This is a genomic window from Streptomyces sp. NPDC051172 (assembly GCF_040682555.1).
GTDB lineage: Bacteria > Actinomycetota > Actinomycetes > Streptomycetales > Streptomycetaceae > Streptomyces.
This window is the reverse complement of sequence record NZ_JBFBBE010000003.1, coordinates 1-115,343: the sequence shown is the minus strand read 5'-3', so window position 1 is coordinate 115,343 and position 115,343 is coordinate 1. Positions and strand designations below refer to the sequence as shown.

Annotated in this window: 94 protein-coding genes, 1 tRNA gene and 2 pseudogenes; 47 read left to right on the top strand and 50 right to left on the bottom strand. The window is 71.1% G+C overall.

The features are described 5' to 3' along the window. Nucleotides 1-15: 15 nt before the first annotated feature. From AB0N07_RS02770 to AB0N07_RS02725, 10 genes are all read right to left on the bottom strand, one after another. Nucleotides 16-1,788, bottom strand: coding sequence for an IucA/IucC family siderophore biosynthesis protein (locus tag AB0N07_RS02770; RefSeq protein WP_365831367.1), 1,773 nt, complete (start codon nucleotides 1,786-1,788; stop codon nucleotides 16-18). Beyond that, nucleotides 1,785-2,324, bottom strand: a complete 540-nt coding sequence (locus AB0N07_RS02765) for a GNAT family N-acetyltransferase (protein ID WP_365831365.1) — start codon at nucleotides 2,322-2,324, stop codon at nucleotides 1,785-1,787. The genes AB0N07_RS02770 and AB0N07_RS02765 overlap by 4 nt, the downstream gene beginning before the upstream one ends. Next, nucleotides 2,321-3,613 carry a lysine N(6)-hydroxylase/L-ornithine N(5)-oxygenase family protein gene (locus AB0N07_RS02760; protein ID WP_365831363.1) on the bottom strand — a complete coding sequence of 431 codons (1,293 nt, stop codon included), beginning with the start codon at nucleotides 3,611-3,613 and terminating at the stop codon, nucleotides 2,321-2,323. Before AB0N07_RS02760 ends, AB0N07_RS02765 begins: the two co-directional genes overlap by 4 nt. Next, complete coding sequence (gene desA, locus AB0N07_RS02755; protein ID WP_365831361.1) at nucleotides 3,597-5,063, bottom strand: lysine decarboxylase DesA; 1,467 nt, start codon at nucleotides 5,061-5,063, stop codon at nucleotides 3,597-3,599. The genes AB0N07_RS02760 and desA overlap by 17 nt, the downstream gene beginning before the upstream one ends. A gap of 118 nt (nucleotides 5,064-5,181) precedes the next feature. Then, on the bottom strand, nucleotides 5,182-6,015 hold the full coding sequence (locus AB0N07_RS02750) for a siderophore-interacting protein (RefSeq protein WP_365831359.1): 834 nt from the start codon (nucleotides 6,013-6,015) through the stop codon (nucleotides 5,182-5,184). A 116-nt stretch (nucleotides 6,016-6,131) separates the two neighbouring features. Next, a complete protein-coding gene (locus tag AB0N07_RS02745; protein ID WP_365831357.1) occupies nucleotides 6,132-7,193 on the bottom strand; it encodes an ABC transporter substrate-binding protein in 1,062 nt (353 codons plus the stop codon). A gap of 149 nt (nucleotides 7,194-7,342) precedes the next feature. Further along, on the bottom strand, nucleotides 7,343-8,503 hold the full coding sequence (locus AB0N07_RS02740) for an acyl-CoA dehydrogenase family protein (protein ID WP_365831355.1): 1,161 nt from the start codon (nucleotides 8,501-8,503) through the stop codon (nucleotides 7,343-7,345). Between the two features lie 8 nt (nucleotides 8,504-8,511). Next, nucleotides 8,512-9,435: a hydroxymethylglutaryl-CoA lyase gene (locus AB0N07_RS02735; RefSeq protein WP_365831353.1), complete on the bottom strand. Its 924-nt coding sequence runs from the start codon at nucleotides 9,433-9,435 to the stop codon at nucleotides 8,512-8,514. Continuing rightward, nucleotides 9,432-11,372: an acetyl/propionyl/methylcrotonyl-CoA carboxylase subunit alpha gene (locus tag AB0N07_RS02730; protein WP_365831351.1), complete on the bottom strand. Its 1,941-nt coding sequence runs from the start codon at nucleotides 11,370-11,372 to the stop codon at nucleotides 9,432-9,434. Before AB0N07_RS02730 ends, AB0N07_RS02735 begins: the two co-directional genes overlap by 4 nt. Before the next feature lie 11 nt (nucleotides 11,373-11,383). After that, nucleotides 11,384-13,000, bottom strand: a complete 1,617-nt coding sequence (locus AB0N07_RS02725; protein ID WP_365831349.1) for a carboxyl transferase domain-containing protein — start codon at nucleotides 12,998-13,000, stop codon at nucleotides 11,384-11,386. A gap of 95 nt (nucleotides 13,001-13,095) precedes the next feature. On the opposite strand from AB0N07_RS02725, the gene AB0N07_RS02720 reads away from it, so the two are divergent. From AB0N07_RS02720 to AB0N07_RS02710, 3 genes are all read left to right on the top strand, one after another. Then, complete coding sequence (locus AB0N07_RS02720) at nucleotides 13,096-13,692, top strand: TetR/AcrR family transcriptional regulator (protein WP_365831347.1); 597 nt, start codon at nucleotides 13,096-13,098, stop codon at nucleotides 13,690-13,692. Between the two features lie 107 nt (nucleotides 13,693-13,799). After that, nucleotides 13,800-14,957, top strand: coding sequence for an acyl-CoA dehydrogenase family protein (locus tag AB0N07_RS02715; RefSeq protein WP_365831345.1), 1,158 nt, complete (start codon nucleotides 13,800-13,802; stop codon nucleotides 14,955-14,957). Nucleotides 14,958-15,003: 46 nt separating this feature from the next. Next, the gene (locus AB0N07_RS02710) at nucleotides 15,004-15,879 is read left to right on the top strand and encodes an acyl-CoA thioesterase II (protein WP_365831343.1); all 876 of its coding nucleotides are present in this window, start codon (nucleotides 15,004-15,006) and stop codon (nucleotides 15,877-15,879) included. Between the two features lie 16 nt (nucleotides 15,880-15,895). Here AB0N07_RS02710 and AB0N07_RS02705 read toward each other — a convergent pair whose 3' ends face one another. Both AB0N07_RS02705 and AB0N07_RS02700 read right to left on the bottom strand, forming a co-directional pair. Further along, a complete protein-coding gene (locus AB0N07_RS02705) occupies nucleotides 15,896-16,684 on the bottom strand; it encodes a phosphatase (protein WP_365831341.1) in 789 nt (262 codons plus the stop codon). Between the two features lie 122 nt (nucleotides 16,685-16,806). Next, nucleotides 16,807-18,279, bottom strand: a complete 1,473-nt coding sequence (locus tag AB0N07_RS02700; protein ID WP_365831339.1) for a PucR family transcriptional regulator ligand-binding domain-containing protein — start codon at nucleotides 18,277-18,279, stop codon at nucleotides 16,807-16,809. Nucleotides 18,280-18,401: 122 nt separating this feature from the next. On the opposite strand from AB0N07_RS02700, the gene AB0N07_RS02695 reads away from it, so the two are divergent. From AB0N07_RS02695 to AB0N07_RS02685, 3 genes are all read left to right on the top strand, one after another. Beyond that, complete coding sequence (locus tag AB0N07_RS02695) at nucleotides 18,402-19,874, top strand: sodium:solute symporter (protein WP_365831337.1); 1,473 nt, start codon at nucleotides 18,402-18,404, stop codon at nucleotides 19,872-19,874. Nucleotides 19,875-19,940: 66 nt separating this feature from the next. Beyond that, nucleotides 19,941-20,930, top strand: a complete 990-nt coding sequence (gene speB / locus AB0N07_RS02690) for an agmatinase (protein ID WP_365831334.1) — start codon at nucleotides 19,941-19,943, stop codon at nucleotides 20,928-20,930. Next, complete coding sequence (locus tag AB0N07_RS02685; protein WP_365831332.1) at nucleotides 20,927-22,612, top strand: thiamine pyrophosphate-binding protein; 1,686 nt, start codon at nucleotides 20,927-20,929, stop codon at nucleotides 22,610-22,612. The genes speB and AB0N07_RS02685 overlap by 4 nt, the downstream gene beginning before the upstream one ends. Before the next feature lie 7 nt (nucleotides 22,613-22,619). Here the strand turns inward: AB0N07_RS02685 and AB0N07_RS02680 are convergent, their stop codons facing one another. The 3 genes from AB0N07_RS02680 to AB0N07_RS02670 form a co-directional block, all read right to left on the bottom strand. After that, nucleotides 22,620-23,369: a class I SAM-dependent methyltransferase gene (locus AB0N07_RS02680; protein WP_365831330.1), complete on the bottom strand. Its 750-nt coding sequence runs from the start codon at nucleotides 23,367-23,369 to the stop codon at nucleotides 22,620-22,622. Nucleotides 23,370-23,448: 79 nt separating this feature from the next. Further along, nucleotides 23,449-24,252, bottom strand: a complete 804-nt coding sequence (locus AB0N07_RS02675; protein WP_365831328.1) for an endonuclease — start codon at nucleotides 24,250-24,252, stop codon at nucleotides 23,449-23,451. Nucleotides 24,253-24,389: 137 nt separating this feature from the next. Beyond that, on the bottom strand, nucleotides 24,390-26,633 hold the full coding sequence (locus AB0N07_RS02670; RefSeq protein WP_365831326.1) for a glycosyltransferase family 39 protein: 2,244 nt from the start codon (nucleotides 26,631-26,633) through the stop codon (nucleotides 24,390-24,392). Between the two features lie 157 nt (nucleotides 26,634-26,790). On the opposite strand from AB0N07_RS02670, the gene AB0N07_RS02665 reads away from it, so the two are divergent. The 4 genes from AB0N07_RS02665 (at nucleotide 26,791) to AB0N07_RS02650 (ending at nucleotide 33,052) form a co-directional block, all read left to right on the top strand. Beyond that, nucleotides 26,791-27,651, top strand: coding sequence for a serine hydrolase (locus tag AB0N07_RS02665; protein ID WP_365831324.1), 861 nt, complete (start codon nucleotides 26,791-26,793; stop codon nucleotides 27,649-27,651). A 48-nt stretch (nucleotides 27,652-27,699) separates the two neighbouring features. Then, entirely contained in the window at nucleotides 27,700-28,725 is a 1,026-nt protein-coding gene (locus tag AB0N07_RS02660; protein WP_365831322.1) for an esterase-like activity of phytase family protein, read from the top strand. A 122-nt stretch (nucleotides 28,726-28,847) separates the two neighbouring features. Further along, nucleotides 28,848-32,579, top strand: coding sequence for an ABC transporter ATP-binding protein (locus tag AB0N07_RS02655; protein ID WP_365831320.1), 3,732 nt, complete (start codon nucleotides 28,848-28,850; stop codon nucleotides 32,577-32,579). Between the two features lie 77 nt (nucleotides 32,580-32,656). Next, nucleotides 32,657-33,052 carry a hypothetical protein gene (locus AB0N07_RS02650; protein ID WP_365831511.1) on the top strand — a complete coding sequence of 132 codons (396 nt, stop codon included), beginning with the start codon at nucleotides 32,657-32,659 and terminating at the stop codon, nucleotides 33,050-33,052. 59 nt (nucleotides 33,053-33,111) lie between these two features. On the opposite strand, the gene AB0N07_RS02645 is transcribed toward AB0N07_RS02650, so the two are convergent. The 3 genes from AB0N07_RS02645 to AB0N07_RS02635 form a co-directional block, all read right to left on the bottom strand. After that, a complete protein-coding gene (locus AB0N07_RS02645; RefSeq protein WP_365831318.1) occupies nucleotides 33,112-33,747 on the bottom strand; it encodes a hypothetical protein in 636 nt (211 codons plus the stop codon). A 165-nt stretch (nucleotides 33,748-33,912) separates the two neighbouring features. Next, nucleotides 33,913-35,706 (bottom strand): glycoside hydrolase family 3 protein, encoded by a 1,794-nt coding sequence (locus tag AB0N07_RS02640; protein WP_365831316.1) that lies wholly within the window; start codon nucleotides 35,704-35,706, stop codon nucleotides 33,913-33,915. Nucleotides 35,707-36,040: 334 nt separating this feature from the next. Next, on the bottom strand, nucleotides 36,041-36,958 hold the full coding sequence (locus tag AB0N07_RS02635) for a LysR family transcriptional regulator (RefSeq protein ID WP_365831314.1): 918 nt from the start codon (nucleotides 36,956-36,958) through the stop codon (nucleotides 36,041-36,043). Nucleotides 36,959-37,047: 89 nt separating this feature from the next. Here AB0N07_RS02635 and AB0N07_RS02630 point away from each other — a divergent pair, with 89 nt between their 5' ends. From AB0N07_RS02630 to AB0N07_RS02620, 3 genes are read left to right on the top strand one after another with little or no spacing between them, the layout of a single operon-like run. Further along, nucleotides 37,048-37,962, top strand: coding sequence for an EamA family transporter (locus AB0N07_RS02630; RefSeq protein ID WP_365831312.1), 915 nt, complete (start codon nucleotides 37,048-37,050; stop codon nucleotides 37,960-37,962). Between the two features lie 4 nt (nucleotides 37,963-37,966). Beyond that, nucleotides 37,967-39,205: a 3-phosphoshikimate 1-carboxyvinyltransferase gene (gene aroA / locus AB0N07_RS02625; RefSeq protein ID WP_365831310.1), complete on the top strand. Its 1,239-nt coding sequence runs from the start codon at nucleotides 37,967-37,969 to the stop codon at nucleotides 39,203-39,205. Nucleotides 39,206-39,216: 11 nt separating this feature from the next. After that, the gene (locus AB0N07_RS02620) at nucleotides 39,217-39,846 is read left to right on the top strand and encodes a GNAT family protein (RefSeq protein ID WP_365831308.1); all 630 of its coding nucleotides are present in this window, start codon (nucleotides 39,217-39,219) and stop codon (nucleotides 39,844-39,846) included. On the opposite strand, the gene AB0N07_RS02615 is transcribed toward AB0N07_RS02620, so the two are convergent. Further along, a complete protein-coding gene (locus tag AB0N07_RS02615; protein ID WP_365831306.1) occupies nucleotides 39,773-40,771 on the bottom strand; it encodes a LysR family transcriptional regulator in 999 nt (332 codons plus the stop codon). The two genes, AB0N07_RS02620 and AB0N07_RS02615, sit on opposite strands and share 74 nt — an antisense overlap. Before the next feature lie 50 nt (nucleotides 40,772-40,821). Here AB0N07_RS02615 and AB0N07_RS02610 point away from each other — a divergent pair, with 50 nt between their 5' ends. Then, nucleotides 40,822-41,406, top strand: coding sequence for an alpha/beta hydrolase (locus tag AB0N07_RS02610; RefSeq protein WP_365831304.1), 585 nt, complete (start codon nucleotides 40,822-40,824; stop codon nucleotides 41,404-41,406). 10 nt (nucleotides 41,407-41,416) lie between these two features. Here AB0N07_RS02610 and AB0N07_RS02605 read toward each other — a convergent pair whose 3' ends face one another. The 4 genes and pseudogenes from AB0N07_RS02605 to AB0N07_RS02590 form a co-directional block, all read right to left on the bottom strand. Next, the gene (locus AB0N07_RS02605) at nucleotides 41,417-42,217 is read right to left on the bottom strand and encodes a sugar phosphate isomerase/epimerase family protein (protein ID WP_365831302.1); all 801 of its coding nucleotides are present in this window, start codon (nucleotides 42,215-42,217) and stop codon (nucleotides 41,417-41,419) included. A gap of 11 nt (nucleotides 42,218-42,228) precedes the next feature. Then, nucleotides 42,229-43,161 (bottom strand): helix-turn-helix domain-containing GNAT family N-acetyltransferase, encoded by a 933-nt coding sequence (locus AB0N07_RS02600; protein ID WP_365831300.1) that lies wholly within the window; start codon nucleotides 43,159-43,161, stop codon nucleotides 42,229-42,231. A 102-nt stretch (nucleotides 43,162-43,263) separates the two neighbouring features. Continuing rightward, a pseudogene (locus tag AB0N07_RS02595) lies at nucleotides 43,264-43,881 on the bottom strand (dihydrofolate reductase family protein). A gap of 122 nt (nucleotides 43,882-44,003) precedes the next feature. Next, the gene (locus tag AB0N07_RS02590; protein WP_365831298.1) at nucleotides 44,004-45,050 is read right to left on the bottom strand and encodes a LacI family DNA-binding transcriptional regulator; all 1,047 of its coding nucleotides are present in this window, start codon (nucleotides 45,048-45,050) and stop codon (nucleotides 44,004-44,006) included. Nucleotides 45,051-45,366: 316 nt separating this feature from the next. Here AB0N07_RS02590 and AB0N07_RS02585 point away from each other — a divergent pair, with 316 nt between their 5' ends. The 4 genes from AB0N07_RS02585 to AB0N07_RS02570 all read left to right on the top strand — a co-directional run bounded on the left by AB0N07_RS02585 (nucleotide 45,367) and on the right by AB0N07_RS02570 (nucleotide 49,465). Continuing rightward, nucleotides 45,367-46,524: a Gfo/Idh/MocA family oxidoreductase gene (locus AB0N07_RS02585; RefSeq protein WP_365831296.1), complete on the top strand. Its 1,158-nt coding sequence runs from the start codon at nucleotides 45,367-45,369 to the stop codon at nucleotides 46,522-46,524. Next, nucleotides 46,521-47,672, top strand: a complete 1,152-nt coding sequence (locus tag AB0N07_RS02580; RefSeq protein WP_365831294.1) for a dihydrodipicolinate synthase family protein — start codon at nucleotides 46,521-46,523, stop codon at nucleotides 47,670-47,672. The genes AB0N07_RS02585 and AB0N07_RS02580 overlap by 4 nt, the downstream gene beginning before the upstream one ends. A 35-nt stretch (nucleotides 47,673-47,707) precedes the next feature. Beyond that, nucleotides 47,708-48,505 carry a sugar phosphate isomerase/epimerase family protein gene (locus tag AB0N07_RS02575; RefSeq protein WP_365831509.1) on the top strand — a complete coding sequence of 266 codons (798 nt, stop codon included), beginning with the start codon at nucleotides 47,708-47,710 and terminating at the stop codon, nucleotides 48,503-48,505. Between the two features lie 144 nt (nucleotides 48,506-48,649). Further along, nucleotides 48,650-49,465, top strand: a complete 816-nt coding sequence (locus AB0N07_RS02570; RefSeq protein WP_365831292.1) for an MOSC N-terminal beta barrel domain-containing protein — start codon at nucleotides 48,650-48,652, stop codon at nucleotides 49,463-49,465. 12 nt (nucleotides 49,466-49,477) lie between these two features. On the opposite strand, the gene AB0N07_RS02565 is transcribed toward AB0N07_RS02570, so the two are convergent. The 4 genes from AB0N07_RS02565 to rbsD form a co-directional block, all read right to left on the bottom strand. After that, complete coding sequence (locus AB0N07_RS02565) at nucleotides 49,478-51,052, bottom strand: hypothetical protein (RefSeq protein ID WP_365831290.1); 1,575 nt, start codon at nucleotides 51,050-51,052, stop codon at nucleotides 49,478-49,480. Nucleotides 51,053-51,065: 13 nt separating this feature from the next. Further along, entirely contained in the window at nucleotides 51,066-52,454 is a 1,389-nt protein-coding gene (eccD, locus tag AB0N07_RS02560) for a type VII secretion integral membrane protein EccD (RefSeq protein WP_365831288.1), read from the bottom strand. Nucleotides 52,455-53,223: 769 nt separating this feature from the next. Further along, nucleotides 53,224-54,732: an alpha/beta fold hydrolase gene (locus AB0N07_RS02555; RefSeq protein WP_365831286.1), complete on the bottom strand. Its 1,509-nt coding sequence runs from the start codon at nucleotides 54,730-54,732 to the stop codon at nucleotides 53,224-53,226. Between the two features lie 291 nt (nucleotides 54,733-55,023). Beyond that, the gene (gene rbsD / locus AB0N07_RS02550) at nucleotides 55,024-55,422 is read right to left on the bottom strand and encodes a D-ribose pyranase (protein ID WP_365831507.1); all 399 of its coding nucleotides are present in this window, start codon (nucleotides 55,420-55,422) and stop codon (nucleotides 55,024-55,026) included. A gap of 184 nt (nucleotides 55,423-55,606) precedes the next feature. Here rbsD and AB0N07_RS02545 point away from each other — a divergent pair. Next, nucleotides 55,607-56,103 (top strand): annotated as a pseudogene (locus AB0N07_RS02545) (transposase); the annotation flags it as partial. A 15-nt stretch (nucleotides 56,104-56,118) separates the two neighbouring features. Here AB0N07_RS02545 and AB0N07_RS02540 read toward each other — a convergent pair. Both AB0N07_RS02540 and AB0N07_RS02535 read right to left on the bottom strand, forming a co-directional pair. After that, a complete protein-coding gene (locus AB0N07_RS02540; protein ID WP_365831284.1) occupies nucleotides 56,119-57,021 on the bottom strand; it encodes a ribokinase in 903 nt (300 codons plus the stop codon). Nucleotides 57,022-57,072: 51 nt separating this feature from the next. Beyond that, the gene (locus AB0N07_RS02535; RefSeq protein WP_365831527.1) at nucleotides 57,073-57,213 is read right to left on the bottom strand and encodes a hypothetical protein; all 141 of its coding nucleotides are present in this window, start codon (nucleotides 57,211-57,213) and stop codon (nucleotides 57,073-57,075) included. A gap of 200 nt (nucleotides 57,214-57,413) precedes the next feature. Here AB0N07_RS02535 and AB0N07_RS02530 point away from each other — a divergent pair, with 200 nt between their 5' ends. Further along, nucleotides 57,414-59,672: an ATP-dependent RecD-like DNA helicase gene (locus AB0N07_RS02530; protein ID WP_365831282.1), complete on the top strand. Its 2,259-nt coding sequence runs from the start codon at nucleotides 57,414-57,416 to the stop codon at nucleotides 59,670-59,672. A 262-nt stretch (nucleotides 59,673-59,934) separates the two neighbouring features. Next, on the top strand, nucleotides 59,935-61,224 hold the full coding sequence (locus AB0N07_RS02525) for a citrate synthase (RefSeq protein ID WP_115908064.1): 1,290 nt from the start codon (nucleotides 59,935-59,937) through the stop codon (nucleotides 61,222-61,224). 691 nt (nucleotides 61,225-61,915) lie between these two features. On the opposite strand, the gene AB0N07_RS02520 is transcribed toward AB0N07_RS02525, so the two are convergent. The 3 genes from AB0N07_RS02520 to AB0N07_RS02510 all read right to left on the bottom strand — a co-directional run bounded on the left by AB0N07_RS02520 (nucleotide 61,916) and on the right by AB0N07_RS02510 (nucleotide 65,203). Next, the gene (locus AB0N07_RS02520; RefSeq protein ID WP_365831279.1) at nucleotides 61,916-64,165 is read right to left on the bottom strand and encodes a heavy metal translocating P-type ATPase; all 2,250 of its coding nucleotides are present in this window, start codon (nucleotides 64,163-64,165) and stop codon (nucleotides 61,916-61,918) included. A gap of 20 nt (nucleotides 64,166-64,185) precedes the next feature. After that, nucleotides 64,186-64,425: a heavy-metal-associated domain-containing protein gene (locus AB0N07_RS02515; RefSeq protein WP_232646111.1), complete on the bottom strand. Its 240-nt coding sequence runs from the start codon at nucleotides 64,423-64,425 to the stop codon at nucleotides 64,186-64,188. Between the two features lie 106 nt (nucleotides 64,426-64,531). Further along, nucleotides 64,532-65,203, bottom strand: a complete 672-nt coding sequence (locus tag AB0N07_RS02510; protein ID WP_365831277.1) for a TetR family transcriptional regulator — start codon at nucleotides 65,201-65,203, stop codon at nucleotides 64,532-64,534. Nucleotides 65,204-65,334: 131 nt separating this feature from the next. On the opposite strand from AB0N07_RS02510, the gene AB0N07_RS02505 reads away from it, so the two are divergent. Both AB0N07_RS02505 and AB0N07_RS02500 read left to right on the top strand, forming a co-directional pair. Beyond that, nucleotides 65,335-67,641 carry an MMPL family transporter gene (locus AB0N07_RS02505; protein WP_365831275.1) on the top strand — a complete coding sequence of 769 codons (2,307 nt, stop codon included), beginning with the start codon at nucleotides 65,335-65,337 and terminating at the stop codon, nucleotides 67,639-67,641. Then, entirely contained in the window at nucleotides 67,592-68,632 is a 1,041-nt protein-coding gene (locus AB0N07_RS02500; protein WP_365831273.1) for a zinc-dependent alcohol dehydrogenase family protein, read from the top strand. Before AB0N07_RS02505 ends, AB0N07_RS02500 begins: the two co-directional genes overlap by 50 nt. On the opposite strand, the gene AB0N07_RS02495 is transcribed toward AB0N07_RS02500, so the two are convergent. The 3 genes from AB0N07_RS02495 to AB0N07_RS02485 form a co-directional block, all read right to left on the bottom strand. Further along, nucleotides 68,613-69,185, bottom strand: a complete 573-nt coding sequence (locus AB0N07_RS02495) for a GNAT family protein (RefSeq protein ID WP_365831271.1) — start codon at nucleotides 69,183-69,185, stop codon at nucleotides 68,613-68,615. The two genes, AB0N07_RS02500 and AB0N07_RS02495, sit on opposite strands and share 20 nt — an antisense overlap. A gap of 59 nt (nucleotides 69,186-69,244) precedes the next feature. Continuing rightward, on the bottom strand, nucleotides 69,245-69,469 hold the full coding sequence (locus tag AB0N07_RS02490) for a MerR family transcriptional regulator (RefSeq protein WP_365831269.1): 225 nt from the start codon (nucleotides 69,467-69,469) through the stop codon (nucleotides 69,245-69,247). Between the two features lie 418 nt (nucleotides 69,470-69,887). Beyond that, nucleotides 69,888-70,808 carry a sugar phosphate isomerase/epimerase gene (locus tag AB0N07_RS02485; RefSeq protein WP_365831267.1) on the bottom strand — a complete coding sequence of 307 codons (921 nt, stop codon included), beginning with the start codon at nucleotides 70,806-70,808 and terminating at the stop codon, nucleotides 69,888-69,890. Between the two features lie 124 nt (nucleotides 70,809-70,932). On the opposite strand from AB0N07_RS02485, the gene iolC reads away from it, so the two are divergent. From iolC to AB0N07_RS02430, 11 genes are all read left to right on the top strand, one after another. Beyond that, entirely contained in the window at nucleotides 70,933-71,883 is a 951-nt protein-coding gene (gene iolC, locus AB0N07_RS02480) for a 5-dehydro-2-deoxygluconokinase (protein ID WP_365831265.1), read from the top strand. Between the two features lie 56 nt (nucleotides 71,884-71,939). Beyond that, nucleotides 71,940-72,869 (top strand): deoxyribose-phosphate aldolase, encoded by a 930-nt coding sequence (locus AB0N07_RS02475; RefSeq protein WP_365831505.1) that lies wholly within the window; start codon nucleotides 71,940-71,942, stop codon nucleotides 72,867-72,869. A 7-nt stretch (nucleotides 72,870-72,876) separates the two neighbouring features. Then, nucleotides 72,877-73,728, top strand: coding sequence for a 5-deoxy-glucuronate isomerase (iolB, locus tag AB0N07_RS02470; protein ID WP_365831263.1), 852 nt, complete (start codon nucleotides 72,877-72,879; stop codon nucleotides 73,726-73,728). Next, nucleotides 73,725-75,611, top strand: coding sequence for a 3D-(3,5/4)-trihydroxycyclohexane-1,2-dione acylhydrolase (decyclizing) (iolD, locus tag AB0N07_RS02465; protein ID WP_365831261.1), 1,887 nt, complete (start codon nucleotides 73,725-73,727; stop codon nucleotides 75,609-75,611). The genes iolB and iolD overlap by 4 nt, the downstream gene beginning before the upstream one ends. Nucleotides 75,612-75,625: 14 nt before the next feature. Further along, the gene (mmsA, locus tag AB0N07_RS02460) at nucleotides 75,626-77,128 is read left to right on the top strand and encodes a CoA-acylating methylmalonate-semialdehyde dehydrogenase (RefSeq protein ID WP_365831259.1); all 1,503 of its coding nucleotides are present in this window, start codon (nucleotides 75,626-75,628) and stop codon (nucleotides 77,126-77,128) included. 243 nt (nucleotides 77,129-77,371) lie between these two features. Next, nucleotides 77,372-78,772: an APC family permease gene (locus tag AB0N07_RS02455; RefSeq protein WP_365831257.1), complete on the top strand. Its 1,401-nt coding sequence runs from the start codon at nucleotides 77,372-77,374 to the stop codon at nucleotides 78,770-78,772. Nucleotides 78,773-78,957: 185 nt separating this feature from the next. Then, nucleotides 78,958-81,795 carry a CocE/NonD family hydrolase gene (locus AB0N07_RS02450; RefSeq protein WP_365831255.1) on the top strand — a complete coding sequence of 946 codons (2,838 nt, stop codon included), beginning with the start codon at nucleotides 78,958-78,960 and terminating at the stop codon, nucleotides 81,793-81,795. After that, on the top strand, nucleotides 81,792-82,664 hold the full coding sequence (locus tag AB0N07_RS02445; protein ID WP_365831253.1) for an ABC transporter permease: 873 nt from the start codon (nucleotides 81,792-81,794) through the stop codon (nucleotides 82,662-82,664). Before AB0N07_RS02450 ends, AB0N07_RS02445 begins: the two co-directional genes overlap by 4 nt. Before the next feature lie 147 nt (nucleotides 82,665-82,811). After that, complete coding sequence (locus AB0N07_RS02440) at nucleotides 82,812-84,374, top strand: von Willebrand factor type A domain-containing protein (RefSeq protein WP_365831251.1); 1,563 nt, start codon at nucleotides 82,812-82,814, stop codon at nucleotides 84,372-84,374. Between the two features lie 87 nt (nucleotides 84,375-84,461). Next, on the top strand, nucleotides 84,462-86,384 hold the full coding sequence (locus tag AB0N07_RS02435; RefSeq protein ID WP_365831249.1) for an AMP-binding protein: 1,923 nt from the start codon (nucleotides 84,462-84,464) through the stop codon (nucleotides 86,382-86,384). Nucleotides 86,385-86,503: 119 nt separating this feature from the next. Then, on the top strand, nucleotides 86,504-87,787 hold the full coding sequence (locus AB0N07_RS02430) for a glycosyl hydrolase (RefSeq protein ID WP_365831247.1): 1,284 nt from the start codon (nucleotides 86,504-86,506) through the stop codon (nucleotides 87,785-87,787). 7 nt (nucleotides 87,788-87,794) lie between these two features. Here AB0N07_RS02430 and AB0N07_RS02425 read toward each other — a convergent pair whose 3' ends face one another. The 8 genes from AB0N07_RS02425 to AB0N07_RS02390 all read right to left on the bottom strand — a co-directional run bounded on the left by AB0N07_RS02425 (nucleotide 87,795) and on the right by AB0N07_RS02390 (nucleotide 97,198). Next, nucleotides 87,795-88,907 carry a GNAT family N-acetyltransferase gene (locus tag AB0N07_RS02425; protein WP_365831245.1) on the bottom strand — a complete coding sequence of 371 codons (1,113 nt, stop codon included), beginning with the start codon at nucleotides 88,905-88,907 and terminating at the stop codon, nucleotides 87,795-87,797. Beyond that, nucleotides 88,904-89,575, bottom strand: a complete 672-nt coding sequence (locus AB0N07_RS02420) for a lipopolysaccharide biosynthesis protein (RefSeq protein WP_365831243.1) — start codon at nucleotides 89,573-89,575, stop codon at nucleotides 88,904-88,906. The genes AB0N07_RS02425 and AB0N07_RS02420 overlap by 4 nt, the downstream gene beginning before the upstream one ends. Further along, the gene (locus tag AB0N07_RS02415) at nucleotides 89,572-90,714 is read right to left on the bottom strand and encodes a glycosyltransferase (RefSeq protein WP_365831241.1); all 1,143 of its coding nucleotides are present in this window, start codon (nucleotides 90,712-90,714) and stop codon (nucleotides 89,572-89,574) included. Before AB0N07_RS02415 ends, AB0N07_RS02420 begins: the two co-directional genes overlap by 4 nt. Further along, nucleotides 90,711-91,403, bottom strand: a complete 693-nt coding sequence (locus AB0N07_RS02410; RefSeq protein ID WP_365831239.1) for a polysaccharide deacetylase family protein — start codon at nucleotides 91,401-91,403, stop codon at nucleotides 90,711-90,713. The genes AB0N07_RS02415 and AB0N07_RS02410 overlap by 4 nt, the downstream gene beginning before the upstream one ends. Before the next feature lie 88 nt (nucleotides 91,404-91,491). Beyond that, a complete protein-coding gene (locus tag AB0N07_RS02405) occupies nucleotides 91,492-93,177 on the bottom strand; it encodes a lipid II flippase MurJ (RefSeq protein ID WP_365831237.1) in 1,686 nt (561 codons plus the stop codon). Next, nucleotides 93,174-94,538: an O-antigen ligase family protein gene (locus tag AB0N07_RS02400; RefSeq protein ID WP_365831503.1), complete on the bottom strand. Its 1,365-nt coding sequence runs from the start codon at nucleotides 94,536-94,538 to the stop codon at nucleotides 93,174-93,176. The genes AB0N07_RS02405 and AB0N07_RS02400 overlap by 4 nt, the downstream gene beginning before the upstream one ends. A 39-nt stretch (nucleotides 94,539-94,577) precedes the next feature. Beyond that, on the bottom strand, nucleotides 94,578-96,041 hold the full coding sequence (locus tag AB0N07_RS02395; protein ID WP_365831235.1) for an exopolysaccharide biosynthesis polyprenyl glycosylphosphotransferase: 1,464 nt from the start codon (nucleotides 96,039-96,041) through the stop codon (nucleotides 94,578-94,580). 20 nt (nucleotides 96,042-96,061) lie between these two features. After that, complete coding sequence (locus AB0N07_RS02390) at nucleotides 96,062-97,198, bottom strand: glycosyltransferase (RefSeq protein ID WP_365831233.1); 1,137 nt, start codon at nucleotides 97,196-97,198, stop codon at nucleotides 96,062-96,064. A gap of 324 nt (nucleotides 97,199-97,522) precedes the next feature. Between AB0N07_RS02390 and AB0N07_RS02385 the strand changes: the two genes are divergently transcribed. Further along, a complete protein-coding gene (locus AB0N07_RS02385) occupies nucleotides 97,523-97,855 on the top strand; it encodes a hypothetical protein (RefSeq protein WP_365831231.1) in 333 nt (110 codons plus the stop codon). A 369-nt stretch (nucleotides 97,856-98,224) separates the two neighbouring features. On the opposite strand, the gene AB0N07_RS02380 is transcribed toward AB0N07_RS02385, so the two are convergent. From AB0N07_RS02380 to AB0N07_RS02365, 4 genes are all read right to left on the bottom strand, one after another. Further along, nucleotides 98,225-98,545: a hypothetical protein gene (locus AB0N07_RS02380; protein ID WP_365831229.1), complete on the bottom strand. Its 321-nt coding sequence runs from the start codon at nucleotides 98,543-98,545 to the stop codon at nucleotides 98,225-98,227. Nucleotides 98,546-98,604: 59 nt separating this feature from the next. Further along, the gene (locus tag AB0N07_RS02375) at nucleotides 98,605-98,922 is read right to left on the bottom strand and encodes a hypothetical protein (RefSeq protein WP_365831227.1); all 318 of its coding nucleotides are present in this window, start codon (nucleotides 98,920-98,922) and stop codon (nucleotides 98,605-98,607) included. Between the two features lie 60 nt (nucleotides 98,923-98,982). Beyond that, the gene (locus AB0N07_RS02370; protein WP_365831225.1) at nucleotides 98,983-99,303 is read right to left on the bottom strand and encodes a hypothetical protein; all 321 of its coding nucleotides are present in this window, start codon (nucleotides 99,301-99,303) and stop codon (nucleotides 98,983-98,985) included. Nucleotides 99,304-99,609: 306 nt separating this feature from the next. Then, entirely contained in the window at nucleotides 99,610-100,005 is a 396-nt protein-coding gene (locus AB0N07_RS02365) for a hypothetical protein (protein WP_365831223.1), read from the bottom strand. A gap of 278 nt (nucleotides 100,006-100,283) precedes the next feature. Between AB0N07_RS02365 and AB0N07_RS02360 the strand changes: the two genes are divergently transcribed. The 4 genes from AB0N07_RS02360 (at nucleotide 100,284) to AB0N07_RS02345 (ending at nucleotide 103,085) form a co-directional block, all read left to right on the top strand. After that, a complete protein-coding gene (locus AB0N07_RS02360) occupies nucleotides 100,284-101,018 on the top strand; it encodes a beta-glucanase (protein WP_365831221.1) in 735 nt (244 codons plus the stop codon). 21 nt (nucleotides 101,019-101,039) lie between these two features. After that, a complete protein-coding gene (locus AB0N07_RS02355; RefSeq protein ID WP_365831219.1) occupies nucleotides 101,040-101,519 on the top strand; it encodes a hypothetical protein in 480 nt (159 codons plus the stop codon). A gap of 251 nt (nucleotides 101,520-101,770) precedes the next feature. Then, on the top strand, nucleotides 101,771-102,229 hold the full coding sequence (locus AB0N07_RS02350; protein WP_365831217.1) for a tyrosinase family oxidase copper chaperone: 459 nt from the start codon (nucleotides 101,771-101,773) through the stop codon (nucleotides 102,227-102,229). Further along, nucleotides 102,213-103,085, top strand: a complete 873-nt coding sequence (locus AB0N07_RS02345; RefSeq protein ID WP_365831215.1) for a tyrosinase family protein — start codon at nucleotides 102,213-102,215, stop codon at nucleotides 103,083-103,085. The genes AB0N07_RS02350 and AB0N07_RS02345 overlap by 17 nt, the downstream gene beginning before the upstream one ends. Nucleotides 103,086-103,098: 13 nt before the next feature. On the opposite strand, the gene AB0N07_RS02340 is transcribed toward AB0N07_RS02345, so the two are convergent. Then, nucleotides 103,099-104,058: a D-2-hydroxyacid dehydrogenase family protein gene (locus AB0N07_RS02340; RefSeq protein WP_365831213.1), complete on the bottom strand. Its 960-nt coding sequence runs from the start codon at nucleotides 104,056-104,058 to the stop codon at nucleotides 103,099-103,101. A 195-nt stretch (nucleotides 104,059-104,253) separates the two neighbouring features. On the opposite strand from AB0N07_RS02340, the gene AB0N07_RS02335 reads away from it, so the two are divergent. The 5 genes from AB0N07_RS02335 to AB0N07_RS02315 all read left to right on the top strand — a co-directional run bounded on the left by AB0N07_RS02335 (nucleotide 104,254) and on the right by AB0N07_RS02315 (nucleotide 109,776). Continuing rightward, a complete protein-coding gene (locus tag AB0N07_RS02335) occupies nucleotides 104,254-104,532 on the top strand; it encodes a hypothetical protein (protein ID WP_365831211.1) in 279 nt (92 codons plus the stop codon). A 47-nt stretch (nucleotides 104,533-104,579) separates the two neighbouring features. Then, nucleotides 104,580-104,942 (top strand): metalloregulator ArsR/SmtB family transcription factor, encoded by a 363-nt coding sequence (locus AB0N07_RS02330; RefSeq protein ID WP_365831209.1) that lies wholly within the window; start codon nucleotides 104,580-104,582, stop codon nucleotides 104,940-104,942. Continuing rightward, nucleotides 104,935-107,568, top strand: a complete 2,634-nt coding sequence (mgtA, locus tag AB0N07_RS02325) for a magnesium-translocating P-type ATPase (protein WP_365831207.1) — start codon at nucleotides 104,935-104,937, stop codon at nucleotides 107,566-107,568. Before AB0N07_RS02330 ends, mgtA begins: the two co-directional genes overlap by 8 nt. Nucleotides 107,569-107,601: 33 nt before the next feature. Beyond that, nucleotides 107,602-107,889: a Sec-independent protein translocase subunit TatA gene (tatA, locus tag AB0N07_RS02320; RefSeq protein WP_365831205.1), complete on the top strand. Its 288-nt coding sequence runs from the start codon at nucleotides 107,602-107,604 to the stop codon at nucleotides 107,887-107,889. Nucleotides 107,890-108,054: 165 nt separating this feature from the next. Further along, the gene (locus tag AB0N07_RS02315) at nucleotides 108,055-109,776 is read left to right on the top strand and encodes an LCP family protein (RefSeq protein ID WP_365831203.1); all 1,722 of its coding nucleotides are present in this window, start codon (nucleotides 108,055-108,057) and stop codon (nucleotides 109,774-109,776) included. Between the two features lie 78 nt (nucleotides 109,777-109,854). Here the strand turns inward: AB0N07_RS02315 and AB0N07_RS02310 are convergent, their stop codons facing one another. Next, the gene (locus tag AB0N07_RS02310) at nucleotides 109,855-110,253 is read right to left on the bottom strand and encodes a helix-turn-helix domain-containing protein (RefSeq protein ID WP_365831201.1); all 399 of its coding nucleotides are present in this window, start codon (nucleotides 110,251-110,253) and stop codon (nucleotides 109,855-109,857) included. 77 nt (nucleotides 110,254-110,330) lie between these two features. Between AB0N07_RS02310 and AB0N07_RS02305 the strand changes: the two genes are divergently transcribed. Next, nucleotides 110,331-111,254, top strand: coding sequence for a zinc-binding dehydrogenase (locus AB0N07_RS02305; RefSeq protein WP_365831199.1), 924 nt, complete (start codon nucleotides 110,331-110,333; stop codon nucleotides 111,252-111,254). Between the two features lie 40 nt (nucleotides 111,255-111,294). Here the strand turns inward: AB0N07_RS02305 and AB0N07_RS02300 are convergent. After that, nucleotides 111,295-111,367 (bottom strand) — tRNA-Arg (locus AB0N07_RS02300). Between the two features lie 320 nt (nucleotides 111,368-111,687). Between AB0N07_RS02300 and AB0N07_RS02295 the strand changes: the two genes are divergently transcribed. Further along, nucleotides 111,688-113,295, top strand: a complete 1,608-nt coding sequence (locus AB0N07_RS02295; RefSeq protein ID WP_365831197.1) for a dynamin family protein — start codon at nucleotides 111,688-111,690, stop codon at nucleotides 113,293-113,295. Nucleotides 113,296-113,298: 3 nt separating this feature from the next. Continuing rightward, on the top strand, nucleotides 113,299-115,188 hold the full coding sequence (locus AB0N07_RS02290; protein WP_365831195.1) for a YfjP family GTPase: 1,890 nt from the start codon (nucleotides 113,299-113,301) through the stop codon (nucleotides 115,186-115,188). The last annotated feature ends 155 nt before the right edge of the window (nucleotides 115,189-115,343 follow it).

Below are 115,343 nucleotides of genomic sequence, written 5' to 3'. Positions count from 1 at the left end.
CGCCCGTCCAGCTGATCAGAACCCCGAGACGGGATTCTTCAGGGTTCCGATCAGCTGGAGGGCGCCCGCAGGGTCGGTCAGGTCGACCATCTGCCTGTTGTTGCGCAGTTGGAGCCGGTTGAGGCAGGACAGCGCGAACTCCGGGGCGAACATGTCGTACCGCTGGAACTTGTCGGCGAGTTCGGGCACCGACCCCTGGTACTCGCGGATGACCTCCGCGACCGTGCGCCAGAAGTCGTCCTCCGCCAGGATGCCCTCACCGGCGAGGTTCGCGGCGAGGAAGCGGAAGAAGCAGTCGAAGACGTCCGTGAAGATCGACAGGAGTTTCTTGTCCTCCGGGACGTCCACGCGCAGCCGCTCGACCGCCGGCGGGAGCACCGCGTCCGGGTCCATGACGGCGATCTCCTCGGCGATGTCCTTGTAGATCGCGCGCTGCACGACCCCGTCCTTCAGGACCAGGATCACGTTCTCGCCGTGCGGCATGTAGACCAGGTCGTAGGCGTAGAAGCTGTGCAGGAGCGGCGTGAAGTACGCCCGCAGGTAGTGCCGCAGCCACTCGGTCGGCGCCAGGCCCGACTGCTCGATCAGCGCGCCCGCGAAGGACGCGCCCTCGTGGTCGACGTGGAGGAGACAGGCCATGGTCGCCGGCGACTCGCCGTCCCGGAGGTCGGACACCGGGCTCTCGCGCCAGAGTGCCGCGAGCATCTTGCGGTACGGCGAGTAGCGGTCCGTGGCCTTCTCGTACTCCAGGTGCCGGTAGCCGACGGCGGCCCGCTCGCGGATGATCGACAGGCCGGTGGACTTCAGCACCGGATCGCCCTCGATCAGTTGGGCCAGCCAGTCGTTGATGGCCGGGGTGGCCTCCATGTAGGCGGCCGACAGCCCCCGCATGAAGCCCATGTTGAGGACCGACAGGGCCGTCTTCACATAGTGCTTCTCGGGGTGCGAGCTGTTGAAGAAGGTCCGGATGGACTGCTGGGCCAGGTATTCGTCGTCGCCCTCGCCCAGGCACACCAGGTGCCGGCGGGCGATCTCGGCGGCGAAGGTGACGGTGAGCTTGTTCCACCACTGCCAGGGGTGGACGGGGATGAGCAGGTAGTCGGCGGGGTCCAGGTCCTGCTCGCGCAGGATGCCGTGGAACCGCTCGACGGTCCGCTCGCCCAGCTCCTCCCGCACGAAGGTCTCGTACTCGATCCCGACCCCCGCCGTGAAGGCGGCGCGCGACCTGTGCGCGGCCAGCCACACCAGACGGACCGGGCTCGCGGTCTCGGGGGCGTACGACAGGTACTCGTGGATGCCGAAGCCGAGCCGTCCGTTGTTGGCGACGAAGCAGGGGTGGCCCTCGGTCATACCGGTCTCGACGGCCTGGAAGCCGGAGCGGGCCAGTTCGGCGGCCGGGATCTGCGGCTTGGTGAGCTTGTAGCAGGTGCCGGAGAGGGTGGAGGAGATCTCCTCCAGGTAGACGGGGAGGATCTCGTCGCTCAGGCCCAGCGCCGCCCTCAGCTCGATGAAGAAGTCCAGTGCGGCAAGGGGGAGTTCGGTGCCGTCGCGATGGCGGGTGATCGAGCCGGCGTCGATCTGCCAGTGGTCGAGGGCGCGGCGCGTGGCGGTGAAGCGGTAGCGGGTCAGGCCGTCGTCGCTGCGGACCACGTACCCGTTTCCGCCGGTGGCTTCCGGTGTGATCAGGCGCTCGTGCGCGAACTCGGCGAGGGCCTTGCGGACCAGCAGGCGGTTGGCCTGCTCCCAGCGTTCGGGTGAGAGGTGGGCCACGGTGTCGGTGAGGGTCATGCGGGCACCATCGCGTTCTCGAACTGCTCGCGTGTGCAGAAGCTCAGCAACGCCTTCTTCTCCGGCTTCCGGATCTCGCGTTCGGGCACGAAGCCGACGGCCTCGTTCAGGGCGTGGACGGCGGTGTTGGAGATGTCCGGCTCGACGACGACGCGTCGCACCGCCGGGTCCTCGAAGAGGCGTGCCATCACGGCGGTGATCACGGACCGGGTGAAGCCGTGCACGGGTGTGTCGGTGGCGGGGGTCAGGAAGTGCATGCCGATGTCGCCCGGCTGCGGCTCGTAGAGGCCGGCCAGTTCGCGGTGGGCGGGGTCGTAGTACTCCATCAGGAAGGCGGGTTCGCCGTCCCCGTCGAGCCCGAGCAGCGCGTGATGGTGCTCGTCGGCCGCGATCTCCATGTACGCGCGTTCGACGTCCTCCAGCTTCGCGTCCTGCATCATCCAGAACGCGGCCTTGGGGTGGGTGACCCAGGTGTGCAGGAGTTCGGCGTCGGTCAGCGGGTCGAGGGGGCGGAAGGTGAAGGTCGTCGGGCTCATGCGGTGAACTCCTGGAACGCGATGGTCTTCTCGACCGGGTAGTACTCGGTGCCGAGCAGCTCGCGGATGATGCAGCTGTTGCGGTAGGCGCCCATGCCCAGGTCGGGGCTGGTGATGCTGTGGGTGTGCACGCCGGCGTTCTGCAGGAAGACGCCCCGGCCGGTGGTGTCGATGGAGTAGTTGCGGGCGACGTCGAAGTTGCCGTGCGAGTCGTAGAGCAGCCGGTCGCGCACGGGCTTCAGGAACTCCGGCTCGGCGTACTGGTAGCCGGTCGCCAGGATCAGGCCCTCGGACTCGATCTCGTAGTCCTTCTCCTGCTCCTCCTGACGGAAGGAGAGCGTGTACGCGCCGTTCTCGTAACGCGCACTGGTCAGTGCGGAGTTGGTGAGCAGGCGGGTGGGCACGGGACCGCCGAGGTTCTTCTCGTAGAGCAGATCGAAGATCTCGTCGATCAGGTCGGCGTCGATTCCCTTGAACAGGCCCTTCTGCTCGGCCGTGAGCCGGTAGCGGGTGGCCTCCGGCAGCTCCCGGTAGTAGTCGATGTACTCCGGGGAGGTCATCTCCAGCGTGAGCTTGGTGTATTCGAGGGGGAAGAAGCGCGGGGACCGGGTGACCCAGTTCAGCCGGTAGCCGTGGACGTCGATCTCGCTCAGCAGGTCGTAGTAGATCTCTGCGGCGGACTGCCCGGACCCGACCAGCGTGATCGACTCCTTGCGCTGCAGCTCCGCCTTGTGCTGCAGATAGCGGGAGTTGTGGATGAGGTCGCCGCCCAGGTTCCGGCAGGACTCGGGGATGTGCGGCGGAGTGCCCGTGCCGAGGACGAGGCGGCGGGCGCGGTACACGTCTCCGCCCTCGGTGCGTACGAGGTAGTTCTCCGTCCCCTCGTCGTACGTCACCTCGGTGACGGTCGTGCTGAAGCGGACGCTGCTCAGGTTGTTCGCGGCCCAGCGGCAGTAGTCGTCGTACTCGACGCGCAGCGGGTAGAAGTTCTCGCGGATGTAGAACGAGTACAGCCGGCCCTTCTCCTTCAGATAGTTGAGGAAGGAGTACGGCGAGGTCGGGTCGGCGAGGGTGACCAGGTCCGACAGGAACGGGGTCTGGAGATGGGCGCCGTCCAGGAACATGCCCGCATGCCACTCGAAGTCCGGCTTCGACTCCAGGAAGACACCGTCGAGCTCGGCGATCGGCTCGGTCAGACAGGCCAGGCCGAGGTTGAACGGGCCGAGCCCGATCCCCACGAAGTCATGAGTCGCAGAAAGAGGGATCGGGTTTTCAGGACGCGCGGTCAAGGGACTCTCCCAGGTACTGCTCGGCGTGGCCGGCTATCAGGTCCAGGACGGCGGCGATGTCCTCGCTCGTCGTCTCGGGGTTGAGCAGGGTGAACTTGAGGTAGTGGCGGCCGCCCACCTCGGTGCCCGCGACCACCGCGTCGCCGGAGGCGAACAGGGCCCTGCGGGCGTACAGGTTGGCGCGGTCGATCTCGGCCGGATCGGTGACGGCGGCCGGGATGCACCGGAAGACGAGGGTGGAGAGGGACGGCCGGACGACCACGTCGAAGCGGGGGTCGGCGGCGAGGAGGGTCCAGCCCTCCTGCGCCAGGTCGCACACCTCGTCGAAGAGTTCGCCGATGCCGTCGGCCCCCATCACACGCAGCGTCATCCACAGCTTGAGGGCGTCGAAGCGCCGGGTGGTCTGCAGGGACTTGTCGACCTGGTTGGGGATGCGCTCGGTGACCATACGGCGCGGGTTGAGGTACTCCGCGTGGTAGGTGGCGTGGCGCAGGGTCGAGGCGTCCCGCACCAGTACGGCGGACGAACTCACCGGTTGGAAGAAGGACTTGTGGTAGTCGACGGTGACCGAGTCGGCACGCTCGATGCCCTCGATGCGGTCCCGGTACCTGAGCGAGGCGAGCAGCCCGCAGCCGTACGCCGCGTCCACGTGCAGCCAGGCGCCGAACTGGGCGCACAACTCGGCGATCTCCGGCAGCGGGTCGATGGAGCCGAAGTCGGTGGTGCCCGCGGTGGCGACGACGGCCATGGGGACCAGGCCGTCCTTCCGGCAGCGCTCCAGCTCACGGGCCAGGGCGACGGTCTGCATCCGCTTGTCGTGGTCCACAGGAACGGAGACCACGGCGTCCTCGCCGAGGCCGAGCAGTTTCGCGGACTTCTTCACGCTGAAGTGACTGACCTCGGAGGCGAAGACACGCAGTTCGGCGAGGGTGGCCCCCTCTTCCCACCCTGCCCGCCCCGGCTTGGCTTCCTCGCGGGCCAGCAGCAGCGCCTGCAAGTTGGACTGGGAGCCGCCGGAGGTGAACACACCGTCCGCGGCGGGTCCGAGACCGATACGGGCGGTCGTCCAGTCGATGAGCCTGCGTTCGATCAGGGTGCCGCCGGCCGACTGGTCCCAGGTGTCCAGGGAGGAGTTGACGGCGGACAGGACGGCCTCGCCGAGCACCGCAGGGATGACGACCGGGCAGTTGAGGTGGGCGAGGTAGCGGGGGTGGTGGAAGTAGACCGCGTCGCGGAGGTAGACGTCCTCCAGCTCGTCCAGGACCGCGCCGGTGTCGCCAAGTGGCCGGTCGAGGTCGATGGCGTCGATCCGGGGAGCGAGGGCGTCGACGGAGACACCGGTGAACGGACGGTCGGTGGTGGCGAGTGTGGCCGCCACCCGCTCGACTCCTTCGGTCACGCAGCGGCGGTAGCGCTCCGCGGTCAGGTCATTGAGCAGGTGCGAGCGCATTGGGGGTCCTCCGGTGGGGACAGTCCGTGCGGGTGGGGGTGAGGGGCGAGGCCCAATTAACTTAGGCAAGCCTAACCTAATATCTTTGGGTCCAATCCTGCCCCTCCCGTGACCGCCGTCACTCCTGTTCGCGCAACTGCTCCTCGCTCAGGCCCTGTCGCCAGTAGCCGACGAAGGTGACCCGCCGCCGGTCGATGCCACGCTCCTGGACGAGGTGCCGCCGCAGCTGCTTCACGCTTCCGCTCTCGCCCGCGATCCAGGCGTACGGGTGCTCGGCGGGCGGCAGTCGGTCGGTGCGCAGGGCGTCGAGGGCCATGGGGGACCCCTCGACGTCGCCTGCGCCCCGGACCAGCCAGGTGATCTCGGCGTCGGCCGCGGTCACCAGGTCCTGGATGTCCCCGGCGTCGTGCACCTCCAGCCAGACCCGGGCGCGGGCATCGGCCGGCAGCGACTCGAGGATCGCCGAGACGGCCGGAAGGGCGGTCTCGTCCCCCCAGATCAGCACCAGATCGGTGTCCGCGGGCGGCCGGAAACGGATCGCCCGGTTGTCCGCGACCGCGGGCCCGAGCACCACGACACGATCACCGGCGGCGGCTCGCGCGGCCCAGGCGGAGGCGGGCCCGGCCGGGGTGTGCAGCACGAAGTCGACGTCGATCTCGTCCGGGTCGTGGCGCAGGCTCCGCAGTGTGTACGACCGCATCACGGCCCGTACGCCGTCGGGCAGTTCACGCCAGGCCTGCCACCAGCCGTCGCCGAGTTCGTACGGTACGGCGGGCTCGCTCTGCCCCGGATGCGGGAGGAAGAGGGACAGGGACTGGTCCCGTCCGTGGGAGGCGAAGCACTTCAAGTCCTCCCCGGCGAAGGTCACCCGGACCAAGGACGGGCCGAGCCGCCTCGTCCGTACGACCCGGAGGGAGAAGAAGCGGAAGGGGGCGGCTACGGCGGTGGTCATATGGGCTCCTGAGTTGCCGTCAGGTTGTAAGCGAGGGGAGGCGCACTAGGCCTAGGGGCGCGGGGAACTGCGCGACCAGCCACATCGGACCCGCACATACCCACGGCCCCAAACGTTCAGCCGACCTTCTTCGCCTTCTCCAGCGCCTCGGCGAGATCAATGAGCAGCGGCGTGCACTTGTCGTAGGACAAGATCGGCTCGGGCGACCGCGAGATCACCTGCCCCGCCTTCACCGCCGGCAGCTTCTTCCAGGTCGCCTTGGTGATGTCGGCAGGCTGAATCGTCGACGACCGGTCGTCCATCATGATGACGTCGGCCTGGTACTTGTCGACGTTCTCCCAGCTCAACGACTCGAACCAGCCACCCCCCTTGGCCTTCGCCTTCTCCGGCGGCTCGACGAAGTTCACGCCGAGCGCCTTGAAGTACTCCAGGTCGATCGAGAGGTTCGTGCCGGAGACGTAGAAGAGCGCGTCGCTCGCGGAACCGGCCAGCACCTTGATGTCGGGCCTGGCCCTCGCGGCCCTGCGCAGCCGGGCGGCGGCGGCTTCGAACTTCTTCTTCGCCTCGGTGACCTTGGCCGCCGTCATGTCCGCGCCGAGTGACTCCGCGAGCGCCCACATGTGCTGCAGCGGCTCGGTCAGCCGACGGTCGTAGACGGAGATGCCGACGCTGGGTGCCAGTTTGGCGATCTTGTCCTTGGAGGCCTCGGGGACGTACCAGAGGGTGCCGGCGTCGTCGAACATCGTGGAGATGAGCAGGTCGGGCGCGAGGGCCGCGTACTTCTCGACGTTGAACTGGTCCCAGACGTTGCCGAGGATCGTGACCTTGCTGATGTCCATGTCGCCGGCCTGGACGTCGGGCTTGCCGTCCGCCGTCCTGGTGGGGCCGAAGACACCCTTGACGCTGATGCCGTAGTCGTGGAGGGCGGCGGCGACACCGGTGAACGCGACGATGTTCGTGGGCACTTGGTCGAGCTTCACGGTCGTACCGCGGTCGTCCTTGAACGACCAGGGGCCCTCCGCCGGGGGCGGGGATGCCGTGGCGGTCGTCCCGTTGCCGGAGCCGCCGCTTTTCGCGTCGTCGTCGCCGCAGGCCGCGAGCACGGCCCCGAGGCCGAGGGCGCCGCCCGCGGCGAGGATGCCGCGTCGGGTCGGATGGGTGGCTCTGGCGTTGGGCATGCTGTGGCTGCTTTCGAACGGGGCGGAACGCCCGCCGGACGACTTTGAATGTAGGTTAGCCTAACCTAACTCGATGTCCAGAGGTGTGGGCGTTCCGGTCCCGAACTGTCAGCGGCCTGCGGGCCGGAGCCGTGGTGCCTCGGCTGCGGTCAGCCGACCAGTCCCAACTCCCTTGCGATCAGCATCCGCTGGACCTCGCTGGTGCCCTCGCCGATCTCCAGGATCTTGGAGTCGCGCCACATACGGGCCACCGGGTACTCGTTCATGAAGCCGTAGCCGCCGTGGATCTGGGTGGCCTCGCGCGCGTTGTCCACGGCGACGGTGGAGGAGTGGAGCTTGGCGAGGGCGGCCTCCTTCTTGAAGGGGGCGCCGCTCACCAGCCGGGCGGCCGCGTCGCGCCAGGCAAGCCGGGCGGTGTGGGCCTTCATCTCCATGTCGGCGATCTTGAACTGGATGGCCTGGTTGGCGCCGATGGGGCGGCCGAAGGCCCGGCGCTCCTTCGCGTACTTCACCGACTCGTCCACGCAGCCCTGGGCGAGCCCGGTCGCGAGGGCGGCGATGGCGATCCGGCCCTCGTCGAGGATGCGCAGGAACTGGGCGTAACCGCGGCCCTTCTCGCCCAGCAGGTTGGCCGCCGGGACGCGGACGTCGGAGAACGACAGCTCACGGGTGTCCGAGGCGTTCCAGCCGACCTTCGAGTACGGGGCCGCCACCGTGAACCCCGGGGTGCCCGACGGGACGATGATCGAGGAGATCAGCGGTTTGCCGTCCGGCTTGCGGCCGGTCACCGCCGTCACCGTGACCAGGCCCGTGATGTCCGTACCCGAGTTGGTGATGAAGCACTTGGTGCCGTTGATCACCCATTCGTCCGTCTCCTCGTCGAGGCGGGCCGTCGTGCGGGTGGCTCCGGCGTCGCTGCCGCCGTCCGGCTCGGTGAGGCCGAACGCGCCGAGGATCTCGCCCGAGCACAGGCGGGGCAGCCAGTGCTGCTTCTGCTCCTCGGTGCCGAAGAGATGGATCGGCATGGCACCCAGGGAGACACCGGCCTCCAGGGTGATGGCCACGGACGAGTCCACGCGGGCCAGCTCCTCCAGCGCCACGCCCAGCGCCAGGTAGTCGCCGCCCATGCCTCCGTACTCCTCGGGGAACGGCAGCCCGAACAGGCCCATGCGGCCCATCTCGCGGACGATCTCGTAGGGGAACTCGTGGTGCTCGTAGAACTCGCCGATCTTGGGCGCCACGACGTCGTGTGCGAACTCCTCGACGGTGCGCCGGAGTTCCTCCAGCTCGGGTGAGAGTCGGTAGTCCATGGCTGTGATCACTGCTCCTGGTGGGAGAGGGCTCGGACGGTGCGGGACGGGCTGGGTCGGCCCAGTTGTTCGGCCATCCACACGCTGGTGGCGACGAGGCGGCCGAGGTCGACTCCGGTGTCGATGCCGAGACCCCGAAGCATCCACACGAGGTCTTCGGTGGCGAGGTTGCCGGTGGCGGACTTGGCGTACGGGCAGCCGCCGAGTCCGCCGGCGGAGGCGTCGACCGTGGTGACGCCGTACTGGAGGGCGGCCAGGGTGTTGGCGAGGGCCTGGCCGTAGGTGTCGTGGAAGTGGACGCCCACCTTCTCGACCGGGACGTCCAGGTCGGTCAGCAGGGCGCGTACGTGGCCCGGCGTCGCGACCCCGATCGTGTCGCCGAGGCTCAGTTCGTCGCAGCCCATGTCCAGCAGAGCCCTGCAGACCCGGACCACCTGGGGGATCGGGACGGCCCCTTCCCAGGGGTCGCCGAAACACATGGAGAGGTAGCCGCGGACATGGACCTGCTGGGACTTGGCGCGGGCCACCACCGGCTCGAACATGGCCAGCGCCTCGTCGACCGTGCGGTTGAGGTTGGCCTTGGCGAAGGACTCCGTGGCACTGGCGAACACCGCGACGCGACCGGCGCCGAGCGCCAGGGCGCGATCCAGGCCGCGTTCGTTCGGGACGAGAACCGGCAGGTCCACCGGCAGATCGCTGATCTGCGGGAACAGCTGCTCGGCGTCGGCGAGTTGGGGCACCCACTTGGGGTGGACGAAGCTCGTCGCCTCGATCGTCGTGAGCCCCGCGTCGGCCAGACGGCGGACGAACTCCGCCTTCACCTGAGTCGGCACCGTCGACTTCTCGTTCTGCAGGCCGTCACGCGCGCCGACCTCGTGGATGCGGACGCGGGTCGGCAGACCGGGAGCCGGTACGGCCATGGGCAGCGTCATTTCTCCTCCTCCGCCGGGTTCGCGACCGGTGTGATGACGGCGAGCACCTGGTCCATGGCGACCGTCGTGCCCGGGGTGACGTCCAGTTCGGCGACCGTGCCGGCGTGCGGGGCGGAGATGACGTGCTCCATCTTCATCGCCTCGACGACCAGCAGGCTCTGTCCTGCACTCACCTCGTCACCGACGGCGACCTTCACCACCGTGACCGTCCCGGGCATGGGCGCGGTGAGCGAGTCGGCGCCCGCATGCCGCGCACCCGTGAGGGACGCGGCGACCGGGTCGTGGTCGCGCACGTGCCAGACGTCGCCGTCGCGGCCGATCCAGTCGGCGGCGCGGTGGAAGGTGTGGCGGACGCCGTCGAGGGTGACGCAGACGGTGTCGTCGGTGAGGGCGTGGCTGCCGCGCGGCACGTACTCCACGGGGTCCTGCACCCGCAGGTGGAAGCCGACGGGCTTGGGCGCCCCGCCCAGCCGCCAGCCGCTCGGCACGGAGAACGGGTCGGTCCAGCCTTCCCCGCGCGGCTCCAGGGCCTCCAGCCGTACGGCCGCCGCCGCCTCGTACACCTCCTCCGGAACGTCCGTGGAGACGAGGCCGTCCACCTCCCGCTCCACAAGCCCGGTGTCCAACTCGCCCGCGACGACGGCAGGATGGGCCAGCAGCCGGCGCAGGAACCCGGCGTTGGTCTGCACGCCCAGCGTCACCGTCTGCGCGAGGGCGGCCCGCAGTTTCCGGATCGCCGTCTCCCGGTCCGGCCCGTACGCGATCACCTTGGACAGCATCGGGTCGTACAGCGAACCGACCTCCGTGCCCTCGCTGAGACCGGAGTCGGTGCGGACGCCGTCGCCCTGGGGCTCGCGCAGCCGCAGCACCGTGCCACCGGACGGCAGGAAGCCGCGGGCAGGGTCCTCGGCACACACACGTGCCTCGATCGCATGCCCGGTCAGCCTGACGTCGCCCTGCTTGTAAGGCAGTTGTTCGCCCGCCGCCACCCGCAGCTGCCACTCCACCAGGTCGAGGCCAGTGACCAGCTCGGTGACCGGGTGCTCCACCTGGAGCCGGGTGTTCATCTCCATGAAGTAGTACGAGGAGGGGTCGCCGCCCGGCACGATGAACTCCACCGTGCCCGCCCCGCGATACCCGCACGAGCGGGCCGCCTGGACCGCCGCCTCGCCCATCGCGGCCCGGGTCTCCTCGTCGAGGAGCACGCTGGGCGCCTCCTCGATGATCTTCTGGTGCCGGCGCTGCAGCGAGCACTCGCGCTCGCCCAGGTGCACCACGTTCCCGTGGCCGTCCGCCAGCACCTGGATCTCGATGTGCCGGGGCCGGTCCACCCACCGCTCGACGAGGAGCGTGCCGTCGCCGAAGGAGGCGCGGGCCTCGCGGCGGGCGGCGGCGATCTCGTCCGCCAGCTGCTCCGCGTCCCGCACCAGCCGCATGCCCTTGCCGCCACCGCCGGCCGACGGCTTCAGCAGCACCGGCATCCCGATCTCCCGGGCGGCGTCGGCGAGTTGGTCATCAGAGAGCCCGCTGCCGCTGGAACCGGGGACGACCGGCACGCCCGCCGCCTTCACCGTCTCCTTGGCGCGGATCTTGTCGCCCATGAGGGAGATGGCCTCCGCGGGCGGCCCGATGAAGACCAGCCCCGCGTCGGCGCACGCGCGCGCGAAGCCGGCGTTCTCCGCGAGGAAGCCGTATCCGGGGTGGACGGCCCGGGCGCCGGTGCGGGCGGCGGCCTCCAGCAGCCGCTCCACCGAGAGGTAGCTCTCGGCCGCGGGCGCAGGACCGATCCGTACCGCCGTGTCGGCCTCCCGGACGTGCCGTGCGTCGGCGTCGGCGTCGGAGAAGACGGCCACCGAGCGCACGCCCAGCGAGCGGAGCGTACGGATCACGCGGACGGCGATCTCGCCCCGGTTGGCCACGAGCACTGTGTCGAACATGGGTCCCCTCCTCACATCCGGAAGACGCCGAACTGGGGTTCGCCCAGCGGCGCGTTGGCGCAGGCGGTCAGCGCGAGGCCCAGCACCTGCCTGGTCTCCAGCGGGTCGATCACGCCGTCGTCCCAGAGCCGGGCGGTGGCGTAGTAGGCGTTGCCCTGGCGCTCGTACTGCTGCCGGATCGGCGCCTTGAAGGCCTCCTCGTCCTCGGCCGGCCACTCCTCGCCCTGCGCCTCCAGCTGGTCCCGCTTGACGGTCGCGAGGACCGAGGCGGCCTGCTCGCCGCCCATGACGGAGATCTTGGCGCCGGGCCACATCCACAGGAAGCGGGGCGAGTACGCCCGGCCGCACATCGAGTAGTTGCCCGCGCCGTACGAGCCGCCGACCACGACCGTCAGCTTCGGTACGCGGGTGCAGGCCACGGCCGTCACCATCTTGGCGCCGTGCTTGGCGATGCCGCCCGCCTCGTAGTCCTTGCCGACCATGAAGCCGGAGATGTTCTGCAGGAACACCAGCGGGATGCCGCGCTGGTCGCACAGCTCGATGAAGTGGGCGCCCTTCTGGGCGGACTCGGAGAACAGGATGCCGTTGTTGGCGACGATCCCGACCGGATGGCCGTGGATCCGGGCGAAGCCGGTGACCAGGGTCTGCCCGAACTCCGCCTTGAACTCCGCGAAACGGGAGCCGTCGACCACGCGTGCGATGATCTCGCGGACGTCGTACGGAGTGCGGGGATCGACCGGCACCGCGCCGTAGAGGCCGTACGGATCGACCTTGGGCTCCGCGGCCGCCGTGACCTGCCAGGGCAGCGGTCCGCGCGCGGGCAGTGTGGCGGCGATGTTCCGCACGATCCTCAGCGCGTGCGCATCGTCCTCTGCGAGGTGGTCCGTCACACCGGAGACCCGGGAGTGCACCTCGCCGCCGCCGAGCTCCTCGGCGGTGACCACTTCACCGGTGGCGGCCTTCACCAGGGGTGGGCCGCCCAGGAAGATGGTCCCCTGGCCCCGGACGATGACCGCCTCGTCGCTCATCGCCGGCACGTACGCCCCGCCGGCCGTGCACGAGCCGAGGACCGCGGCGATCTGCGGAATCCCCGCCCCGGACATCCGGGCCTGGTTGTAGAAGATCCGCCCGAAGTGCTCACGGTCCGGGAAGACCTCGTCCTGCATGGGCAGGAAGGCGCCCCCGGAGTCGACCAGGTAGATGCACGGCAGGTGGTTCTCCAGGGCCACCTCCTGGGCGCGCAGATGCTTCTTCACCGTCATCGGGTAGTACGTGCCGCCCTTGACGGTGGCGTCGTTGGCGACGACCACGCACTCGCGTCCGCTCACCCGCCCGATGCCGGCGATGACCCCGGCGGCGGGTGCGGCCCCGTCGTACATCCCGTCGGCGGCCAGCGGCGCCAGCTCCAGGAACGGTGAGCCCGGGTCGAGCAGCGTGTCCACCCGGTCCCTCGGCAGCAGCTTCCCGCGCGCGGTGTGCCTGGCCCGCGCCTTCTCGCCGCCGCCGAGCCGCGCCGCGGCCAGCTTGCCGCGCAGCTCCTCGACGAGCGCGCGGTGCGCCGCCTCGTTGGCCCGCCAGGCCTCCGACGCGGGATCGGCCGCGCTCGTCAGCTCCGGTGCCTCGTGCATCCTGCGGTCCCCTCACCCAGTGGTCGACTGTTAATGAGCGTTAACCATTTCCTTCAGGTTAACGACCGCTAACCTCCCTGTCTAGAATTACCTCCATGGCCACCAGAACCGACGCCCCCACCCGCCGCGAGCAGATCCTCAAGGAGGCCGCGCGACTGTTCGCCGAGCGCGGTTTCCACGGGGTCGGAGTCGACGAGATAGGTGCCGCCGTCGGCATCAGCGGCCCCGGTCTCTACCGCCACTTCGCGGGCAAGGACGCGATGCTCGCCGAGCTGCTGGTGGGGATCAGCGGCCAGCTGCTGACCGGTGCCAAGCGGCGCGTGGCGGAGGCGGACGGGGGCCCCGCGGACGCGGTCCTCGACTCGCTCATCGAAGGGCACATCGACTTCGCGCTCGACGACCGCCCCCTGATCACCCTGCACGACCGCGAGCTGGACCGCCTCCGGGACAGCGACCGCAAGCTGGTGCGGCAGCTGCAGCGGCAGTACGTCGAGCTGTGGGTGGAGGTGCTGCGGGAGGTCTATCCGGGCATCGCGGAACCCGCCGCCCGCTCCGCCGTGCACTCGGTCTTCGGCCTGCTGAACTCGACCCCGCACCTGGGCCGCCCCGGCTCGCTGCCGGGCCGCGGGGCGACGGCGGAGCTGCTGCACCGGATGGCACGGGGTGCCTTCGCGGCGGCCGCGGCGGAGTGACGAGCGTTACGGGATCACCTCTGGACGCCTCTCCTTACCCGCCGGTACCTTAGTGTTCTGAGCAAGCGCTTAGACACGGACTCAAAGACCAGGTGGAGGTGGCGGGAGTGCGCCGTACGGTGTTCAACGAGGACCACGAGGCGTTCCGGGAGACCCTGCGCGCCTTCATCGAGGCCGAGGTCGTCCCGGTCTACGACGAGTGGTTCGCCGCCGGCCAGGCGCCGCGCGACTTCTACTACAAGCTCGCCGAGCTCGGCGTCTTCGGCATCCGCGTGGACGAGGAGTACGGCGGCGCCGGCATCGACTCGTACAAGTTCGAGGCCGTGATGTACGAGGAGACCGCGCGCGCGGGCGTGCAGTTCGGCGGCTCCGGTGTGCACGTGCTGCTCGGCCTCCCGTACATCAAGATGCTCGCCACCGACGAGCAGAAGAAGCGCTTCCTGCCGAAGTTCGTCTCCGGCGAGGAGATGTGGGCCCTCGCGATGACCGAGCCGGGCACCGGCTCCGACCTCGCGGGCATGAAGACCACCGCCAAGCTGAGCGAGGACGGCACGCACTACGTCCTCAACGGCGCCAAGACCTTCATCACCGGCGGCGTCCACGCCGACCGTGTGATCGTCTGCGCCCGCACCTCCGCGCCCACCGCCGAGGACCGCCGCTTCGGCATCTCCCTGTTCGCCGTGGACACCAAGTCCGAGGGCTACTCCATAGGCCGCAAGCTGGACAAGCTCGGCCTGAAGACCTCCGACACCGCCGAGCTGGCGTTCGTCGACGTCAAGGTGCCCGTCGAGGACCTGCTCGGCGAGGAGAACAAGGGCTTCTACTACCTGGGCCACAACCTGGCGTCCGAGCGCTGGGGCATCGCCTTCGGCGCCTACGCGCAGGCCAAGGCCGCCGTGCGGTTCGCCAAGGAGTACGTCCAGGAGCGCACCGTCTTCGGCAAGTCCGTCGCCTCCTTCCAGAACACCAAGTTCGAGCTGGCCGCCTGCCAGGCCGAGGTGGACGCCGCCGAGGCGGTCGCCGACCGCGCCCTGGAGGCCCTCGACGCCGGTGAGCTGACCCCTGCAGAGGCCGCCTCCGCCAAGCTGTTCTGCACCGAGGTCGCACACCGCGTCATCGACCGCTGCCTCCAGCTGCACGGCGGCTACGGCTTCATGAACGAGTACCCGATCGCCCGCCTGTACGCGGACAACCGCGTCAACCGCATCTACGGCGGCACCAGCGAGATCATGAAGACGATCATCGCCAAGGACATGGGTCTGTAAGACCCGCGAAACCCCAGGAAACGACTGGCGGGTACAACTGTCTGCCATGAGCCAGGCACTACAGGACCTCCTCGATCTGCTCGACCTGGAGCAGATCGAGGAGGACATCTTCCGCGGCCAGTCCCGGTCCGCCGTCGTCCCCCGCGTCTTCGGCGGACAGGTCGCGGCCCAGGCGATGGTCGCCGCCGGGCGTACGGTCCCCGCGGACCGGCACGCCCACTCCCTGCACGCGTACTTCCTGCGGCCGGGCGACCCTGGCGCGCCGATCGTCTACCAGGTCGACCGCATCCGTGACGGCCGGTCCTTCACCACCCGCCGGGTGGTCGCCGTCCAGCACGGCAAGCCGATCTTCCATCTGTCGGCCTCCTTCCAGACGGACGAGGAGGGCCTCGACCACCAGACGCCGATGCCGGCGGCGCCCGACCCTGCCACGCTGCCCACCTCCCACGAGCGGCTGCGCGGCTACGACCACCTCGACCCCGCGGTGGTGGAGAAGTTCCTGGAGGCGCGCGAGGCCGTCGATCTGCGCTACGTCGAGGAGCCGCCGTACGGGAAGTTCGGCGAGCCGCGCGAGCCGCACTCCCAGGTGTGGTTCCGCACCAACGGCAAGCTCGGCGGTGCTGTTGACGAACCGCTGCTGCACGTCGTCCTCGCCACCTATGTCTCCGACATGACCCTGCTCGACTCGGTGCTGCTCGCGCACGGCCGGGGCGGCTGGGCCGTCGGTGACGTGGTCGGAGCCTCGCTCGACCACGCCATGTGGTTCCACCGGCCCTTCCGCGCCGACGAATGGCTGCTCTACGACCAGGAGTCGCCGACGAGCCACGGCGGCCGCGGGCTCGGCCAGGCCCGGATCTACACGCAGGACGGGCAGCTGGCCATCTCGGTGATCCAGGAAGGGCTGGTCCGGGTCCCGCGGTGACGGGACCCCCGGACCGTCAGGACAGGCCCGCCTCCGCCAGCAGATACGCCGTCATCGGGTCGTAGTGGCGCGGGCTCGGCACATGGTCGTCCAGCGGGACCGTCACCTGTACGGTGCCCTCGGCCTCGGCGAGGAAGAGCGCCGGGTCGTTGCAGTCGGCGTAGCCGACGGAGTCGACGCCGTGCTGGCCGGCGTAGCCCGCCCAGCCGTGGTCGGCGACGACCAGGTCCGGCAGCGGGCGGCCCTCCTCCTCGAGCGCCGTGAGGATGGCCTTCATCGGCTCACCGGAGTGCGTGTGCCACAGGGTGGCCCCGTGCTCCAGGACCGCCACGTCCGCGAGCTGCCACACATACCCCTCGTCGGTCTGCAGCCCCTCCGGGATCACCACGATCTCGCAGCCGGCTCGGCGCAGTGCGGCGGCCGTGGCGCGGTGCACGTCGAGCAGGCCGCCCGGGTGGCCGGTAGCGAACAGCACCCGCTGCTGCCCCTCGGCCGCCTTGCGCAGCCGGGCCGCCATCCGCTCCAGAGCGCCCACCGTGAGCTCGGGGTCGATGGTGTCCTGGCCGTACCGGTACTCGGGATCGTCGTTCACACCCACCCGCTCCGCCATCACCGCGAGCACGTCCTGCTCGTCGGCCCACCGGTCGCCGAGTTCCAGCCCGAGCCAGTAGTTGCGGACGCCGTTCGCGAGCTGGCGGTAGTGGGAGAGGTTGTTCTCGCGCGGGGTGGCGACGTCGCCCGCGATGCGGGTCTTCACAAGGTGCTCGAGGAGCTCGGCGCGGCTGGGTGTCCCGGGTATCGGCATGAAACCCATTGTGAGGCAGTCGACTGTGCGATTCCCCGGCGTCCGGCGCGCTGGGACGCGCGTCACGTACTCAGCGACATGGGCCTGCGTACCCATTGCTGTCGTACCTGTTGCTGCCGTACTTACTGCCGTCGCAGTGCGAACCACAGCTCCATGCGTACGTCAGGGTCGTCCACGTCCGTGTCGAGGAGTGCGGCGCAGCGGGCGATGCGCTGGCGGACCGTGTTGCGGTGGACGGACAGGGCGACGGCCGTACGGTCCCAACTGCCGTGCAGGGAGAGCCAGGTGCGCAGGGTCTCGGTCAGCGCGGGGGTGCCCGCGATCGGGGCGAGGAGCGTACGGGCGTGCGCCGCGGCCTCGTCGGAGGGCACCAGGTCGGCGAGGCCCGTCCGGTCGCCGTGCCGGACCAGGGCCGTGCGGGTGGCGCGGGCGCGGGCCAGCGCGCGGGCGGCCTGGGTGTCGGCGGACGGCCACCCGGACGGGGCCGAGGCGGCGCTGACGCCCAGCGTCCAGCCCGGCTGCGCGACCGGTTCGCGGTCGGCGGGCACCAGGACCCGTACGACCTCCTCGGCCAGGTCGACCAGGGGCGAGCCGAGGGCCGCGCCCAGCGCCGAAGCGGCCACCGGGTCGGGCGCCTGGGCGTCCGGCCGGGCGTGCACCACCAGCCAGGGGCCGGGCCCGAGGAGGGCGGCCACGTCCGCCGGCGGCGTCCCCAGCAGCAGCCGTACCAGCGCGGACGACCGTGCCGCCCCCCTGCCGCTCTGGTGCTCGCCGGTGAGGAGGGAGAGCAGGACGGCGGCGACGGAGGCGATGGTGTGATCGCCGGGTTCCCGCTGCGGCGCCGCGACCCCGAGCGCGAAGCCCTGCCCGGCGCCGAGGGCGTAGGCGGCGAGGTGGGTGCCGGCGGCCGTGTCGGTGGCGGAGGTGGGCGTCCCCGGACCGGAGGGGCGTACGACCTGCGCGAGCCGGGCCAGCGCCTCCCGGACGCCGGTCTCCACCGGACGCCCCGCGGAGGCGATCTCCGCCGCCTCCGGCCCGAACAGCACCGCCCGGCCGCCCACTCGTTGGGCCAGCTGCCGCAGCACCGACGGCACCGGGTCCGGGCGGGAGGCCGCCGCCGCGAGGCTCTGCTGGGCCTCCGTCACACGGCGCAGTTCGGCGAGGCGGGCCTGGGCCATCAGCTGCCAGACCGCGCGGGCGACGCCGGAGAACGTGGTCTGCTCAGGGACCTCGACGAGCGGCAGCTCGTGCGCGTCGCACGCCGCCACCAGCGCGCGCGGTACCGAGTCGTGCACGGGAGCCAGACCGAAGCCGAGGGCCGCGCCGCCCGCCGCGACGATCCTCGCCACGTAGTCGTCGAAGTACGTGCCGGAACCGGCGGCCTCCGGGACATGGACCCCCGCCGTCAGCAGCAGCTCCCCGCCCAGCAGGTACGGGTACGGGTCGGCCATCTCCGAGGTGTGCGCCCAGTGGATGACGATGCCGGGATCGGCCGGCCCCGCGATCTGCCGGAGGGCCAGGTCCTCGCGGGCCAGAAGTGCCGAAAGAGGCACGGGTGGCGTGGGTGGCGTGGCGGGATCCGCGGGGTCCGGCATGGTGTGCGCTTCCTCCACCTCGTACGGCTCGAATGGATGAAACGTACACTTCGCAGTCGCTTTTCAGCCACCTAGTGTCAGTGCTCATCACCCGCCGGCGAGACCGAGCGAAGGAGGGCCCCGTGGCCATCGACTACACAGTGATCGTCGTCTATCTGGCCGGAATGCTGGCCATGGGCTGGTGGGGCATGCGCCGCGCCAGGTCGAAGAGCGAGTTCCTGGTCGCGGGGCGCCGCCTCGGGCCCGCCATGTACTCCGGCACCATGGCCGCGATCGTCCTGGGCGGCGCGTCCACCATCGGCGGCGTCGGCCTCGGTTACCAGTACGGCCTCTCCGGCGCCTGGATGGTCTTCACCATCGGCCTCGGGCTGCTCGCCCTGTCCGTCTTCTTCTCCGCCCGCATCGCCCGCCTGAAGGTCTACACCGTCTCCGAGATGCTGGATCTCAGGTACGGCGGCCGCGCGGGCGTCATCTCCGGTGTGGTCATGTGGGCGTACACCCTCATGCTCGCGGTGACGTCCACCATCGCGTACGCCACGATCTTCGACGTCCTCTTCGACATGAACCGCACCGTCGCGATCGTCCTCGGCGGCTCGATCGTCGTCGCGTACTCGACGCTCGGCGGCATGTGGTCGATCACGCTCACCGACATGGTGCAGTTCGTGGTGAAGACGATCGGAGTGCTGCTCCTGCTCCTGCCGATCGCCGTCGTGAAGGCGGGCGGCTTCAGCGAGATGAAGGCCAAGCTGCCCACCGCGTACTTCGACCCGCTGGGCATCGGCGGCGAGACGATCTTCACCTATGTCCTGATCTATACGTTCGGCATGCTCATCGGGCAGGACATCTGGCAGCGCGTCTTCACCGCCCGCAGCGACACGACGGCGAAGTGGGGCGGCACGGTCGCGGGCACCTACTGTCTCGCGTACGCTCTCGCCGGCGCCGGCGCCGGCGCCGTCATCGGCACGGCCGCCAAGGTGCTGTACCCGAGGCTGGGCAGCCCGGACGACGCCTTCGCGACCATCGTCAAGGACGAACTCCCGGTCGGGGTGCGGGGGTTGGTGCTGGCGGCCGCCCTGGCCGCCGTGATGTCGACCTCGTCCGGCGCGCTGATCGCCTGCGCGACCGTGGCCAACAACGACATCTGGTCGCGGCTGCGGGGAGCCGTACGGCGCTCCGAGGGCGAGTACGACGAGGTGAGGGGCAACCGCGCCTTCATCCTGATCATGGGCCTCGCGGTGATCGGCACCGCGATCGCGCTCAACAACGTCGTCGAGGCGCTCACGGTGGCGTACAACCTGCTGGTCGGCGGACTCCTCGTCCCCATCCTCGGCGGGCTGCTGTGGAAGCGCGGCACCGTGCAGGGCGCCCTCGCCTCGGTGATCGTCGGCGGCGTCGCGGTCATCGGCCTGATGGCGGGCTACGGCATCCTCGCCAACGAGCCCGTCTACTACGGTCTTCTGTCGTCCCTCGTCGCATATGTGGCGGTCTCCCTGGGGACGAAGCCCACGGACGAGCTTGTCCTCGCCACCTGGCGCGAGCGCCTCGCGGGACGGTCCTCCGAACTCGCGTCCGAACCGGTCCCGGCTCCCCGGTAGAGTCGTACGAGAATCAGTACTTATCCCTCCATACGCGACGAAGCGTAGGAAAGAAGGCATCAGCCCATGAGCAGTAACGAGACGCCCCGCGGCCCCGTCGACTCCTCCCGCATCCCGCGGTACGCCGGACCCGCGACCTTCGCCCGGCTGCCCCGCCTCGACGAGGTCGGCCGCGCGGACGTCGCGGTCGTGGGCGTCCCGTTCGACTCCGGCGTCTCGTACCGGCCGGGCGCCCGCTTCGGCGGCAACGCGATCCGCGAGGCGTCCCGGCTGCTGCGGCCCTACAACCCGGCGCAGGACGCGTCCCCGTTCGCGCTGGCACAGGTGGCGGACGGCGGGGACATCGCGGTGAACCCGTTCAACATCAACGAGGCCGTGGAGACCGTCGAGGCGGCGGCGGACGAACTGCTGGGCACGGGCGCACGCCTGATGACCCTGGGCGGCGACCACACCATCGCGCTCCCGCTCCTGCGCTCGGTCGCGAAGAAGCACGGCCCGGTCGCCCTGCTGCACTTCGACGCCCACCTCGACACCTGGGACACGTACTTCGGCGCCGAGTACACGCACGGAACGCCGTTCCGGCGGGCCGTGGAGGAGGGCGTCCTCGACACCTCGGCGCTGTCGCACGTGGGCATCCGGGGGCCGTTGTACGGAAAGCAGGACCTGGCCGACGACGAGAAGATGGGCTTCGGCATCGTGACGTCGGCGGATGTGATGCGGCGCGGCGTGGACGAGGTGGCCGACCAGCTGCGGCAGCGCATCGGCGACCGCCCGCTCTACATCTCGATCGACATCGACTGCCTGGACCCGGCCCACGCGCCCGGCACGGGCACACCCGAGGCGGGCGGCATGACCTCCCGTGAGCTGCTGGAGATCCTGCGCGGCCTGGCCTCCTGCAACCTGGTCTCGGCGGACGTCGTCGAGGTGGCGCCCGCGTACGATCACGCGGAGATCACGTCGGTGGCCGCGTCCCACACGGCGTACGAACTGACCACGATCATGTCCCGGCAGATCGCCGCGACCCGCACGGAGAACAAGGGGACCGAGGGCAAGTGACCCACGACCACGACCTGGAGCTGCGCCCGACTCCGGCGCAGATCTCCGCCGCTCTGAACCCGCCTCCCGGCCGCAACGGCGGAGACCTGGTCGTGGAGACGCTGACCGGACTCGGCGCGACGACGGTCTTCGGGCTGCCCGGCCAGCACGCGCTGGGCATGTTCGACGCGCTGCGCCGGTCGGCGCTGCGGTATGTGGGCCTGCGGGTGGAGAACAACGCGGGGTTCGCGGCGGACGCGTACGGCCGGATCACGGGCGAGGCGGCGCCGCTGTTCCTGTCCACCGGCCCGGGAGCCCTGACCTCCCTGGCCGCGCTGCAGGAGGCGGTCGCGGCCTCGGCGCCGGTGCTGGCGATCAGCAGCCAGATCCCGACCGCGGGGCTGGGCGGCGGCAGGCACGGTTATCTGCATGAACTCCCGGACCAGGCGGCCTCGTTCCGGGGCGTGGTGAAGTCGGTCCACACGGTCCGCACCCAGTCCCAGATCCCCTCCGCGATCGCGGCGGCCTGGAAGTCCGCGCTGACCGCCCCGCACGGCCCGGTGTGGGTGGAGATCCCGCAGGACGTACTGCTGGCGCAGACCTCGCTGCCGGTGGTGACGGGGGTGGACGCGACACCGGAGGAGGTGGTGCCGCGCCCCGAACTGACGGCGGTGGCCGCCGACCTGCTGTCCCGTGCGGCCCGCCCGGCGATCATCGCGGGCGGGGGAGTGGTACGGGCGGACGCCTCGGGCAAACTGCGGCAGCTGGCGGAGGTGCTGCAGGCGCCGGTGGTGACGACGCCGGGCGGCAAGGGCGCCTTCCCCTGGGAGCACCCCCTCTCCCTCCAGTCCTGGATCGAGGACCGCCACACGACGGACTTCCTGGAGGACGCGGACGTCCTGCTGGTGGTCGGCTCGGGCCTGGGTGAACTCTCCTCGAACTACCACACGTTCAAGCCTCGGGGCAGGGTCGTCCAGATCGAGGCGGATCTCGGCAAGCTGGAGTCGAACCACCCGGCGCTGGGGATCCACGCGGATGCGCGACCGGCGTTGCAGGCGCTGCTGGAGACGGTGGAGGAGCGGGAGGACGCAGGCGCCGCCGAGCGTGTGCATGAGGTGCTGGGCAAGGTGGCCGAACGTATCGCCTCTCAGGAACTCACCCTGGAACAGGACGTGTTGACCTCCGTCCGCCGGGCGCTGCCCGCCGACTCCCCGTCCTTCTGGGACATGACCATCCTGGCCTACTGGGCCTGGTCGGCCTTCGACGCCAAGGGCCCCAACCTCCTGCACTCCGCCCAGGGCGCCGGCGGCCTCGGCTACGGCTTCCCGGCGGCCCTGGGAGCAGCGGCGGCCGACCCGACCCGCCCGGTGCTGGCGGTTTCGGGGGACGGCGGAGCCCTGTACTCGATCGCGGAGCTGGCGACGGCACGCCAGTACGACCTGAACGTCACCTGGCTGATCATCGACGACGCCGGCTACGGCATCCTGCGCGAATACATGACCGACGCCTTCGGCGAGGCGACGGCGACCGAGTTGTCCCGGCCGGACTATGTGGCGCTGGCGGAGTCCTTCGGGGTGCCGGGGGTGCGTACGACGCCGGAGACCCTGGAGGCGGACCTGGCGAAGGCGCTGGCGTCAGCCGGCCCGTCCGTGGTGGTGCTTCCGGCGGTGCTGCGGATGTTCGCGGCGACGCATCTGGGCTGACGGAGGGTCACTGCGGGGCGTGGCCGATCCACGGACGTCGTGCGAGGAAGACGAACTCCCTGCCCGGCCGGTCGGGTGCGTCGCGTACGCCCTCCACTGCGTAGCCCTGCGAGAGCAAGTCCGCCTCGACCTCGTGCCGTTCGCGGAAACGCAGCGTCGAGTCCGACGTCAGCACCTGCCCGGTCGCGGCGAACACATAGGTCCAGCGGAACGACACCAGTGGCCCGCTCACCTCGGTCAACCGGACCCAGCTCTCGACCGCGCCGACGTCCGGAATCTCCGTCACCGTGTAGGAGTCTTCGCGGTTCCATTCCTCCCAGGCGCGTCGGGCCGGATCCCGGGTCTCGAACACCAGTCGGCCGCCCGGTCGCAGCGCGCTGTACGCCCCCTTCAGCGTCTCTTCCCACTCCTGGGCGTCGACGATCTCCTGGGCGACATTCGCCGTCATGGTCGCCAGGTCGGCCTGCAGCGGCGGGAGTGCTGTCGCATCACCGCAGATCCAGCGCACCCGTTCGCTGCCCGGTTTGGTCCGGGCGACATCGAGGGATGCCCTGGCGGGATCGCAGCCGACGGCCTCGATCCCGCGATCGGCCAGGAGGAGTGCGAACACGCCCGTCCCGCAGCCGATGTCCAGAACCCGACGGGCCCCGAATTCCTCCGCCATGCGGACGTAGGCGTCGAGATCGCTGCGGTCGGGGTCCAGTTGGTCGTAGATCGCGGCAAGCTGTGGATGCGTGAAGCACTCGTCGGCAGCCATGCTGCCGAACCTAGGCGGAGCCGGCCGTTGCGGGCCACGGAATTTCCCCGGCCCCGCCCCACGTCACCGACCTGCCGACCTACCAGATCGCGTCCACCCACTCCGGGTGGTCGATGAACGGGTTGCGGTTGTGCTGGTAGGTGTCGTAGATGACCTGGTTGCGCTTCTCCTCGAAGGCGCTCGGCGGGTCTTCGTCGTTCCACTGCTTGAGGACCGAGAGCTTGCCGATGTACGGGGCGGAGCCGTTGTTGACCTTCTCGTCGGGCTCCAGGTCGGGGAAGCCGTCGCCGCCGTCGTAGCGCACGGCCATGTAGAGGATCATGCGGGCGACGTCGCCCTTGTCCGCGTCGCGCGGCTCGAAGGAGTCGGAGTCCGTGAGGCTGCCGCCGCCGTTGCTGACGCTGCTGCCGCCGTTGTCGAAGTCCTTGTCGCCGCGGATGCTGTTGACCGTGACGTCCGCCGGGCGCAGGTGGTGCAGGTCCGTGCCCGGGCCGGTCGCGGTGCCGAAGTCGCCGTGGGACTTGGCCCAGACGTGCTCGCGGTTCCAGTCGCCGGTGTCGCCGCCGTTGAGGGACTTGGCGCGGGAGACACCGCTGTAGAGCAGGATGACGTTGTTGCTGTTGTTCGGGTCCTGGTCGGTGACCTTGAGCGCGTCCCAGACCGCGTCGTACGAGATCTTCGTCTGGCTGCTGATGATCGTGTGGAGGGACGACTTCAGGCTCGCGCCCGTCTTGCCGATCGCGTTCTTGTAGTACGTCGAGTCGTAGTCGGTCGTCGTGGCGGCGGCCGAGGACGCGGTCAGGGCCGGGGCGGTGAGGCCGACCAGGACGGCTGCGGTGGCCCAGGCCACCGACTTCCAACGGCGGGTGCGTGTCGCCGGCATGTGGGGGTCCCATCTACGCGGGTTGAATGGAGGCGGCAAGAAAGGAGAGTGACATGGACATGAGGTCCACCAGGTAAACGGAACGTAAAAAGGGGGTCCCGACCATGTGGTCGGGACCCCCTCGGTGTCGGAGCCCGTCAGCCGACGTCCGACGGGTCCAGGCGGTAGAGGGAGGACGAGTTCGTGCTCGACGCCGAGGTCGACTTCGATGTCGAGGCCGACGTCGAACTCTTGCTGTACTCGCTCTCCTTGACCGCCGTGCCGTGCTGCTTCACCCAGTTCGACACCTCGGTGCTGAGGTTGTTGCCGCCGCCGGGGCCGCCGCCCATGCCGCCCCGCATGCCGCCGCTGCCGATCTGGATGTAGTGCAGCTCGCCCTTCTTCACCAGCTCCTTGAGCTCGGCCACCGTCATAGCCTTGTCGGAGCCGGTGAAGCCCCACATGGAGATGACCGGCTCCTTGGCGCTCAGCTCGATCTGTGCGGCGCTCTGCGAGTTGGACACCGCCAGCAGCCACTTGGCGCCGTCCTGGTGCTTCTTCAGGTACGAGATGAGCTCGCTGTCCGCGCCGCCCATGCCGCCGGGGCCGCCGCCCATGCCACCGCGGCCGAAGGCGCGCTGTCCAGACTCACTGCCCAACTCGCCGCTCCCGCCGGTGGGTTGGCCGCCTCCGGGCAGCTCACCGTTCCCGCCGCCCGGCATCATTCGACCGCCGCCGGGCAGCTCGCCGTTCTTGCCCTGCTGGGCGCCGCCGGGGAAGCCGCCCGCCTGGTTGCCGCCGTCCTGCCTGGTGCCGCCGGGCAGCCCGCCGCCGCCCGGGAAGCGGCCGCGGTTGCCGCCGCCTCCGCCGGGTCCGCCGAAGCCGCTTCCGGTGGAGGGGCCCGCCGTCGGGTTGGTGCCGCCCATCCTGCCTCCGGAGGAGCCGAAGGCCGGCGAGGCCGCGTATGCCGTCGGGCCCGCCAGGGCCGCGATGACCGCCGCCGCCAGGGAGGCTGTCAGCAGCCGGGTGCGGGAGCCGGATCGGAGGACCAGCATGCCCACGATGCCCGCCACCGTCAGCACGCCGACCGTCGGCCACAGCCAGCTGTTCCAGCCGGAGGCGCGACGGAGCAGCACGATCGCCCAGATGCCGGTGACGCCGAAGGCGGCCGGAAGAACCCATGCCCAGCGCCTGTCGGCGCGGAAGGCGTCCAGCAGCATCACGCCACCGCCGCCGCACAGCGCCGCGATGCCCGGGGCGAGCGCGGTCGTGTAGTAGGGGTGCATGGTGCCCTGGGCGGTCGCGAAGATGACGTAGTGGAGGACGGTCCAGCCGCCCCACAGGACCAGTGCCATCCGCTTCAGGTCCGTGCGCGGGGCGCGACCGCACAGCACCAGGCCGGAGACGAGGGCGATGCCCGCGAACGGCAGCAGCCAGGAGATCTGGCCGCCGAGGATGTCGTTGAACATCCGGCCCAGGCCCGCGGAGCCGGAGAAGCCGCCGCCTCCGCCACCGCCGCCTCCGCCGTTGCCCTCGCCGCCGAGGACACGGCCGAGGCCGTCGTAACCCATGATCAGGTTCCAGGCGGAACCGTCCGTGGAGCCGCCGATATAGGGCCGGTCGGAGGCCGGGACCAGCGAGACGGCGACGGCCCACCAGAAGCTGGAGACGGCCAGCACGACCGCGGCAAGCAGCAGGTTGACGATGCGCTTCATCCAGGGAGCCCTCGACGCGTAGAGGTAGAGCGCGAAGACGGCCGGTAGGGCGATCCAGCCCGCGAGCAGCTTGGTGTTGAAGGCGAGGCCGAAGCAGGCGGCCGAGCCGAGCAGCGGCAGCAGCTTCTCGTCACGGGTGGCGCGGAACGCCAGCGCCGCGCCCGCCACCATGAGGAAGACGAGCAGGGTGTCCGGGTTGTTGTCGCGGTTGATGGCGACGGTGATCGGGGTGAGCGCCAGCACCAGCGCGGCGACGGTTGCCGCGCCGTGGCCCCACACCCGCTTCACGGTGGTGTGCAGAATCCAGATCGTGGCGAGGGCCACCACGATCATCGGCGCCATCATCTGCCAGGTGCCGAAGCCGAAGACGCGGCACGACAGACCCATGACCATGAGCGCGAACGGCGGTTTGTCGACGGTCAGGAAGTTGCCGGGGTCCAGCGACCCGAAGAACCACGCCTTCCAGCTCTGCGTGCCCGCCCAGACGGCACCGCTGTAGAAGGTGTTCATGCTGGAGCCGGAGAGGTTCCAGGCATACAGGGCAGCCGCCAGAGCGAGAATCGCGATCAGCGCGGGCAGCGACCAGCGGGGCGCCTTGTCCGGGGGCACCGCGGGTGGGGCCGGCGGCGGCCAGTCGGCGGACACGGCTTCGGTGGTGTGGGGGAGTGGATCGGTGGCAGAGGTCACGAGCGCATCGTGCAAAGGCGGAGTGAGTGCGCGCTGTGGCGAACCTGGCTCCCGGCTGTGAATCGCCAAAGGCCGCGGTAACGCCTCGTACCGCTCTTGCCCAACGAGCCCGCTGATGCGTACAACCATTCAGTCGAACCCGTGCGTCAACAGGGGCATGACTCAACGGACTTCCACCAGACGCGCCAGAGCGCTCACCACCGGAGCCCTCGGCCTCGGCGTCCTCATACCCGGCGTGGCCGCCGCCTCGCCCGCCGCCGCAGCTACCACACCGGCCGTCAGCTGTACGTCCTCCAAGGCCGCGCTGGCCACCAAACTCCAGAAGGACATCACCGCCGCCCTCGCGAACCGCACAGGCACCGTCTCGGTGGGCCTCTACGACCGCTCCACCAACACGACTTGTTCGCTCAGAGCCACTTCTTCCTACGACTCCGCGAGCGCCGTGAAGGTCGCCGTCCTCGCCACGCTGCTGTGGGACGCGAAGAAGCACAACCGCTATCTGACCGACACCGAGGCCTCCTTGGCCAAGGCCATGATCACCAAGTCGGACAACGACGCGACCAGCAAGCTCTGGAAGCAGCTCGGCCTGACGAAGATCAACGGCTTCCTGAGCGCCGCCGGCATGACGAAGACCGTCCCCGGCGCGAACGGCTACTGGGGCCTGACCCAGATCAACGTCACCGACGAGCAGAAGCTGCTCAAGCTGATCACCGCGCCGAACACGGTCCTGAGCGACAACTCCCGGGCGTACATCCTGAAGTTGATGAGCCAGGTCATCTCCTCGCAGCGCTGGGGCACACCGTACGGAGCGCCCTCCGGAGTCTCGGTCCACGTCAAGAACGGCTGGCTGCAGCGCTCCACGCACGGCTGGCGGGTGCACAGCCTCGGCACCTTCAGCGGGGGCGGCCACGACTACATGATCACGGTGCTGACGTGGGGCAACAGCACCATGAAATACGGCATCGACACCATTCAGGGTGTGGCGAAGGTGATTCACAGGGATCTCGCCGCGAGTTGACCTCTCCCGGTCTCCCGCCCGTCACCCGCCCGCCCTACGGTGACGCCCATGCGCCTGAGAACCGTACTCGCGACCGCCACCGCGGCCCTGGCGGCGGCCACCAGCCTGACCGCCGCCGGGCCCGCCACCGCCAACGCACAGCAGAGCCACGCCTGTTCGCCCTCCGTCGCCATCGACCGTTTCTCCGACGTGCTCGACAAGACGACGTACCAGGGCACCTTCGCCGGCAACTTCTCCGCGCTCGCCGTGGACCGCGACGGGTCACTGGCGGCGCTGGAGGACCGGTCCTCCCTGTTCAGCCTGGACCGGAAGACCCTCGCGCCGAAGTCCGTCGTCCCGCTCGCCGACGAGAAGGGCGCCGCGCTCGACAGCGAGGGCCTGGTCATCGACCGGGACGGCACTCGCCTGATCACCTCGGAGACCGAGCCGTCGATCCGCCGCTACAGCGTGGGCGGCAAGATCCTCGACCGTCTCCCGGTTCCGTCCCCGCTCCTGGTCGTCCCCGCGGGCCGCGCCACGTCCAACCAGACCTTCGAAGGCCTGACCCTCCTCCCCGGCGGCCACACCCTGCTGGCGTCGATGGAGAACGCGATCTCCGGCGACGCCACGGACATCGTCCGCTTCCAGACGTGGGAGCGGACGAAGGGCGGGCACTTCCGGCTCGCCGCCCAGTACGCGTACCCCATCGACTCCGGCCTCGGCGTCCCGGAGGTCCAGGCCACGCCCGACGGCCGCCTGCTCGTCCTGGAGCGCGGCTTCACTTCCGGCGTCGGCAACACGGTCCGCCTCTACCTGGCCGACCCGCGGCACGCGACGGACACCAGCGGCATCGAGAACCTCACGGGCCAGCCAGGCGTACGCCTGATCAAGAAGACGCTGCTCACGGACCTGGTGACCTGCCCGTCACTGGGAGCGACGGCCAAGCAGCCCCAGCCCAACCCGCTCCTCGACAACATCGAGGGAATGGCGATCACGGGGTACTCGAAGGGCCGCCTGAAGGTCCTCCTGGTCAGCGACGACAACCAGAACGCGGCGCAGACGACCCGCTTCTACCACCTGCGGGTACGCGTGTGAGCCTTGCCTGGTTTGTTGCGGCGTTCTGTTGCGGCGTTCTGTTGCGGCGGGATGAAATCCGCCCCTGTGTGTGTTGGTGCCTTCCGGTAGATCAGGGCTTCTGACAGACGGAGGGCACCGGAGTGAGTGGGCAACGGGGATGGGCACGGCGACTGGCCGGATACGCCTGGCGGTATCCGAAGGACGTCCTCCTCGCCCTCGGCTCCTCGCTCGTCGGCATGGCCGTCATGGCGCTGGTCCCGCTGGTCACCAAGGTGATCATCGACGACGTGATCGGTGACCACAGCCGGCGTATGGCGCCCTGGGCCGGCGCCCTGCTCGGCGCCGCCGTCCTCGTGTACATCGCCACCTACATACGCCGCTACTACGGCGGCCGCCTCGCCCTCGACGTCCAGCACGACCTGCGGACCGAGATGTTCGAGACGATCACCCGGCTCGACGGGCGCCGCCAGGACGGGCTGTCCACCGGGCAGGTCGTCGGCCGCGCCACCAGCGACCTCCAGCTGATCCAGGGCCTGCTGTTCATGCTCCCGATGACCATCGGGAACCTCCTGCTCTTCCTGATCTCCCTCGTGATCATGGCCTGGCTGTCGCTGCCGCTGACCCTGGTCGCCCTCGCCGTGGCCCCCGCCCTGTGGTGGATCGCCAAGCGCAGCCGGTCCAAGCTGCACCCCGCAACCTGGTACGCGCAGGCGCAGGCCGCCGCCGTCGCCGGTGTGGTCGACGGCGCCGTCCGCGGCGTACGCGTGGTGAAGGGCTTCGGGCAGGAGGAGCAGGAGACCGGGAAGCTCAGGGAGGTCGGGCGGCGGCTGTTCGCGGGGCGGCTGCGCACCATCCGGCTGAACAGCACGTACACCCCGGCGCTCCAGGCCGTCCCCGCCCTCGGCCAGGTCGCCATGCTGGCGCTGGGCGGCTGGCTGGCCGTGCGCGGGCACATCACGCTCGGCACCTTCGTCGCCTTCTCCACCTACCTCGCCCAGCTGGTCGGCCCGGTCCGCATGCTCGCCATGGTCCTCACGGTCGGGCAGCAGGCGCGCGCCGGCACCGAGCGCGTCCTGGAGCTGATCGACACCGAGCCGTCCATGAGGGACGGGACGAAGGAGCTTCCCGCCGACGCGCCCGCGACCGTCGAGTTCGACGACGTGTCCTTCGGCTACGAACGCGCCCCTGGCAAAACCAGCCCGGTCCTCGACGGGCTGAGCTTCGAGATCCGCCCGGGCGAGACGCTCGCCGTCGTAGGCTCCTCCGGCTCCGGCAAGTCCACCGTCTCCCTCCTCCTCCCGCGCTTCTACGACGTCACCCACGGCGCCGTCCTCATCGGTGGCCACGACGTCCGCGAGCTCACCCTCGACTCGCTGCGGGCCGCGATCGGGCTGGTCCCCGAGGACTCCTTCCTCTTCTCGGACACCGTGCGGAGCAACATCGCCTACGGCCGCCCCGACGCCACCGACGAGCAGATCGAGGCCGCCGCACGTGCCGCCCAGGCGGACCGTTTCATCCGCGAGCTGCCGGACGGCTACGACACCAAGGTCGGCGAGCACGGCCTGACCCTCTCCGGCGGGCAGCGTCAGCGTGTCGCCCTCGCCCGCGCGATCCTCACCGATCCGCGGCTGCTCGTCCTGGACGACGCCACCTCCGCCGTGGACGCCCGCGTGGAGCACGAGATCCACGAGGCGCTGAAGCAGGTCATGCAGGGCCGCACGACCCTGCTGATCGCACACCGCCGCTCCACGCTCAATCTCGCCGACCGGATAGCCGTCCTCGACGCCGGCCGCCTCGCCGACATCGGCACCCACGAGGAGCTGCAGCAACGGTCCGCCCTCTACCGCCGCCTCCTCACCGACCCCGAGGAGCTCGGCGGCGTCTCACCCGGCCACACCCAGCCCTCCGTACCGGCCGAGGACACCTCGGTACGGGACGAGCTGGACGCCGAGTTCGACGCCGAGCGCGGTCTGACGCCCCGCCTGTGGACCGGCGACCGGGAGCCCAAGGACACCGCGCTGGCCGGGATGCCCGCCACCCCCGAACTCCTCGCCGAGGTCGACGCGCTGCCCCCGGCGAACGACACCCCCGACATCGACGAGGCACAGGCGGTGCGGCCGGAGGAGTCGTACGGCCTGAAGCGGCTGCTGCGCGGCTTCGGACTGCCGCTGCTGGTCAGCCTGGGGCTGGTCGCTGTGGACGCGGGCATGAGCCTGCTGCTGCCGATCATGATCCGGCACGGCATCGACCAGGGCGTCTCCAGGCTCGCCCTCGGCGCGGTCTGGTCGGCCTCGCTGCTGGCGCTGCTCGCCGTGGTGGTGCAGTGGGCGGCGCAGCGGGGTGAGACCCGGATGACGGGGCGCACCGGGGAGCGGGTCCTGTACTCCCTCCGTCTGAAGATCTTCGCCCAGCTCCAGCGGCTCGGACTCGACTACTACGAGCGGGAGCTGACCGGCCGGATCATGACGCGGATGACGACCGACGTCGACGCGCTCTCGACCTTCCTGCAGACCGGTCTTGTCACCGCGTTCGTCTCCGTCGTCACCTTCTTCGGGATCATGGTCGCCCTGCTGGTGATCGACGTGCAGCTCGCGCTCGTGGTCTTCGCGACGCTGCCGCCGCTGATCGTCGCCACGTTCTTCTTCCGCCGGGCGAGCGTGAAGGCGTACGAGCTCGCCCGCGAGCGGGTGTCGGTGGTGAACGCCGACCTCCAGGAGTCCGTCTCCGGGCTGCGGATCGTGCAGGCCTTCCGGCGCGAGGGCGACGGCGGCCGGCGGTTCGCGGAGCGCAGCGACAGCTACCGCAGGGCCCGTATACGGGGTCAGTGGCTGATCTCGATCTACTTCCCCTTCGTGCAGCTCCTGTCGTCCGTGGCCGCCGCTTCCGTACTGATCGCGGGCGCGGGCCGGGTCGACGACGCCACCCTCACGACGGGCGCACTGGTGGCCTACCTGCTGTACATCGACCTGTTCTTCGCCCCGGTCCAGCAGCTCTCCCAGGTCTTCGACGGCTACCAGCAGGCCACCGTCTCCCTCGGCCGCATCCAGGAACTGCTCCAGGAGCCGACCTCCACGAAGTCCGCCGACGAACCCCTCGAAGTGCTCTCCCTGCGCGGCGAGGTCGCCTTCGAGGACGTGCACTTCGCGTACGGCGATGACGAAGAGGCGCTCGGCGGCATCGAGCTGAGCATCCCGGCGGGCCAGACGGTGGCCTTCGTCGGCGAGACCGGCGCCGGCAAGTCGACCCTCGTCAAGCTGGTGGCGCGCTTCTACGACCCCACGGGCGGCCGGGTCACGGTCGACGGCCAGGACCTGCGCACCCTCGACATCACCTCCTACCGGCACCGTCTCGGCGTCGTCCCGCAGGAGGCGTATCTCTTCCAGGGCACCGTCCGCGACGCCATCGCCTACGGCCGCCCGGACGCCACCGACGCCGAGGTCGAGGCGGCGGCCCGCGCGGTCGGCGCGCACGAGATGATCGCCACCCTCGACGGCGGCTACCTCCACGAGGTCGCCGAACGCGGCCGCAACCTCTCGGCCGGCCAGCGCCAGCTGATCGCCCTGGCCCGAGCGGAACTCGTCGACCCAGACGTCCTCCTCCTCGACGAGGCGACCGCCGCCCTCGACCTGGCCACCGAGGCCCAGGTCAACCAGGCCACCGACCGCCTCGCAGGCCGCCGCACCACGCTCGTGGTGGCCCACCGCCTGACCACCGCCGCCCGCGCGGACCGCGTCGTGGTCATGGACCACGGCCGGGTGGTCGAGGACGGCACCCACGAGGAGCTGCTCGCGCTGGAGGGCCGGTACGCCGCGTTGTGGCGGGCGTTCATCGGGGAGGCCGAGCCCGGGGAGCCGGTGGGCGCGTCCTACTGACGGTCGTGCAACCATCCGACATACGTCCTGCGTCCGTACACCCGTACGTTCATCGTCGGGGTACGGGAGGGATGACCGTGGACAGTGGTGCGATACGGCGGCGGCTCGGGGCGGTCCTCGGCGTGCTGGCCGCTTCCGGGGTGCTTGCGCTCGCGGCCTCGGGGGAGGCGCAGGCCGCCGACTCCTCGTCCTGCTCGGGCAGCAAGATCAGGACGTTCACCTTCTCCACCGGCTCGGTGCAGCTGTACAAGAGCGGCAACTACCTCTGCGCCCTCACCCTCCCCAAGAACGCCGGCGGCAGGCAACCGATGATGGTCAGTCTGCAGGCCCGCGGCTTCGAACCCGTCGTCGACAAGGGACTGTTCACGCAGCACGCCGGCCCGGTCCGCCTGTACGTCGGACACCGCAAGGTGTGGATCAAGGGCTCGGTCGGCAGCGGCTCGTACGACTCCGGTGGCTGGCGGCGCTACTGACCCACCGATCGCAGCGGTGATCGGTGCGCAGCCGAGTTGCTCCTGTGCCCGGCGGTTGCTCACACCCGCCGGGCGCAGCCCACCGGCTGTGCGCCCTCCAGATGCACGTACAGCGCCGTCGCCGCGGGGCACTGGGCGCGTCTGGCGACCGCCTCGACCACCTTGTACTGCGGTTTCCTGCTGCCGCTGCCGTCGCAGGCCGTCTCGCGGACCTGTCCGTTCCCGGAGCCGTAGACGCAGTCGCCGGCGATGGTGCGGGGCCCGCCTCCGCCACCCGGGTCGCCGGGGTGCGGTGGCTCCAGGTTGCGCATACAGGCGTAACCCTGCGGGATCGAGCCGTCGCCGTCCTCGTCGGCGGACGGGCTCTGTCGGCTGATGTGCAGGACGAAGTCCGTGGTGGCCGGGCACAGCGGACCGTCGCTCACCTTGCCGTCGTAGCGGGCCACGACCCGTGCGGCCGCCCGCTCGCTGGTGCACGGCACCTCGGTGAAGCTCGTCGAGCCGAACGAACTGCACTCGTCGACGGCGAGGAACACCGCCCCGTAGCCGGAGGGCCGGGTCGTGGCCGCCTTCGGTGTCGCGTCGGCCCTGCCGTCCTTGCCCGCCCCGGACTTCAGGATCTGGCAGCCGGTCAGCAGGGCGGCGACCAGTACCAGCAGTGCGCAGACCACCCCCGCGGAACTTCTCTCACGCATCGCGATCCCCCCGGGCACCTCCCCAGATGACCCGCATCCAGCGTGACCCGCCGCAGCGGGCGCACGCCAGACGCGCGGGAGGCTTTGGGCCAGTTTGGGGTTGCACGCCGGGTGCGTTACGTATGCGCCCTACGCCCCCTGCACCGGATGCCCGGCACAGGGGTTCTAGTACGTCAGCCCGTACCCGATGGGATACAGCACCTTCGCCGGATCGTCCGCCTGCTGCACCGGCACCGGCAGCTTCCCGCGCGGCGCCGCCCCGCCCGCGATGACGCGCGCGGCAGCCCGCAGCTCCACGTCGGTCCACGAGTACGAAGCCAGGTGGGCGGAGGCGGACGGGAGTTGGGCCACGTCGTAGGGGTTGCGGATCGCCACCGCCACGACCGGCCTTCCGGTCGCCGCCAGCTGTTCGACCAGCGTGCGCTGGGAGCTGCCCGCGGTGACGTTGTAGGTGCCCACGACCACCGCGTCCGCGTCCTGCGCCGCCGCGAGAGCCGTGGCGACGGTGGCCGCGGAGGGGGCCGTGCCCGTGGACAGGGCGGTGGCGGTGAAGCCCAGTTCGGTGAGGGCGCTCGCGAGGACGCCGGTGGGTGGTCCCGTCGTACCGGACGGGGAGGCCGGATCGGCGCCGACGACCAGGAGCTTCCGGTGTGTGCGCGGGGACAGCGGCAGCAGGCCACCCTTGTTGGCCAGCAGGGTCGTGGTGCGCTTGGCGATGCGGTCGGCGGCGGCCAGGTGCGCGGCCGTGCCCACGGTGCGGTCGACGCCCTGCCGGCTGACGTAGGGCTCGTCGAAGAGCCGCAGTCCGGCCTTGAGCTTCAGGATGCGCAGGATCGACTCGTCCAGCCGGGACTCGGTGAGTTCGCCGTTCTGTACGGCCTTCAGGACGGCGTTCCAGGCGGTGGCGAGGTCCGGCGGGTTGAGGAGCTGGTCGACGCCGGCCTTCAGTGCGAGCACGGGGACGCGGTCGTCGCCGTACTTGGTCCGCACGCCCTGCATGCCCAGGGAGTCCGTCACCACCACCCCGTCGTAGCCGAGCTCCTCGCGCAGGATGCCGGTGAGGATCGGACGGGAGAGGGTCGCCGGGTCGCCGGAGTCGTCGAGCGCCGGGAACTGGATGTGCGCGGTCATGATCGAGTCGATGCCCGCCTCGACGGCCGCCCGGAACGGCACGGCGTCCAGCTTCTCCCACAGCTCCCGGCTGTGGGTGATCACCGGGAAGCCGTAGTGGCTGTCGACGGCCGTGTCCCCGTGCCCCGGGAAGTGCTTGGCGGTCGCGGCGACCGACGACCTCTGGTACCCGGCGACCTCGGCGGCGACCAGCCCGGCCACCGCGCCCGGGTCGGCACCGAAGGAACGGACGCCGATGACCGGGTTGGCCGGGTTGATGTTCACGTCGGCGTCGGGGGAGTAGTCCTGGTTGATGCCCATCGCGCGCAGCTCGGCGCCGGAGATACGGCCGAGGGCGCGGGCGTCCTCGCGGGAGCCGCCGGCACCCATCGCCATGGCGCCCGGGAAGAGGGTGGCGGGCTTGCCGACGCGGCAGACGATGCCGTGTTCCTGGTCGGTGGTGATGAGCACGGGCAGACCGCGGGGCCGGCTGAGGGAGGCGCGCTGGATGCCGTTCGACAGGTCTGCGATCTGGTGCGGGTCCCTGGTGTTGTGCGCCCAGGTGAAGTAGATGATGCCGCCGACGCGGTACCTGGCGATCAGCTCGGCGGCCGTGCGGACGCCGATCTCCTTGAGGTTGGCGTCGATGTCGGCCTGGTCGGGGTCGGTGGCCGAGTGGCCGTAGACCCGCATGACGAAGAGCTGGCCGACCTTCTCCTCCAGCGTCATACGGGAGATGAGGGAGCGGAGTTTCTTGTCGCCGGGGGTGCCGGCGCTTGCCGTGGTGCCGACGGCCAGAGCCGCGGTGACGCCTGCGGTGGCGGCGAGGACGGTACGTCTGGAGGGCACGTGCGCTCCTTCCGGAGTGATCCACTGGAGATCGACTGAAGGAAACTTCCGTGAGGGAGTGAATATCCGGGAAGTTTCTGCCGGTCAAGGGAGCGCGCACGGAGCAGGGGCCTTCGCAGAGGGGCCGCCATCGGCGCTGTTGGAGGGGGGCGCGCCGATGGCGGCGTGCTGCCGGCCGCTGTACGGCGGAGAGGGTGGAGTCAGCGATCGCAGCCAGCAGCGAGGGCCGACACCGCACGGCGGAGACTCATCCGGCAGCTTGCGGGTTGGACGATCCGAATTCGGGGCGGGTTCCCGCCTTCCGCGCGATTCCCGGAAGTTGGTACCCGAGGGTTCAACGGGACGGGTGGGACATGATGCCCGGCCACTGCTCCTGCAGAGTGCGTACGGTCTCTGCGATCGCCGGACGACGTGCGGCTCCTTTGCGCCACAGGGCGTACAGGCGCCGTACCGGGGTGGGTTCGAGGCGCACCTCGACGACGCCGGCAGGCAGCGGCCCGCGGCCCAGGCGCGGGACGAGACAGATGCCGAGACCGCCGGCGACCAGCGCGACCAGGGTCGGGTTCTCGTCCGCCTGGTGCACGATCTCCGGCTCGTGTCCGGCGGCCCGCATCGTGCGAACCAGCCAGTCGTGACAGACCCGCCCCGGCGGCTGGCACACCCACCGCTCCCCGCCCAGCTCCTCGCGCCGCACGGACTCCCGACCGGCGAGAAGGTGGCCGGCGGGCACCAGCAGCGTGCTGCGGTCGTCGCCGATCACCGCGTGCTCGACGCCCGGCGGTACGGGCAGCGGAGCGATGTCCCAGTCGTGCACCACGGCCAGGTCGACCGCGCCCTTGGCGACCAGGTCGACGGAGAGATGCGGGTCGATCTCGCTCAGCCGGGCGTCGAGCGCGGGGTGCCGGGCGGCCAGGTCGGCGAGCACGGCGGGCATCAGCCCGCGCGCCGCCGAGGCGAACGCGGCGATCGTCAGCCGCCCCGCCGGCACCCCGCGCCGCTCCTCGAGCGCGGTCTCGGCCCGCTCGACTATGGCGAGCAACTCCTGTGCCGTATCCACGAGTTGATGGGCCTCGGGGGTCAGCCGCACCCCTCGTCCTTCTCTCTCCAGGAGTACGGTCCTGGTCTCCCGCTCCAGCTTGGCGATCTGCTGCGACACGGCGGACGGCGTGTACCCGAGCGCGGCGGCCGCCGCTCCCACGGTCCCGTGGACGGAGACGGCGTGCAGGGCGCGCAGGCGTTGGAGATCGAGCACGGAAGCTCCCATTCATCAGCGTTGCTTCATCCGACCATGCAGCAATCATCGCTGGTGCTACACGGTCCTGGAGCGTGATGCTCGAACGCATGCGACCTGCACACCTTGCTCTCGCCGTGGTCGTCGCCGCCGTCTGGGGCATGAACTTCACGGTCGTCGAGATCGGCCTCGACCACTTCCCTCCGCTGCTGTTCTCGGCCCTGCGCTTCCTCGCGGCAGCCCTGCCGGCCGTCTTCTTCGTGGGCCGCCCGAAGGTGGCATGGAGCTGGGTGGCGGCGGTGGGGCTGGTGCTCGGCGTGGCCAAGTTCGGTCTGCTGTTCATCGGCATGGACGCCGGAATGCCGGCGGGACTGTCCTCGCTGGTCGTGCAGATACAGGCGGTGTTCACGGCCGGGGTGGCGTTCGTCGTCCTGGGCGAACGGCCTTCCACGGTACGGGTGTTGGGCATGGCCGTGGCGCTGGCGGGCATCGGTGTCGCGGCGGTGGACGAGGGCACGTCGGGCCCGCTCGGCGCCTTCGCGCTGGTGATCGGGGCGGCGGCCTGCTGGGGCGTCTCGAACGTCCTGACCCGCAAGGCGGCCCCGCCGGACGCGCTGAACTTCATGGTCTGGGTGAGCACGGTCCCGGTCCTGCCGCTGCTCGGCCTGTCGCTGCTGCTGGAGGGCCCGGGCAGGGACTACGACGCCCTGCGCGCCCTGGACTGGCAGGGCGCCGGCACGGTCGTCTACGTGGCCTGGGTGACGACGGTCTTCGGCTTCGGGGCGTGGGGCCGGCTGCTGCGCAGGTACCCGGCGTCGACGGTCGCGCCGTTCTCACTCCTCGTCCCGGTCTTCGGGATGTCGTCGGCGGCCGTCTTCCTGGGGGAGGGGGTGAGCCCGCTGCGGTGGTGCGCGGCGGCGCTGCTGGTGGGCGGGGTGGGGCTGGCGTCGGTGACGCGCGGGCGACGGGAAGTCGTCCATCCCGTGGACGAGGCGGCGACCGAGGCCGTACTCGGCCGATCATGAGGGCATGCCCGTAGTCACCATCCCCGGTTCCAAGTCCATCACCGCCCGCGCGCTCTTCCTGGCGGCGGCGGCCGACGGAGTCACCACCCTCGTACGCCCCCTGCGCTCGGACGACACCGAGGGGTTCGCGGAGGGGCTGGTGCGGCTCGGGTATCGAGTCGGGCGGACCCGGGACGCCTGGCAGGTGGACGGCCGTCCGCAGGGCCCTGCGGTGAGCGAGGCGGACGTGTACTGCCGGGACGGCGCCACGACCGCCCGCTTCCTGCCGACCCTGGCGGCGGCGGGACACGGGACGTACCGCTTCGACGCGTCCGCCCAGATGCGCCGCCGGCCCCTGCTGCCCCTGACTCGGGCCCTGCGCGACCTGGGCGTCGATCTGCGGCACGAGGAGGCGGAGGGGCACCACCCGCTGACGGTGCGGGCGACCGGTGTCGAGGGCGGCGAGGTCGTCCTGGACGCGGGGCAGTCCTCGCAGTACCTGACGGCGTTGCTGCTGCTGGGCCCGCTGACCGGGAAGGGCCTGCGGATCCGGGTCACCGACCTGGTGTCCGTCCCCTACGTGGAGATCACGATCGCGATGATGCGGGCGTTCGGGGCGGAGGTGGAGCGCGAGGACGACGTGTTCGTGGTCCCGTCGGGCGGCTACCGGGCGACCACCTACGCGATCGAGCCCGACGCGTCGACCGCCAGTTACTTCTTCGCCGCGGCCGCGGTGACGCCGGGCGCCGAGGTGACGGTGGCGGGGCTGGGCACGGGGGCGCTGCAGGGCGACCTCGGCTTCGTCGACGTACTGCGGAGGATGGGCGCCGAGGTGTCGGTCCGCCCGGACGGCACGACGGTCAGGGGCACAGGGGTGCTGCGCGGTCTGACGGTCAACATGCGGGACATCTCGGACACCATGCCGACGCTGGCGGCGATCGCACCGTTCGCGGACGGGCCGGTCCGGATCGAGGACGTGGCGAACACGCGGGTGAAGGAGTGCGACCGGCTGGAGGCCTGCGCGGAGAACCTCCGGCGGCTGGGGGCGGACGTGTCGACGGGCCCCGACTGGATCGAGATCCTGCCGGGTGTGCCGTCCGGGAGCGGTACGGAGATCACGTCCTACGGCGACCACCGCATCGTGATGTCCTTCGCGGTCACCGGGCTGCGGGTGCCGGGTATTTCGTTCGACGACCCCGACTGCGTGCGGAAGACTTTCCCCGGTTTCCACGAGGAGTTCGGGGCGCTGCGCGCGCGGTTGTGAGGCGGGGACGAGTGGGGTTCGAGCTGAAGGGGCCGGTTCTGGAGGGCGCGCTGGTGCGCCTGGAGCCGCTGGAGCACCGGCACGCGGCGGATCTGGCGACGGCGGCGGAGGAGGACCGCGGGACGTACGAGTTCACGTGGGTGCCGCGGGCCCACGAGGTCGGCGGCTACATCGACGCGCAGCTCGCCCGCGCCGCCGCCGGCCGGCTGGCGCCGTACGCGCAGATCTCGCAGGCCACGGGGCGGGCGGTCGGCGCCACCTCGTTCTGGGACCCGCGCTGCTGGCTCTCCGAGGACCGGCTCGACGCCATCGAGATCGGCTTCACCTGGCTCGCGAGGCCGGCCCAGGGAACCGGCATCAACGCCGAGGCCAAACTCCTCCTCTTCCGGCACGCCTTCGAGGAGTGGCACGTCTCCCGGGTCGACCTGAAGACCGACGCCCGCAACGCCCGTTCCCGCGCGGCGATCCAGAGCGTCGGCGCCCGCTTCGAGGGCGTCCTGCGCAACTGGTCCCGCTCCTGGGCGCCCGGCGAGGAGGGCCGCCTGCGCGACTCGGCGATCTTCTCGGTCACGGCGGAGGAGTGGCCGGGATGCCGGCAGCGGCTGGAGGCGCGGGTGGCGGGGTTCGCGGTGCGGGTGTAACGGCCGTTCCCGCGGTGCGCAGTTGATTCAGCACCGCCCTGAGCACCGCGTCCTCCTCCGCGCCGGCCCGGACCGCCGCGAACACGTTCCGGGACGCCGGCTGCTCCTGCGTCGGTACCACTGTCACGCGGCGATGCGTGTACGACTCCCGCACCAGGCGTGGGATCAGCGCCACCCCCTGTCCCGCCTCGACCAGGGCGGCGAGTGCGGCCCAGTCGTTCACCGCGTGGCGTACGTCCGGTGTGAAACCGGCCGTCGCGCACACCGAGCGCGCCACCGCCCCGCAGCAACTGGCCGCCGCCCCCACGACCCACGCCTCCCGCGCCAACTCCCGCAACGTCACCGGGCCTTGACCGGCGAGTCGATGGTCCGCCGCCACCACGAGGTCCAGGACGTCCGTGAACAGGTCCGCCCTGCTGTAGCGGTCGTCCGTGTGCGGCGGAGCCTTCGCGAAGTCCACCGCCACCGCCACGTCCACCTGCCCCGCGTCGAGCGCGGTGAACAGGTCCGGCGGTTCCGCCTCCACGACCTCGACCCTGAGCTGCGGGAGACGTCCGGCCAGCGCCCGCAGCACGCCCGGCAGCAGCCCCAGGATCCCGCTGGAGAAGCACCCGATCGTCACCGACCCGCGCCCGCCCTCGCCGTACGCCGCCAAGTCGGCCCGCGCCCGCTCCAGTTGGGCCGCGATCAGGTCGGCATGCGCCAGCAGCACCCGCGCCTGCCCGGTCAGCCGTACGCCCCGGCCGTCCTTCTCCGTCAGCGGTACGCCCGTCTCCCGGGCCAGCGCCGCGAGCTGCTGGGAGACCGCCGACGGCGTCAGATGCAGGGCCTCGGCCGTTCGCGCCAGACTGCCCCGGCGCTGCAGCTCGCGCAGGACGGTCAGACGGCGCAGATCAACCCTGAAGCTCTCGCTTGCCCGTTCCACCCCGAAAGATTAACTGGACCGATGGAACAGCGATCGGAAACCATCGCCCCATGACCGCGAAGCACTTCCTCATCCTCCACGGCTGGCAGAACCACCGCCCCGAGGCCCACTGGCAGCACTGGCTCGCCGACCGCCTCAGCGGCCTCGGCCACCACGTCACCTACCCCCAGCTGCCCGACCCCGACGACCCGAGCCTGGAGGTGTGGCTGTCGGAGCTGACCCGGCACCTCGACGACCTCCGGGGCTCCGAACGCGTCGTCCTCGCCCACAGCGCCTCCGTCCTGCTCTGGCTGCACGCCGTCTCCCGCGGACTGGTGAAGGACGGCGCCGTCGACCGCGTACTGCTCGTCGCCCCGCCGTCCGCCTCCGTCCTCGCCCGGCTCCCCGAGGTGGCCGAATTCGCCCCGCCCGCCCTCGGCTTCACCCTCCCCGCCCCCACCCGCCTGGTCGCGGGCGACAACGACCCGTACTGCCCGGAGGGCGCCCGGGACGTCTTCGGCGACCCCCTGCGCATCCCCACCGACCTCCTCCCCGGCGCCGCCCACCTCGACCTCGACGCGGGCTACGGCTCCTGGCCCGCCGTACTGGAGTGGTGCCTGGACGAGGAGGTGACGATAACGGCCCGCCCGGCGTAGGAGGTATGGCTCACGCACACTCGTTGAGCAGCCGCCCCAGATGCTCCCGCCCCGTCGCCAGCAGCTCCGGCAGCGGCGCGGCCTCCTCGTACCACCGCTTCTCGTACTCCCAGCACAGCCAGCCGTCCCAGCCGTGCCGGGAGAGGACCTCCACGGTCTCGGTGAGCGGCAGCACGCCGGTGCCGAGCGCGAGCGGGGTCGTGTCCTCGGCGGAGGCGATGTCCTTGACCTGTACGTAGCCGAGGTACGGGGAGAGGGCCGCGAACGACTCCGAGGGTTGCTCGCCGCCCAGCCAGGTGTGCATGACGTCCCAGAGGGCGCCGACATGGCGGTGCCCGACCAGGCCGAGGATGCGGATCGCGTCGGCGGCCCTGCGGTGCGAGTCGTGGGTCTCCAGGAGGATGCGTACGCCGACGTCGGCGGCGTACTCCGCAGCCGTGCCGAGCCGTCGCGCGGCCGTCGCGTCGGCGCGCTCCGTACTCTGCTCGTGGCCGCCGCCCGGGAAGACCCGGATGTACGGGGCGCCGAGGTCGCGGGCGAGGTCGAGGAGGCCGCGGATCTCGTCGATCACCGGACCGTCGTCGCCGGGAGCGGCCACGCGCGCGTACCCGGCGAGGCCCAGCACCTCGATGCCGGCCGCCTTGAACTCGGCGGCCACGTCCGCCCGCCCGGCGAGGTCGATGCCGGGATGGACCGGCTCCTCCGGATGCGCGCGCAGCTCCACGCCGTGGTAGCCGTGGGTGGCCGCGAGCCGGATCACGTCCGGGACGGGCAGGCCGGGGACGCCGAGGGTGGAGAACGCCAGTCTCATGGTCCCTACTGTCACTCGGGTGTGCCGTGCAGGTCCAGGCGCCAGTCCTGGCCGTTCAGGTCTTTTCCGAACGAACGGTGCGGTTTCTCGGCGACGAGCACGAAGCCGTGGCGCTGGTAGATGCGGCGGGCGGCGGCCAGGACGTCGTTGGTCCACAGGACGAGCTCGCGGTGGCCGACACCGCGCGCGAAGTCGACCACGGCCCGCACCAGCTGGTCGCCGATGCCGAGCCCGCGGGCGTCCGGCTCGACCAGCAGCAGCCGCAGCCGGGCCGTGCCGGGCGCCTCGTCCCGTACGCACATCACACACCCCACCGGGCGGCCGTCGAGTTCGGCGATCCACACCCGCTCCAGATGCGGGTCGTGGTCCTCGGCGAAGTCGGCGACGATCCGCGCCACCAGCCCCTCGTAGTCGGCGTTGAAGCCGTACTCGGCGGCGTACAGCGCTGCGTTGCGCTGCACGATCCAGCCCAGGTCGCCGGGGCCGGGCTCGCGCAGGACGACGTCCTCACGGCGCGGAGCGCGGCCCTCGGAGAGGATCTCGCGGACGGCTCGCATCGCCTCCGCCAGCCGCGGCCGTTCGGCGGAGGGCACGGTGGACAGCAGCGCGCCCACGGATTCGTTCGCACGCTCGGCGAGCAGGGCGGCGGTCTCGCGGCCGCGGGGCGTGAGCGAGACACGGCGGCGCCGGGAGTCGCCCGCGGACGGCGTGCGCTCGATCAGCCCGTCCTCCTCGAATTTGTTGAGGATCCGGCTCAAGTACCCGGCGTCCAGCGAGAGTTCGGCCCGCAGGTCGGCCGCGTCCGTACGCGGGGAGTGCGCCAGTTCGTACAGCACGCGGGACTCGGTCAGGGTGTACGGGGCGTACAGCTGGCGGCTGTAGTCGAGGGCGCCGATGACGTTCGTGTAGAAGCGGTTGAAGGTGCGGATGTCCTGGACGGTCATGGGCGTCGACCCCCGGATGGTTGTCCCGGATACAAGAACCGGATAGTTGACTCAGTCAGAGATATCGCCGGTTCCGAGGCTAGGACACCCGCACCCCCGTGACTACCCTTCGTCGGCCACCGGCCGGTACACGCTCACCTGCACTCCGGTCTTGCCCCTGACCGTCGAGACCAGCTAACGGCCGCTTGGCCCCGTCCTCGGGGAAGATGGACTTTCCGTCGCCGAGGATCACCGGCATATGGATGAGCTGCAGTTCGTCCACCAGCCCCGCGCCGATCAGCGTCCGCACGAGGGTGGGGCTGCCCATCATCGCCAGGTCGCCGCCGGGAGCGGCCCGCAGCTCCCGGATCCGCGCGACCGCCTGGCCGCCCGGGATCCGTTCGGTGTTCTTCCAGGTCGGCTCGGAGTCGCCGAGAGTGTCGGTGACGACGTACTTCTTCACACCGTTGAGCCGGTCGGCTGGGGGTCCCCCCGCTTGCGGGGGAGGATCTCCGGGCCGCTCGGGCCAGGCCCGCCGCCATCGTCAGACACGTACGGCGCCCGTACGGCAGCGCCTCCGCCTGCTCCAGCCCCGCCGCGAAGACCCCGCCGACCACCTCTGTATCGAACTACGGATGCGACCACGCCGTGCGCGAACCCGCCGTCGGTGTCCTCCTGGGGACCGCCGGGCGCCTGTACGACTCCGTCGAGACTGATGAACTCGCTGACAACGATGCGCAGGGGATCCGCTCCTACAGCCCCGCCAGAACCGGGGGGCAACTTTCAGCCCGTCCGGCGTTTGAGGACAAGGCCCCAGCCGACGGCACCACCGATGCCGGGTGCCGATCAACGCAACGGCGCCCTCAGCCCCGCGGCACCCCGGAAGACCCCCGAACCATCAGCTCCCCCCGGACCGTAGCCATCCCGCCCGGCGGCGGCTCCTCCCGCCCCATGGCGATCCGCCCGGCCCGGGCCCCCGCCTCCGCCAGCGGCAGCCGCACCGTCGTCAGCGCGGGCACCGCATCGACGCTGAACGGCAGATCGTCGAACCCGGCGACCGACACGTCCTCCGGGATCCGCAGCCCGGACTCCCGCAGCGCCGCACACGCCCCGAGCGCGACGGAGTCGTTCGCCGCGACCACCGCGGTGAGGGACGGATCCCGGCGGAGCAGCTCCAGCGTCGCCTCGTACCCGGACGTCCGGTCGTACCGCCCCCACACCGTCGCCCGCGGATCCTCCTCGATCCCCGCCGCGGCCAGCGCCGCCCGGTGCCCCTCGAGACGGTGCCGCGTCGTCGTCCGCTCCTCGGGCCCCGCGATATAGCCGAGCCGCCGGTGTCCAAGGCCGATCAGATGCTCGGTCAGCCGCTGCCCGCCGCCGCGGTTGTCGAAGGCCAGCGCGATCGCCCCGGTGTCCGGAGCCGGCGGCCGCCCGCACAGCACCACCCGCGTCCCCGCGTCCGTCAGCTTCCGCAGCTTCGACGCGACCGCCGCCGCGTGCGGCTCGTTCTCCATGGCGCCGCCGGTCAGCACGACCGCCGCCGCCCGCTGCCGCTGCAGAAGGGTCAGATACGTCAGCTCACGCTCCGGCGAACCCCCCGTGTTGCAGACGACCGCAAGGCGTTCCCCGCCGGCCCGGCCGCCCGGCCCCCCGATCTCCGACTGGATCGCGCTCGCCATGATCCCGAAGAAGGGGTCGGCGATGTCGTTGACGAGAATTCCGACCAGATCGGAAGTTGCCGCCGCCAGCGCGCTGGCCGGCCCGTTCAGCACGTAGTCCAGCTCGTCGACCGCCTTCAGCACCCGCTCACGGGTGGAGGCGGCCACGGGATAGTTCCCGTTCAGCACGCGCGACACCGTCGCGGGCGAGACCTGCGCGCGGGCCGCCACGTCCGCCAGGGTCACCGTCATCTCGTCGTCCTCCGGTCGCGCATTTCGTCGCGCATCTCTCGTACCTCGTCGTACGTCCGTACCTCGTCGTACGTCCTCGTAGACAGGCCGCCGCAGGCCCCCGGTTCCGAGCACGTCGAGCAGACCTTACGGCCAGAACCCCCCGCTGTTCGTCTCCTCGAACAACTCGAAGCGGTCACGGTCTTGTCCGGACCACTGCCCAGAGGCTAACTTCTCCTTGTATAGAAAGCGCTTGCTGTGTCGCTCATGAGTGGGGCCGACGCGGCGCACACCACCCGCGTACGACGCTGTGTACGACGCCTGCGAAGGGAATGACGTGACACGCAAGACGGTGCGTATCGCCATGAACGGCGTGACCGGGCGCATGGGCTACCGCCAGCACCTGGTCCGCTCCATCCTGGCCATCCGCGAACAGGGCGGCCTCGACCTCGGCGACGGCACGGTGCTGTGGCCGGAGCCGGTCCTGGTCGGCCGCCGCGAGCACGCGCTCAGGGCGCTCGCCGAGCAGCACGGCCTGGACCCGCAGAACATCTCGACCGACATCGACGCGGTCCTCGCGGACCCGACCGTCGAGATCTACTTCGACGCCCAGGTCACCTCGGCCCGCGAGGAGGCGATCAAGAAGGCGATCGCGGCGGGCAAGCACATCTACACCGAGAAGCCGACCGCGACCGGTCTGGAGGGCGCCCTGGAGCTGGCGCGCCTCGCGAACGCCGAGGGCATCAAGCACGGCGTCGTACAGGACAAGCTGTTCCTCCCGGGCCTGCTCAAGCTCAAGCGCCTCATCGACGGCGGCTTCTTCGGCCGGATCCTGTCCATCCGCGGCGAGTTCGGCTACTGGGTCTTCGAGGGCGACTGGCAGACCGCCCAGCGCCCGTCGTGGAACTACCGCGCCGAGGACGGCGGCGGCATCGTCGTCGACATGTTCCCGCACTGGGAGTACGTGCTCCACGAGCTGTTCGGCCGGGTGAGGTCCGTCCAGGCCCTCACCGCCACCCACATCCCGCAGCGCTGGGACGAGAACGACAAGCCCTACGACGCCACCGCCGACGACGCCGCCTACGGCATCTTCGAGCTCGAAGGCGGCGCGATCGCCCAGATCAACTCCAGCTGGGCCGTGCGCGTCAACCGCGACGAACTGGTGGAGTTCCAGGTCGACGGCACCGAGGGCTCGGCCGTCGCCGGCCTGCGCAACTGCCGTGTCCAGCACCGCAGCATGACCCCCAAGCCGGTCTGGAACCCCGACATCCCGGCCACCTACTCCTTCCGCGACCAGTGGCAGGAGATCCCGGACAACGACGACTTCGACAACGGCTTCAAGGCCCAGTGGGAGCTGTTCCTCAAGCACGTCTACGCCGGTGCCGACTACCACTGGGACCTCCTCGCCGGCGCCCGCGGCGTCCAGCTCGCCGAGCTGGGCCTGAAGTCCTCGGCCGAGGGCGTCCGCATCGACGTACCGGAGATCGCGCTGTGACCATCCAACTCCCGGACTCCAAGGGCGGACTGAGGTCGTACGAGCCCCGCCCCGAGCCCCTCGCCGTCACTCCCGGCTCGCCCTTCACCTCTCGTACGGTCTTCTCGGCCGCGCACGTCGTCGCCGACCCGTACGCCGACGTGTCGCCCGACTCGCCCGCCGCCGTCGACTGGGACGCCACCCTCGCCTTCCGCCGCCACCTGTGGTCCCACGGGCTCGGCGTCGCCGAGGCGATGGACACCGCCCAGCGCGGCATGGGCCTGGACTGGGCGGGCGCGGCCGAGCTGATCCGACGCAGTGCCGCCGAGGCCAAGGCGGTCGGCGGCCGTATCGCCTGCGGTGTCGGCACCGACCAGATCACCGCCGGGTCTCTCGTGGAGGTCCGGACGGCCTACGAGGAGCAGCTCGCCCTCGTGGAGGAGTCCGGCGCGCAGGCCATCCTGATGGCGTCCCGCGCGCTTGCGGCGGCCGCGAACGGCCCCGAGGACTACCTGGAGGTCTACGGCCACCTCCTGCGCCAGGCGTCCGAGCCGGTGATCCTGCACTGGCTCGGCCCGATGTTCGACCCGGCGCTGGACGGCTACTGGGGCTCGTCCGACCTGGATGCGGCCACCGACACCTTCCTGGACGTCATCGCCGCGCACCCGGACAAGGTGGAGGGCATCAAGGTCTCCCTGCTGGACGCCCAGCGCGAGATCGACATCCGCCGCCGGCTCCCGCAGGGCGTCCGCTGCTACACGGGCGACGACTTCAACTACCCCGAGCTGATCGCGGGCGACGAGCAGGGCTTCAGCCACGCCCTGCTCGGCATCTTCGACCCGCTGGGCCCGCTGGCCGCGGAGGCGGTACGGGTGCTGGACACGGGCGATGTGGCCGGTTTCCGCGCCCTGCTCGACCCGACCGTCGAGCTCTCCCGCCACCTCTTCCAGACCCCGACCCGCTTCTACAAGACGGGCGTGGTCCTCCTCGCCTGGCTCGCCGGCCGCCAGTCGCACTTCACGATGGTCGGCGGCCTCCAGTCGGCCCGCTCCCTCCCGCATCTCGCCCGCGCCTACGAACTCGCCGACGGCCTGGGCCTCTTCCCCGACCCGAAGCTGGCTCAGGAGCGGATGAAGAACCTTCTCGCCCTGTACGGAGTGACCCAGTGACCACCGGCGATCTGTCCCGCTTCTCCATCAACCAGATGACGGTGAAGCAGCTGTCGATGCCCGAGCTGGTCGACGCGTGCCTGGAGTCGGGCGTACCGGGCGTGGGTCTGTGGCGCGAACCGGTCCGGTCCCACGGCCTGGAGGCGACGGCGAAACTGGTCCGCGACGCGGGCCTGTCCGTCACCACCCTGTGCCGAGGCGGCTTCTTCACGGCGATCGACCCGGCGGAGCGCGCGGCCGCCCTCGACGACAACCGGCGCGCGATCGACGAGGCGGCGACCCTGGGAACGGACACGCTGGTGCTGGTCTCCGGGGGCCTCCCGGCGGGGTCCAAGGACCTGCACGGCGCCCGGGAGCGGATCGCGGACGCCCTCGGCGAGCTGGGCCCGTACGCGGAGCAGCACGGCGTACGGCTGGCCATCGAGCCGCTCCACCCGATGTACGCCGCCGACCGCTGCGTGGTCTCCACGCTCACCCAGGCCCTCGACCTCGCGGAACGCTTCCCGGCCCACCAGGTCGGCGTCACCGTCGACACGTACCACATCTGGTGGGACGACAACGCGCCCGCGCAGATCGCCCGCGCGGGCGCCGGTGGCCGTATCCACACCTTCCAGCTCGCCGACTGGACCACGCCGTTGCCTCAGGGCGTGCTCAACGGCCGCGGGCAGATCGGGGACGGCTCGATCGACATGCGGGAGTGGAAGGGGTACGTGGAGGCGGCCGGGTACACGGGCCCCATCGAGGTCGAGCTGTTCAACGACGCGCTGTGGGCGCGGGACGGCCGGGAGGTGCTGGCGGAGACGGCCGCACGGTTCGTGGAGCACGCCGCCTGACCGCACGGGAACAACTCGCCGGCACCGCACAGAGGTTCGTGCAGAATTGGATCTCGTGAGCGAGAGCCTCGGACCACTGGAACGGGTCGACGACCGCTGGGCGTCGGGGGACGCCCGGCGACCGGGCACCGGGGAAGGCCCGAGGTGAGGCAGGCCACTGTCGCCGCGCTGTACCGCTACCCGGTGAAGTCGATGCTCGGCGAGCCGCTCGAGGCCGTCGGGATCAGCGACCGCGGCCTGAGCGGCGACCGCCGGTTCGCGCTGCTGGACGACGCGACGGGCAAGGTCGCGAGCGCGAAGAACCCGCGCCTGTGGCGGGAGTTGCTCAGGTGCGCTGCGACCCTCACCGAGGCCGGGCCGCGCATCACCGGACCGGACGGCACCGAAGTGCCCACAGCCGCCGCCCTCTCGGCCCTCGTCGGCCGCAACGTCACGCTGACCGACACACCCCCGCCCGCCGGCACGCTCGACCGCTCCCGTCCGGAGCAGGTCCTGGCCGCGGGACCGGAGGCCGAAGTGGAAGCCGACACCGTCCAGTTCGGCTCGGCCTCCCCGCCCGGCACCTTCTTCGACTTCGCGCCGGTGCACGTCATCACGACGTCGACCCTGAGGAGAATCGCCGAACTGAGCCCCCGGGGCGCGGCGGAGCCGCAGCGCTACCGCCCCAACCTGGTCATCGACACGGACGAGGACGAAGGCTTCGTGGAACACACCTGGGTCGGCAGAGAACTGCACATCGCCGACGGCCCGACCCTCCGCGTCATCGCCTCGACCCCCCGCTGCGCGATCCCCACCCTCGCCCACGGCGACCTTCCCCGCGACCCGGACGCCCTGCGCGTCCTCGCCCGCCACCACCGCATACCCGCCCTGCCCGGCCGCCCGCCCGAGCCGTGTGCCGGGGTGTATGCGCAGGTGGTACGCGGCGGGTGGGTGCGGGAACGGGATGTCATACGGCTCTGATGCCGCCGGTGGTCATTGCGCGCGCACCGCCCGGTGCAGCGCCTCGGCCGCCAGCTGCACGGCCGAGTCCTGGGCGGCCCGGCCGAGCAGCTCCGTGCGGATGGGGCCGCCGCCGGCCAGATGCCGGTCGTAGGGCAGGACGACGACGGGAACGCCCGTCTCCTTCAAGTGAGCGGTGGCAGCCTTCACGTCGAGGATCATGTCGGGGGAGCTCGCGGTGAGGGCCACCACGGTCGTCGAGAGCGCGGAGTGCGGCAACTGCCCGAGCCAGTCGAGGACCTGCCGGGTCCCGCCGACACCCTCCGCGGTCATCGGCGCGACGACCACCCGGGCGTGGGCGGTGTCCATCGCCGTCCGGGCGACGTCGCCGGGCAGCGTCTCGCAGTCGACGACCGTCACGGAGAAGTAGCGCCGCAGGGCGAGCGTCACCGTGCGGTACGTCCGCACGTCCAGCGGGGCGCCGACCTTCCCCTGGCTCCCGGGCAGCAGCCAGCCGCCGTCGGCCACGGGCACCAAGTACCCGGTCACATGGGTCAGTTGCATGGCCGGGGTCAGAATCCGGGCGAGGTCGGCGCACGACCACCGCACCGACTCCGCGCCCATTCGCACCGGCAGCGTGCCCAGCGCGGCGTCCGCCTCCAGCGTGAGCACCGGGTCGTGCCGGTAGTGGTTGAAGGTACGGCCGAGCAGCGCGGCCACGGTCGACTTGCCGACGCCCCCACGGATCGAGGTCACGGCGATCACCCGCCCGGTGGCCACCGGCTGCTGCAAGTCCCGCGCGATCCGCGTCTGCTCGGCCACGTCCTGCGAGACGGAGGTGGCCAGCCGACGCAGGGTACGGCCGGTCCGGTGGACAAGCGAGTCCCCGTGCTGGGGGCGACCGAGGGCAAGGGCCAGACGGGGGTCGAGGGTGGGGAGGCTTTCGGGGGTGGAGGTGGGCGTGGCAGGGGCTGAAGGGGGCGCGGGGACGGGGACGTGGGAGCGGGGCCCGGATGCGGGCGTGCGGGAGGTGACGGGGGGCGCGGGGGCCCCGGGGGCGGGTGCGGTGACGGGTGGGCCAGGGGGCGGGGTGAGGCCGACCGGGGGGTGCGCGGATAGGGCGGTGGCGGGTTGCTGGGGTGGGGCGTCCATGGACTGCGCGGAGGCGTAAGAGTGAGGCCCGGATGCGGGCGTGTGGGAGGTGACGGGTGCGGGTGCCCCGGGCTCGGGCGTAGTGATGGGGCCGACCGGGGGGTGCGCGGGTGTGGCGGTGGCGGGTTGCTGGGGTGGGAGCGGGGCGTCCATGGACTGCGTGGGGGCGGTGGTCTGCCCAATGCGCCCCGGGGCGGGCGCGGTGGCCGCAGGCATCGGGCCGGCCGACGGGCCCGTCTGCCCGCCGCCAGGGGCCGCGCACTCGTCCCGCGCCGAGTGCACCAGACGCAGGGTGGGCTCGCCGCCGGGTCCGGGAAGAGCCGGATCCGCTGCTACGACGGCTTCGCCCGAGGGCTCCGAAGCCCGCTGCTGCTCCGCCGGCCCGAGCTGGAACAGCGCATCGCGCCGCCAGTCGTCGTCACCCGCCGGCTCCCGCTCCTGTTCCCCGTGAACCATGCCGTCCCGTCCCCTAAGCGATGGTGCCGAGCAGCCGCTCGTACACGCCGAAGGCCCCGATGAGCAGTGGAAGCAGGGCGATGACGCCGGCGGACTCCAACAGGTCACCCGCTCGCCGCAGCCGCACCCGGACCTGCTCGGCGGGCCGTACGACGAGCGTGGCGAGCGTCAGCACGGCCAGCGCCGCGAGCACGACCAGAGCCGGTCCCGCCGCACCGGAGCGCTCCACCCACACCGCCAACAGCCGTACGGTCACCACGGCGGCACCCGCCAGCAGCACCACGACCTCGGCGACCAGCGGAAAAGCCCGTGCCCGCAGGGCCACCACCACCGCCGTGACGACGGCGAGCAGTACGGTCCACACGCCGGGCGCTCGCAGCGCCCACACCGCCGCCACGGTCGCCGACACGGCAACGATGACGGTGGCGAGCATCAGCCCGCGATGGGCGGCCGCGAGCGCCGCGGACGCCTGGTACCGGCTCACGGAGACCCCGCCGGCCCGCCGGTCGTCGAGCCCGGACAGCCCGGAGGCCGTGAGCGCGAGCCGCGGCAGCACACCGAGGGCGACGACGGAGACGACGGCGAGCACCGCACCGGTCCGAGCCTGCTGCCCTGCCGTCTCCGCCCCCGACTGCAGGGCGACGACGCCCTCCCAGCCGAGGACGGTGCCGGCGAGGGCGCCGGCGCCCACCGACCCGGCGCGCCCCAACCGAGTGAAGAGCCCCAGCAGTACGAGCGTCACGGCACCCACCCCGGCCGGCGCACCCACGTGCAACGCACCCGACCAGTGATGGTCATCCGCGAGCGTGGAGGCCCCGAGCACACCAAGCACCCCCGCCGAGCAGATCAGCGTGCCGGCGACCCCGCCCTGCCGCTCGCCACGCCCCACGAGGGCTCCGACCACAGCGGCGACAGCGGCCACGGCGAGCAACACACCGGCGACGACAGAGCCGTCGTAGGCACCGCGTGCGAAGACACCGCCCGCACCCACCCACCCCACGGTCGCCGGCCCGGCGACGACGCGTCGCGACCCGGGCCCCCACCGCCACGCCCGCCCACCGGGATCTTCGACGACATCGTCACTCACGTCGTGCACGACGGGCGCGGACGGAGCGTCCCCGGCCCGTACGAGCCGCAGCGTGGCACCGTCCCGCACCCCGGCGGACTCAAGGCTGCTGTCATGAGCGAGCGCGGACCCGTCCGCGGTCACGAGCTGCCGCAACTCGGGCCGCTCACCGGCCCGGTCGTCCAGCACCCGCAGAATCTCGGGCAACAACACCCCGACCGGCTCCCGAGCCGGCAACACAAGATCGACCCGACGCCGCTCCCCGACCAGGGTGACGCGACTCAGAACAACTGCGGACCCATCGGCCGCTGCACGACTCAAGGCCCCCGCAGACATCACATATTCGAACCTATCACCGGGTGGAGACGGAGCCGGCGGACCTACCGAGCCCCGCCCGAAGACTGCACGGAACCCCCATACGCGAACTCCGGCGACGGCCTGAGGAGCATGATCCCGTACTACCTGACCGTCCGCTGCACAAACACGGGCCCGCAGACGCTGACCCGGCTCGGCTCCCAGGACGGCTTCACGGTCCCCTTGGCCGACGGCACGCCGGGCAAGGCGGTCTCGCTGTGGAATACGAACGCCCTTGCCACTCGGTCGAGTTCGAGGATCCCGGACGGCTGCGACAAGGCCGGCCCGGTCCCGGCCGCCTCGCACGCCACCGTCACGGTGTGTCAACCGGTCGTGCTCCGGGCGGACATGAGCCCGCAACCGTCGCCTGCTTCGACGACAGCTGCAGCACCCTCCTGTGGAACGTCGGTGCAGCGTGCGCGCCGGAAGCCTTGCCGACCTGCGCGGCTACGACCTGCATGACACCTCGAAGAACACCGTCCCGTGGTACGTGACGATCACACGATGTCGGCCGGAGCCCGGCACGCGGCTTTGAACCGCACCTCACCCCCGCCGACAGGCCGGACTCCGGCATCGAAAAAAATCTGAAGACGCCGTGCAACCCTCCCCCCACCCTGTGGGTCGTACTTGGCATCAGGACTTCTCGGAGGGGGATCTGGGGGGATCGCGGGGGTTCTGATGGTGGAGGGGAAAAGCCGAGGGGGCCCGGTCGACGGACCGGGCCCCCTCGAATCTGTGCGACGCCGTTTCGCTACGGGCCTGCGGTGGCCACGCCGCTTTCGTTGACGGTGAACTTTCCGCTCGCGGCGCCGTTGAAGGTCCCGCTCTTGATCCACTCGATCAGCGCCGCCTTGACCGTGGCATGAGGGCCGGCCCACGGTTCGCCGGGGCGCCCGCCGTAGGGCGTTCCGGATTCGGGTGTGCAGCGTGGGCCGGAGCAGCCCTCCATCTGCATCTGGTGGCTGGCGCACTGGACCTGTACGAGCACCTTGTTCGTCATTGCCGCCGGTAGAGCGTTGAAGATGGTGGACGCGTTGGCCGGTGGCGCGGTGGCGTCGTCGAGGCCGTGGATGACCAGCGTGGGCGGGGTCAGCTGCCCCACGACGGCGGTGTTCCAGCCGTAGTTGGAGAACGTCGGAGAGCGGTCGAGACCGGTCGGGTTGCCGGGATCGTCCCCTCCCCAGTTCCGCCCCTCGGTGTCCTGCTCCATGATCTGCTTCCAGAGCTGATCCTGGCTGCCGGGGATGACACGCCCGGTGCACACGGCCTCGCGGGCCGGCGGCAGCACCGGCGCTGCCGGGCGGCTGTCGAGCGTCAGCGGGAACGTGACGAAGCCCGTCGGGGGCGTCGTCTCCTCAGTCGGTCCACCGAAGATCGACGACATGAACACGGCACGGTTGACCTTCGCGATGACGGCGGCGCTTCCGGGGAGGACCGGGTTGGCCGCGTACAGCGTCCGCCCGACGCGCACCCCACCGAGCGAATAGCCGAGCAGAGTGACCTTGCCGTCCGTCGGCTGCGCGCGCGTGATGGCGTCATCGATGACCTGGCGGATGTCGCGTACCCAGACGTCCGTGCGCGCAAAGCGGTAGTTGCTCGAGTGCGCGCGCCTCTTGCCGCCCAGCGGATTGGTCAGCAGCAGGCTGCCCTGCTGATCGAGGGTGAAGATCGGGTTGTGGGTGCGGTCGCAGCCCTCGGGGTACGGACAGGTGCCGTCCGCGAGGTAGGGCCTGAGGCTCGCGTTGCCGGGATCGTTCAGGCCGTTGTCGAAGTGCGTCGAGTGGCCGTAGCCGAGCAGGCTCGGGGCGAAGGTGTCGATTCCCGCCCGTGCGAGTCCTTCCTGCATGCTGAGCGAGCCGCCTTCCGGCGCGGGGGAGCGCAGGTCGAAGGCCGGCGAGGCGGTGACGGTGCGGCCGTGGATCAGCACCGCGGCCCTGTTGGGCACTCCTGGGCATTTTCCGTTCGCGTACACCGGTTGGACGCGATGCACCTGGATCTTCGCCGGCTGCCCGCCGAACTGAGGGTCCGGCATGAGTCCGGGCGGCACCGTGAACCTCAGCCAGTGATCGTGGGTGACGACACCGGTCGGCGCTTCGTCGCACTGCCGGGCCGACGGCTCGGTGGCAGCGGCCATCGACGATGTGCCGAAGCCGAAGGCACTCGTGATCAGGCAGACGCACAGCAGGAGCCACCTCGTCCGGGCCCCGGCCCGTTTCCCGGACCGCTCCCGTCGCCCGCGCCCCACCGAGGCCGCCGGCATGCCCGATCTCCGGAGGATCCCCCTGTGCCGCCGAGTCACGCACGGTGCCGCCATGCCCGAACCCCCTGCCCCTGAATGCCAGTTGAGCCCTCTCTCATCAGAGTGCCCGGCAGCCAGTCGGCGAGCGCCCCGCGCACGGACGCACAGGTGGCACACAGGCGCGCGGCGACAGCAGCGCTTTCGCTCTCGCCCCGTGCAGTGGCCGGCCGCCCGTGTTCCCCGCGCGGTCGCACGACCTGGAGGCCGGAGGCCACCGAGGCCACCACGCTCCCGGCGACCGCACCCCACCAGTCAGCGACACAACTCCTGGAAAGCCGCTTGGAAGAACACCCCACAGCGCAGCAGCACATTCGCGTACGGCCGCGCTTCCCCCGTCCGTACCACCAGCCGTGCCCCCGCCGACAGCTCCTTCAGCCGCTCGTGCGACACCAGCTCCAGCTTGGGGAAGTGGTCGTCGAGCAGCGCCGAAGCCCCCGGGTTCGCTTCCCGTACCTCGCTCGCCGCCGTGGCCCCCTCCACCACCAGCTCGGCCAGCAGACCGTCCACCACCTCCGCGAAGGACGACACCCCGGCGCGGAAGGCCAGGTCCACCACGCGCGGCCCCCGCGGTATCGGCATGCCCGCGTCGTACACCAGCACCCCTTCTCCGTGGCCCAGCTCGGCCAGCGCGCCTGGGATATGACGGTTCAGCGAATCTCTTGCGAGGACCTTCAGGGCTTCGGTCACGGGAGGAATCGCATCCGCGTGGCTGCGGCGCGGAGCGGCAGGGTGTCCCGCCCGGGTGGGACGGAGAGGCGAGTTGCGAACGCATGGCCGATCTATTCGCTCGATGTGGTGAACGGCTGCGAACGCGTGATGCTGCCTCGCACGGGTCATCAGCCACAAGATCGCGAAACACGTGGTGGCCGAGGCAGAACGCACCGGTCGCGGGATCGCCCTGGAGGATCTGACGGGCATCCGCGAGCGGGTACGGCTTCGAAAGCCCCAACGCGCCCCCTGCACTCCTGGGCGTTCCATCAGCTCGGGCAGTTCATCGCGTACAAGGCTCGCAGGGCAGGCGTGCTGGTGGTGTATGTCGATCCGGCATACACCTCCCGTACCTGCGCCGAGTGCGGGCACGTCGACAAGGCGAACCGGGTCTCCCAAGCCTGGTTCGCATGCCGGTCCTGCGGATTCGTTGATCACGCGGACCGGAACGGCTCCCGCAACATCCGCGCCCGTGCGTGGGAGTTGTGGCGACGCGGGGCCCCGTCAACGGCCCCCGCCCCACCCGACGCCCAGCAGGGTGGGACTGGACGCAAACGACGCATCGCAGCCAGCAATGCCCGTTGTGCAAGCCCGACACCTAGACCTCGGTTTACGGGTAGTTGACGATTCCCGCCTTCTTCATAGCGCGTTGACCTCGTCGGCCGTCGGGAAGGACACCTGCGCGCCCTCCTTGGTGACGGCCGCCGCCCCGACCCGTGCCGCGTACGCGGCGGCCTCCGCAAGGGACGCCCCCGACCCCAACCGGAACGCCAGCGCCGCCGTGAACGCGTCGCCCGCACCCGTCGTGTCCACCGCGTGCACCTTCACGGACGGAACCAGGGTCACTCCTTGCCCATCGGCCACCAGCGCACCCTCCGCCCCCAAGGTGACCACCACCGACCGCGGCCCCTTGGCCAGCAGCAGCCGTGCCCAGTCCTCCGGTCGGTCGGACACATACGCATCGCCGAGCACCACCTTCGCCTCGTGCTCGTTGACGATCAGCGGGTCACAGGCCGTCAGCACCTCGGCCGGCAACGGCCGCGGCGGGGAGGGGTTCAGCACGAACCGGCTGCCCTCCGCGAGATTCCGTACGACCTCCACGACCGTCTCCAGCGGGATCTCCAACTGCGTCGACACAACCCGCGAGCACTGGAAGAGGCTCGCGGCCGCCCGGACGTCTCCCGACGTCAGCCGGCCGTTCGCACCGGGGGAGACCACGATGCTGTTGTCCCCCGATGGGTCGACGGTGATGAGCGCGACCCCTGTCGGCGTCCCGCCCACCAGCACCCCCACCGTGTCGACCCCGGCGGCCCGCTGCGAGTCGAGCAGCAGCCGGCCGTATGTGTCGTCGCCGACCCGGGCCAGCAGGACCGTACGAGCTCCGAGCCGGGCGGCGGCGACCGCCTGGTTCGCACCCTTGCCGCCCGGATGGACGGCCAGGTCGGAGCCCAGCACCGTCTCGCCGGCCTCCGGCCGCCGCTCGACGCCGATCACCAGGTCGGCGTTGGCCGATCCCACGACCAGCAGGTCGTAGTCGTACATCAAATGACTCCCCTGAGAGATGACACCCAATTCCCCTTGTCAGCCGCCTCGTCAGCCGCTGAACCCGGCCACGTTCCCCTTCGTGACCACCTTCACCGGCACCATCACGGACTTCGTGACCTTCTTGTCCTCGGCGACCTCCAGTGCGTTCTGTACCGCGATTCTGCCGAGTTCCGTCGGCTGCTGGGCCACAGATGCGTACAGAGTGCCCGCCTCAGCCCTTGTTGCCGCCCCGTGCAGGCGGCAACTGGGAGCGCACCGGCCTTGCGACACAGGGTGTCGAGGAGCACCGCCGGAGCGATGACGGCCGGAGCGTAACAGCGCGACATGGGCACATCAGGGCGTGGTCCCTGAGCCCCGCCGCTGTCACACCTCACCGATACCGTCGGACCATGGCAAAAGAAGCGGGGAACCCGACAGACGAGCGGCGGCTCGCCGTGCTCGAGGGCGTCCTGGAGCGGATCACGTACGCCAACGAGGAGAACGGCTACACGGTCGCCCGGGTCGACACCGGCAGAGGAGCCGGCGATCTGCTCACGGTCGTCGGCGCACTGCTCGGCGCCCAGGTCGGCGAATCCCTGCGCATGGAAGGCCGTTGGGGCTCCCACCCCCAGTACGGCAAGCAGTTCACGGTGGAGAACTACACGACGGTGCTCCCGGCCACCGTCCAGGGCATCCGCCGCTACCTCGGCTCGGGGCTGGTCAAGGGCATCGGCCCCGTCTTCGCCGACCGCATCACCCAGCACTTCGGCCTGGACACCCTGCAGATCATCGAGGAAGAGCCCAAGCGGCTCATCGAGGTCCCCGGCCTCGGTCCCAAGCGCACCAAGAAGATCGCCGACGCCTGGGAGGAGCAGAAGGCGATCAAGGAGGTCATGCTCTTCCTCCAGACCGTCGAGGTGTCCACCTCCATCGCCGTGCGCATCTACAAGAAGTACGGCGACGCCTCGATCTCCGTCGTCAAGAACCAGCCGTACCGCCTCGCGGCCGACGTCTGGGGCATCGGCTTCCTCACCGCCGACAAGATCGCCCAGTCCGTGGGCATCCCGCACGACAGCCCGGAGCGCGTGAAGGCAGGCCTGCAGTACGCGCTGTCGCAGGCCACCGACCAGGGCAACTGCTACCTCCCCGAGGAGCGGTTGATCGCCGACGCGGTGAAGCTGCTGCAGGTCGACACGGGCCTGGTCATCGAGTGCCTCGCCGAACTCGCCCAGCCGCCCGAGGACGGCGAGGACCCCGGGGTCGTACGGGAGAAGGTGCCAGGGCCGGACGGCGGTGACCCGGTGACGGCCGTGTATCTCGTGCCCTTCCACCGCGCCGAACTCTCCCTCTCCGCCCAGCTGTTGCGGCTGCTGCGCACCGGCGAGGACCGGATGCCCGGCTTCCACGAGGTGACCTGGGACAAGGCGCTGGCCTGGTTGAAGGACCGTACGGGCGCCGAGCTCGCGCCCGAGCAGGAGGCCGCCGTCAAGCTGGCGCTGACCCAGAAGGTCGCCGTGCTGACCGGCGGCCCGGGCTGCGGCAAGTCCTTCACGGTCCGCTCGATCGTGGAGCTGGCCCGCGCCAAGAAGGCGAGGGTGGTCCTGGCCGCGCCCACGGGCCGCGCCGCCAAACGCCTGGCCGAGCTCACCGGGGCCGAGGCCTCCACCGTCCACCGGCTGCTGGAACTGAAGCCCGGCGGTGACGCGGCGTACGACAAGGACCGCCCGCTCGACGCGGACCTGGTGGTCGTCGACGAGGCCTCCATGCTGGACCTGCTGCTCGCCAACAAGCTGGTGAAGGCGGTCCCGCCGGGCGCCCATCTCCTCTTCGTGGGGGACGTCGACCAGCTGCCCAGCGTGGGCGCCGGCGAGGTGCTGCGGGACCTGCTCGCCGACGGCAGCCCGATCCCCGCCGTGCGCCTCACGCGCGTGTTCCGCCAGGCCCAGCAGTCGGGTGTGGTGACGAACGCGCACCGGATCAACTCCGGGCATCACCCGGTCACCGACGGCATGAAGGACTTCTTCCTCTTCGTCGAGGACGACACGGAGGAGGCGGGGCGGCTCACGGTGGATGTGGCGGCCCGCCGGATTCCGGCCAAGTTCGGGCTCGACCCGCGCCGGGACGTGCAGGTCCTCGCGCCCATGCACCGCGGCCCGGCCGGCGCCGGCACGCTCAACGGTCTGCTCCAGCAGGCCATCACGCCGGGCCGCCCGGATGTGCCGGAGAAGCGGTTCGGCGGCCGGGTCTTCCGGGTCGGCGACAAGGTCACCCAGATTCGCAACAATTACGAGAAGGGCAAGAACGGTGTCTTCAACGGCACCGTCGGCGTGGTCACCTCGCTCGACCCGGTCGACCAGCGCCTGACGGTGCTGACGGACGAGGACGAGGAGGTCGCGTACGAGTTCGACGAACTGGACGAGCTGGCCCACGCGTACGCCGTCACCATTCACCGCTCCCAGGGGAGTGAATATCCCGCCGTGGTGATCCCGGTCACCACCGGAGCCTGGATGATGCTGCAGCGGAACCTGCTGTACACCGCGGTGACCCGGGCCAAGAAGCTGGTCGTGCTGGTCGGTTCGCGCAAGGCGATCGGTCAGGCGGTGCGCACGGTGTCGGCCGGGCGACGGTGCACGGCACTCGACTTCCGGCTCTCCCCGAGACCCCTGTGAGAGCCCCCTGGATCCCTGTGCGGCCCCGCCGAGTGGGGTTTGAGACAGGCATCACGAAAAATGATCGATCAAATGAGTCGTGAAGGTCACACAGCACTTCCGGATGGGGAATCAAGGGGGCAGGATGAGCAAGTTGGCGGCACTCAGTGCCGTCGATAGGCCCGATGGTCGACCCCGAGTGCACTCTCCTGAGCCAATTGGGGGATGGTAGAGACAGTCAGGGCAACCTCGAAGATGAGGCACTACGTCGGTGAGGGAAGACGTGAGCGACAACTCTGTAGTACTGCGGTACGGCGACGGCGAGTACACCTACCCGGTGATCGACAGCACCGTCGGCGACAAGGGCTTCGACATCGGGAAGCTCCGCGCCCATACCGGTCTGGTGACGCTGGACAGCGGTTACGGGAACACCGCCGCCTATAAATCCGCCATCACCTACCTCGACGGCGAGGCGGGCATCCTCCGGTACCGCGGCTACCCGATCGAGCAGCTGGCGGAGCGCTCCACCTTCCTGGAGGTCGCCTACCTGCTGATCAACGGCGAGCTCCCGACCGTCGACGAGCTCTCCGTGTTCAAGAACGACATCACGCAGCACACCCTGCTGCACGAGGACGTCAAGAACTTCTACAAGGGCTTCCCGCGCGACGCCCACCCGATGGCCATGCTGTCCTCGGTCGTCTCGGCGCTGTCCACGTTCTACCAGGACAGCCACAACCCGTTCGACGAGAAGCAGCGCAACCTCTCGACGATCCGCCTGCTCGCCAAGCTCCCGACGATCGCCGCGTACGCGTACAAGAAGTCGATCGGCCACCCGTTCGTCTACCCGCGCAACGACCTCGGTTACGTCGAGAACTTCCTGCGCATGACCTTCTCGGTCCCGGCGCAGGAGTACGACCTCGACCCGGTCGTCGTCGCCGCCCTGGACAAGCTGCTGATCCTGCACGCGGACCACGAGCAGAACTGTTCGACGTCCACGGTCCGTCTGGTCGGCTCCTCGCAGGCGAACATGTTCGCGTCGATCTCGGCCGGCATCAACGCCCTGTGGGGCCCGCTGCACGGCGGCGCCAACCAGTCCGTCCTGGAGATGCTCGAGGGCATCCAGGCGGGCGGCGGCGACGTCGACTCCTTCATCCGCAAGGTGAAGAACAAGGAGGACGGCGTCCGCCTGATGGGCTTCGGCCACCGGGTGTACAAGTCCTTCGACCCGCGCGCGAAGATCATCAAGGCGGCGGCGCACGACGTCCTCTCGGCCCTCGGCAAGTCCGACGAGCTGCTGGACATCGCGCTCAAGCTGGAGGAGCACGCGCTCTCGGACGACTACTTCGTCCAGCGCAACCTCTACCCGAACGTGGACTTCTACACCGGCCTGATCTACCGCGCCATGGGCTTCCCGACCGAGATGTTCACGGTCCTGTTCGCCCTTGGCCGCCTCCCGGGCTGGATCGCCCAGTGGCACGAGATGATCAAGGAGCCGGGCTCCCGCATCGGCCGCCCGCGCCAGATCTACACGGGCGTGGTGGAGCGGGACTTCGTCCCGGTCGAAGAGCGCTGACAAACGCCGGTGGCGGGGCCGCCCTGGTCTTTCAGGGGCGCGGGGCCGCATCCATTTGCGGCTCCGCCGCGGGGCGCGACCGGCCCCACCGGCCGTCAGCCGAATGACGACCGACAGCCTCACGAGCCCCCCGGCTCAATCCGCCGAAGCGAAAGGCGCCCTGGCGCCGGTCCCCCCACGGGCCGACGTCCAGGGCGCCTTCCCATGTCCCGGTGCGGATTCCCCCCACGGGATCCGGCCGGGCGTCTGTGAAGCCAGCGCCTGAATCGCTGTCGAGTGCGGCGAGCGTTGAGCAGAATGAGCAAAACTCGCCGTACTCATGGTTGTGCGGTCTGCCGGGACAACGCACGCCCGGGAGGGCCGCTCAAAGCACCCCGGTGTACGTGGCCCCGGCAACGCACCTCTGAGGAAGTCCCCCAAGACATCCTCAGATGCCAGGAAACGCCCCCCAAGACGCTGCCTGACATCGTCAACTTAGACCTTCGAACCCCTTCGATGGTTACGTTCACATCACTGTGATCTGCGTCTCTTGCATTTGTCCGTTAGATACGCAAGAGCCCCGATCCAGCGATCGGTGCCCAAGCGTAAGGATGATGCGCGAGCCTTGTGAAGAGCTTATGTGAGGCTGGCGCAGGACTCCAGAGGTGCTCTCACCTCGACTTCGACTAACCGCCGGTAACCTCGTCGCGGTTCAACGGAACGTCCGCAGTCGGAGGCTGTTCGTCACCACGAACACCGACGAGAAGGCCATCGCGGCCCCGGCGATCATCGGATTCAGCAGGCCGGCGGCGGCCAGCGGCAGCGCGGCCACGTTGTACCCGAAGGCCCACACCAGGTTGCCCTTGATCGTGGCCAGCGTCCTGCGGGACAGCCGGATGGCGTCCGCGGCCACCCGCAGATCGCCGCGCACCAGCGTCAGATCGCCCGCCTCGATCGCTGCGTCCGTCCCGGTCCCCATCGCCAGACCCAGATCGGCGGTCGCCAGCGCGGCCGCGTCGTTGACCCCGTCACCGACCATGGCGACCGTACGTCCCTCGGCCTGCAGTCGCCGTACGGCTGCCACCTTGTCCTCGGGCAGGACCTCCGCGATCACCTGCTCGATCCCGACCTCGCGCGCCACCGCCTCGGCGACCGCCCGGTTGTCCCCGGTCAGCAGCACGGGCGTGAGCCCCAGCGCGCGCAGCTCGCGCACCGCCTCGGCGCTGGTCTCCTTGACCGCGTCGGCGACAGCGACGACACCGCGTGCCATCCCGTCCCAGCCGATCACGACGGCGGTACGCCCGTCGTTCTCGGCCTCGGCCTTGGCGCGGGTCAGTTCCACGGGAAGCTCGTCGAAGAGTCGTCCCACGGCCACCTCGCGGCCCTCCACGCGGCCGCGTACGCCCCGCCCGGGCACGTTCTCGAACTCCTCGACCTCAGGAAGCCGCCCGCCCCGCTCCGCGGCGCCCAGGGCGATCGCCCGGGCGACGGGATGCTCGGAGGCGTGCTCGACGGCGCCCGCGAGCCGCAGCACCTCCTTCGCGTCGGTGCCGGCGACGGCGTACGCCTCGTGCAGGGTCATCCGGCCGGTGGTGACCGTTCCGGTCTTGTCGAGTACGACGGTGTCGACGCGGCGCGTGGACTCCAGGACCTCCGGGCCCTTGATCAGGATGCCGAGCTGCGCGCCTCGCCCCGTGCCGACCAGCAGCGCGGTCGGGGTGGCCAGGCCGAGCGCGCACGGGCACGCGATGATCAGGACGGCGACGGCCGCGGTGAACGCGGCCGCGGTGTCGCCCGTGACGCCGAGCCACGCCGCGAACGTGCCGACGGCGATCAGCATCACGACCGGCACGAAGACCGCCGAGATCCGGTCGGCGAGCCGCTGCACCTCGGCCTTGCCGTTCTGCGCGTCCTCCACCAGCTTCGCCATCCGCGCCAGCTGCGTGTCGGCACCGACCCGGGCGGCCTCGACGACCAGCCGCCCGCCGGCGTTGACCGTGCCCCCGGTGACGGCGTCGCCCACGCCCACGTCCACCGGTACCGACTCGCCGGTCAGCATCGAGGCGTCCACGGCGGACACGCCCTCGACGACGGTGCCGTCGGTCGCGATCTTCTCCCCGGGCCGTACGACGAAACGATCCCTCACGGCCAGTTGGGACACGGGAATGCGCGCTTCACGGCCGTCCCTCAGGACGGACACTTCCTTGGCGCCCAGCTCCAGCAGCGCCCTGATCGCCGCGCCCGCGCGGCGCTTGGAGCGGGCCTCCAGGAAGCGCCCGAGCAGGATGAGGGCGACGACGCCCGCGGCGACCTCGAGATAGATCGTGGAGGCCCCGTCCAGGCGCGAGACGGTGAACCTGAACTCGTCGTGCATGCCCGGCAGGCCCGCGTCGCCGAAGAACAGGGCCCACAGCGACCAGCCGAACGCGGCCAGCGTGCCGACCGAGACCAGCGTGTCCATGGTGGCGGCGCCGTGCCGGGCGTTCGTCCAGGCGGCGCGGTGGAACGGCAGGCCGCCCCAGACGACCACGGGCGCGGCGAGCGTGAGCGCCAGCCACTGCCAGTTGTCGAACTGCAGGGCCGGGATCATCGACAGCAGTACGACGGGAAGTGCGAGCAGGGCGGAGACGGTGAAGCGCTGCCGGTAGGCGGCCAGTTCCGGGTCCTCGCCGGCCTCCTCCCCGGCGGGCTCCGGCTGCGGCGGGAGCGGCTCCTCGGCCGTGTAGCCCGTCTTCACCACGGTGGCGATCAGATCGGCGACTTGGATGCCCGCGGGGTAGGTGACCTTCGCCTTCTCCGTCGCGAAGTTCACCGTGGCGGTGACGCCGTCCATGCGGTTGAGCTTCTTCTCGACGCGGGCCGCGCAGGAGGCGCAGGTCATCCCGCCGATGAGCAGCTCGACCTCGGAGGCGTCCGCTGTCGTGCGTATCGGTGCCGGTGTCTGGGTGGTGGTGCTGCTCATCGCGGGTTCCCGGGCTGCTGTCAGGCCTGGCCGACGAGCTCGAAGCCCGCCTCGTCCACCGCGGCGCGCACGGCTGCCTCGTCGAGCGGGGCCGCGGAGACGACGGTGACCTCACCGGACGCGGCGACGGCCGTCACCGAGCTGACGCCGGGAAGCTCGCGGATCTCACCGGAGACGGAACCCTCGCAGTGTCCGCAGCTCATGCCGCTCACCTTGTAGACGGCGGTGACGGTACCCGGGGTGTCGGTCTGGGCGGTCATGTCGTTCTCCTCGTCGAGGCGTGTGGGGCTGCGGGGGCCCACGGGAGGCCCTCCACTTCTCACAGTATACCCCTAGGGGGTACCTGTCCAAGGAGGGGTGCGGCACTCAGGCCGTGCGAGTCGCGGCGGCACCTGTGTCCTCCCGGGTGCCCAGCCGGTCGCCGACCAGGGGCTCCAGATAGCGGATCAGGACGTTCTTGATCTCCTGGGTGTACGCGTCGCGCTCGGCGCCCTCGTGGGCGAGCACCAGCTCCAGGCCCGCCTTGTACATGCCGAGGCAGACATGTGCGGTGCGGGTGACGTCGGCCGGGGGCGCGTCCGGCAGCAGTGAGGACAACAGGGCCTCGATCCGGGAGACCAGAGTCGCGTGCAAGGCGTCGTGCTCCTCGGCGATCCGGCCCGGGATGTCGGGGCCGTGCATCAGCGCGAAGAAGACCGGGTGGTCGCAGTTGAAGGCGATGAACCGGTCCACGGCGGCGCCGACCGCCTCCTGCAGCGGGGTCGCAGGGTCGACCGGTGCGAGCGCCTCGCCGTATGTCTCCCGCATCTCGTGCATCAGCCGGTCGCCCAGCTCGATCGCGATCGCTTCCTTGTTCGGGAAGAACTGGTACAGCGTGCCCGGCGAGACGCCGGCCTCGCGGGCGATGGCGTTGGTGCTGGCGGCCGTGTAGCCGGTGGTGCAGAAGACCGAGGCGGCGGCCGCCAGGAGCTGGGCGATGCGGCGCTCGCCGCGGGCCTGGCGGCGGCGTGGCTGTTCCTTCTGTGAGTTCTCGGGCACGCGTTATCCCCAGTTCTCCGAACGCGATTGACAAACACGAGCGGTCGCTCGCATTCTGGGTCCAGTTGAAACGCGAGCGCTGTCTCGTGTTTGCCAGTTTATGGTTTCCACGGTGAAGGGGACACCGCACGATGGCCGAAGTCAACAAACCACCGCGCCCCGGGGGCTGGACCCGCTTCGTGACCGCCCGCCCGCGGCTGTCGCTGTTGGTGGCCCTGGTCATCACCGCGCTCGCCGTGCTGGCCGGCAGCGGAGTCGCCGACCGCCTCGGCAGCGGCGGCTGGGAGGACCCGGCCGCCCAGTCGACGTACGCGACCAAGGCACTGGAGCGCGAGTTCCCGGACTCCCAGCCCAACCTGCTGCTGCTCGTCGACGCGGGCCGCTCCTCGGTGGACGATCCGGCAGTCGCAGCCCAGGCCCGGCGCCTCACCGCGCGCCTGGCCGGTGAGAAGGGCGTCATAGGTGTCGGCTCCTACTGGCAGTCCACATCGCCGGCCCTCCGGGCCAAGGACGGCCATGAGGCGCTGATCGCCGCGCACATCACAGGCGACGAGAAGGCGATGGGCGACACCCTGGACCGCATCGCGCCTTACTACCGCGGCACACACGGCCCGGTGCAGGTGAAGGTCGGCGGGCCTGTTGCGGTGCGGCACGAAATGCAGACGATCATCAAGGAGGACCTGACCCGCGCCGAGATGATCGCCCTGCCGGTGACGCTCGTACTGCTGGTGATGGTCTTCGGGTCGGCGATCGCCGCCCTGCTGCCGCTGGGCATCGGCATCGTCGCGATCCTCGGCACGAACGCGGTGCTGCGCGGCCTGACCGAGTTCACCGACGTCTCGGTCTTCGCGATGAACCTCACCACGGCCCTGGGCCTGGGACTGGCCATCGACTACGCATTGTTCATCGTCCGCCGCTTCCGTGAGGAACTGTCCACGGGCGCCGACCCGTTGACGGCCGTGGGCACCACCCTGCGCACAGCCGGCCGCACAGTCGTCTTCTCCTCCCTCACGGTCGCGGTCTCCCTCGCGGCGATGCTGCTCTTCCCGCAGTACTTCCTGCGCTCCTTCGCATACGCCGGCATAGCGGTGGTCCTGCTGGCCGCCGCGACCGCGCTGATCCTGCTCCCGGCAGCCCTGGTACTGCTCGGACACCGGGTCAACTCCCTGGATCTGCGCCGCCTGTTCCGACGCGGACGGGCACCGAAGGCCTCCGGCGAGGAAGGCACGGCCTGGGCGCGCATGGCGACCCTCGTGATGCGCCGGGCCCCGCTCTTCGCCGTGGCGACCACCACGGTCCTGATCGTCCTCGGACTGCCCTTCCTGGGCGTGAAGTTCGGCACAGCGGACGACCGCCAGCTCCCCTCGACCGCAGAGTCCCACGTGGTCCAGCAGCACATCCGCGACGGCTTCCCGGGCAGCCCCGGCGGCGGCCTGGAGGTGCTCGCCGAGGGCAGCTCGACCCCCGCCCAGTACACCGCGTACAAGGACCGCATAGCTGAGCTGCCCGGCGTGCTGAGGGTCGACGGCCCGCTGGTGAAGGGGCAGTCGGCGTACTTCACCGTGCTGCCGAAGGGTGAGGCCGTGGACGACGCGGCCCAACGCCTGGTGGGTGAACTGCGCACGGCCCGCGCCCCCTTCGACACCAAGGTGACCGGTACGGCGGCCGTCCTGGTCGACTCCAAGCACGCGATAGCCGAGCGCCTGCCCTGGGCGGCCGCCTTCATCGCGATCGTCACCCTGCTCCTGGTCTTCCTGCTGACCGGCAGCGTGCTGATACCGATCCAGGCCGTGGTGCTCAACGCGCTCAGCCTGACCGCCATGTTCGGCGCGGTGGTCTGGGTCTTCCAGGACGGCCACCTGTCCGGCCTGCTCGGCTTCACCAGCCCCGGCTCCATAGAGACCACCCTGCCGGTCCTGATGTTCTGCGTGGCCTTCGGCCTCTCCATGGACTACGGCGTGTTCCTGCTCTCCCGCATCAAGGAGGAGTACGACAGAACGGGCGACCACAACGAGGCGGTCCGCCACGGCCTGCAGCGCACGGGTGGCCTGATCACAGCGGCGGCGGTGATCCTGGCAGTGGTGATGGTCGCCATCGGCACCTCCCGGGTCACCAACACCAAGATGCTCGGCCTGGGCATCGCCCTGGCGGTACTGATGGACGCGATGATCGTACGGAGCCTGTTGGTACCGGCGGTGATGAGGCTGACGGGGCGGGCGACTTGGTGGGCGCCGGGGCCGTTGCGACGCTTCCACGAGCGGTTCGGCTTGAGCGAGGGGCAGGACGAGCGCCCCGTCAGGGGCGCGGGGCTGCCTCGATGTGCGGCTCCGCCGCGGGGCGCGACCAGCCACGATGTACCCGCAGAGACAAACGGCGATGGGAGCGCAGATGCGGGCAGTGGTATTCGAGAAGTACGGGAGCCGGCCCGACGTAAGTGAGGTACCCGACCCCCGCCCCGCCGACCACGGAGTGGTCGTACGGGTCGAGGCCACCGGCCTCTGCCGAAGCGACTGGCACGGCTGGCAGGGCCACGACCCGGACATCACGCTGCCGCACGTACCGGGCCATGAACTCGCGGGTGTCATCGAGGCAGTCGGCGCCCGAGTGACCGCCTGGCGCCCCGGCGACCGCGTCACCGTACCGTTCGTGTGCGCCTGCGGAAGTTGCGCGGCATGCGCCGCGGGCGACCAGCAGGTCTGCGAACGCCAGACCCAGCCCGGCTTCACGCACTGGGGCTCCTTCGCCCAGTACGTGGCGCTGGACCACGCGGACGTGAACCTGGTGGCCGTCCCGGAGGGCCTGTCGTTCTCCACAGCGGCAGCGCTGGGCTGCCGGTTCGCCACGGCGTTCCGCGCGGTCGTGCAGCAGGGCCGGGTGGCGGCGGGGGAGTGGGTCGCGGTGCACGGCTGCGGGGGTGTGGGCCTGTCCGCGGTGATGATCGCGGCGGCATCGGGGGCGCGGGTGATCGCTGTGGACGTATCGCCTCAGGCACTGGACCTGGCGCGGAAGTTCGGCGCCACGGAGTGTGTGGACGCGACACGGACACCGGACACGGCCGCGGCGATCCGCGAGCTGACCGGCGGCGCCCAGCTGTCCCTCGACGCCCTCGGCTCACCCGCCACCTGCGCCGCCTCGGTGAACGGCCTGCGCCGCCGCGGACGCCACGTCCAGGTGGGCCTGCTCCCGTCCACCACCGGTACGACCCCCGTCCCGATGGCCCGAGCGATCGCCCTGGAGCTCGAACTCATCGGCAGCCACGGCATGGCGGCGCACACCTACCCGCCGATGCTGGAGCTGGTCGGAGCAGGCGTGCTCCGCCCCGACCTGCTGGTCACGTCCACGATCACCTTGGATGCGACCCCCGATGCGCTGGCGGCGATGGGAACGGCGCCGGGAGCAGGGGTGACGGTCATCGAGCCGTGGAGTTGAACGAGCGGGCGGCCCACTCCCGGTCGAGGATCGACATCAGCACCTCGTCGGCCCACTCCCCGTGCCGTAGCTGCACCTCCCGCCGCACGCCCTCGACGACGAACCCGACCTTCTCGTAGACCCGCAGGGCGCGCCGGTTGTGGCCGTAGGCCTCCAGCTGGATCCAGTGGAGGCCGAGTTGCTCGAAGCCGTATCCGACGATGAGCCGGGTGGCCTCGGTGCCGATGCCGCGCCCACGCCCCCGCGGTCCGATGAGGGTGCGGAACGTGCAACCGCGCGCCGCCGGATCCCAGTCGTACAGGACGACCTCGCCGAGAAGTTCGCCGCTGTCCCGGTCGGTGACGGCGAGGTCGAGCCGGTCGGGGACGGTGGCCCGGGAGCCGTACCAGGACCGCAGGCGATCCGGGCTGAGCTCGGTCGACGGCTCATAGGTGAAGCGGATGACCTCGGGGTCCTCGATGATCTCCCACATCACCTCGGCGTCGGCCGCGGTGAAGGGCCGCAGGACGGTCTTCTCGCCGGTCAGTACGGGTTTCACGGAGAAGTCGCTCATGAGACGACTGTGCCCCACTGGTCAGGTGGGGCACAGGTCCTTTTCGGCAGCTCAGGAGGTCAGGAGAACGGGTGGTCGGGGGTCTCGTCGTCTCTGCGGCCGCGGTTTCCGGGCCTGGAGGCGACCCAGGCCCGGACGGTGTCCGCGTACCAGAAGGGCTTGCCGCCCTCGACGTGGTCGGGCGGCGGCAGCAGCCCGTGTTTGCGGTAGGACCGCACGGTGTCCGGCTGCACCTTGATGTGCGCCGCGATCTCTTTGTACGACCAGAGCCTTCGGTCGGTCATGGGTAGCACCTCCCCGCGCGCACCGCGGGGGCGGCCGGGGGCGGCCGACGGGGGAACCGGGCGCTGCGCTGGCGATCACAGATCTGTGCCCGGTCAACGACGGAGCGTGAGGGGAGGGCAGGGCCTGTGGGACGGGTGTGACACAAGCCTCGCTCACCTGCGACACCCGTGACAGGGAAGGGGTGTTTGTGACACGAGCGCAGCAGACGCGCGGCCCGGCTCAGACGCGTGGTGCGTTGACAACGGCGAGTTGGCCCGGCCCCGCTGCGCCGGGCCCGGCCCCCGGTTCCCCCTGGCGGGTGCCGTCGGAGCCGGTGATCCCCCGAGGATCACCGGCCGGACGACCAGCGTGCATTCACCGGACCCTGCCGGTTCTCCAGCAACGACCGGGCCCGCACGACACATCAGCAGGCGACTGCTACGCCCCGCACGACCGAAGAAACGCCCGAGTCCGCTGAGCAATGGGCAACGGCTTGTCCGGCTCACACGGATACATGTCCTGCTCGACAATCGCGAACAGATCCACATCCAGCTTCTGTGCAGCCTCCAGCACAGGCCCCAGCGCCGGCACCCCCGTCGGCGGCTCGCACATCACACCCCGCGCCACCGCCGGTCCGAACGGCACCTGGTTGGCCCGGACGTCAGCAAGGATCTCCGGGTCCACCTGCTTCAGATGCAGATACCCGATCCGCTCCCCGTATGTCTCGATCAGCTTGACGCTGTCCCCACCGCAGTACGCGTAGTGCCCCGTGTCCAGGCACAGCGACACCAGACCGGAGTCCGTCCCGTCCAGGAACCGGACGACGTTCTCCTCGCTGTCGATGTGCGTGTCGGCGTGCGGATGGACGACGATCTGCAGCCCGTACCGCTCCTTCACCTCCCGCCCGAGCCGCTCGGTCAGCGAGGTCAGATTGCGCCACTGCTCGGCCGTCAGCGTGTCCGGCTCCAGCACCTCACCGGTCTTGTCGTCCCGCCAGAAGGACGGAATGACCACCAGATGGGACGCCCCCATGGCCTGCGCGAGCACCGCGTTGTCCGCGACATGCGCCCAGGTCTTCTCCCACACCGCCTCACCGTGGTGCAGGCCCGTGAACACGGTCCCCGCCGACACCTTCAGGCCGCGCCGGGAGGTCTCCTCGGTGAGAACGGCCGGATCGGTCGGCAGGTATCCGTACGGGCCCAGCTCGATCCACTCGTAGCCGGACTGCGCGACCTCGTCGAGGAAGCGCCGCCAGGGAACCTGCTGCGGGTCGTCGGGGAACCACACACCCCAGGAGTCGGGAGCCGACCCGATCCGGATGCGGGACAGTGAGGAAGAAGAGGGTGACAACGACGTCATACCGGTCAGCTTCGGTGCGACGGTAAGCGCTGTCAAGGTCTCGTCCGAATGTCTGGACAAAACATTGACAGGGCTACGCATGCGGGGCTAGAAACGCGGGGAGAGCCGTAACGAAGGGAAGTCGATGGCGTACGACCTGATCACCATGGGGCGGATCGGAGTGGACCTGTATCCGCTCCAGACCGGTGTCCCGCTGCCGCAGGTGACGAGCTTCGGCAAGTTCCTCGGCGGCTCGGCGACGAACGTCGCGGTGGCCGCGGCCCGCCTCGGACGCCGTACGGCGGTGATCACGCGCACCGGCGACGACCCCTTCGGCACCTATCTGCACGAGGCTCTGCAGGGCTTCGGCGTCGACGACCGCTGGGTCACGCCGGTGCAGGGTCTGCCCACTCCGGTCACCTTCTGCGAGATCTTCCCGCCGGACGACTTCCCGCTGTACTTCTACCGGCAGCCCAAGGCCCCGGACCTGGAGATAGACGCACACGAGCTCGATCTCGACGCCATCCGGGAGGCCCGTATCTTCTGGGTCACCGGCACCGGTCTGAGCGAGGAACCCAGCCGTACGGCGACGCTGGCGGCCCTCGCCCACCGCGGGAAGGCCGGTACGACGGTCTTCGACCTCGACTGGCGCCCCATGTTCTGGAACGACCCCGCCGCCGCCCGCCCCTTCTACAAGGAGGCCCTGCGCCACACCACCGTCGCGGTCGGCAACCTCGACGAGGTGGAGGTCGCCACCGGAGTGCGTGAACCGCAGGCCGCCGCCCAGGCACTGCTGGACGCGGGTGTCGAACTCGCCGTCGTCAAGCAGGGCCCCAAGGGCGTCCTCGCCGTCAACAGCATGGGCGAGTCCGCCGAGGTCCCGCCGCTCCCGGTGAACGTCCTCAACGGCCTCGGTGCCGGCGACGCCTTCGGCGGTTCCCTCTGCCACGGCCTGCTGGAGGGCCGGGACCTGGAGACGACCATGCGGCACGCCAACGCGGCCGGCGCGATCGTCGCCTCCCGCCTGGAGTGCTCCTCCGCCATGCCGACGCCGGACGAGATCGAGGCCGCCCTCAAGGCCGGAGCGGTGCTGTGAGCACGCGCCGGCGCCGCACGGACGCGGACGAGACGTATGACACGGGCTGCCAGGGCATGACCGTGGTTCCGAGGAGCGAGTCCGCTTCCGCGCCCCCGGCCGTGGACGTCGGCGAACTCGTCCGCATCCGTGCCCACCGCCCCGAGGCGATAGCGGAGGCCGCCGCCCGGCGCACCCGCAGGCCGCTGCTCGGCGACTCCGGCCGGCTGATGATCGTCGCAGCTGACCACCCGGCCCGTGGCGCGCTCGGTGTCGGTGACCGCAGGTTCGCCATGGCCAACCGCGCCGACCTGCTGGAGCGCCTCTGCCTCGCGCTCTCCCGGCCCGGTGTCGACGGCGTCCTCGCCACCGCCGACATCCTGGACGACCTGCTGCTCCTCGGTGCCCTCGACGGCAAGGTCGTCATGGGCTCGATGAACCGCGGCGGCCTCCAGGGCGCCAGCTTCGAACTCGACGACCGTTTCACCGGCCATCGCGCCGAGGACATCGAGCGGCTCGGCTTCGATGCCGGCAAGCTGCTCCTGCGCATCGACTACGGCGACCCGGGCTCCCTCACCACCCTGGAGTCCACCGCCCGCGCCATCGACGACATGGCCGCGCGCGGACTCCCCGTCTTCGTCGAGCCGTTCCTCAGCCGCCGCACGGACGACGGCCGGCTGAAGAACGACCTGTCCGCCGAGGCCGTCACCAAGTCCATCGCCATCGCCTCGGGCCTGGGCGGCACGTCGGCCTACACCTGGCTGAAGTTGCCGGTCACCGAGAACCCGGACGACATGGCCGAGGTCATGGAGACCTCCACGCTGCCTGCCGTCCTGCTCGGCGGCGAGGTCGGCGGCTCCGCAGAGGAACAAGCCGGCGCGTACGAGAAGTGGCGCGGCGCCCTCCAACTTCCCACCGTGCGCGGCCTGGTGGTCGGCCGTTCGCTGCTGTACCCGGCGGACGGCGATGTGGCCGCCGCCGTGGACACCGCCGTAGGACTGCTGTGAGGACCGCATGAGCAGCAAGGAGCTGTACGTCGCGCGGGGCACCACCGCGGACGCCAATTACGCGCTCGACATCGACCCCAAGCGGGCCGGCTGGGAGTACTGCAGCCTGCGGATCGTCGAGCTGGAGCCGGGTGGTACACACACCTTCACCACCGGCGACAGTGAGTGGATCGTGCTTCCGCTGCAGGGCGGATGTACCGTGCGCACAGCCGACGGCACAAGCGACGAAGAGTTCCAACTCCTGGGCAGGGAGAGCGTGTTCGCGTCGGTCTCCGACTTCGCGTACGCACCCCGTGACGCCCGGGTCCAGATCGCCTCCGGCGCGGGAGGCCGCTTCGCCCTGGCAGGAGCGAAGTGCGAGCGACAACTCCCCGCCCGCTACGGCCCCGCGCCGGAGGTCCCCGTCGAAGAGCGCGGCAGCGGCAACCGGCTGCGGCACGTCCGCAACTTCGCCTCCGCTGCCCGCGCCGAAGGCGCTGATGGACAGGGTTTCGACTGCGACAAGCTCATCGCCGTCGAGGTCATCACCCCCGGCGGCAACTGGTCCTCGTACCCGCCGCACAAGCACGACGAGCACCGGCCGGGTGTGGAGGCGGAGCTGGAGGAGATCTACTACTTCGAGATCGACGGGCCGAACGGTTTCGGCTATCAGCGCGTATCTCCCTCCCGTGAGGGCGGATCGGACGTCCTCGCGGAGGTCCGATCCGGCGATGCCGTCCTCGTCCCCGACGGATGGCACGGCCCGTCCATCGCCCAGCCCGACCACGACATGTACTACCTCAACGTCATGGCGGGACCGGGTCAGACCAGGGAGTGGCGGATCTGCTTCCATCCGGAACACACGGAGGGTTACCGATGACGTCCTCAACGACGAGGCTCACGGTCGCGCAGGCACTCGTCCGCTTCCTGTCGGCCCAGTACACCGAGCGCGACGGCGTCCGGCAGCGGCTGATCGGCGCCACCTGGGGCATCTTCGGCCACGGCAACGTGGCGGGGATCGGCCAGGCACTCGTCGAGTACGCCGACGACATGCCGTACCACCAGGGCCGCAACGAACAGGCCATGGTGCACGCGGCGGTCGGATACGCGCGTCAGTCGAACCGCCTGTCCACGCACGCGGTGACGACCTCCATCGGTCCGGGCGCCACCAACCTCGTCACGGGCGCCGCGCTCGCCACGGTCAACCACCTCCCGGTGCTGCTCCTGCCCGGTGACGTCTTCGCCACCCGCCCCGCCGACCCGGTGCTCCAGCAGCTCGAAGTCCCGTACGCCGGCGATGTCTCGGTCAACGACAGCCTGCGCCCGGTGTCGAGGTACTTCGACCGCATCACCCGGCCGGAAGCCCTGATCCCGTCGGCCCTGAACGCCATGCGCGTGCTGACCGACCCCGTCGAGACCGGCGCCGTGACCCTGGCGCTCCCGCAGGACGTCCAGGCGGAGGCCCACGACTGGCCGAACGAGTTCTTCGCCGAGCGCACCTGGGTCGTACGACGCCCGGGCGCAGACCCGGCCGAACTCGCCGAGGCGGTACGGGCGATCAGGTCCGCGCGCAGGCCGCTCGTCATCGCCGGCGGCGGCGTCCACCACAGCCGAGCCGAGGAGTCCCTCGCCGAGTTCGCCGGTACCACCGGCATACCGGTCGCCTCCACCCAGGCCGGCAAGGGCTCGCTGCGCCACGACCACCCGCAGGACGTCGGCGGGATCGGCCACACCGGCACGGCGACCGCCAACGAACTCGCCCGCACCGCCGACCTGGTGATCGGCGTGGGGACCAGGTACACCGACTTCACCACGGCCTCCGGCACCCTCTTCACCGTCGAGGGTGTGCGCTTCCTCAACCTCAACATCGCGCCCTTCGACGGCCACAAGCTCAGCGGCCTGCCCCTGATCGCGGACGCCCGCAGCGGCCTCCAGGAGCTGACCGCGGCCCTCGACCTGCATGCGTACGAGGTCGCGGACTCCTACGTCACCGAGTACACCGAGGACAAGGAGCGCTGGGAGCAGCGCGTCGACGCCTGCTACGAGGCCGACGAGCCGGACGTACGCCCGACGCAGCCGCAGGTCCTCGGCGCCCTGGACGCGCTGGTGGACGAGTCGGACGTGATCATCAACGCAGCCGGTTCCCTCCCCGGCGACCTGCACAAACTGTGGCGGGCGCGGTCGCGGGACCAGTACCACCTGGAGTACGGCTACTCCTGCATGGGCTACGAGATACCGGCCGCGATCGGTGTGAAGCTGGCCGCCCCGGACCGGCCCGTGTGGGCGCTGGTCGGCGACGGCACGTACCTGATGATGCCCACGGAGATCGTGACCGCCGTACAGGAGGGCGTCGCGATCAAGGTTCTCCTGATCCAGAACCACGGGTACGCGTCCATCGGCGGCCTGTCCGAGTCGGTGGGCGGCGAGCGGTTCGGCACCGCGTACCGCTTCCAGTCGGACGACGGTACGTACACGGGGGCGCCGCTGCCCGTGGATCTCGCCGCCAACGCCGCCAGCCTGGGCATGCGCGTGCTGCGCGCGAAGACCGTGGCGGACCTGCGGACGGCGCTCGCCGAGGCGCGCGCCGCCGACACACCCACATGTGTCTACGTCGAGACCGAAACGGCCGACACTGTGTCGGGCCCGCCCCCGGCGCAGGCCTGGTGGGATGTACCTGTGGCCGAGACCGCGACCCGACCGTCGGCGGTGAAGGCCCGCGAGCTGTACGAACGGCACGTCTCGACCCGACGCCGCCATCTGTGAAGGAGCAACTGGGCATGACGAAGATCGTCAACCACTGGATCGGCGGCAAGACCGTCGAAGGCGCGTCGGGCACGTACGGGCCGGTCACCGACCCTGCGACCGGCGCGGTCACCACGAAGGTCGCGTTCGCTTCGGTCGACGAGGTCGACGCGGCGGTGGCGGCGGCCAAGGACGCGTTCGCGACCTGGGGCACCTCCTCGCTCGCCAAGCGGACCTCGATCCTGTTCAGGTTCCGGGCGCTGCTGGAGGCGAACCGCGACGCCATCGCCGAGCTGATCACCGCCGAGCACGGCAAGGTCCACTCCGACGCGCTCGGCGAGGTGGCCCGCGGTCTGGAGATCGTCGACCTGGCGTGCGGGATCACCGTGCAGTTGAAGGGCGAGCTGTCGACCGAGGTGGCCAGCCGCGTGGACGTCTCGTCCATCCGTCAGCCGCTCGGCGTCGTCGCCGGCATCACGCCGTTCAACTTCCCCGCGATGGTCCCGATGTGGATGTTCCCGATCGCCATCGCGACCGGCAACACCTTCGTGCTCAAGCCGTCCGAGAAGGACCCCTCGGCCTCCGTCAAGATCGCCGAGCTGCTGGCCGAGGCCGGTCTGCCGGACGGCGTCTTCAACGTCGTCCACGGCGACAAGGTGGCCGTCGACCGCCTCCTGGAGCACCCGGACGTCAAGGCGGTGTCGTTCGTCGGCTCCACCCCGATCGCCCGCTACATCCACACCACCGCCGCCGCGAACCACAAGCGCGTGCAGGCGCTGGGCGGCGCCAAGAACCACATGCTGGTCCTGCCGGACGCCGACCTGGACGCGGCCGCCGACGCCGCCGTCTCGGCCGCCTACGGCTCCGCGGGCGAGCGCTGCATGGCCATCTCCGCGGTCGTCGCGGTCGGCTCCATCGGCGACGAGCTGGTGGAGAAGATCCGCGAGCGCGCCGAGAAGATCAAGATCGGCCCCGGCAACGACCCGACCTCCGAGATGGGCCCGCTGATCACGAAGGTGCACCGCGACAAGGTGGCGTCGTATGTCTCGGGCGCGGCGGCCGAGGGCGCCGAGGTCGTGCTCGACGGCACCGGCTACACCGTCGAGGGCTTCGAGGGCGGCCACTGGATCGGCATCTCGCTGCTCGACAAGGTGCCCACCACCGCGAAGGCCTACCAGGACGAGATCTTCGGCCCGGTCCTGTGCGTCCTGCGCGTGGACACCTACGAGGAGGGCGTGGCCCTCATCAACGCCTCGCCGTTCGGCAACGGCACCGCGATCTTCACCCGGGACGGCGGCGCCGCCCGCCGCTTCCAGCTGGAGATCGAGGCCGGCATGGTCGGCGTGAACGTCCCGATCCCGGTCCCCGTCGGCTACCACAGCTTCGGCGGCTGGAAGGACTCCCTCTTCGGAGACCACCACATCTACGGCAACGACGGCACGCACTTCTACACCCGCGGCAAGGTCGTCACCACCCGCTGGCCCGACCCCGCCGACGCCCCCTCCGGCGTCGACCTGGGCTTCCCGCGCAACCACTGACGAAGGCGTCAGGGGCCGTCCGCCATGCGGACGGCCCCATCTTTTTGCGGGCGCGCGCTGCGATTCCCGTAGCGGGACAAGCGCCCACACCGACCGACCCGTTGTGTCGTAATCAACATCCGTAAGGTCATCTGGCTACGGATTCCGTAGGTGACCAGGCATTGACGCGACGGTTTCCGTCGAGGTTCCATGCAGCCACCCAGCCGCCGGAGGCATCCGCACGAGTCGATCGGAATCCGCCGTATGACCGACATGCTCCGCCCTGCCGAGACCGCCGTCCCACAGACGGCGGGCAGCAGCCCCAAGGCCCTCAAACGCTCCATCGGGGTGGTCGGCGGCACTCTCCTCACCCTCTCCTGCGTGACCCCGGCCTCCACGCTCTTCGTGGTCGTCCCGGACCTGTTCGGCTCGCTCGGCACCGCCACCGCCCTGACGATCGCCATCGGCTCCCTGCTCTGTATCGCCGTGGCGTTCTGCTACTCGGAGCTGGGCACCCTGATCCCCAGCGCGGGCGGCGAGTACGCGATGGTCTCGACGATGGCCGGACGGCCCGTGGGCTGGCTCGTCTTCGTCCTCTCCCTCCTGGTCGTCATGATCGTCCCGCCGGTGATCGCGATGGGCACGGCGGACTACCTGGCACCGGTCGTCCATCTGGACCCGGCGGTCGCGGGCGCGGGAGTCATGCTCCTGGCGACACTCGCCGGTCTGCTGGACCTGCGGGCCAATGCCTGGATCACCGGCATCTTCCTGGTCCTGGAGGTCATCGCGGCGGCCGTGGTGGCGGTCCTGGGCTTCGCGCACAGCCGGCGGGGCGCCGGGAGCCTGGTCTCCATGCAGGTGGCGGGCTCCGGCCACCACACGGACACGGTGACGGCGATGATGGTGGTGTCAGGGCTGGCGATCGCCCTGTTCGTCACCCAGGGCTTCTCGACCGCCGTCTACCTCTCCGAGGAACTGGAGCACCCGCGCCGCAACGTCGCCCGCACGGTCCTGGCCACCCTCGCCATCTCGACGGTGATCATCCTGGTCCCGGTGGTGGCGATCACCATGGGCGCCTCGGACCTCTCCACGCTGACCGGCGGCGACATCAGCTCCATGGTCACCGCCTGGTCCAACTCCGCGGTCGGCACCTTCGTCAGCCTCTGCGTGGCCCTCGCGATCATCAACGCGGGCATCGTCATGGTCATCCAGAACTCCCGTGTCCTGTTCGCCTCGGCCCGCGACAAGGCCTGGCCGGAGCCGGTCAACAACGTCTTCGCCAAGCTCGGCCGCTTCGGCTCCCCCTGGGTCGCCACCCTCGCCGTCGGAGTCCCCGGCGCCCTGCTCTGCTTCGTGAACCTGGACACCCTGTACGGCGTCACGGGCGTCTCGGTGACGGGCATGTACCTCCTGGTGGCGGTAGCGGCCCTCCTCTCCCGCCGCGGCTCCCACAAACACACCCCCGCCTGGCGCATGCCCCTGTGGCCCGCCATGCCGATCCTCCTGATCGCGGTCCTGGCGTACGTCCTCAGCCAGCAGGAGACGAGCTATCTGCTGTGGACGGGCGGCATCACCGCGGTAGCCACCCTGTACTGGGTCTTCTACCTGCGCCCGCGGAGGGACACACGGTGGCTGGTCTCACTCCCGGAGGACCAGCGCCCTTGAGGGGCGCGGGGCTGTATCGATATGCGGCTCCGCCGCGTGGGCGCGACAAGCCACGACGAAGGCGCAGTCGGTAGATCAGGGAACCGACCGAGTCCGCAGCCGTACACCAACTGCGGTACACAGCCGGCCCCAGGTTCACTCCACGGTCTGCCCCAACTGTCAGAGACGCCCCGTACCGTTGAGACATGGATCTTCGACTGCCCCGCCCGCGAGGGCTGCTTCGGGGGCCCCGGAGGCTGCTTGCCGCCGGGGCCGCCGTCGTCGTACTCGCAGGCGCGGGAACGTGGACGGCCGTCGCCTCGGACGACAAGCCCCCGGTGCACCGGACCGACCGCATCATGGCGATGGACGGGGTACGGATCGACACCTCGTACTTCACCCCCGGCTCCACCGGCGGCCGCCACCCCGCCGTCCTGCTCGCCCACGGCTTCGGCGGCAGCAAGCAGGACGTCCGGCAGCAGGCGGAGGACCTGGCCTCAGACGGTTACGTGGTGCTCACCTGGTCGGCCCGCGGCTTCGGGAAGTCCACCGGCAAGATCGGGCTGAACGACCCGAAGGGCGAGGTCGCCGACGTCTCCAAGCTGATCGACTGGCTGGCGAAGCAGCCACAGGTCCAGCTCGACAGGCCCGGCGACCCGCGCGTGGGCGTCGCGGGCGCCTCGTACGGCGGCGCGATCTCCCTGCTGGCAGCGGGGTACGACCACCGGGTGGACGCCATCGCCCCGGCGATCACCTACTGGAACCTGGCGGACGCCCTGTTCCCGAACGACGTCTTCAAGAAGCTGTGGGCGGGCATCTTCATCAACTCCGGCGGCGGCTGCGGCAGGTTCCAGCCCGAGCTGTGCGGGATGTACGAGCGGGTCGCGGAGTCGGGCAAGCCGGACGCGCAGGCGCGTGAGCTGCTGGCCGCCCGCTCCCCGTCCGCCGTTGCCGACCGCATCAAGGTGCCGACGTTCCTGGTGCAGGGCCAGACGGACTCCCTCTTCCCGCTCGGCCAGGCGGACGCGGCGGCGAAGGCCATCCGTGCCAACGGCGCCCCGGTCGACGTCGACTGGATCGCCGGCGGGCACGACGGCGGCGACATGGAGACCAGCCGCGTCCAGACACGCGTGCGTGCCTGGTTCGACCAGTACCTCAAGGACGACAAGGGCACGGACACGGGCCCGGCCTTCCGCATCACCCGCACCGGAGGCGTCGACTCCACGGACGGCGCGGCCGTGCTGCGGGGAGCGACCGACGACACGTACCCGGGCCTGGAGAGCGGACAGCGCTCCGTGCGGCTGAGGGGCTCGCAGCAGAGCTTCGCCAACCCTGCGGGCGCCAGCCCGCCCGCCGTCTCCGCCCTGCCCGGCCTCGGCGGCGCCGGCGGCCTCGCCCAGCTGTCCTCGCTGGGCGTCGGGGTGTCGCTGGACTTCCCCGGCCAGTACGCGCAATTCGAGTCGGCGCCGGTGAGCAGTGGCCTGCGCATCACCGGATCGCCCACGGTCACCGTCCACGTCAGGTCGACGAGCGACGACGCCGTGCTTTTCGGGAAGGTGTACGACATCGGTCCCGGCGGCGGCGCACCCGTGCTGCCCTCGCAGCTGGTGGCGCCCGTCCGTGTCGAGGGCGCGAAGTCCGGCAAGGACGTGACGATCACGCTCCCGGCCGTCGACCACGAGGTCGAGCAGGGCCACCGGCTGCGCCTGGTCCTCGCCTCCACCGACCTGGGCTACGCCTCCCCGGCCGCCCCGGCGACGTACAGCGTCTCCCTCAAGGGCGACCTGAAGGTGCCGACGGCACCCGGCGTGACGACCGCGGCGGCCCCGCTGCCGTCCTGGGTGTGGTGGCTCCCGCTGACCGGCGCGGTACTCGCCCTGGCCCTGCTGCTGACGGGCCGCCGCCGCACGATCGCGCCGGCCCCGGCCCCCGAACTGGCGGAGGTCCCGCTCCAGATCACGGACCTGAGCAAGCGGTACGCCAAGTCGGCGGACCGTTATGCGGTACGGGACCTGTCCTTCCGCGTGGAGAAGGGCCAGGTGCTCGGCCTCCTCGGTCCCAATGGCGCGGGCAAGACCACGACCCTGCGCATGCTGATGGGCCTGATCAGGCCGGACGGCGGCGAGATCCGTGTCTTCGGCCAGGCGATCCGCCCCGGCGCCCCGGTCCTGTCCCGGGTCGGCGCGTTCGTGGAGGGCGCGGGCTTCCTCCCGCACCTGTCCGGCCGCGAGAACCTGGAGCTGTACTGGCAGGCGACGGGCCGCCCACCCGAGGACGCCCACCTGGACGAGGCCCTGGAGATCGCGGGCCTCGGCGACGCACTGGCGCGAGCGGTCCGCACCTACTCCCAGGGCATGCGCCAGCGCCTCGCCATCGCCCAGGCCATGCTCGGCCTCCCGGACCTGCTCATCCTCGACGAACCGACCAACGGCCTCGACCCGCCCCAGATCCGCGAGATGCGCGAGGTGCTGATCCGCTACGCGGCGGCCGGCCGCACAGTGATCGTCTCCAGCCACCTCCTGGCAGAGGTCGAACAGTCCTGCACCCACCTGGTCGTCATGGACCGCGGCCGCCTGGTCCAGGCAGGCCCGGTGTCCGACATCATCGGCTCCGGCGACACCCTCCTGGTGGGCCTGGCCGCCGACATCTCCGACCCGCTGATCGAGAAGGTGGCGGCACTGACGGGGGTGGAGTCGGCGGTACGGACGGAGGGTGGCCTCCTGGTCCGGCTGGCTCCCGGCAACGGGTCCGGCCCGACCGGGGGCGGCGAAGTCACCGCTGGCGCGGTAGCTCCCCTGAGGGGCGCGGGGCTGCATGCATCAGCGGCTCCGCCGCGGGGCGCGACCAGCCACGACGGCGCCGCAGACGGACAACAGCAAACCGCGGCACTCACCGATGAACCGCCCGCAGCCGCCCGCACGGGCACCGGCACCGCCGCCAACCTCCTCGTAGAGCTGGTGCGCCTGGAAGTCCCGGTGGCTTCACTCGGCCCCCACCGCCGCCTGGAGGACGCCTTCCTCACCCTGATCGGAGGTTCCGCATGAGCACGCTGGCCGAGCACACCGAGCCCCTCCACGCCGCCTCCGGCTACCGGGCCGCCCGCACCCTGCCCCTACGGGTCGAGCTGGCCCGGCAGCTGAAGCGCCGCCGGACGCTGATCATGGCGGGGATCCTCGCCGCGCTGCCGTTCGTGCTGCTCATCGCGTTCGCGATCGGCGGCGACCCGAGCGGCCGCGACGGCCGGGTGACCCTGATGGACACGGCCACCGCGTCGGGAGCCAACTTCGCCGCCGTCAACCTCTTCGTCTCCGCGGGCTTCCTGCTCGTCATCCCGGTCGCCCTGTTCTGCGGGGACACGGTGGCGTCCGAAGCGAGCTGGTCCTCCCTGCGCTATCTGCTGGCCGCACCGGTCCCACGCGCCCGCCTCCTGTGGTCCAAGCTCGTCGTCGGACTCGGCCTCAGCCTGGCCGCGATGATCCTGCTCCCGGTGGTGGCACTGGCCGTGGGCACGGCCGCCTACGGCTGGGGCCCGCTGCAGATCCCCACCGGCGGTGCGCTGGACTCGGGCACGGCGGCCCAGCGCCTGCTGGTGGTCGTGGCGTTCATCTTCGTGTCCCAACTGGTCACCGCAGGGCTGGCGTTCTGGCTGTCGACGAAGACCGACGCACCCCTCGGGGCGGTCGGCGGTGCCGTCGGACTCACCATCGTCGGCAATGTCCTGGACGCCGTGACGGCCCTCGGTCACTGGCGTGACTTCCTGCCCGCGCACTGGCAGTTCGCCTGGGCGGACGCCGTCCAGCCGCACCCCGAGTGGTCCGGCATGATCCAGGGCACGGCGATTTCCATAACGTACGCGCTCGTGCTGTTCGCCCTGGCCTTCCGCGGTTTCGCCCGCAAGGACGTGGTGTCCTAGGTCAACGGAGGATCACCCACCGGTCTCGACCGGCCATGATCGTGGCCGTCTTGAGATTCATCCGCAACACCCCGTGCCGCACATTCCGACCCCCCGCGCCGTCACAGTCACAGACGTCGGCGTCAACACAGCAAGGGGGCACGGAAGATGGAGCGGTACCGAACACCACGCCCGGGCACGCCACACCGCCGCACCCGACGGCTGCGCGCAGCCCTTCTCGCCCTCACGGCGACGAGCGGCCTGCTGCTCACGGCCTGCAGTGCGGGCGGCGGCTCCGACGGCAGCAACAAGGCCTCGGACGGCTCGCACGGGGGCTTTCCGGCCCCTGCCGCCCCGACGGCCGGCGGGCAGCAGGGCGAGGACAGGTTCGCCGGCCCGTCCCCGACCCCGGACGACCACCTCTCCACCTTCGCCCTGGACGTCGACACGGCCTCCTACGGCTACACCCGCCGCACCCTCGCCGCAGGCCTGCGCCCCGACCCCTCGACCATCCGCCCCGAGGAGTTCGTCAACAGCTTCCGCCAGGACTACGAGCGCCCCGACGGCAACGGCTTCACGGTCACCGTCGACGGCGCCCGCACCGACGAGAAGAACTGGTCCCTGGTCCGCGTGGGCCTCGCCACCCGCCCTGCCGCCGACAGCGGCGAACGCCCGCCCGCGGCCCTCACCTTCGTCATCGACATCTCCGGCTCCATGTCCGAGCCCGGCCGCCTCGACCTCGCGCAGAAGTCCCTCGACACGATGACGGACCGGCTGCGCGACGACGACTCGGTCGCCGTCGTCACCTTCAGCGAGAAGGCCGAGCAGGTCCTGCCGATGACCCGCCTCGGCGGCCACCGGGGCGAGATCCACCACGCGATCGACGGCCTGGAGCCGACCTACTCCACCAACCTCGGCGCGGGCGTCGAGACCGGCTACGCGACCGCCGTCGAGGGCCGCCGCAAGAACGCCACCAACCGCGTCGTCCTCATCTCCGACGGCCTCGCCAACGACGGCGACACCGACCCCGACTCGATCCTGAACCGCATCTCCTCGGCCCGCCGCGAGTACGGCATCACCCTCTTCGGCGTCGGCGTGGGCAGCGACTACGGCGACGCCCTCATGGAACGCCTCGCGGACAAGGGCGACGGCCACACCGTGTACGTCTCGGGTCAGGACGAGGCCCGCAAGGTCTTCTGCGACCAGCTCCCGCAGAACATCGACCTGACCGCCCGCGACGCCAAGGCCCAGGTCGCCTTCGACCCCGCCACGGTCGCCGAGTTCCGTCTCGTCGGCTACGACGACCGCCGGGTGGCCGACGACGACTTCCGCAACGACCGCGTCGACGGCGGCGAGGTCGGTCCCGGCCACACCGTCACCGCCCTCTACGCAGTCCGCACCAGGCCCGGCGCCGACGGGCACCTCGCCACGGCGACCGTCCGCTGGCTCGACCCCGACACCCGCGACCCGCACGAGAAATCCGGCGAACTGGAGACCGGCGCCCTGACCGGCTCCCTCCGGGAGGCGAGCCCGCGCTTCCAGGTCACCGCGGTAGCCGCCTACTTCGCCGACGCCCTCCGCCAGGGCGACGAACGCCGGCGCTCCCTCCCCGGCGACCCCGGCCTCAGCGAACTCCACGACCGCGCCGAGCAGTTGGCGAAGGAGACCGAGGACAAGGACGTACAGCAGCTGGCCGACGCGATAGACCAGGCCGACCGCAGCCAGGGCTAGAACGTCAGTCCACTCACCGCCGCCCCATTGACCTTTCCTTACTTGTGAGTAAGTTGACCTCCCAGTCAGAGCCGACCGGGAGCCGTCATGGGCGTACGCAAGGACCTGAAAAGGGCAAAACAGCGCGCCGACCTTGCTTCTCGCGCCAAGGTCGAGGTCGTCAAGGACGAGGACGGGGTCGTGCGCGAGGCCCGCACCCCCGCCCTCGCCCCGCGCCCGGCCACCGGCAGTACCGCCGACCTCCCCTTCGCCAACGCGGCCGAGGCCCCCGACACCGTGGTCCTGCGGCGCAAGCACCACAACGGGTCCTGGCAGCCGGTGACCGCGGCCGCCTTCGCCCGCGAAGTCACCGCCGTGGCCAAGGGGTTGATCGCCGCGGGCCTCGAACCGGGCGGCCGGGTCGCCGTCATGTCCCGTACCCGCTACGAGTGGACGGTCCTGGACTTCGCGATCTGGGCGGCGGGCGGCCAGACCGTCCCGATCTACGCCACGTCCTCGGCCGAACAGGTGGAGTGGATCGTCCGCGACTCGGACGCCCGCTTCGTCGTCGCCGAGACCGCCGAGAACGCCGCCACGGTGACGACGGGCACGGCTCGCCACGAACGGCACCCGCGCATATGGCAGTTGGACGACGAAGCACTCACCGACCTCACCACTCTCGGCCGCCACCTCCCCGACGAGGAGGTCGGCAAACGCCGTGCCGCCCTCACCCCGGAGACGACCGCGACGATCTGCTACACCTCCGGCACCACCGGCAAACCGAAGGGCTGTGTCCTCACCCACGCCAATCTGCACGCCGAGGCCGCCAACACGGTCGAGCTGCTCCACCCGATCTTCAAGGAGGTCACCCGCCAGGTCGCCTCCACTCTCCTCTTCCTCCCGCTCGCCCACATCCTCGGCCGCACCCTCCAGATCGCCTGTCTGACGGCCCGCATCGAGATCGGCCACTGCCCCAGCATCAAGCCCGACGAACTGCGCCCCGCCCTCAAGGAGTTCCGCCCGACCTTCCTGGTCGGTGTCCCCTACCTCTTCGAGAAGATCCACGACACGGGCCGTGCGACCGCCGAGAAGATCGGCCGCGGCGCCTCCTTCGACCGCGCGGACCGCATCGGCGTCCGCTTCGGCCAGGCGTATCTGAACAAGTTCCTGGGGACGGGCAAGGGCCCGAGCCTCGCCCTCTACGCCGCCTGGGCCCTGTACGACCTGCTGGTCTACCGCCGTGTCCGCAAGGAACTCGGCGGCCGTATGCGCTACGCCATCAGCGGCGGCTCCCCGCTCGACCGCAACCTCAATCTGTTCTTCTACGCCGCCGGAATCATCGTCTACGAGGGCTACGGCCTGACGGAGACGAGCGCGGCCGCCACCATCGTCCCGCCCCTGGGGCCCCGCCCGGGCACGGTCGGCGTCCCGGTCCCCGGCACCGCGGTGCGCATCGCCGACGACGGGGAGGTGCTCATCAAGGGCGGCGTCGTCTTCGGCGCGTACTGGAACAACCCGGCCGCCACCGACGCCGTACTGCACGACGAGTGGTTCGCGACCGGCGATCTCGGCTCCCTCGACGAGGACGGCTACCTCACCATCACCGGCCGCAAGAAGGACATCCTCGTCACCTCCGGCGGCAAGAACGTCTCCCCGGCCGTCCTGGAGGACCGGCTGCGCAGCCGCCCGCCGATCGGCCAGTGCATCGTCGTCGGCGACAACCGTCCCTTCGTAGCCGCCCTGATCACCCTCGACCCCGACTCCGTCGCCCACTGGCTGACGGTCCGCAAGCTGCCGGCGGACACGCCGTTGTCGCAGGTCGTCCGGGATCCGCGGATGCGCGCCGACGTCCAGAAGGCCGTGGACTACGCCAACGAGGCCGTCTCCCGCGCCGAGTCGGTCCGTGCCTTCGCCCTGGTCGAGGGTGAGTTCACGGAGGACAACGGATTGCTCACCCCGTCGTTGAAGATCAAGCGGCACGCCGTGACGGCGGCGTACGCGGAGCAGATCGAGGCGCTGTACGGCGGCTGACGGCCCGACCGGGTCACTCATGAGGGTGATCCATGTCAGGCCGCCCGACTCAAGTGGTGCAATTAAGTGATATATGACTATGTGTCATTAATGTGCGGAATTGCGGCAAAGGAGGATGAATGACCCCTCATCGCCGCCGGTCCGCCCACAGGCGGCTGGCGATCATCACCGCAGGAGCGATCGTGTCGGCCGCTCTCGCCTGGGGCCCGGCCTCCCCGGCCGATGCCGCACGGCACCCCGCCTCCCAGCACGCCGTGATGCCCGGCGCACTGGAGCCCACCCCCGCGCCCGCGAACGACGCGCGCGCCTACTCCGAGGCGGACGTGCGACGCGCCGCGTTCGGCGCCTTCCTCGACTCCGAGCCCGAAGGGCTGGTCCGTTTGAGAGAGTTCAGCGGCTGGCTGGGCGGCACCGAACTGCGCGTGGGGCACACCTATCTGCCGGGGGACGTGTGGGAGAACATCGAGGGCGGCTACGGCTTCCTCGACAGCTGGGCCAAGTGGCGACTGGCCAAGCCCGACCGGCTGCTCGTGCTCAACGTCCCGCTGATGGAGCACAACGAGGCGCAGGTCTCCGACATCGCTGTCGCACGGCTGCTGCGGCGCGCCGCGGCCGGCGAGTTCGACGAGCACTTCCGGCTGCTGGCGAAGCGCCTGGTCGACCTGGGTGCGACGGACACGGTCCTGGTGCTCGGCTGGGAGATGAACGGCGTCACGTACACCCACCGCTGCGGCCCCGACCCGGAGGACTGGATCCGCTACTGGCGGCGCATCGTCACCGTCATGCGATCGATCCCCGGCCAGAAGTTCAGGTTCGACTTCGCCCCGAACCGGGGTGCGGATTCGATTCCGTGGCCCAAGTGCTATCCCGGCGACGACTTCGTCGACATCGTCGGCATGGACTCGTACGACCAGCCGCGTGGCATGTCGTTCGACGAGGAGGTGTCGGAGCCCTACGGCCTGCAGTTCCACGTGGACTTCGCGCGGCAGCACCACAAGCCGATCTCGTATCCGGAGTGGGGCCTGTACCGCAACGGCGACAACGTCACGTACATGCTGCGCATGCTCGCCTGGATGGACGAGCACAAGCCGCTGTACAACACGATCACCGACTACTGCCCGCACGGCGTGTGGCTCTGCACCGAAAATCCCCGGGCCGCCGCCACCTACCGTGCGGTGCTGGCCAGCTCCGTCCTGCCGGAGCCGACGCCGTTGCCCGTCGTGCCCGTCCCGCCCGCGCCCGTGGTCCCCGTGCCACCGGAGCCGACACCGGTGCCGTTGCCGACGCCGGTGTCCACGCCCCCGGCACCGGCCGTTCCCGAGCCCCCGGCGCCGACCCCGCCGGTGCCCGCCGTGCCCGCGCCGCCCCTCACCCCGCAGGTCCCGCCCGCCCCCTCGCCCTGAGGCGGTGCTACCAGTGGTCCTTGGAGTCGGGGACCATGCGCCGGACCGACTTGGCCCCGTACCGGGCGGCGGCCGCGCAGAGGGTGGCCGCCAGCAGCGGCGCCGTGCGCCGCCCAGCCAGCAGGAAACGCTGGTTGTAGACCGTCTCGGGGCACCAGCGGTACTTGTGCGGCTCGTCGCCGCGCATCAGGCTCAGCACCCGGCCCTCCTCGGCGGGCGCGACATGCTCGGTGGACGCGTGCAGCAGCATCGTCGCCACGTCCACCTTGCGCTCCCGCAGCCCCGGGTGGAAGCCGTACATGTAGTCGCCCAGCAGCCGCCCCGACAGCAGATGCAGATTGACGGCCACCACCGCGCCCTCCAGGAGGAACTCCGTCACCGCGGCCTGCCCGGAGCGGGCCATCGGGACCACCGACCGCACCAGGTGCTCCAGGAACTGCGGCCGGGTGTGCTCCGGTGTCATCTTCTTGCCCTGCCACTGCAGTCGGTGCAGTTCCAGCAGCCGCCGCAGCGCGGTCTCCGTCTCGTCGTGGCCGACGACCCGCCACTCGACGCCCAGCCGACCGAGCTTGTTCACCTTGTTGCGCACCCGCTGCGCGCGCGTCGGCGGCAGCCGCTTGACCAGCTCGGTCATCGGTACGGCGGGCAGTTCCAGGCACGTCGAGTCGCGCAGCCTGCGGCGCGGACCGCGCCAGCGGCCATAGACCTGCTCCACCGCGCTGCCGGGCCGGACCTCCCGGAAGTCGATCAGCGCGGTGCGGGCCGCCTCGGCCAGGGCGTCGGCCAGCGCACGGCTGCCATGCTCGGCCTCCTTCTCGTCGAGCAGTACGTCGCAGAAGTCGGAGATGGCGCCGCCGATGGGCACCAGCTTCGGCAGTGGATGCCGTACCCGCATCAGCGGGGCGGCGGCCACCAGTTCACCGCCCCGGCGCACCAGGAACAGCCGCAGCCCGTCGGGTGTGCCGTACGAGAGCCACCAGGAGTGCAGCCAGGCGTGGCTCTGGAACGGTGTCGCCGACGGGCAGGCATCGTGCAGCCGTCCCCATTCCCCGGCCAGCGCGGCGAACGTGCGCTCGTCGGTGCACAGTTCCACCGAGAGCGTATGGCCGGACGCGGTCATCCGAGGGTCCCGCGGGCGTCCGCGGCATGGGTCGGGGCGGGCACCGTCGGCTGGCCGGGGCTGTCGTCCTCCGCCTTGCGCCGCGGCCGGGCCAGCAGGGCGAGTCCGCCCAGCAGACCGCCGGCGCAGGCACCCACCAGCGAGGTCAGCTTCCAGGACGCGGACGACGGCTCGGCGGGCCGCATCGCGCGGGCGAGGGGCTCCAGCCGGATGCCGGTGCCGGCCTTGGTGTGGCCCGCCTGCGTGACCAGCGCGCCGGAGACGGCGTTCGCGATGTCCGCGGCCTGGGCGGGGTTCGACGAGGTCGCCGAGACCGAGACCATCGGCGCGTCCGGCGAGGTCGCGACCTGCACACTCCTGCGCAGCGTCGCGGCCGGAACACCCGCCTCGACCTGTGCGTCCCCGAGCACCGCGAGCTGCGGGGCCACCCGGCCGTAGGCCTGCGCGAAGCCGAGCGCGTCGGCGCAGTCGACGTCGGACCGGCCGGCCGCGACGGCCACGACCGAGCTGGTCGCGGTGTACTGCGGCGGCTTCACCAGTCCGTACGTGCCGCCTGCCACGGCACCGAGCAGTGCGCCGGCCGGCAGCAGCCACCACGCGGGCAGCCGCTGCACACGGGCGTGCTCACGGCGCGGCAGGCGGGCACGCTGAACGGGGTTGTCGGTCATGGAGCACTCACTTCCAGGGTCGAGCCGGCCAGGGCGGCCGTGTAGACATCCATCAACTGCCGGGCGCTGCACGCGATGTCGTAGCGGTGCACGGCGTCCGGGACGCATCGCTCGCCCGGCCCCGCCGCCCGCAGCCGCAGCAGCTCCCGTACGTACGCCCCGGTGCCGCCGGTGACGCGCCGGGCGCCGGGTGCCGCGTCCGGCGGCAGGTCCTCGACGGCGGGGCAGCTGGCGTACAGCACGGGCAGCCCGGCCGCCAGCGCCTCCACCACGGCCAGCCCGAAGGCCTCCTGAGTCGACGGCGAGACGAGCACGTCCATCGCCGACAGCAGATCGACCAGGCCGGGCGCGTCGTCGCGGGGGCTGGGCAGATACGGCCGCTCGCCCGTCAGCACCACCCGGTCCGCGACCCCCAGCGCCCGCGCGGTGCGCCGCAGCACCGTCTCCTCGGGGCCGCCGCCCACCAGCAGCAGCCGTGCGTCACCGGGCAGCCGGGACAGCGCGCGCAGCAGCAGGTCGAAGCGTTTGCCCGGGGCGAGGCGGCCCACCCCGCCGACGACATAGGCGTCCTCGGGCAGCCCGAAGTGCATCCGGGCCTCCTTGCGGGCCACCTCGTCGAAGCGGAACCGGGGCGCGTCGATGCCGTTCGGGATGACGCGGATGCGTGCCCCGGGCACGCCCCAGTGGCGCAGCCGCTCGGCCACCGTCGGGGAGACGGCGACCGTGGCGCGGCCCAGGCGCTCGCCGGTCAGATACAGCCCGCGGACGCCCGCGGTCAGCGGCCGGCCCTCCAGCGCGGTGTCGCCGATCGAGTGCTCGGTGGCCACCACCGCCCGGACTCCCGCGAGCCGCGCGGCGATCCGGCCGTAGAGACAGGCCCGGTACAGATGGGTGTGGACGAGGTCGTAGCCGCCGCCGCGGATCAGCCGGGTCAGCCGGGGCAGCGCGCCGAGGTCGCGGTTGCCGCCCATGCCGAGGTGGATGACGCGGACGCCGTCGGCGGCCAGGCCCTCGGCGACCGGGCCCGGGTTGGTCAGGGTCACCACGTCGCACTGCACGGGAAGGTGCCGCAGCAACAGCCGCAACTGCTGCTCCGCTCCGCCGACGCCGAGGCCGGTGATGACATGCAGGGCCCTCACACGGCCTCCACGGAGCGGCCGAAGAACCGGGCCAGGCGCCGCTTCAGCTCCAGCCGTACGACGGTGTCGATCTCCCCGACATGGATGCGGGGCAGCGCGAAGTCGCCGCAGCCGTCCGGGCCGGGGGTGATCGCGCAGGCGTAGCGGTAACCGGCCAGGCGCACGGCGGCGGCGACGCGCTCGTCGAGATACCCGTACGGGTAGCAGAAGCCCTCCACCTCGGCGCCGATGATCCCGGCGAGCAGATGGCGGCTGTCGCCGACCTCGGAGTGCAGCACCTCGTCCGTGGCCTTGGTCAGGTCCAGGTGGGTCAGACCGTGCGAGGCGACCTCCATGCCCGCGGCGACCGCACGGTGGATGCCGTCCACGTCGAGCAGCGGCTTGCGGGGGCCGAGCGGCTCCCAGGCGTTCTCGCCGCCGATCCGCCCGGGCAGCACGAACACGGTCGCCGTGAAACCCCAGCGGCGCAGCACGGGCAGCGCGTCGCCGGTGAAGTCGGCGTATCCGTCGTCGAAGGTGAGCCCCACCAGGCCGCGCTCGGTGCCGCGGGCGCGCGCCGCGAGCAGTTCGCGCATGCTCACCCCGCGCAGGCCGCGGCTCGACATCCAGGCGAACTGGCGGTCGAGACGGGCCGGGGTGACGGTGACGTTGTACGGGTCGTCCGGGCAGTCCGAGACGGAGTGGTACATGGCCACCCAGACGGCGGGACCCCGCTTGGACCGTCTTCTCGCGGACGATCTGGGATCCGGTTCGGCCTTGCGCGGTGCAGCGGAGACGTCAGCGACCATGACCCAGCTTTCGTGTGACGGAATGACGGAGTGACTGCGCGAGGGGAAGCAGAAGTGACCGGGCGTCCGCCGCGTCGAGGACCCAGGCCAGCAGCAGGAAGACGACGGTCACGCAGATGCAGCAGGCGGCGACGGCCGCCGCGGGTGAGGTGAACACCCCGGCGACCAGCAGCCCGGCCCCGGTGGCGCACGCGGCCGCGCACACCGGCCGGACGAGTTCGGCGACGACCCGGCGCACCCGCACCGGCACATTGCGCGGACCCAGGCCGTGCAGCATGAGCAGCGCGGTGAGGGTGATGCCGGTCGCGTTGGCCGCGGCGATGCCGCAGGCGCCCCAGGGCCGTACGGCCCAGGCGCCGATGACGACGGTGGCGAGCGCGCCCACGCCCATCGCGCCCAGCGGGAACCAGGTGGTGCGGCCGGCCGCGAAGTACGACCGCACGAGCGCCCCGACCAGCGTCTGCCCGAGCAGCCCGGCCGCGTACACCCGCATCACGGCCGCGGTCGCGTCGGTGTCCTGCTTGGTGAACGCCCCGCGCTGGAAGAGGAGTTGGACGATCTGCGGCGCACAGGCCACGACCACCGCGGCACCGAGCAGGACGAGACAGGCCATCAGCAGCACATCCCGCTCGACCCGGTCCCGGGCCCGCCGCGTGTCGCCCTCGGCGATGGCCTGTGCCACCACCGGGAAGGTGACGATGCACACCATCATGGACAGCGACATCGGCAACTGGGCGACCTTCTGGGCGTAGTTGAGGTGCGAGATGGCGCCGGCGGGCAGCGCGGACGCGAAATGCCGCTCGATGAGGACCTGCGACTGCCGGCACAACGCGAACAGCAGAACGGCACAGACCAGGCCCGGCGCGAGCGGCCGCCCGCCGTCGTCCTCGTACCCGCAGTCGTTGCGGCCGGGCCGCCCCGCGAGCCGCCGCACCAGCGACGGAGTCTGTACGGCGACCATCAGGCACCCGCCGAGCGCGACCCCGAGGGCGGCGGACCGCACGCCCCAGTGCACACCGAGGACGACCATGGTCGAGATGATCGCGACGTTGTACGCGATGTAGATCGCACCGGGTGCGAGATACGAACGGTGGGCGCGCAGCGCGGCACTGCAGTACCCGGCGAGCCCGAAGCTCAGCACGCAGGTCGCGGTCAGCCGCGTGCACGCAATCGCGAGCGACGGGTCGGGCAGGCCGGGCGCGAGGGCGTCCACCAGCAGTGGCGCCCCGGCCACGAGCGCGGCGGCCGTGGCGGCGAAGGCGAGGCACAGCCGCGGCAGCGAGGCGGCGACCAGGGCGCGCACCGGGTCGGGGGTGCTGTTCCCGAGTGCCCGCCGGGCCAGCGCCACGCTGAACGCGGGCACCAGCACGAACGCCATGCCCTCCTCGATCAGCAGGGTCGCCGCGAGTTCGGGCACCGTCCAGGCCACCAGGAACGCGTCGGTCTCCGCGCCGGCACCGAAGAGATGCGCGAGCGCCTGGTCCCGTGCCAGGCCGAGGACCGCCCCGGCCATGGACAGGGCGGCGGACAGGAGCGTCGCCCGGGCCAGGAAGCGGGCCGAGGGGGTGTCCGTCTGCCGGGCGGCGGGCGCGCCGGCGAGTCCGTCGGCCGGGAGCGCGCCGTCCAGGCCGGTCGCGTCGGAAGTGCCCGTGGTGGGCGCCGGTCCGGGGTTCATCGCGGGCCCGATTCGGCGGTGGGGCCCTGAAGAGGCGCGGGGCTGTGCGGCCGACGGCATTCCGCTGCCCCGCGGCGGAGCCGCAACTCCGCACAACCAGTGGAGCCCCCCGCAAGCGACCACCAGGCGGCGACGCCGAAGCAGACCGCCGTCAGGGTGGTGGAGGGGCCGCCGATGTCGGCGTACAGGAAGTCCACCAGCTGCCACAGCAGCAGCCCGCAGGCCGCGAGCGCGCAGTCCCGGGACGCTCCCGCCCGGCGCAGTCGGCGCAGCGCGGCCACCAGCAGGGCGAGCCAGCTGCCTGCGACCGTGAGCAGACCCAGCAGGCCCTGCTCGCTCAGGAGCAGCATGTACATGTTGTGCGGGGAGAGCAGGGGCTGGCGCCGGAAGGCCTGGCCCGCGCCCTCCGTGTCGCTGCCCGAGGACAGCGCGAGCGAGGCGTGCGAGTCGCGGTATGCGGGAAAGGCCTTCAGGCCCACGCCCGTCAGCGGGTGCTCGCGCCACATGCCGACGGAGGCCGCCCACATGGTGTACCGGTCGACGACCGACTGGTCCGGTGCGCCGGCGACCCGGCCGATGCTGTCCAGCCGCTCCTGCAGCACCGAGCCGCCCACCCCGAACCCGCCCACCAGCACCACCGCCGCCGCGGCCGCGGCAGCGAACACCTCCACCGCCCGCCGTACCCCGGCCAGCAGCAGCTGTGCCCCGCAGGTCACGGCGGTGGCGATCCAGGCGCCCCGGCTGAAGGACAGCGCGAGCGGCACGAGCAGCGCCAGCGCGCATCCCGCCGCCAGCACCCGCTGTCGCCGCGGACCCGTCCCGAGCGCGAGACCGGTCAGCGCCACCACTCCCGACGCGACGACGGCCGCCATCCCCATCACGTCGGACGGCCCGAAGGTCCCCACCGCCCGGATGTCGGCACCCTGGTACGAGGCCCCGGTCCCGGTGAGGTACTGGTGCACCCCGACCGCCCCCTGCCACAGCGCGAGACCGGCCAGCGCCCACAGCACGAGCCGTGCGTCGCGCCGGTCGCGCACCAGCAGCACCATCGCGAGCGGCACCAGCACGAACACCTGGAGGTAGCGGCCCAGTCCGGTGACCGCGTCGCCGGGCGTCACCGCCCCGGTCGCGGACACCGCGATGCCCACCACGGGCAGCCCGAGCACGACCGCCGCCGTCCGCGTCAGCGGGCGCCGCGCCCGCCGTACGGTGCACACGGTGGCCCACAGCACGACGAGCCCGCAGGCCGCGTCGGCGGGCGTGGCGCCGCTGCCCGCCTCGGCCGGCAACCCCAGCAGGGCGATCACCGCCAGGACGGGCAGCACGGAAGCGGCCCGGCGCAGCGCCACAAGCGGCGGCACGAGCGGTACGGAGGCCGCCGAGGTAGTGCTCACCCGCGCTCAGCTCCCCGTCGGCCGCACGAACAGGACCGCCGTACGCGCCAGGATGCAGATGTCCTGCCACAGCGACCAGTTGTCGATGTAGGCGTTGTCGAAGCGGCAGCGGTCCTCGATGGAGGTGTCACCGCGCAGCCCGTGGATCTGGGCGAGCCCGGTGATCCCGGTCGGCATCCGGTGCCGCTCCCGGTAACCCGGGTAGGTCTGGCTGAACTTGGCCACGAAATACGGTCGTTCGGGCCGCGGACCGACCAGGCTCATGTCTCCGCGGCAGACGTTCCACAACTGCGGCAGCTCATCCAGCGAGGTGCGGCGCAGGAACCGGCAGAAGCGGCTCATCTCGTGCTCGTTCGCCACGCTCCAGCGGGTCGCCGCCTCGTGCGCGCTGGCCGGCCGGTGGGTGCGGAACTTCAGCAGGGTGAACGGCCGCCCGTCCTTGCCGATACGCTCCTGCCGGAACAGCACACCGGGGCCGTCCATGAGCCGCAGCACCGCCGCGCACACCAGCAGCACCGGGCAGGCGAGCAGCAGCAGCGAGCCCGACAGCACCGCGTCGAGCACCCGCTTGCCCACGCCGACCCGCCGCCGTCCGCGCCCCGGGCACAGCAGCCTGCGCGGGAAACCCGCCAGATGCCCGCCCGCTTCGCGGCGCCCACCGAGGCCGTACGCGGGCGCGTCCGCGTCCAGCTCCCACACCACGCAGCCGTATGCGGCGAGATCCCGCAGCAGGGCGGTCTTCTCCACCCGGGTGGCGGCGCCCACGACGAGCACCGTCTCCACACCGTTCTGGATGACCGCCCGGCGCGCCGCCTGATCGGTGGTCAGCAGTGGCAGCTCGTGGCCTTCACCGGAGCGGGCGACGAGGTCGAGGCCGTTGCCGACCACCCCCACCGGCCGCACTCCGCAGCCAGGCTGGCGCAGCAGCGCGGCCGCCACCTTCCGGGCCACCGCGACCGGACCGACCACCAGCGCGGGATCGGGCAGGCGCCGCCGCGCCCGCCGCCCGTGCACCGCAGCACGGCCCGCGCAGGCCGCCGCACACTGCACCGCGAATGCGCCGGCCAGTACGGTCGGCGGGAGCGGCCGCAGCGGTGAGAGCGCCCCGACAGCCCCCCAGCCGACGGCGATCCGTCCGCAGACGGCGGGAAGTTCGTCGAGCACACCGCGCACCTGGGAGCTGTCGTACAGGCGGGCCCGCCGGTTCAGCCCGATCACCCCCAGCACCAGCAGGGCGACGACCAGCGGAGACCTCGGGGCCCCGGGCACGACCAGGACCCCCAGCAGGGCGGCGCCGCCGTCGACGAGCGGCAGGGCCCCCCAAAAGGCCCGCCGCGGCCGGCTCTCTCTGCGTCCGGCGGGCAGTCGACGTCCGGCTGCGGGGCCGCGCGGGGCGAGGACGGAGACAGCGTGCTCTGCCGCCCGCGGCTGCTGCCCCGTACGAGGGGGAACGGTACTTTCCGCAGTCATCTGGTGATGCACTTCCTGCTCTAGTTGGGTACGGCGACCGGCGCGACAACGACGCCGAGCAGTTCGCCGAGCAATTCGCGGTACACGTCGGTCACGGCGTCCGCCGTCTGCCGCAGGTCGTGGGCGGCGAGCACATGCCGGCGGCCCTGCACGCCCAGCGCCGCGCGCAGCGGCTCGTCCCTGAGCAACGCCGTCAGCGCCCGCGCCAGCGCTCCGGGCTCCTCGGGCGGCACCAGGCAGTACGGCAGTTGCTCGGGCGGCAGGCTCTCGCGCGCCCCGTCCACGTCCGTGACCACGACCGGCCGGGCGCACGCCATCGCCTCCAGCGGGGCGAGCGCCATGCCCTCCCAGCGGGACGGCAGGACCACGACGTCGGCGGCCCGGTACCAGGGGGCCGCGTCGGGCGCGGCACCGGCGAACACCGCCGAAGCAGGCGCGCAGGAGCGCAGCCGGTCCGCGTCCGGGCCCTCGCCGACCAGCACCAGTCGGGCCCCGGCCACCTGCCGTTCCACCTCGGGCCACGCCTGCAGCAGCACGTCCTGCCCCTTCTGGCGGCACAGCCGGCCCACGCACACGACGAGCGGCCCCGGCCCGGACCGGGAGACGTCCCCCTCCGGCCGGAACCTGAGCGTGTCGACACCGTTGGGGACCACCCGCCACGGGGCGCTGATCCCGCACCGCTCCCCGGTCCGCCGCTCCGCCTCGCTGACGCACACGATGCGCGTCGCCCACCGCGCCCCCGACCGCTCCCAGCCCAGCGCCAGCCGCGCGACGACTCCCTCGGCGGCCTCGAACGACCAGGCGTGCGGCTGGAAGACGGTCGGGAGACTGCCGCGTACGGCCAGCCGGGCCGCCAGTCCCGCCTTCGCGCTGTGCGCATGCACCAGATGCGGCCGCACCTCGCGCAGGATCCGCGCCAACCGCCGTACCTCGCCCGGAAGTCGGTGCCCCGGCGAGCGGGTCGCGTCCCAGCGCAGCACCGTGCAGCCCGGTGCGCGCAGAGCGTCCGTCAGCGTGCCACCCTCCGGACAGGCCACGGTCACCCGCAGCCCGGCGGCGAGCTGAGCCGCCACCAGGTCCGCCACGACCCGCGCGACACCGCCCTCGACGGGCTGCGTGACATGCAGGATGTGCGGCACGCGTGGGGAAAAACGCATGGGAGAGGATGCCCTTCCGAACAAAAGAGTCCGAGCCGGGGCCAGGACGTGCGGCTCGTGCTTCTTGATATAAAAACCCGCACCCGTTCGAGAGCGTGAGCTTCGTTGTTCAACCGGCATCGCTGAAATCACGAGGTGAGCCACTCTAGCCGCTCACCCGTATTTATCTGGGGACCGGTCATCTGTGTCGGAATGGTGGCGTTTCAATGAGCTATTTGTCGCCCCGGATCACCCGTTTGGAGCTACGGCAACGGCAACAGGGTTTCCCGGAAGCCGAACTCTCGTTAGGCCGCTCGAAGACGACTCACGAAAGAAAGGCACACGATGAAGACTCTGAAGGCTGCCGCCGTCGTAGCCGGTTCCCTCGCCCTTGCCGGGGTGGCCGTGCCCGCCGGCGCGGCGGACATGCCGGCCGGGGGACTCGTGGACAGCGGGAAGACGGTCGCGAGTGGTGTCCCCACGGCAGCCAAGGTGTCGACGGGTTTCGTGGGCGACAACGTCGGTCAGGTGGCGCAGAGCGTGAAGGACAGCGTGAAGGGCAGCATGAAGGACGCGGGCATGAAGGGTCCCGTCGTCGGCGGAGCCCTGCCGAACCCGGCCCTGCCGGCGGCCCCTGCCGGCGGCAAGCTGCTGGGCGGGCTTCCGATCGGCAAGTAGCCGGCGGATCCACGATTCGGGTCGGCTCCGCATTCCTCGGAGTCGACCCTTCGGCATATGCGTCCGCACTTCGCGCGCTGGGCCGAACGATGGATTCGGAGTGACCGCAGGCGGCAGAACGCCGTTGTCCATATTGGAATGACCCGCTGGAGCGCCTTTCCCTCCTTGTTGGCGCGCTCCTTGGTGGCCACCTCCTGATCGTGGGGCCTGTCTGCTGCAGATGCGGACAGGCCCCACGGGCGTGTATTAGGCCCGGAAAAGAAGCTCAAAAAAGAAGAGCTCAAAAAAGATGAGGGGGGAAGCGAGGCATGGAAAAGCCGATGGCGGCCCGCCGGAGTTCCGGCGGACCGCCATCGAGTGAAGTGCGGCTCAGAAGAGGATGCCGCCCGTGTACGGGGCGTTCTGCGACTGGTCGACGGCCGCCGTGTTGCACGCGGCGTAGTGCGAGTTCGGGGCCACCACGCCGCCGAGCACGGCACCGTTGGACCACGGCGCGATGCAGCGCCCGTCGATCAGCGAGCCGTTGACGACGGCGATGCCCTGCTGAGGGGCGTTCACGACGATCGGGGACTCCGAAAAGCCGCTGCCGCCGGTGACGGTGGTGTTGGAGTCGTTGGCCGAGGCGGCGCCGCCGGCCGCGAGCACGAGGCCCGCGGCGAGGGCGGTAATGGCCGTAACCTTGTTACGCATGGGATGCGCCTTTCGGTGGGGCGATGGGGGTTTCCGTGCTTCGATTTGCTCGGAGCAGGTCAGAGGATCAGGCCGCCCGTGTAAGGGGCGTTCTGCGACTGATCGATCTTCGCCGTGTTGCATGCGGCGTAGTGCGAGTTCGGGGCCGCGACGCCGCCGAGTACGGCACCGTTGGACCACGGCGCGACGCAACGGAGGTCGGCGACCGAGCCGTTGACGACGGCAACCCCCTGCTGGGGGGAGTTGACGACGACCGGGGACGACGAGAAGCCGGTGCCGCCCTTGACGTCGGTGCAGTCCTCGGCCGCGGCGGTGCCGGCCGCCGCGAGGACGAGGCCCGCGGCGAGGGCGGAAATGGCCGAAACCTTGTTACGCATGGGATGCGCCTTTCCGGGCTGTTTTGGGTGATGCGCTTGCTCCGATTTGCTCGGAGCAGGTCAGAAGATCAGGCCGCCCGAGTAGGGGGCGTTCTGCGACTGGTCGACGGCCGCCGTGTTGCACGCGGCGTAGTGCGAATTCGGGGCCACGACGCCGCCGAGGACGGATCCGTTGGACCACGGGGCGATGCAACGGCCGTCAACGAGCGTCCCGTTGACCACCAGAACGCCCTGCTGAGGGGCGTTCACGACGACCGGCGACTCCGCAAAGCCGCTGCCGCCCTTGACGGTGGTGTTGCTGTCGTTGGCCGAGGCGAGACCGACGCTGCTGACCATAGCGCCGAGGGTGAGGGCAGTGATGACCGCGAACTTCCTGGGCAACTTAGTTCCTTCCTCAATTCACGGTTGCGCACGCTTGCATACCAGGAAACCTTGATATGCGCGTATAAGTCACGGGACGGGCGCCCAAACAAGGTTTATTCCGTCGGATGGCGCAATGCCGCAGGTTCCTGGGGGTCGGACCGGATTGGATCCGGAATCCGGGTGGCGTAAATGAACGACAATCCGAAGAGGGGACGGGCGCCGACATGTGTCCGGCCCACCGGAGGGGAGAGGGCCGGTGGGCCGGACAAATGCTTCGCATGAGGGCTTTCGCCGGTACGGCCGGCTCCTACGGTTTCCGTCTTGTCACTTGCTGAGCAGGCTCCCGAGACCCGTCGAGGTCGGGGCCTGCAGCGGGTGGACCTGAACGACGCCGTTTCCGGCCGGGTTCCGCACCGGAATCGTGGGCTTCTTGGAAGCGTTGGGGTCCATGCCGTCGAGGTAGACCCCCGAGACGCCCGGCGTCTTCTGCTTGTCGAAGGCGCTACCGTTGGCGAGTTTGCCGTTGCGGGCCAGTCGCGAGACGACGTCGGCCGCGGGCACCACCGCCGGAGTCACCTTGGTCGGGGACATGAGACCGAGCAGGCCGCCCGACGCGGCCGGCGCGGCCGGCGGGGTGGCGGCCGACGCAGCGACGGCGGACCCACCCACGAGGCCCGCGCCGATGGCCAACGCCGCAGTGGTGAAAATTGCCTTCTTCATGATTCACCTCGGTTGAAAGTTACCTCTGATCCGACGGCTGGAGAACATAGCAGTCCATGACCTCCGTAAAAGCGGTGCGTTACTCCATACGCATGAAAGTCGGAGGGGTGAACAATGCTTTGCTTACGGTGTCGTCAAAGGGATTCACATGGTCGGTGAATCAATTGATCGTATGGTGGGTGCGGTTTCGACCGGATGGGTAGTGTGAAAGAGGAATTCCAGCGGTGCGGCCGCTTCTTCGGCCGGTGCGGCCGCTTCGCGGCCCTACCCTCACCGCCATGACCGCCGACAGTGCCCAGCCCATGCCGACCGCGTCCCCTGCCATCGCCACCGGCAGGTCGCTCACCTGGTCGGAGGAGTTCGACGCCCCCATCGCCTGGGGGACCAAATGGGTCGGCGACAGAACCAGCGCCTACCGCTACGGCAACCACAATCCGGACGACAACAAGCTGGACTGGCTCAGCCCCGGTTGTGTGACCGTCTCCGAAGGCGTGGCCACCTTCACCGCCTCCCCGGCCGGCCACACCCTCGAGAACGGCCGGCAGGCCTGGCACACCGGCCTGCTCACCACCGAGTACTCCGCCGAAGGCTTCCAGGTGCGCACCGGTGACTACGCCGAGACCCGGGTCAAACTCCCCTCCGGGACCGGCGCCTGGCCGGCGCTGTGGACCTGGAAGGACGGCGGCAACGAGATCGACACCTTCGAGTACCACCCCGACAACCCGCACCTGCTGGAGCTGTCCAACCACGTCAACCACGGCTGCACCTATCACACGGATGCCGACACGATCGCCCCGGACGAGTGGGTGACCGTCGGCAGCTGTTACGGCGAGCACTCCGTCGACTGGTACGTCAACGGCGAACGGGTCTTCCGCGACCGCACCGGAGTGGGTGCCGACTGGTCGGCGTATCTGATCCTCAACCTGTCGCTGAGCGCCGGCCGGTACCACCCGGCCCCCTCCGGTCCGGGCCCCCTCACCTTCGCCGTCGCCCACCTTCGCGTCTACCGCTGAGTGTTCTCGAAAGGAGCCCCCATGCGTGCACTGCCCGCACGGCGTATCGCGTCCGTCGCTCTTTGCGCCGCCCTCCTGGTCGGCATCGCCGCCCCGGCCGCCGCCGCGGCCGGCTCCGTCCGGGAACGCGCCCGCACGTCGTCCCTCGGACCCGTCCCCGGGGCGGACGAACTGATCCCGCAGATCAAGAAGCTCGGCGACATCGGCGGTGTGCTCACCCCGGTCGCCAGACTGCTCAACGCCGTACTGAAGGCCGACGGCGGCCAGCTGTCCGTCGTCGAGGCGCAGAAGCTCGGCGACGCCGTGAAGGACGCCATCGCCAAGGCCACCCCGCTGAGGACCAAGGCGGTCAAGGGTGACGCGCTGACCGCTCTGAAGAAGGCGGTCGACGCCCTGATCGTGGCGGTCACCTCCGGCGACGCCGAAAAGGTCCCCCCGGCCGTCAGCGGCATGGTGACCGCCCTGGGCAAGGTCCTCGCCGCGGCGGCAACGGTCGGGTGAACCTCGCCCGGTCCGCGGCGGCGCCGCTCCAGGGCAGCACGACGGGGGTGCCGAGGGCGGTCCGCAGGCGACGTCCGTCGCGCAGGTCCTCCTGCCGGCCCTCACCCCCCCCGCTGAGCGCTTCGTCGGCCTGCCGAGCCTGACCCGTTTGTGGGATTTATGGACGAGCTGACGTACCGGCTCCACCGACGTTCCATGTGGGCGCAGCATCGTATGAACGTACTGGTGTTGACCCTACGAGGGAGCGAGCCATGGTCGTCAGTGCCGGTGGAGTACCGAAGGGCGCCGAGCCGCCGGGGTGGCAGGCGATAAGACGCCGGGTGCTCGCCTGCCTCGCCGCGCTCGCGCTCACCCCCGTGCTCGCCGCCTCGCGGTCCGCCGGGGGCTTCGGGGAGGCAGCGGAGTCGGCCTTCGACGAGATCTACCGCGGCCGTCGCATCCGGGGTGCCCTGCTCCCCGCCCCGGCATGCGGCGCCGACGGCCGTGCGTGGCAGGTCACCGTGGACGGCCGCCCGCTGCATCTGATGCGCCGCTCCGACGGCAGCTGGCTGAGCATGGTCAACCACTACTGCTCGTACCGGACCCTGCTGGAGGCCACCCGGGCCGCCGTCGACGAGCTCGGCCCCGGGCAGCGGCTGCGCGACCTGGCGCCGGGCCTGCTCGGCGGAAGCCACCTGCACATGGGGGAACGCCATGGCGTACGTGCGTAAGGACGTGAGCACGCTGACGCGCGACGAGCGGCGGCGGCTCGTCAACGCACTCCTCCAGATCAAATGGCGGGGGGAGTACGACGAGTTCGTGCGGGTGCACATCGCGTACTACCAGGCCGACGGCGAGACCGGCCTGCGTCCCGCCCACATGGGGCCCTCCTTCCTGCCCTGGCACCGCCGCTTCCTGCTGGACCTGGAGCGGGCGCTGCAACGGGTCGACCCGTCGGTGACGGTGCCGTACTGGGACTGGACACGGGACCGTTCGACGACGTCCGTGCCCTGGAGCGACGACCTCCTCGGCGGCAACGGGCGCAGCTCCGACCACCAGGTCGTCAGCGGGCCGTTCGCCTTTGCGCAGGGCTACTGGCGCATCCGGGAAGGCATCATCGACGTCGAGTTCCTCACCCGGGACCTGGGCCGGGCCGACGACCCCATCGAGCTGCCGACCGAGGAGGAGCTCCAGGAGGCGCTCGCCGACCCGGTCTACGACACCTCGCCCTGGGACTCCACCTGCGACGAGGGGTTCCGCAACAAGCTGGAGGGCTGGGGGACCGGACAGGACGGCGTCGCCTGGCGCAATCACAACCGCGTCCACCGCTGGGTCGGCGGTGCCATGCTCGGCGGCGCCTCCGTCAACGACCCCGTGTTCTGGCTGCACCACGCCTTCGTCGACCTGCAGTGGACCCGCTGGCAGCAACTGCACAGGAACGGCGCCCCGCGCTATCTGCCGGCCCAGCAGCCCGGCCCCCGCAGCGGGCAGCGCGGGCGCATCGTCGCCCGGCACGAGCCGATGCCCCCGTGGGGGGTGACACCGGACGAGATGGAGGACGTGAGCCGGATCTACCGGTACGCCTGACCGATCCCTCGCTTCAGCCCAGCCGGCGTACCGGCGCCCCGTCAAGGAAGGCCCGGATGTCCTCCACCGCCTCCCGGTAGTACGTCTCGTAGTTCGCCCGCGACACATAGCCGAGGTGCGGTGTGGCGAGCAGACGGGGAGCCGTGCGCATCGGGTGGTCGGCGGGGAGGGGCTCGATGTCGAAGACGTCGATGCCCGCACCGGCGATCCGGCCCTCGTGCAGGGCGGCGAGCAGGGCGTCCTGGTCGACGATCGCGGCGCGGGAGGTGTTGATCAGATAGGCGGTGGGCTTGAGGAGGGCGAGTTCGGCGGGGCCGAGCAGGCCGCGGGTGCGCTCGCCCAGGGCCAGGTGGACGGAGACGTAGTCGCTGCCGGCCAGCAACTCCTCCTTGGAGGCGGCGAGTTCCACGCCCACCTCGTCTGCGTACTCCTTGGTGAGGTTCTGGCTCCAGGCGCTGACGTGCATGCCGAAGGCGGTGCCGACCCGGGCGACGCGGCTGCCGATCCTGCCGAGGCCGAGCAGTCCCAGGCGGCGGCCGTGCAGGTCGGCGCCCACCGTCTGCTGCCAAGGGCCGCCTGAACGCAGGGAGTTGCTCTCCTCGACGATGCCGCGGGCGAGGCCGAGGAGCAGCGCCCAGGTCAGTTCGACGGGCGGGGTCGAGGTGCTCGCCGTGCCGCACACGGTGACGCCGTGCGCCTCGGCGGCGGCGTAGTCGATGACGCTGTTGCGCATGCCGGAAGCGACGAGCAGCTTCAGCCGGGGCAGGCGGGCGAGCAGGGAGGCCGGGAAGGCGACGCGCTCGCGCAGGGTGACGACGATGTCGAAGTCATGCAGCGCGGAGGCGAGTGCGTCCTCGGTGTCGAAGTGTTCGGCGAAGCTGACGGCATCCACCCGGTCGGCCACGGGTGACCAGTCGGCCAGCTCCGTCGCCACCTGCTGGAAGTCGTCGAGCACAGCGCAGCGCAGCCGCACGGCGGGTCCCTTTCGTCGGCGGGGTCGGGTGGCAGGGCGTGATCAGCAATGGTCGCGTATGAGCGGATCCGCAAGCCACTCGAGTACGCGTTGATCGAGTCGTGTAGATCAAGTAAGCCTTTAAAGATTGCGCAAGCCGAGAGCCATTACACTCGCCACTCCATGCCGCAGGCTGCCATCCATCGGGGGAGATACATGCGGTTCGTGTGCGTACGGGCGATGCTCGTGACCGGTGTGCCGGCCGTTGCCGCGGCCGTGTTCCTGTTCCTCGGGTTCGGAGCGGGCGCGTTCGCCGGGCGGCCCTACGTCGGACAGGGGCTGATCACGGCGGGTCTGGTCGCCGGGGCGGTGGCCGCCGGGACGGCCGTCGGCGACGTCGCCTGGCTCCTGATGGCGGCCCGCGGCCGCTCCGAGCCGGACGACGCGGCGGCAGGGGGCGCCGAGACGGAGGTCAGGGCACAGCCGGACACCTAGACTGGTCCGGCACGCGGTGCGGCTATCGGGTGGGACGGGAGAGGACAGTGGCGGCAGACATCGGAGGCTTCGAGGATCCGTCCGCCGAGGTACTGGCCGAGGCGGCCGCCGCCTTCGGACTGCTGGCCTCCGCGGCCCGGCTGCACCTCGTGTGGGCGCTGGCGCAGGGCGAGAGCGATGTCACACACCTCGCCGACCGGGTGGGCGGGGCCCTGCCCGCGGTCAGCCAGCACCTGGCGAAGCTGAAGCTCGCGGGGCTCGTGCGGTCCCGGCGGGAGGGGCGGCGGCAGATCTACTTCGTCGACGATCCCGACGTCGTGACCGTGGTCCGGGTGATGGTGGGGCAGCTGGCCGCGCGTGCCGACGGGGCGACCGCGTCCGTGCATGCGCTGCGCGGGGCCGGTGGCTGACAGCAGCGCGGCCCCGGAACCCGACCCCGGGGCGTTCGATTCCGCGGGAGGGCCGGGACCGGTCGCCGGTGCGGGGCCGGGCCCTTCGACCCTGCTGCAGACGCTGCGGCGGCTGGGCAGCGGGCCGCGCGGGCTGACGGAGGCGCAGGCCGAGGAGCGGCAGGCCCGCTTCGGGACCAACACTCTGCCGACGCACCGGGAAGCCTCCTGGCCGAGGGCGCTGCTGCGCAGTCTGCGCGATCCGTTCACCGCCGTGCTGCTGTGCCTCGGGCTGGTGTCGGCGGCCGTCGCCTCCTGGGGCACCGCCTGTGTGATCCTCCTGCTGGTCACCGTGAGCTGTGTGCTGCGCGCGTCGGGGGAGCACCGGGCCGGCCGGTCCATGGCGGCACTGCGCGGCCTGGTCGCCACCACCGCCACCGTCCTGCGCCGCGCCGGGGAGGATCTGCCGCCGGACGCCCGGGAGATCCCGGTGGACGAGCTGGTGCCCGGCGATGTGATCCGGCTGGGCCCCGGCGACCTGGTCCCCGCCGACGTACGACTGCTGCGGGCGCAGGGCCTGACCGTGCACCAGGCCGTGCTCACGGGGGAGTCGGCCCCGGTGGCGAAGGATGCCGCCGACGGGGCGGGCGTGGCGGGCGGGGGCCTGTTCGACCGGCCCGAGCTCTGCTTCCAGGGCAGCAGTGTCGCGTCCGGCAGTGCCACCGCGGTCGTCGTGGCGACCGGCGGGCGGACCCGGTTCGCGGCGGCGCACGGCCGTGGCGACGCCCGGCCCGAGGCCAGCGCCTTCGACCGGTCCGTGCACGGCATCTCCTGGATCCTCATCCGGTTCATGCTGCTGACCCCGCCGCTGGTCCTGATGGCCAATGCCGCACTGCGCGACCGCGGTCTGGAGACGCTGCCGTTCGCGGTGGCGGTGGCGGTCGGGCTGACGCCGGAGATGCTGCCGGTCATCGTCACCATGTGCCTGGCCCGCGGCGCCTCACTGCTGGCCCGCAGCCACGGGGTGATCGTCAAGCGGCTGCCCGCGCTGCACGACCTCGGCGCCGTCGACGTGCTGTGCCTCGACAAGACCGGCACGCTCACCCAGGACCGGCCGGTACTCCACCAGGCCCTCGGCCCTGACGGGCGGGACGACCCCGAGGTGCTGCGCTGGGCCGCGGTGAACGCCTGGTGGGCCCTGCAGCTCGCCGACCTGCCCGCCCCGGACGCCCTCGACGACGCCGTCCTGGACGGGGCCGACGAGGACGACGTCATGGCGTACGACGGGGTGGCGGCCCTTCCGTTCGATCCGCTGCGGCGGCTTGCGACGGCCGTCGTCCGCACGCCGGGGCGGCTGGGGACGCACACCCTGGTCGTCAAGGGGGCTGCCGAGGCCGTCCTGGAGCGTTGCGTACTGGAGGACGACCAGCGCGGGGAACTGCTCGCGCTCGCGGCGCGACACGCGGACGACGGGCTGCGGGTGCTGGCCGTCGCCACCGCGCAACGCCCCGCCCGGATCCGCGAGTACACGGCCGCCGACGAACGCGGCCTGGAGTTCTGGGGCTTCGTCACCTTCAAGGACGCGCTCGCCCCCACCGCCGCCGAAGCGCTGAAGGTCCTCGCCGACCGGGGCGTCACCGTCCGGGTCCTCACCGGCGACCACCCGGGCACCGCCGTCCGGGCCTGCCGCGACCTGGGGATCGCCGTACCGCCGGACGGTGTCCTCACCGCCGACGCCATCGACCGGCTCACCGACGCCGAACTCGCCGCGGCCGCCGCCCGCACCGTCGTCCTCGCCCGCTGCACCCCCGCGCACAAGGCCCGCTTCGCCGCCGCCCTGCGGGCCGGCGGGCACACCGTCGGCTACCTCGGCGACGGGGTCAACGACCTGCCCGCCCTGCGCGCGGCCGACGTCGGCATCGCACCGCGGGAGGCCGTGGCCGTCGCCCGGGAGAGCGCCGACGTGGTCCTGGCAGACAAGGACCTCACCGCGATCGACCACAGCATCGCGGCCGGACGCTACTCGGGCGGCAACATCGCCACGTATCTGCGCATCACCCTCTCCTCCAACCTCGGCAACGTCATCGCGATGCTCGCCGCGGGCCTCCTGCTGCCCTTCCTGCCGATGCTGCCGGCCCAGGTGCTGGCGCAGAACCTGTGCTTCGACGCCGCCCAACTGGCCTTCGCACACGACCGGCCGCATCCGTCGGTGCTGCGCCGCCCGACGCTGCTGCGCCCGCGCGACCTGCTGCGCTTCATCGTCGGCTTCGGCGTCCTCAACGCGGTCGCCGACCTGGCCACCTTCGGCGTGCTGGAGCTCGCCCTGCACGGACCAGGGGGACTGGACGACCGGGCGGTCTTCCACTCCGGCTGGTTCACCGAGAACCTGCTCACCCAGGCCCTGGTGATGGTCCTGCTGCGCACGGGGCGTCTCGCGGTGGGGCGCGGACCCGGGCCGATAGGCTGGGCGGCGGGCGCGCTGGCCGCCGTAGGACTGCTGCTGCCGGTCTCCCCGCTCGGCTCGCTGCTCGGGCTGACCCCGCTGCCGCTTCTCTACTACCTTCTGCTGGCCGCCGTTCTCGCGCTGTACACCGTCGGACTGATGGCTGTCAGAAGGGCACCTTGGTTGTACAGTTGCGCAACGTAGCAACCATGCGAGAAGTGAGAAGGGGTGGGCGGGATGCTCCGCAACGGACTGGAACCCTGGCACCTGCTGGTCCTGGCGATCGTCATCATCTTGCTGTTCGGCTCCAAGAAGCTGCCCGAGGCCGCCCGCGGTCTCGGCAAGTCCATGCGCATCCTCAAGAGCGAGGCGAAGGCCATGAAGGAGGACGGCGCTGCCCCGGCACCCGCCGCCCAGCCGCAGTCCGAGCCCGCGTCCGACGCGACGGCCGCCCGCGTCATCCAGTCCTCCCCCGGAGATGCCGCATCGGCGCGTCCGGTCTCCGAGGACAGCACGGTTCGCTGAGCCGGAGAGGCATGCCGGTACGGCGTACCGGCCCGGCGCAGGTGGGAGGTGTGACACAGCCCACCTGCGAACTGGATAACGCTTGCTATATTGCGCAATCAACCAACCCGAGGGGTGCGCCGTGGCGCCGTCGGTTGGCGTCGGCCACAGCGTAGGGAGTGGGAGTTGAGCGACCCCTGGGGCGGAAGTCGTGGCCATGCGGCCACCCGAGATCGTTCGGCGAGTGTTCCGCGTCAGCGCGAGTCCGATGACGGCACGTCCCGCCCACCGCAGGGCGGCCGGGCCGCGGCCCGGCAGGCGGCACGCTCCCGGGGGCGCGGCGCGGGGCGCCGGGCCAAGCCCGTCGCCCGGCGCAGAAGGATCGGCCGCATAGCCCTGTTCACGGTGGCGGTGCTGATCCTGGTCACGGCCGGAGCCGGTGCCTGGCTGTACGAGCACCTGAACGGCAACATCAAGAGCGTCTCGATCGACGACGGTGCCGGCGGGAAAGAGAAGGCCGATGCCTTCGGGCGGACCCCGATCAACATCCTGGTGATCGGCTCCGACGGCCGGAACAACGCAGCCGACTGCAAACTGGGCGGCGGCTGCGGCTCGGCGAGTTCGACCGTCGGGCACAACGCGGACGTGGAGATGGTGGTGCACGTCTCCGCCGACCGCTCCAACGCCACCGTGATGAGCGTCCCGCGCGACACCATGACCCACGTCCCCGCCTGCAAGGACCCGGACAGCAGCCAGGCCACGTCCGGCTACTACGGACAGATCAACAGCGCGCTGCAGTACGGCCCCGCGTGCCAGGTCAAAACCATTCACCAGCTCACCGGCATCACCATCGACCACTTCGTGATGCTCGACTTCGCCGGAGTGGTGAAGATGTCCGACGCGGTCGGCGGCGTCGACGTCTGCGTCAGCGACAACGTCTACGACACCTACTCCCATCTGAAGCTCGCCAAGGGCGCCCACACCCTCCAGGGCGATGCGGCGCTGGAGTTCGTCCGCTCCCGGCACGGCTTCGGCGACGGCAGCGACCTGGGCCGTACCGTCTCCCAGCACCTCTTCCTCAGCGCCATGATCCGCAAGTTCAAGAGCGCGGGGACCCTGACGGACCCGACGAAGGTCTACTCCCTGGCGGACGCCGCCACCAAGGCGCTGACCGTGGACACCGGCCTGGGCAGTGTCAGCAAGCTCGTCGGCCTGGCGACCGACCTGGACAAGGTCCCGTCCAAGCGGATGACATTCACCACCATGCAGACCGCGGCCGACCCGGCCAACGCCAACCGGCTGGTCCCCGCGGCCTCCGCGAAGTCGTTGTTCGCGACCATCGAGAACGACCAGTCGCTGACGTCGGACAGCGGCAGGAAGAAGACGCCCTCGGCGTCCCCGTCCGCTGCGCCGGCGGCGACCGTGCCGGCCTCCGAGGTCGCCGTACGGGTCGAGAACGGCACCAGCACCGGCGGACGCGCCTCCGTGATCGCGCAGGCCCTCCTCACCAAGGGCTTCAGCTCGAACACCACCACGGGCAACGCCCCCGCACAGTCGTCGAGGACGACGATCACCTACGGCCCCGGGCAGAAGGCCGAGGCCCAGACGGCGGCCTCCGCCCTCGGACTGCCCACCTCGCACCTCACCCAGGGCAGCAGCAGCGGAGTGGTCCTCGTCATCGGCAGCGACTGGCCGAGCGGCACGGCGTACGGCTCCTCGGGCGGCTCGTCGGCCGCCGCCCCCGCCGACACGCACGCCGCGGTCGCCGACGCGCACGCCCAGACCGCCGACAAGGCCAAGACCTGCGCGAAGGTCAGCCCCTACAAGACGGTGCAGATCAACGGGGTTTCGATGACACCGTCCCAGGCGTACGCGGCGGCGAGGGGCAAGGAGGACTCGGCGCCCTGACGGACGCCCTCGGTGCATGAGATCGGCGCGTCCGGGGTGAAGCCGCAGGCGGGCCGGCGGTGACGAAAGGGAGGCGGTTCAGTCGGTGTCGGGGCTCTGCTCCGCCGCGGTGTCGTAGGCCGCGCGGGCCTCGGCGATGGCGGACCGGTGCCGCTCGGCCCAGCCCACCAGCCCGGTCAGCGAAGCGTGGAGCTCCTGGGCCATGGGGGTGAGGCTGTACTCGACCTTGGGCGGCACGGTCGGATACACGGTGCGAACGAGGAGTCCGTCCCGCTCCAGCCGGCGCAGATTGAGGGTGAGCATCCGTCGGCTGATGCCCTCGATGGCCCGTTCGAGCTCGGTGAAGCGAACCGGGCCGTGGGCGGCGGCGATCAGGATCCCGATGCTCCACTTGCCCGCCACGCGGTCGAGCACCTCGGTGACCGGGCAGGCTTCGTCTCTCAGCGCTTCGGTAACACGGGTGTGACTGCGTGACATGAAAGTTCCTTCTTCCGGCGACCAGCCAGGTTATCGATGATGGCTGCTGTTACAAGTCGTGAACCAAGGGGGAAGACATGTCTGTTCGTGCTCTCGTCGTCGATCCGTCCGCATCCGCGGCCGTCCGCCTCGCCGAGGTGTCCGACCCCGTGCCCGCGCCGGGCCAGGTCCTGGTGGACGTCTCCCACGCCTCGTTGAACTACGGCGACCTCAACGACGCCCGCTCCGGGCGCATCCCGGTGGGCGCGGTGCTCGGTTCGGACGCCGCCGGAGTGGTCGTTCGGGCCGCGGCCGACGGAACCGGCCCGGCGGTGGGCACCCGGGTGGTGGCGCTGACCGCGGGAGCGTTCGCCGAGCGCGTGGCGATCGACGTGGGAGCGCTCGCCGAGGTGCCGAAGGGCCTGGAGCCGGCGCAGGCCGCGGCTCTGCCGGTCGCCGGAGTGGCGGCACTGCGCTCGCTGCGGGCCGCGGGGCTCGGACCGGACAAAAGGGTGCTGGTCACCGGGGCCTCCGGTGGGGTGGGCCGGTTCGCGATCCAGCTGGCGGCGCGGGCCGGCGCCCATGTGATCGCGTCGGTGGGCTCGGCGGCCCGCGCAGAGGGTCTGACGGAGGCCGGCGCCGACGAGGTGCTGATCGGACTGGAGGGTCTCCACCGACCGGTCGACGTGGTCATCGACAGCGTCGGCGGATCTCAGCTGGTCGCGGCATGGAATCTGCTCGCTCCCGGGGGCAGCGTGCAGAGCGTCGGCTGGACTTCCGGCGAACCGGCGGTCTTTCCGCCGTATGCGACCGTCGGCCCGGCCAAGTCGCTGAACTCCTTCGTCATCGAGGGCGAGGTCGGCGCGGACCTGGCCGTTCTCACCGAGCTGGCCGCCGAGGGGCTCCTCAGGATCGAGATCGGCTGGCAGGGCGCCTGGGACCGCTTCGACGAGGCCGCCGAGGCCCTCCGCGGACGCCGTGTCGCCGGAAAAGCGGTCATGGCGCTGGGAAGCCCACTCTGACGCAGCAAAAACGCCCTCCCGAAGGAGGGCGGAGACTGGGCGCCCCCGGCAGGACTCGAACCTGCGGCCAAGCGCTTAGAAGGCGCCTGCTCTATCCACTGAGCTACGGGGGCCGGTGTGTGGCCGCTGTCGTGGGTGCCCGGGTGTGGGCCGTTCCGTGACGTTGCCGGGGACAAGGATAGGGCTCCCGTGTCCTTGTCCCTGTTGCTTCGCCTCCGTGGCTCGATGTGGAGGTTCAGTGAAGCGGTCCTGATAATCGCAGGCAGGTACGAATCGTGCATCGCTTTTGGGCCCTCGCGCACCGGGTGTTGTGCACTCGTTATGCCTGGACTGTGCCTGCGTCCCAGTCGTCCCTTCCGTCCCTTGTGTCCTGTCGGCGCGCAGACATGCTCATATGCTTCAGAATTCCCCTAAAATCGGGCATTCTCCGCATGTGGTGACCTTGGACGTACGGCCTCAGCTGCTCGACGCACTCTCCGCCCTGCGCGACAGTGTCGCCGCCGCACGCTTCCCGCTGCCCCTGGCCGGGGCTCCACGCGCGCGTGCCAACCGCGACGAACTGCTCGCACAGCTCGACGACTACTTGGTGCCCCGGTTGCGGGAGCCCGAAGCGCCCTTGCTGGCCGTCGTGGGCGGCTCGACAGGAGCCGGCAAGTCGACCCTCGTCAACTCCCTCGTGGGGCGGCGGGTCAGCGAGGCGGGCGTGCTGCGGCCGACCACGCGAACACCGGTGCTCGTGTGCCACCCGGAGGACCATCACTGGTTCAGCGGGATGAGAGTGCTGCCCGACCTCACACGCGTGTGGGTGCCCCATCAGGACGCCGGGGAGGACCTGTTGCTCCCCGGGGAGGACCCCGCGCGCGTGCTGCGCGTCGAGACCGCCGACACGATGCCGCGCGGGCTCGCCCTCCTCGACGCCCCCGACATCGACTCCCTGATCGCCGACAACCGTGTCCTGGCCGCCGAACTCGTCTGCGCGGCCGACATTTGGGTCATGGTCACCACGGCCGCCCGCTACGCCGACGCCGTCCCCTGGCATCTGCTGCGCACCGCGAAGGAGTACGACGCCACCCTCGTGACGGTGCTCGACCGCGTGCCGCACCAGGTCGTCTCCGAGGTGTCCCGGCAGTACGGCGCGCTGCTCACCAAGGCCGGACTCGGCGACGTACCGCGCTTCACCGTGCCCGAACTACCCGAGTCCGCCTGGGGAAGCGGACTGCTGCCGGCCACCGCCGTGGCCTCGCTGCGGACCTGGCTCGTACACCTGGCGCAGGACCCGGCCGCCCGGCAGCAGGCCATGGCCCGTACCGCGAACGGGATGCTCGACTCCCTCAGGACCCGGCTGCCCGAACTGGCCAGTGCCGCCGCCGCCCAGTACGCGGCGGCCCTGCGGCTCACCAACGCCGTCGAAGGCGCGTACGAGAGCGAGCACGCGCGCGTGCGTGGGCGGCTGCAGGCCGGCGCCGTACTCGCCGGAGACGCCCTCAAGCGGTGGCGTGCGTTCCCCCTGGACTGCTCCGCCGGCGAGCTCCTGGACGCGCTCATGGAGAGCCTGGCCACGCTTCTGCTGTGCGCCGTCACCGCCGCCGACGAGCGCATCCGGGAGGCCTGGCGGCGCGAACCCGCGGCGAGCGCCCCGGAGCTGACGGAACAGGAACCGTCCGCGGAGAGCGCCGAGGACCGCATCGGGATGGCCGTACGGCGATGGCGGCGCGAGCTCGAGGAGTATGCCGAGGAAGAGGTCCGCGACCTCGACCGCAATGTCGCGCCGGACCCCGAGGTCGTCGCCGCCCTGGTCACCACCGCGCTGCTGGGCGGCCGCCGGGCGCGTCCGGCCGGCGAAGGGCTCGCCGAGCGGATCGGCGCGCACGGGGCGCTGCGGCTGCGCGACAGGGGCGGGCGGCTGCTCACCGAGCACCTCGACCGGGTCATGCACACCGAACGCGAGCGCCGTCTCGCACCCCTCGACGCCCTCGAGATCCACCCAGAACCCCAGGCCGAACTCATCGCCGCGCTGTCCGTACTGCAGAAGGAGAGGTGACCGGTGACTGCCGTCACAGACGAGGACCACACGGGCCGGGCCGAGCACCCCGAAGAGAGCGCCAAGCGCCTGACGGGAGGGGACCAGACGGCGAAGCACGGGCCCGGCGAACGGGAGTCCGGCGTACGTGACAAAGGCGGCCACGCGCGCGTGGTGGACGTCGGCCCTTCCCGTCGTACGGACTCCACGAGCGCCTGGGACGACGGGCTGATCGCGCGGCGCGCCACCGAGGAGAACACCGGGTCCGAGCACGTCCCGGTGGTGGAGACGCGGGCGCTCACCGTCCAGCCGACGGTCCCGCTCACCTACGACCGCCCCCTGCGCTCGCGGCTCGACGCGCTGCGGGAACTCGTGGGCCTCTCCCGCACCCGGCTGGACGGCCAGACGCTCGCCGAGGCCGGGCGGGTGCTCGACGAGTCGGCGGCGCGGCGCAGGCTCTCCGGGCAGCACACCGTCGTCGCCATCGCGGGCGCCACGGGCAGCGGCAAGTCGCAGCTGTTCAACGCCCTGGCCGGGGTGCCCATTTCGGAGACCGGCGTACGGCGGCCCACCACCGCGACGCCCATCGCCTGCAGTTGGAGCGACGGCGCGGCGAGCCTCATCGAGCGGCTCGGCATCCCGCCCCGGCTGCGGCGGCGCCCGCTGCAGAACCCCGAGACGGAGGCGCAACTGCGCGGGCTGGTCCTGGTCGACCTGCCCGACCACGACTCGGCGGCCGTACAGCACCGCGAACAGGTGGACCGGGTCCTGGCCCTCGTCGACGCCGTCATCTGGGTCGTCGACCCCGAGAAGTACGCCGACGCCGTCCTGCACGAGCGCTATCTGCGGCCCATGGCGGGGCATGCGGAGGTCATGTTCGTCGTCCTCAACCAGACCGACCGGCTGCCCGGCGAGGCCACCCACCAGGTCCTCGACGACCTGCGGCGGCTGCTCGACGAGGACGGGATCGCACTGGGCGAGTACGGCGATCCCGGTGCCACCGTGCTCGCGCTTTCCGCGCTCACCGGGGAGGGCGTCGGTGAACTGCGCGAGGCGCTGGGGCAGTTTGTGGCGGAACGCGGAGCCCCGGCGCGGCGAATTTCGGCCGATCTCGACGCCGCCGCGGAGGACCTGCGGCCCCTCTACGCGGCGCGGCGGCGGACCGGCCTGAGCGAGGAGGCGCGGGACGAGTTCTCCGCCCGGCTCGCGGACGCGGTAGGTGCCTCCGCCGCCGGCGAGGCGGCCGAGCGCGCCTGGCTGCGCAACGCCAACCGCGCCTGCGGAACGCCCTGGCTGCGGCTGTGGCGGTGGTACCGGGACCGGTCCGAACAGACCACCGGGCGGGTGCCGTTGCCGACCCAGACGGACGAGGAGGTCACGGCACGCCAGCGTGTCGAGCAGGCGGTGCGCACGCTCGCCGACCGGGCCTCGACCGGGCTGCCCGCGCCCTGGGCCCAGGCGGTGCGTGAGGCGGCCGTACGCGGCTCCCACGGGCTGCCCGAGGCGCTCGACGAACTGGCGGTGCGGGCCGGTCTGCCGCCGGGCCGGCCACCACGGCCCGGCTGGTGGCCGCTGGCCGTCATGGCCCAGGTCTCCATGACGCTCCTTCAAGTCGTGGGCGGCCTGTGGCTGCTGGGGCAGATCATCGGGTTCATGGCGCCGAACCTCGGGGTGCCGGTGCTGCTGATGGCGGCCGGCATCGTCGGCGGCCCGATCGTCGAGTGGAGCTGCCGGATGGCGGCGCGCGGACCGGCCCGGCGCTACGGCACCGACGCGGAACGGCGATTGCGGGAGGCGGCCGCCGGGTGCGGTCGGGCCCGGGTGCTGGACCCGGTGGCGGCGGAGCTGCTGCGCTACCGGGAGGTGCGGGAGCAGTACGGGCGGGTGACGGGGGTGGGGAACGGGCCCCGGTGACACCCGGACGGGGCCGCGGGTTCCGGAGGGTGACGGTGAGCCTTTCTGCAGATGATCACTCAATGCCGCGAAGTTAAGGATTGCCCGCGAGCGTCAAGGTGTCCGGAAGGATCAGTTTGTAGGTGTTGGGGGCGGTGCGGGTCAGCAGGCCGCGG

Coding starts and splice junctions, on each gene's coding strand:
- AB0N07_RS02770 (WP_365831367.1), bottom strand. CDS start 1,788: ATGACCCTCACCGACACCGTGGCCCACCTCTCACCCGAACGCTGGGAG.
- AB0N07_RS02765 (WP_365831365.1), bottom strand. CDS start 2,324: ATGAGCCCGACGACCTTCACCTTCCGCCCCCTCGACCCGCTGACCGAC.
- desA (WP_365831361.1), bottom strand. CDS start 5,063: ATGCGCTCGCACCTGCTCAATGACCTGACCGCGGAGCGCTACCGCCGC.
- AB0N07_RS02750 (WP_365831359.1), bottom strand. CDS start 6,015: ATGACCACCGCCGTAGCCGCCCCCTTCCGCTTCTTCTCCCTCCGGGTC.
- AB0N07_RS02745 (WP_365831357.1), bottom strand. CDS start 7,193: ATGCCCAACGCCAGAGCCACCCATCCGACCCGACGCGGCATCCTCGCC.
- AB0N07_RS02740 (WP_365831355.1), bottom strand. CDS start 8,503: ATGGACTACCGACTCTCACCCGAGCTGGAGGAACTCCGGCGCACCGTC.
- AB0N07_RS02735 (WP_365831353.1), bottom strand. CDS start 9,435: ATGACGCTGCCCATGGCCGTACCGGCTCCCGGTCTGCCGACCCGCGTC.
- AB0N07_RS02730 (WP_365831351.1), bottom strand. CDS start 11,372: ATGTTCGACACAGTGCTCGTGGCCAACCGGGGCGAGATCGCCGTCCGC.
- AB0N07_RS02725 (WP_365831349.1), bottom strand. CDS start 13,000: ATGCACGAGGCACCGGAGCTGACGAGCGCGGCCGATCCCGCGTCGGAG.
- AB0N07_RS02720 (WP_365831347.1), top strand. CDS start 13,096: ATGGCCACCAGAACCGACGCCCCCACCCGCCGCGAGCAGATCCTCAAG.
- AB0N07_RS02710 (WP_365831343.1), top strand. CDS start 15,004: ATGAGCCAGGCACTACAGGACCTCCTCGATCTGCTCGACCTGGAGCAG.
- AB0N07_RS02705 (WP_365831341.1), bottom strand. CDS start 16,684: ATGCCGATACCCGGGACACCCAGCCGCGCCGAGCTCCTCGAGCACCTT.
- AB0N07_RS02700 (WP_365831339.1), bottom strand. CDS start 18,279: ATGCCGGACCCCGCGGATCCCGCCACGCCACCCACGCCACCCGTGCCT.
- speB (WP_365831334.1), top strand. CDS start 19,941: ATGAGCAGTAACGAGACGCCCCGCGGCCCCGTCGACTCCTCCCGCATC.
- AB0N07_RS02680 (WP_365831330.1), bottom strand. CDS start 23,369: ATGGCTGCCGACGAGTGCTTCACGCATCCACAGCTTGCCGCGATCTAC.
- AB0N07_RS02675 (WP_365831328.1), bottom strand. CDS start 24,252: ATGCCGGCGACACGCACCCGCCGTTGGAAGTCGGTGGCCTGGGCCACC.
- AB0N07_RS02665 (WP_365831324.1), top strand. CDS start 26,791: ATGACTCAACGGACTTCCACCAGACGCGCCAGAGCGCTCACCACCGGA.
- AB0N07_RS02660 (WP_365831322.1), top strand. CDS start 27,700: ATGCGCCTGAGAACCGTACTCGCGACCGCCACCGCGGCCCTGGCGGCG.
- AB0N07_RS02645 (WP_365831318.1), bottom strand. CDS start 33,747: ATGCGTGAGAGAAGTTCCGCGGGGGTGGTCTGCGCACTGCTGGTACTG.
- AB0N07_RS02630 (WP_365831312.1), top strand. CDS start 37,048: ATGCGACCTGCACACCTTGCTCTCGCCGTGGTCGTCGCCGCCGTCTGG.
- aroA (WP_365831310.1), top strand. CDS start 37,967: ATGCCCGTAGTCACCATCCCCGGTTCCAAGTCCATCACCGCCCGCGCG.
- AB0N07_RS02610 (WP_365831304.1), top strand. CDS start 40,822: ATGACCGCGAAGCACTTCCTCATCCTCCACGGCTGGCAGAACCACCGC.
- AB0N07_RS02605 (WP_365831302.1), bottom strand. CDS start 42,217: ATGAGACTGGCGTTCTCCACCCTCGGCGTCCCCGGCCTGCCCGTCCCG.
- AB0N07_RS02600 (WP_365831300.1), bottom strand. CDS start 43,161: ATGACCGTCCAGGACATCCGCACCTTCAACCGCTTCTACACGAACGTC.
- AB0N07_RS02590 (WP_365831298.1), bottom strand. CDS start 45,050: ATGACGGTGACCCTGGCGGACGTGGCGGCCCGCGCGCAGGTCTCGCCC.
- AB0N07_RS02575 (WP_365831509.1), top strand. CDS start 47,708: ATGACGGTGAAGCAGCTGTCGATGCCCGAGCTGGTCGACGCGTGCCTG.
- AB0N07_RS02565 (WP_365831290.1), bottom strand. CDS start 51,052: ATGGTTCACGGGGAACAGGAGCGGGAGCCGGCGGGTGACGACGACTGG.
- eccD (WP_365831288.1), bottom strand. CDS start 52,454: ATGTCTGCGGGGGCCTTGAGTCGTGCAGCGGCCGATGGGTCCGCAGTT.
- AB0N07_RS02555 (WP_365831286.1), bottom strand. CDS start 54,732: ATGCCGGCGGCCTCGGTGGGGCGCGGGCGACGGGAGCGGTCCGGGAAA.
- AB0N07_RS02540 (WP_365831284.1), bottom strand. CDS start 57,021: ATGTACGACTACGACCTGCTGGTCGTGGGATCGGCCAACGCCGACCTG.
- AB0N07_RS02530 (WP_365831282.1), top strand. CDS start 57,414: ATGGCAAAAGAAGCGGGGAACCCGACAGACGAGCGGCGGCTCGCCGTG.
- AB0N07_RS02520 (WP_365831279.1), bottom strand. CDS start 64,165: ATGAGCAGCACCACCACCCAGACACCGGCACCGATACGCACGACAGCG.
- AB0N07_RS02515 (WP_232646111.1), bottom strand. CDS start 64,425: ATGACCGCCCAGACCGACACCCCGGGTACCGTCACCGCCGTCTACAAG.
- AB0N07_RS02505 (WP_365831275.1), top strand. CDS start 65,335: ATGGCCGAAGTCAACAAACCACCGCGCCCCGGGGGCTGGACCCGCTTC.
- AB0N07_RS02500 (WP_365831273.1), top strand. CDS start 67,592: ATGCGGGCAGTGGTATTCGAGAAGTACGGGAGCCGGCCCGACGTAAGT.
- AB0N07_RS02495 (WP_365831271.1), bottom strand. CDS start 69,185: ATGAGCGACTTCTCCGTGAAACCCGTACTGACCGGCGAGAAGACCGTC.
- AB0N07_RS02490 (WP_365831269.1), bottom strand. CDS start 69,469: ATGACCGACCGAAGGCTCTGGTCGTACAAAGAGATCGCGGCGCACATC.
- AB0N07_RS02485 (WP_365831267.1), bottom strand. CDS start 70,808: ATGACGTCGTTGTCACCCTCTTCTTCCTCACTGTCCCGCATCCGGATC.
- iolC (WP_365831265.1), top strand. CDS start 70,933: ATGGCGTACGACCTGATCACCATGGGGCGGATCGGAGTGGACCTGTAT.
- AB0N07_RS02475 (WP_365831505.1), top strand. CDS start 71,940: ATGACCGTGGTTCCGAGGAGCGAGTCCGCTTCCGCGCCCCCGGCCGTG.
- iolB (WP_365831263.1), top strand. CDS start 72,877: ATGAGCAGCAAGGAGCTGTACGTCGCGCGGGGCACCACCGCGGACGCC.
- iolD (WP_365831261.1), top strand. CDS start 73,725: ATGACGTCCTCAACGACGAGGCTCACGGTCGCGCAGGCACTCGTCCGC.
- mmsA (WP_365831259.1), top strand. CDS start 75,626: ATGACGAAGATCGTCAACCACTGGATCGGCGGCAAGACCGTCGAAGGC.
- AB0N07_RS02455 (WP_365831257.1), top strand. CDS start 77,372: ATGACCGACATGCTCCGCCCTGCCGAGACCGCCGTCCCACAGACGGCG.
- AB0N07_RS02450 (WP_365831255.1), top strand. CDS start 78,958: ATGGATCTTCGACTGCCCCGCCCGCGAGGGCTGCTTCGGGGGCCCCGG.
- AB0N07_RS02445 (WP_365831253.1), top strand. CDS start 81,792: ATGAGCACGCTGGCCGAGCACACCGAGCCCCTCCACGCCGCCTCCGGC.
- AB0N07_RS02440 (WP_365831251.1), top strand. CDS start 82,812: ATGGAGCGGTACCGAACACCACGCCCGGGCACGCCACACCGCCGCACC.
- AB0N07_RS02435 (WP_365831249.1), top strand. CDS start 84,462: ATGGGCGTACGCAAGGACCTGAAAAGGGCAAAACAGCGCGCCGACCTT.
- AB0N07_RS02430 (WP_365831247.1), top strand. CDS start 86,504: ATGACCCCTCATCGCCGCCGGTCCGCCCACAGGCGGCTGGCGATCATC.
- AB0N07_RS02425 (WP_365831245.1), bottom strand. CDS start 88,907: ATGACCGCGTCCGGCCATACGCTCTCGGTGGAACTGTGCACCGACGAG.
- AB0N07_RS02420 (WP_365831243.1), bottom strand. CDS start 89,575: ATGACCGACAACCCCGTTCAGCGTGCCCGCCTGCCGCGCCGTGAGCAC.
- AB0N07_RS02410 (WP_365831239.1), bottom strand. CDS start 91,403: ATGTACCACTCCGTCTCGGACTGCCCGGACGACCCGTACAACGTCACC.
- AB0N07_RS02405 (WP_365831237.1), bottom strand. CDS start 93,177: ATGAACCCCGGACCGGCGCCCACCACGGGCACTTCCGACGCGACCGGC.
- AB0N07_RS02395 (WP_365831235.1), bottom strand. CDS start 96,041: ATGACTGCGGAAAGTACCGTTCCCCCTCGTACGGGGCAGCAGCCGCGG.
- AB0N07_RS02390 (WP_365831233.1), bottom strand. CDS start 97,198: ATGCGTTTTTCCCCACGCGTGCCGCACATCCTGCATGTCACGCAGCCC.
- AB0N07_RS02385 (WP_365831231.1), top strand. CDS start 97,523: ATGAAGACTCTGAAGGCTGCCGCCGTCGTAGCCGGTTCCCTCGCCCTT.
- AB0N07_RS02380 (WP_365831229.1), bottom strand. CDS start 98,545: ATGCGTAACAAGGTTACGGCCATTACCGCCCTCGCCGCGGGCCTCGTG.
- AB0N07_RS02375 (WP_365831227.1), bottom strand. CDS start 98,922: ATGCGTAACAAGGTTTCGGCCATTTCCGCCCTCGCCGCGGGCCTCGTC.
- AB0N07_RS02365 (WP_365831223.1), bottom strand. CDS start 100,005: ATGAAGAAGGCAATTTTCACCACTGCGGCGTTGGCCATCGGCGCGGGC.
- AB0N07_RS02360 (WP_365831221.1), top strand. CDS start 100,284: ATGACCGCCGACAGTGCCCAGCCCATGCCGACCGCGTCCCCTGCCATC.
- AB0N07_RS02355 (WP_365831219.1), top strand. CDS start 101,040: ATGCGTGCACTGCCCGCACGGCGTATCGCGTCCGTCGCTCTTTGCGCC.
- AB0N07_RS02350 (WP_365831217.1), top strand. CDS start 101,771: ATGGTCGTCAGTGCCGGTGGAGTACCGAAGGGCGCCGAGCCGCCGGGG.
- AB0N07_RS02345 (WP_365831215.1), top strand. CDS start 102,213: ATGGCGTACGTGCGTAAGGACGTGAGCACGCTGACGCGCGACGAGCGG.
- AB0N07_RS02335 (WP_365831211.1), top strand. CDS start 104,254: ATGCGGTTCGTGTGCGTACGGGCGATGCTCGTGACCGGTGTGCCGGCC.
- tatA (WP_365831205.1), top strand. CDS start 107,602: ATGCTCCGCAACGGACTGGAACCCTGGCACCTGCTGGTCCTGGCGATC.
- AB0N07_RS02310 (WP_365831201.1), bottom strand. CDS start 110,253: ATGTCACGCAGTCACACCCGTGTTACCGAAGCGCTGAGAGACGAAGCC.
- AB0N07_RS02305 (WP_365831199.1), top strand. CDS start 110,331: ATGTCTGTTCGTGCTCTCGTCGTCGATCCGTCCGCATCCGCGGCCGTC.